Source organism: Leeuwenhoekiella parthenopeia (assembly GCF_020782115.1).
Taxonomy (GTDB): domain Bacteria; phylum Bacteroidota; class Bacteroidia; order Flavobacteriales; family Flavobacteriaceae; genus Leeuwenhoekiella; species Leeuwenhoekiella parthenopeia.
Genome location: NZ_JAJGMW010000008.1, coordinates 1 through 115,343 on the forward strand (window position 1 = coordinate 1; position 115,343 = coordinate 115,343).

102 protein-coding genes (1 of these 102 running past the window's edge) are annotated in these 115,343 nt (G+C 42.9%); 41 read left to right on the forward strand and 61 right to left on the reverse strand.

Features of this window, described 5'->3' with window-relative positions:
- Positions 1-135: 135 nt before the first annotated feature.
- The 8 genes from LLW17_RS07565 to LLW17_RS07600 form a co-directional block, all read right to left on the reverse strand.
- Positions 136-810: a hypothetical protein gene (locus LLW17_RS07565; RefSeq protein ID WP_228229648.1), complete on the reverse strand. Its 675-nt coding sequence runs from the start codon at positions 808-810 to the stop codon at positions 136-138.
- A gap of 276 nt (positions 811-1,086) precedes the next feature.
- The gene (locus LLW17_RS07570) at positions 1,087-2,532 is read right to left on the reverse strand and encodes a S1C family serine protease (RefSeq protein WP_228229649.1); all 1,446 of its coding nucleotides are present in this window, start codon (positions 2,530-2,532) and stop codon (positions 1,087-1,089) included.
- Between the two features lie 143 nt (positions 2,533-2,675).
- Complete coding sequence (locus LLW17_RS07575) at positions 2,676-4,016, reverse strand: DUF58 domain-containing protein (RefSeq protein WP_228229650.1); 1,341 nt, start codon at positions 4,014-4,016, stop codon at positions 2,676-2,678.
- Positions 4,016-5,101 carry an AAA family ATPase gene (locus LLW17_RS07580; protein ID WP_228229651.1) on the reverse strand — a complete coding sequence of 362 codons (1,086 nt, stop codon included), beginning with the start codon at positions 5,099-5,101 and terminating at the stop codon, positions 4,016-4,018. Before LLW17_RS07580 ends, LLW17_RS07575 begins: the two co-directional genes overlap by 1 nt.
- Positions 5,101-6,321, reverse strand: a complete 1,221-nt coding sequence (locus tag LLW17_RS07585; RefSeq protein ID WP_228229652.1) for a DUF4350 domain-containing protein — start codon at positions 6,319-6,321, stop codon at positions 5,101-5,103. The genes LLW17_RS07580 and LLW17_RS07585 overlap by 1 nt, the downstream gene beginning before the upstream one ends.
- Positions 6,318-7,070, reverse strand: a complete 753-nt coding sequence (locus tag LLW17_RS07590; protein ID WP_228229653.1) for a DUF4129 domain-containing protein — start codon at positions 7,068-7,070, stop codon at positions 6,318-6,320. Before LLW17_RS07590 ends, LLW17_RS07585 begins: the two co-directional genes overlap by 4 nt.
- Positions 7,070-7,927 carry a YciC family protein gene (locus tag LLW17_RS07595; protein ID WP_228229654.1) on the reverse strand — a complete coding sequence of 286 codons (858 nt, stop codon included), beginning with the start codon at positions 7,925-7,927 and terminating at the stop codon, positions 7,070-7,072. The genes LLW17_RS07590 and LLW17_RS07595 overlap by 1 nt, the downstream gene beginning before the upstream one ends.
- The gene (locus LLW17_RS07600) at positions 7,911-8,894 is read right to left on the reverse strand and encodes a stage II sporulation protein M (protein WP_228229655.1); all 984 of its coding nucleotides are present in this window, start codon (positions 8,892-8,894) and stop codon (positions 7,911-7,913) included. The genes LLW17_RS07595 and LLW17_RS07600 overlap by 17 nt, the downstream gene beginning before the upstream one ends.
- A 171-nt stretch (positions 8,895-9,065) precedes the next feature.
- Here LLW17_RS07600 and LLW17_RS07605 point away from each other — a divergent pair, with 171 nt between their 5' ends.
- From LLW17_RS07605 to LLW17_RS07615, 3 genes are read left to right on the forward strand one after another with little or no spacing between them, the layout of a single operon-like run.
- Positions 9,066-9,788: an RDD family protein gene (locus LLW17_RS07605; protein ID WP_228229656.1), complete on the forward strand. Its 723-nt coding sequence runs from the start codon at positions 9,066-9,068 to the stop codon at positions 9,786-9,788.
- Positions 9,788-10,420 carry a trimeric intracellular cation channel family protein gene (locus LLW17_RS07610; RefSeq protein ID WP_228229657.1) on the forward strand — a complete coding sequence of 211 codons (633 nt, stop codon included), beginning with the start codon at positions 9,788-9,790 and terminating at the stop codon, positions 10,418-10,420. The genes LLW17_RS07605 and LLW17_RS07610 overlap by 1 nt, the downstream gene beginning before the upstream one ends.
- A 3-nt stretch (positions 10,421-10,423) precedes the next feature.
- Positions 10,424-10,966, forward strand: a complete 543-nt coding sequence (locus tag LLW17_RS07615; protein WP_228229658.1) for a pyridoxamine 5'-phosphate oxidase family protein — start codon at positions 10,424-10,426, stop codon at positions 10,964-10,966.
- A 35-nt stretch (positions 10,967-11,001) separates the two neighbouring features.
- On the opposite strand, the gene LLW17_RS07620 is transcribed toward LLW17_RS07615, so the two are convergent.
- The 3 genes from LLW17_RS07620 to LLW17_RS07630 all read right to left on the reverse strand — a co-directional run bounded on the left by LLW17_RS07620 (position 11,002) and on the right by LLW17_RS07630 (position 13,013).
- Complete coding sequence (locus LLW17_RS07620) at positions 11,002-11,139, reverse strand: hypothetical protein (RefSeq protein ID WP_228229659.1); 138 nt, start codon at positions 11,137-11,139, stop codon at positions 11,002-11,004.
- Positions 11,140-11,468: 329 nt separating this feature from the next.
- Positions 11,469-12,272: a hypothetical protein gene (locus LLW17_RS07625; protein ID WP_228229660.1), complete on the reverse strand. Its 804-nt coding sequence runs from the start codon at positions 12,270-12,272 to the stop codon at positions 11,469-11,471.
- 12 nt (positions 12,273-12,284) lie between these two features.
- Positions 12,285-13,013, reverse strand: a complete 729-nt coding sequence (locus LLW17_RS07630) for a peptidylprolyl isomerase (RefSeq protein ID WP_228229661.1) — start codon at positions 13,011-13,013, stop codon at positions 12,285-12,287.
- A 2-nt stretch (positions 13,014-13,015) separates the two neighbouring features.
- Here LLW17_RS07630 and LLW17_RS07635 point away from each other — a divergent pair, with 2 nt between their 5' ends.
- From LLW17_RS07635 to LLW17_RS07650, 4 genes are all read left to right on the forward strand, one after another.
- Positions 13,016-13,663 (forward strand): NUDIX hydrolase, encoded by a 648-nt coding sequence (locus tag LLW17_RS07635; RefSeq protein ID WP_228229662.1) that lies wholly within the window; start codon positions 13,016-13,018, stop codon positions 13,661-13,663.
- 59 nt (positions 13,664-13,722) lie between these two features.
- On the forward strand, positions 13,723-14,526 hold the full coding sequence (locus tag LLW17_RS07640; RefSeq protein ID WP_228229663.1) for a lysophospholipid acyltransferase family protein: 804 nt from the start codon (positions 13,723-13,725) through the stop codon (positions 14,524-14,526).
- 157 nt (positions 14,527-14,683) lie between these two features.
- Positions 14,684-15,622, forward strand: coding sequence for a serine hydrolase (locus LLW17_RS07645; protein ID WP_228229664.1), 939 nt, complete (start codon positions 14,684-14,686; stop codon positions 15,620-15,622).
- 58 nt (positions 15,623-15,680) lie between these two features.
- Positions 15,681-18,449, forward strand: coding sequence for an Npt1/Npt2 family nucleotide transporter (locus LLW17_RS07650; RefSeq protein ID WP_228229665.1), 2,769 nt, complete (start codon positions 15,681-15,683; stop codon positions 18,447-18,449).
- Positions 18,450-18,796: 347 nt separating this feature from the next.
- Here LLW17_RS07650 and LLW17_RS07655 read toward each other — a convergent pair whose 3' ends face one another.
- From LLW17_RS07655 to LLW17_RS07740, 18 genes are all read right to left on the reverse strand, one after another.
- Positions 18,797-19,279 carry a glutathione peroxidase gene (locus LLW17_RS07655; protein ID WP_228229666.1) on the reverse strand — a complete coding sequence of 161 codons (483 nt, stop codon included), beginning with the start codon at positions 19,277-19,279 and terminating at the stop codon, positions 18,797-18,799.
- A 97-nt stretch (positions 19,280-19,376) separates the two neighbouring features.
- Positions 19,377-20,696, reverse strand: coding sequence for an ATP-binding protein (locus LLW17_RS07660; protein WP_228229667.1), 1,320 nt, complete (start codon positions 20,694-20,696; stop codon positions 19,377-19,379).
- Entirely contained in the window at positions 20,689-21,516 is an 828-nt protein-coding gene (locus LLW17_RS07665; protein WP_228229668.1) for an N-acetylmuramidase domain-containing protein, read from the reverse strand. The genes LLW17_RS07660 and LLW17_RS07665 overlap by 8 nt, the downstream gene beginning before the upstream one ends.
- Before the next feature lie 9 nt (positions 21,517-21,525).
- Positions 21,526-26,145: an eCIS core domain-containing protein gene (locus LLW17_RS07670; protein ID WP_228229669.1), complete on the reverse strand. Its 4,620-nt coding sequence runs from the start codon at positions 26,143-26,145 to the stop codon at positions 21,526-21,528.
- Between the two features lie 19 nt (positions 26,146-26,164).
- On the reverse strand, positions 26,165-27,688 hold the full coding sequence (locus LLW17_RS07675; RefSeq protein WP_228229670.1) for a contractile injection system tape measure protein: 1,524 nt from the start codon (positions 27,686-27,688) through the stop codon (positions 26,165-26,167).
- Between the two features lie 3 nt (positions 27,689-27,691).
- Positions 27,692-32,914, reverse strand: a complete 5,223-nt coding sequence (locus tag LLW17_RS07680) for a hypothetical protein (protein ID WP_228229671.1) — start codon at positions 32,912-32,914, stop codon at positions 27,692-27,694.
- 12 nt (positions 32,915-32,926) lie between these two features.
- Entirely contained in the window at positions 32,927-35,695 is a 2,769-nt protein-coding gene (locus LLW17_RS07685; RefSeq protein WP_228229672.1) for a baseplate wedge protein, read from the reverse strand.
- Complete coding sequence (locus LLW17_RS07690; RefSeq protein ID WP_228229673.1) at positions 35,653-38,829, reverse strand: baseplate J/gp47 family protein; 3,177 nt, start codon at positions 38,827-38,829, stop codon at positions 35,653-35,655. The genes LLW17_RS07685 and LLW17_RS07690 overlap by 43 nt, the downstream gene beginning before the upstream one ends.
- Positions 38,830-38,834: 5 nt before the next feature.
- A complete protein-coding gene (locus tag LLW17_RS07695) occupies positions 38,835-39,245 on the reverse strand; it encodes a GPW/gp25 family protein (RefSeq protein WP_228229674.1) in 411 nt (136 codons plus the stop codon).
- Positions 39,246-39,384: 139 nt separating this feature from the next.
- Positions 39,385-39,681, reverse strand: a complete 297-nt coding sequence (locus LLW17_RS07700; protein WP_228229675.1) for a PAAR domain-containing protein — start codon at positions 39,679-39,681, stop codon at positions 39,385-39,387.
- A gap of 11 nt (positions 39,682-39,692) precedes the next feature.
- Positions 39,693-41,441: a type VI secretion system tip protein VgrG gene (gene vgrG, locus LLW17_RS07705; RefSeq protein ID WP_228229676.1), complete on the reverse strand. Its 1,749-nt coding sequence runs from the start codon at positions 41,439-41,441 to the stop codon at positions 39,693-39,695.
- 36 nt (positions 41,442-41,477) lie between these two features.
- Positions 41,478-42,164 (reverse strand): CIS tube protein, encoded by a 687-nt coding sequence (locus LLW17_RS07710; protein WP_228229677.1) that lies wholly within the window; start codon positions 42,162-42,164, stop codon positions 41,478-41,480.
- Positions 42,165-42,326: a DUF5908 family protein gene (locus LLW17_RS07715; RefSeq protein WP_228229678.1), complete on the reverse strand. Its 162-nt coding sequence runs from the start codon at positions 42,324-42,326 to the stop codon at positions 42,165-42,167.
- Between the two features lie 3 nt (positions 42,327-42,329).
- Complete coding sequence (locus LLW17_RS07720) at positions 42,330-42,761, reverse strand: phage tail protein (RefSeq protein ID WP_228229679.1); 432 nt, start codon at positions 42,759-42,761, stop codon at positions 42,330-42,332.
- Complete coding sequence (locus tag LLW17_RS07725) at positions 42,761-43,198, reverse strand: phage tail protein (protein WP_228229680.1); 438 nt, start codon at positions 43,196-43,198, stop codon at positions 42,761-42,763. Before LLW17_RS07725 ends, LLW17_RS07720 begins: the two co-directional genes overlap by 1 nt.
- A gap of 41 nt (positions 43,199-43,239) precedes the next feature.
- The gene (locus tag LLW17_RS07730) at positions 43,240-45,207 is read right to left on the reverse strand and encodes a phage tail sheath C-terminal domain-containing protein (protein WP_228229681.1); all 1,968 of its coding nucleotides are present in this window, start codon (positions 45,205-45,207) and stop codon (positions 43,240-43,242) included.
- Positions 45,208-45,218: 11 nt separating this feature from the next.
- A complete protein-coding gene (locus LLW17_RS07735; protein WP_228229682.1) occupies positions 45,219-46,070 on the reverse strand; it encodes a hypothetical protein in 852 nt (283 codons plus the stop codon).
- The gene (locus LLW17_RS07740; protein WP_228229683.1) at positions 46,070-46,702 is read right to left on the reverse strand and encodes a Pvc16 family protein; all 633 of its coding nucleotides are present in this window, start codon (positions 46,700-46,702) and stop codon (positions 46,070-46,072) included. Before LLW17_RS07740 ends, LLW17_RS07735 begins: the two co-directional genes overlap by 1 nt.
- A 182-nt stretch (positions 46,703-46,884) precedes the next feature.
- Between LLW17_RS07740 and LLW17_RS07745 the strand changes: the two genes are divergently transcribed.
- From LLW17_RS07745 to LLW17_RS07760, 4 genes are all read left to right on the forward strand, one after another.
- On the forward strand, positions 46,885-47,406 hold the full coding sequence (locus LLW17_RS07745; protein WP_228229684.1) for a hypothetical protein: 522 nt from the start codon (positions 46,885-46,887) through the stop codon (positions 47,404-47,406).
- Positions 47,407-47,449: 43 nt separating this feature from the next.
- On the forward strand, positions 47,450-48,100 hold the full coding sequence (locus tag LLW17_RS07750) for a hypothetical protein (RefSeq protein WP_228229685.1): 651 nt from the start codon (positions 47,450-47,452) through the stop codon (positions 48,098-48,100).
- A gap of 42 nt (positions 48,101-48,142) precedes the next feature.
- A complete protein-coding gene (locus tag LLW17_RS07755) occupies positions 48,143-48,937 on the forward strand; it encodes a sensor histidine kinase (protein ID WP_228229686.1) in 795 nt (264 codons plus the stop codon).
- A 71-nt stretch (positions 48,938-49,008) separates the two neighbouring features.
- The gene (locus LLW17_RS07760; protein WP_228229687.1) at positions 49,009-49,656 is read left to right on the forward strand and encodes a response regulator; all 648 of its coding nucleotides are present in this window, start codon (positions 49,009-49,011) and stop codon (positions 49,654-49,656) included.
- Here the strand turns inward: LLW17_RS07760 and LLW17_RS07765 are convergent.
- From LLW17_RS07765 to smpB, 4 genes are all read right to left on the reverse strand, one after another.
- Positions 49,653-51,077 (reverse strand): aldehyde dehydrogenase, encoded by a 1,425-nt coding sequence (locus tag LLW17_RS07765; protein ID WP_228229688.1) that lies wholly within the window; start codon positions 51,075-51,077, stop codon positions 49,653-49,655. The genes LLW17_RS07760 and LLW17_RS07765 overlap by 4 nt on opposite strands.
- A gap of 62 nt (positions 51,078-51,139) precedes the next feature.
- Complete coding sequence (locus LLW17_RS07770) at positions 51,140-51,649, reverse strand: DinB family protein (RefSeq protein ID WP_228229689.1); 510 nt, start codon at positions 51,647-51,649, stop codon at positions 51,140-51,142.
- Between the two features lie 80 nt (positions 51,650-51,729).
- On the reverse strand, positions 51,730-54,198 hold the full coding sequence (locus tag LLW17_RS07775; protein ID WP_228229690.1) for a DUF5686 and carboxypeptidase regulatory-like domain-containing protein: 2,469 nt from the start codon (positions 54,196-54,198) through the stop codon (positions 51,730-51,732).
- 83 nt (positions 54,199-54,281) lie between these two features.
- The gene (gene smpB / locus LLW17_RS07780; RefSeq protein WP_228229691.1) at positions 54,282-54,746 is read right to left on the reverse strand and encodes an SsrA-binding protein SmpB; all 465 of its coding nucleotides are present in this window, start codon (positions 54,744-54,746) and stop codon (positions 54,282-54,284) included.
- Between the two features lie 297 nt (positions 54,747-55,043).
- Here smpB and LLW17_RS07785 point away from each other — a divergent pair, with 297 nt between their 5' ends.
- Entirely contained in the window at positions 55,044-55,784 is a 741-nt protein-coding gene (locus LLW17_RS07785; RefSeq protein WP_228229692.1) for a DUF6503 family protein, read from the forward strand.
- Here LLW17_RS07785 and LLW17_RS07790 read toward each other — a convergent pair.
- Positions 55,781-56,326, reverse strand: a complete 546-nt coding sequence (locus LLW17_RS07790) for a SixA phosphatase family protein (protein ID WP_228229693.1) — start codon at positions 56,324-56,326, stop codon at positions 55,781-55,783. The two genes, LLW17_RS07785 and LLW17_RS07790, sit on opposite strands and share 4 nt — an antisense overlap.
- A gap of 116 nt (positions 56,327-56,442) precedes the next feature.
- Between LLW17_RS07790 and LLW17_RS07795 the strand changes: the two genes are divergently transcribed.
- Together LLW17_RS07795 and LLW17_RS07800 are read left to right on the forward strand one after the other, a co-directional pair.
- Positions 56,443-56,628 carry a CsbD family protein gene (locus LLW17_RS07795; protein ID WP_228229694.1) on the forward strand — a complete coding sequence of 62 codons (186 nt, stop codon included), beginning with the start codon at positions 56,443-56,445 and terminating at the stop codon, positions 56,626-56,628.
- Between the two features lie 133 nt (positions 56,629-56,761).
- Positions 56,762-58,054 carry an anthranilate synthase component I family protein gene (locus LLW17_RS07800; RefSeq protein ID WP_228229695.1) on the forward strand — a complete coding sequence of 431 codons (1,293 nt, stop codon included), beginning with the start codon at positions 56,762-56,764 and terminating at the stop codon, positions 58,052-58,054.
- Here the strand turns inward: LLW17_RS07800 and LLW17_RS07805 are convergent.
- Positions 58,051-58,686 carry a Crp/Fnr family transcriptional regulator gene (locus LLW17_RS07805; protein ID WP_228229696.1) on the reverse strand — a complete coding sequence of 212 codons (636 nt, stop codon included), beginning with the start codon at positions 58,684-58,686 and terminating at the stop codon, positions 58,051-58,053. The two genes, LLW17_RS07800 and LLW17_RS07805, sit on opposite strands and share 4 nt — an antisense overlap.
- 129 nt (positions 58,687-58,815) lie before the next feature.
- Here LLW17_RS07805 and LLW17_RS07810 point away from each other — a divergent pair, with 129 nt between their 5' ends.
- Entirely contained in the window at positions 58,816-59,580 is a 765-nt protein-coding gene (locus tag LLW17_RS07810; protein ID WP_228229697.1) for a YebC/PmpR family DNA-binding transcriptional regulator, read from the forward strand.
- 1 nt (position 59,581) lies between these two features.
- On the opposite strand, the gene LLW17_RS07815 is transcribed toward LLW17_RS07810, so the two are convergent.
- Entirely contained in the window at positions 59,582-61,447 is a 1,866-nt protein-coding gene (locus tag LLW17_RS07815) for a mechanosensitive ion channel family protein (protein WP_228229698.1), read from the reverse strand.
- 418 nt (positions 61,448-61,865) lie between these two features.
- On the opposite strand from LLW17_RS07815, the gene LLW17_RS07820 reads away from it, so the two are divergent.
- Entirely contained in the window at positions 61,866-63,401 is a 1,536-nt protein-coding gene (locus tag LLW17_RS07820) for a glycogen synthase (protein ID WP_228229699.1), read from the forward strand.
- A gap of 165 nt (positions 63,402-63,566) precedes the next feature.
- Here the strand turns inward: LLW17_RS07820 and LLW17_RS07825 are convergent, their stop codons facing one another.
- From LLW17_RS07825 to LLW17_RS07865, 9 genes are all read right to left on the reverse strand, one after another.
- On the reverse strand, positions 63,567-65,585 hold the full coding sequence (locus LLW17_RS07825) for an ATP-binding protein (RefSeq protein WP_228229700.1): 2,019 nt from the start codon (positions 65,583-65,585) through the stop codon (positions 63,567-63,569).
- A gap of 92 nt (positions 65,586-65,677) precedes the next feature.
- A complete protein-coding gene (moaA, locus tag LLW17_RS07830; RefSeq protein ID WP_228229701.1) occupies positions 65,678-66,685 on the reverse strand; it encodes a GTP 3',8-cyclase MoaA in 1,008 nt (335 codons plus the stop codon).
- Entirely contained in the window at positions 66,678-67,595 is a 918-nt protein-coding gene (gene moaCB / locus LLW17_RS07835) for a bifunctional molybdenum cofactor biosynthesis protein MoaC/MoaB (protein ID WP_228229702.1), read from the reverse strand. The genes moaA and moaCB overlap by 8 nt, the downstream gene beginning before the upstream one ends.
- A gap of 204 nt (positions 67,596-67,799) precedes the next feature.
- Positions 67,800-68,228: a molybdenum cofactor biosynthesis protein MoaE gene (locus LLW17_RS07840; protein WP_228229703.1), complete on the reverse strand. Its 429-nt coding sequence runs from the start codon at positions 68,226-68,228 to the stop codon at positions 67,800-67,802.
- A gap of 64 nt (positions 68,229-68,292) precedes the next feature.
- Entirely contained in the window at positions 68,293-69,339 is a 1,047-nt protein-coding gene (locus LLW17_RS07845; protein WP_228229704.1) for a HesA/MoeB/ThiF family protein, read from the reverse strand.
- Positions 69,340-69,345: 6 nt separating this feature from the next.
- Positions 69,346-69,585 (reverse strand): MoaD/ThiS family protein, encoded by a 240-nt coding sequence (locus tag LLW17_RS07850; protein WP_228229705.1) that lies wholly within the window; start codon positions 69,583-69,585, stop codon positions 69,346-69,348.
- Between the two features lies 1 nt (position 69,586).
- On the reverse strand, positions 69,587-70,165 hold the full coding sequence (gene mobA, locus LLW17_RS07855) for a molybdenum cofactor guanylyltransferase (RefSeq protein ID WP_228229706.1): 579 nt from the start codon (positions 70,163-70,165) through the stop codon (positions 69,587-69,589).
- A 6-nt stretch (positions 70,166-70,171) separates the two neighbouring features.
- A complete protein-coding gene (locus tag LLW17_RS07860; RefSeq protein ID WP_228229707.1) occupies positions 70,172-70,510 on the reverse strand; it encodes a winged helix-turn-helix domain-containing protein in 339 nt (112 codons plus the stop codon).
- A gap of 3 nt (positions 70,511-70,513) precedes the next feature.
- Entirely contained in the window at positions 70,514-71,689 is a 1,176-nt protein-coding gene (locus LLW17_RS07865) for a molybdopterin molybdotransferase MoeA (protein ID WP_228229708.1), read from the reverse strand.
- A 234-nt stretch (positions 71,690-71,923) separates the two neighbouring features.
- Between LLW17_RS07865 and LLW17_RS07870 the strand changes: the two genes are divergently transcribed.
- Positions 71,924-74,245 (forward strand): FdhF/YdeP family oxidoreductase, encoded by a 2,322-nt coding sequence (locus LLW17_RS07870; RefSeq protein WP_228229789.1) that lies wholly within the window; start codon positions 71,924-71,926, stop codon positions 74,243-74,245.
- A 151-nt stretch (positions 74,246-74,396) separates the two neighbouring features.
- On the opposite strand, the gene LLW17_RS07875 is transcribed toward LLW17_RS07870, so the two are convergent.
- The 3 genes from LLW17_RS07875 to LLW17_RS07885 all read right to left on the reverse strand — a co-directional run bounded on the left by LLW17_RS07875 (position 74,397) and on the right by LLW17_RS07885 (position 76,124).
- Positions 74,397-74,696: a hypothetical protein gene (locus LLW17_RS07875; RefSeq protein ID WP_228229709.1), complete on the reverse strand. Its 300-nt coding sequence runs from the start codon at positions 74,694-74,696 to the stop codon at positions 74,397-74,399.
- 11 nt (positions 74,697-74,707) lie between these two features.
- Positions 74,708-74,845 carry a hypothetical protein gene (locus LLW17_RS07880; protein WP_228229710.1) on the reverse strand — a complete coding sequence of 46 codons (138 nt, stop codon included), beginning with the start codon at positions 74,843-74,845 and terminating at the stop codon, positions 74,708-74,710.
- A 130-nt stretch (positions 74,846-74,975) separates the two neighbouring features.
- A complete protein-coding gene (locus LLW17_RS07885; protein WP_228229711.1) occupies positions 74,976-76,124 on the reverse strand; it encodes a sensor histidine kinase in 1,149 nt (382 codons plus the stop codon).
- 183 nt (positions 76,125-76,307) lie between these two features.
- Here LLW17_RS07885 and LLW17_RS07890 point away from each other — a divergent pair, with 183 nt between their 5' ends.
- The 9 genes from LLW17_RS07890 to LLW17_RS07930 all read left to right on the forward strand — a co-directional run bounded on the left by LLW17_RS07890 (position 76,308) and on the right by LLW17_RS07930 (position 88,105).
- On the forward strand, positions 76,308-77,264 hold the full coding sequence (locus LLW17_RS07890; protein ID WP_228229712.1) for an aldo/keto reductase: 957 nt from the start codon (positions 76,308-76,310) through the stop codon (positions 77,262-77,264).
- A gap of 144 nt (positions 77,265-77,408) precedes the next feature.
- Positions 77,409-79,871, forward strand: a complete 2,463-nt coding sequence (locus LLW17_RS07895; protein ID WP_228229713.1) for a zinc-dependent metalloprotease — start codon at positions 77,409-77,411, stop codon at positions 79,869-79,871.
- Positions 79,872-80,144: 273 nt separating this feature from the next.
- Complete coding sequence (locus tag LLW17_RS07900; protein WP_228229714.1) at positions 80,145-82,145, forward strand: tetratricopeptide repeat protein; 2,001 nt, start codon at positions 80,145-80,147, stop codon at positions 82,143-82,145.
- A 53-nt stretch (positions 82,146-82,198) separates the two neighbouring features.
- Positions 82,199-82,705 carry a hypothetical protein gene (locus LLW17_RS07905; protein ID WP_228229715.1) on the forward strand — a complete coding sequence of 169 codons (507 nt, stop codon included), beginning with the start codon at positions 82,199-82,201 and terminating at the stop codon, positions 82,703-82,705.
- A 6-nt stretch (positions 82,706-82,711) separates the two neighbouring features.
- A complete protein-coding gene (locus LLW17_RS07910; RefSeq protein WP_228229716.1) occupies positions 82,712-84,898 on the forward strand; it encodes a caspase family protein in 2,187 nt (728 codons plus the stop codon).
- Positions 84,899-84,969: 71 nt separating this feature from the next.
- Positions 84,970-85,191: a PGDYG domain-containing protein gene (locus tag LLW17_RS07915; RefSeq protein ID WP_228229717.1), complete on the forward strand. Its 222-nt coding sequence runs from the start codon at positions 84,970-84,972 to the stop codon at positions 85,189-85,191.
- 110 nt (positions 85,192-85,301) lie between these two features.
- Positions 85,302-86,561 carry a toll/interleukin-1 receptor domain-containing protein gene (locus LLW17_RS07920; protein ID WP_228229718.1) on the forward strand — a complete coding sequence of 420 codons (1,260 nt, stop codon included), beginning with the start codon at positions 85,302-85,304 and terminating at the stop codon, positions 86,559-86,561.
- Between the two features lie 17 nt (positions 86,562-86,578).
- Positions 86,579-87,418, forward strand: coding sequence for a toll/interleukin-1 receptor domain-containing protein (locus LLW17_RS07925; protein ID WP_228229719.1), 840 nt, complete (start codon positions 86,579-86,581; stop codon positions 87,416-87,418).
- 3 nt (positions 87,419-87,421) lie between these two features.
- Positions 87,422-88,105, forward strand: coding sequence for a hypothetical protein (locus LLW17_RS07930; protein ID WP_228229720.1), 684 nt, complete (start codon positions 87,422-87,424; stop codon positions 88,103-88,105).
- Here LLW17_RS07930 and LLW17_RS07935 read toward each other — a convergent pair.
- The 3 genes from LLW17_RS07935 to LLW17_RS07945 all read right to left on the reverse strand — a co-directional run bounded on the left by LLW17_RS07935 (position 88,102) and on the right by LLW17_RS07945 (position 91,055).
- Positions 88,102-89,256 carry an AEC family transporter gene (locus LLW17_RS07935; protein ID WP_228229721.1) on the reverse strand — a complete coding sequence of 385 codons (1,155 nt, stop codon included), beginning with the start codon at positions 89,254-89,256 and terminating at the stop codon, positions 88,102-88,104. The two genes, LLW17_RS07930 and LLW17_RS07935, sit on opposite strands and share 4 nt — an antisense overlap.
- 2 nt (positions 89,257-89,258) lie before the next feature.
- The gene (locus LLW17_RS07940; RefSeq protein ID WP_228229722.1) at positions 89,259-90,449 is read right to left on the reverse strand and encodes a pyridoxal phosphate-dependent aminotransferase; all 1,191 of its coding nucleotides are present in this window, start codon (positions 90,447-90,449) and stop codon (positions 89,259-89,261) included.
- Between the two features lie 141 nt (positions 90,450-90,590).
- Positions 90,591-91,055: a ferritin-like domain-containing protein gene (locus tag LLW17_RS07945; RefSeq protein WP_228229723.1), complete on the reverse strand. Its 465-nt coding sequence runs from the start codon at positions 91,053-91,055 to the stop codon at positions 90,591-90,593.
- A 159-nt stretch (positions 91,056-91,214) separates the two neighbouring features.
- On the opposite strand from LLW17_RS07945, the gene LLW17_RS07950 reads away from it, so the two are divergent.
- The 4 genes from LLW17_RS07950 to LLW17_RS07965 all read left to right on the forward strand — a co-directional run bounded on the left by LLW17_RS07950 (position 91,215) and on the right by LLW17_RS07965 (position 94,030).
- Positions 91,215-91,550, forward strand: a complete 336-nt coding sequence (locus LLW17_RS07950; protein WP_228229724.1) for an ArsR/SmtB family transcription factor — start codon at positions 91,215-91,217, stop codon at positions 91,548-91,550.
- An 11-nt stretch (positions 91,551-91,561) separates the two neighbouring features.
- Positions 91,562-92,023, forward strand: a complete 462-nt coding sequence (locus LLW17_RS07955) for a DUF6428 family protein (RefSeq protein ID WP_228229725.1) — start codon at positions 91,562-91,564, stop codon at positions 92,021-92,023.
- 25 nt (positions 92,024-92,048) lie between these two features.
- A complete protein-coding gene (locus tag LLW17_RS07960; RefSeq protein WP_228229726.1) occupies positions 92,049-92,654 on the forward strand; it encodes a low molecular weight phosphatase family protein in 606 nt (201 codons plus the stop codon).
- A 107-nt stretch (positions 92,655-92,761) separates the two neighbouring features.
- Positions 92,762-94,030 carry an MFS transporter gene (locus LLW17_RS07965; RefSeq protein ID WP_228229727.1) on the forward strand — a complete coding sequence of 423 codons (1,269 nt, stop codon included), beginning with the start codon at positions 92,762-92,764 and terminating at the stop codon, positions 94,028-94,030.
- Positions 94,031-94,032: 2 nt separating this feature from the next.
- Here the strand turns inward: LLW17_RS07965 and LLW17_RS07970 are convergent, their stop codons facing one another.
- The 3 genes from LLW17_RS07970 to LLW17_RS07980 are packed head-to-tail and all read right to left on the reverse strand — an operon-like array spanning position 94,033 to position 95,928.
- Positions 94,033-94,686, reverse strand: coding sequence for a hypothetical protein (locus tag LLW17_RS07970; RefSeq protein ID WP_228229728.1), 654 nt, complete (start codon positions 94,684-94,686; stop codon positions 94,033-94,035).
- Positions 94,686-95,321, reverse strand: coding sequence for a hypothetical protein (locus tag LLW17_RS07975; protein ID WP_228229729.1), 636 nt, complete (start codon positions 95,319-95,321; stop codon positions 94,686-94,688). Before LLW17_RS07975 ends, LLW17_RS07970 begins: the two co-directional genes overlap by 1 nt.
- Before the next feature lies 1 nt (position 95,322).
- A complete protein-coding gene (locus LLW17_RS07980) occupies positions 95,323-95,928 on the reverse strand; it encodes a hypothetical protein (RefSeq protein WP_228229730.1) in 606 nt (201 codons plus the stop codon).
- A gap of 318 nt (positions 95,929-96,246) precedes the next feature.
- On the opposite strand from LLW17_RS07980, the gene LLW17_RS07985 reads away from it, so the two are divergent.
- Positions 96,247-96,711, forward strand: a complete 465-nt coding sequence (locus LLW17_RS07985; protein ID WP_228229731.1) for a cold-shock protein — start codon at positions 96,247-96,249, stop codon at positions 96,709-96,711.
- A gap of 5 nt (positions 96,712-96,716) precedes the next feature.
- On the opposite strand, the gene LLW17_RS07990 is transcribed toward LLW17_RS07985, so the two are convergent.
- Genes LLW17_RS07990 through epsC form a run of 3 tightly spaced genes read right to left on the reverse strand, consistent with a single transcriptional unit; the run spans position 96,717 to position 99,238 of the window.
- A complete protein-coding gene (locus LLW17_RS07990; RefSeq protein ID WP_228229732.1) occupies positions 96,717-97,550 on the reverse strand; it encodes a DUF1853 family protein in 834 nt (277 codons plus the stop codon).
- Positions 97,543-98,427 carry a cysteine synthase CysM gene (gene cysM, locus LLW17_RS07995; protein WP_228229733.1) on the reverse strand — a complete coding sequence of 295 codons (885 nt, stop codon included), beginning with the start codon at positions 98,425-98,427 and terminating at the stop codon, positions 97,543-97,545. The genes LLW17_RS07990 and cysM overlap by 8 nt, the downstream gene beginning before the upstream one ends.
- Before the next feature lie 19 nt (positions 98,428-98,446).
- Positions 98,447-99,238 carry a serine O-acetyltransferase EpsC gene (gene epsC, locus LLW17_RS08000; protein WP_228229734.1) on the reverse strand — a complete coding sequence of 264 codons (792 nt, stop codon included), beginning with the start codon at positions 99,236-99,238 and terminating at the stop codon, positions 98,447-98,449.
- Positions 99,239-99,476: 238 nt separating this feature from the next.
- On the opposite strand from epsC, the gene LLW17_RS08005 reads away from it, so the two are divergent.
- The 3 genes from LLW17_RS08005 (at position 99,477) to corA (ending at position 102,148) form a co-directional block, all read left to right on the forward strand.
- A complete protein-coding gene (locus tag LLW17_RS08005; RefSeq protein WP_228229735.1) occupies positions 99,477-100,262 on the forward strand; it encodes a tRNA pseudouridine synthase A in 786 nt (261 codons plus the stop codon).
- Between the two features lie 149 nt (positions 100,263-100,411).
- Positions 100,412-100,957 (forward strand): type 1 glutamine amidotransferase domain-containing protein, encoded by a 546-nt coding sequence (locus LLW17_RS08010; protein WP_228229736.1) that lies wholly within the window; start codon positions 100,412-100,414, stop codon positions 100,955-100,957.
- Positions 100,958-101,032: 75 nt separating this feature from the next.
- Positions 101,033-102,148 carry a magnesium/cobalt transporter CorA gene (gene corA, locus LLW17_RS08015; protein ID WP_228229737.1) on the forward strand — a complete coding sequence of 372 codons (1,116 nt, stop codon included), beginning with the start codon at positions 101,033-101,035 and terminating at the stop codon, positions 102,146-102,148.
- Here the strand turns inward: corA and LLW17_RS08020 are convergent.
- Positions 102,143-102,466, reverse strand: coding sequence for a hypothetical protein (locus tag LLW17_RS08020; RefSeq protein ID WP_228229738.1), 324 nt, complete (start codon positions 102,464-102,466; stop codon positions 102,143-102,145). The two genes, corA and LLW17_RS08020, sit on opposite strands and share 6 nt — an antisense overlap.
- Before the next feature lie 217 nt (positions 102,467-102,683).
- Here LLW17_RS08020 and LLW17_RS08025 point away from each other — a divergent pair, with 217 nt between their 5' ends.
- From LLW17_RS08025 to LLW17_RS08045, 5 genes are all read left to right on the forward strand, one after another.
- Positions 102,684-103,361 carry a DUF2461 domain-containing protein gene (locus tag LLW17_RS08025; protein WP_228229739.1) on the forward strand — a complete coding sequence of 226 codons (678 nt, stop codon included), beginning with the start codon at positions 102,684-102,686 and terminating at the stop codon, positions 103,359-103,361.
- 209 nt (positions 103,362-103,570) lie between these two features.
- On the forward strand, positions 103,571-105,427 hold the full coding sequence (locus tag LLW17_RS08030; protein ID WP_228229740.1) for a DNA topoisomerase IV subunit B: 1,857 nt from the start codon (positions 103,571-103,573) through the stop codon (positions 105,425-105,427).
- 35 nt (positions 105,428-105,462) lie between these two features.
- The gene (locus LLW17_RS08035; RefSeq protein WP_228229741.1) at positions 105,463-108,102 is read left to right on the forward strand and encodes a DNA gyrase/topoisomerase IV subunit A; all 2,640 of its coding nucleotides are present in this window, start codon (positions 105,463-105,465) and stop codon (positions 108,100-108,102) included.
- Between the two features lie 3 nt (positions 108,103-108,105).
- Entirely contained in the window at positions 108,106-108,558 is a 453-nt protein-coding gene (gene mscL, locus LLW17_RS08040) for a large conductance mechanosensitive channel protein MscL (protein ID WP_228229742.1), read from the forward strand.
- A 152-nt stretch (positions 108,559-108,710) separates the two neighbouring features.
- Positions 108,711-110,777 carry a response regulator gene (locus tag LLW17_RS08045; protein ID WP_228229743.1) on the forward strand — a complete coding sequence of 689 codons (2,067 nt, stop codon included), beginning with the start codon at positions 108,711-108,713 and terminating at the stop codon, positions 110,775-110,777.
- On the opposite strand, the gene LLW17_RS08050 is transcribed toward LLW17_RS08045, so the two are convergent.
- The 3 genes from LLW17_RS08050 to LLW17_RS08060 form a co-directional block, all read right to left on the reverse strand.
- Entirely contained in the window at positions 110,774-112,723 is a 1,950-nt protein-coding gene (locus LLW17_RS08050) for a tetratricopeptide repeat protein (protein WP_228229744.1), read from the reverse strand. The two genes, LLW17_RS08045 and LLW17_RS08050, sit on opposite strands and share 4 nt — an antisense overlap.
- A gap of 78 nt (positions 112,724-112,801) precedes the next feature.
- On the reverse strand, positions 112,802-113,179 hold the full coding sequence (locus tag LLW17_RS08055) for a DNA topoisomerase IV (RefSeq protein ID WP_228229745.1): 378 nt from the start codon (positions 113,177-113,179) through the stop codon (positions 112,802-112,804).
- A gap of 39 nt (positions 113,180-113,218) precedes the next feature.
- Positions 113,219-113,641, reverse strand: a complete 423-nt coding sequence (locus LLW17_RS08060) for a helix-turn-helix domain-containing protein (RefSeq protein ID WP_228229790.1) — start codon at positions 113,639-113,641, stop codon at positions 113,219-113,221.
- Between the two features lie 290 nt (positions 113,642-113,931).
- Between LLW17_RS08060 and LLW17_RS08065 the strand changes: the two genes are divergently transcribed.
- Positions 113,932-115,095 carry a M14 family zinc carboxypeptidase gene (locus LLW17_RS08065; protein WP_228229746.1) on the forward strand — a complete coding sequence of 388 codons (1,164 nt, stop codon included), beginning with the start codon at positions 113,932-113,934 and terminating at the stop codon, positions 115,093-115,095.
- Positions 115,096-115,162: 67 nt separating this feature from the next.
- Positions 115,163-115,343: the beginning of an Lrp/AsnC family transcriptional regulator gene (locus tag LLW17_RS08070; protein WP_009780242.1), read on the forward strand. The gene runs 299 nt beyond the window's last position; the window shows 181 of its 480 coding nt (coding positions 1-181); its start codon is at positions 115,163-115,165; the stop codon falls past the right edge of the window.

Genomic DNA, 115,343 nt, shown 5'->3' on the forward strand with positions numbered 1-115,343 from the left:
ATCTATACCAACAATTAAAAACGTATTTTAGTTATTACAATACAAAAAGAAGGCATCAGGGAATAGAAAACGAAATACCGCTGGTAAAGTATTTAAACAAACAACAAAAAGCAGCTTAGTCAATATAGCCGGAACTTAATTTAAGCTGAAAACTGCCCTACAAATGGGGGGATGCTCAGCTTTTAATTCGTCCTTACTAATATTCTCATCTGATTTATAAAAAAATTGGAGCATAAAAGAGTCAATAACCTGCGTTTTAAATTCTGTAGGTCTACCGAAAGATAAAAGGTCATATAAAAGATTATTTTCAAAGGACGAATCTTCTACTTTAAATTTATCTAATCCGTTTAATTGATATAGCTCGGATTGAATTTCTATGATATTATCAGACTCCTCGGCAATTCTATTTGCCTCGATGATTTCAAGGTTTATACCATAATCTTTAAAAGCTATTTTTTCCAGTTCTCGAATTCTTTTATTGGTCAATTCTTTGGAATAAAAGAAAAATAATTTATTATCAAAACCGTACTTCTCATGATTATTTTTCGCCTTTTCTAGATCCTCTAATATTTTTTTTATCAACCCATTCATTTGATGGCTGTTTGCTGATTTTTGAACCGTTAATTGATATTGAACTTTTTTTTGTCCAAAGTCAAAAACGCGAATATCTAGCCCGGTATCATCCTTTCCATCTGTGAAAACTATTTTTTTGAAATTAAACTCTTTAGCTAAATAAATCTTAACTATTTTATCGAATTCCTTTTTCTCCAGTGCTTCTAAAAGGTTTATTAAGTTTTGAGTTTTGGACATATTTCAAATTATTGGTAAGGTGAAATTAACAATCCTGTGAATTTACAATTGATATATTATCTGTTGTAAAATTTATTAGGGAATTAATTATATTTAAAAATTGCTATTTATCTTGTTCAGTAAATACTTATTCTAACCTAGAATCCTACAAACCCCCAGTACTCTGATTTCAAGGTATTTGTTTATGGTGTTTATAGTAAGGTTTTCGGTTTTGGTAATTACGGTTTGGATGCCGTGGGGTTTAATTTCTTAAGCGATTAAGAAAAGTTTACTTTATTAATTTATTTCCAGAATATATACGAATTCCTTCACAAATTTGACTTGTTCACTTAATTCTTTATTGGAGATCATATTTGATTTGGGAATTAATGGAATGGTATCCAAAATTTGCATTAAATTCATCAAATAGCTCGTTTTTATGGCATATGAAGCATTTTCAGCCCCAAGATGTTTAGCATTAATTATACCCACTATTTGACCTTCTAGGTTTAGAAGTGGTCCTCCGCTATTTCCGGGTTGCACTGGGACACTAATTTGATAAGTAGTGATGTCGCCTTGAAAACCCGTTTTTGAACTAATTATTCCGTTTGTAAGTTTTACCTCATCACCCATACTGGCTCGTAATGGATAGCCCAGAGCGTAAACTGATTTTCCAACATCAGCCAATTCATTATCAAATGAGTATGGTATTTGTCCTAGAGAAGTGAAATTGGAGTCAGTAATTTTGATTATTGCAATATCGTTGTTTTTGTCCTCTACCAATATTTTAGCAGAATATGATTTAGTGAAATCTCCTTTAATACCTCGAACTTTAATTGTATTCGCGCCTTCTACGACGTGTTGATTAGTTGCAATAAGACCATTAGATGATAAAGCAAAACCTGATCCTGAGGATTTTTGCATGTTATCATTGCTTTCTATTCTGTCATCAACTGTAGGATAAAGTTTAATAAAAGTACTTTCACTTCCTGATAAAATCAATTTAAAATATGCGTAATTATCAAAAGATATGTAACTGTCAGAATTCAAGGATTTATCCCCCATATACCAGTCACACTTATAAAAATCCGGGGTCGCTGTTTTATAGAGGCGTGCCTTAACTTCTCCACTTATCCATTTATTATTCGCAGGAGCTATGTACCTTTTGCCATCGCAATTGCAACCATCAACTTTTTCAGATCCTCGTGGACTTCCAGATAGATATATCAGTTTGTAATCATTATTTGCTTTAACTAATGCGACTTTATATTTTACTTCGTAATTTCTCCAAGTCATATAGCAGAGAGTTTGTCCATAAGCATTAGTACAAGGTACTTTGACATCAGAATATGAACCAACAGATTCATATATCCCTTCGATTTCTTCCATTCCATTAATGGACCACTGATTCTTAATTTCAGATTCTTTCCAATTAGTTTTAGGTGAAGATATTTGGTTAGATTTTTTTGGTAATTTGGAGGGCTCACCGCCTATTCCAGCCCTTTCAAAATATATTTCATTAATATAACCTGTCTTACCATTATATCTTACTTTATAAATTCCACTAGAGGGGCCTGAAATAATTTTTACCTGATTACCAGCTGGTATTATTTCAATTACTTCACTGAAAATATATTCTGATTGCTTTAGTTTACCATCACTTTTTAGAATAAGATTTTTCTGTCCAAAGACTGGTATCGATAAGAAAAGGCTGTATAATATAAAAAGGTATTTGAGGTTCATACGGTTTAACTTTAGTTTTTAATGTTTTCTTACTTGGCTTTTTAGAAAAAATATTATGAAAATTATTAAGTGACTAAAACATATAAAGATATCGCACCGTGATAACTTCCCCTTACGGAAATCCTCATTCTAACCTAAAACCTCTATAAAATCCCCCGGGCTTTGATCTCCAGGTATTTGTTGATGGTGTTTACGGTAAGGTCTTCGGGTTTGGTGAGTACGGTTTGTATACCATGGCGTTCCAGTTCTTTAACCATACGCTTTTTCTCATAGTCCATTTTCTGGGCGATGGTCTTGTGGTAAATCTCAGGGGTGTTTGCGGCCTTTTTAGCGATCAGCTCGGTAAGCTCGGTGTTTTCAAAAAAGATCACGACCAGTACGTGTTTTTGAGCCAGGCCTTTGAGGTAGGGGAGTTGGCGCTGCAGGGCGCTTTCGTGTTCAAAATTGGTATACAGCAATAACAGGCTGCGGTGGGTGATTTTGCGTTTGACTTCGGCATACAGACGGCCAAAATCACTGTCCAGAAAACGGGTTTGTATGGAGTACAAGACCTCGAGAATGGTATTGAGGTGGGTTTTTTTACTGCTGGCGGCCAGATGGTTTATGATCGTGTTGCTAAAGGTAATCAGGCCCGTTTTATCGTTCTTTTTAAGCGCCACATTGCTAAAGGCCAGCGTCGAGTTTATCGCGTAATCCAGCAGGGTAAGGCCTTCAAAGGGCATTTTCATCACCCGGCTGGCATCGATGATCGAGTAGATGGGCTGGGATTTCTCATCCTGAAACTGGTTGACCATCAGATCGCCGCGTTTGGCAGTCGCCTTCCAGTTGATGGTGCGCACATCATCGCCGCTCACATAGTCTTTAATCTGTTCAAACTCCATCGTATGCCCTATACGGCGTATTTTCTTAAGACCAAACTGCGTCAGCTTGTTGTCTATGGCCAGAAAGGCATACTTTTTCATCTGTATAAACGACGGATAGACTTTTACCGCCTGCCCGTTGTCAAACACATAGCGGCGCTTCACCAGCTTCACGGGGCTCGTTACAAAAACATTCAACCGCCCAAAGGTGTAGACCCCGCGTTCTACCGGGCGCAGGCCGTAGGTAATACGGGTTTTTTCACCGGCTGCAATGCTTCCGGTTTTTAGAAAGTCCCGTTTTTGAAACTGCACCGGGATCTCGTCAATCACTTCAAAAGCGACTTTAAAGGGATAGCGGTTGGTGAGTTGCAAGGGCACCTCGTTAACATCGGAATTGGAGAATTTCTCGGGAAGTTTTCGCGTAGCGCTAATGCCTTCCTTTTTCTTGTAGAGGGTGATCGCGTCAAAAAGCACGGCGATTCCCAGCAGCAGCATACCTACCGAAGCAATGGGAAACAGGCTGTGGTACCAGTACGAAAACAGGAACAGCACCACCAGCGCGCTCAGCACGTAAAAGACCCTAAGGTCAAAATACAGACTTTTTATGAAGGCTATAAGACGCACTAGCGGGGTACTTCTACAGATTGAACAAGCATATCAATCACCGTTTCGGGTGTCATCCCTTCCATTTCGCGTTCTGGCGAAAGGATTACTCTATGCCGCAATACGGGCGTTACCGAGCGTTTTACGTCTTCGGGTGTTACAAAATCGCGGCCGTTGATGGCTGCAAAAGCTTTGGCCGACTTTAAAATCGCCAGGGAGGCACGTGGCGAACCACCTAGATACAAATGCGGATGCGTTCTCGATTTTACCGTGATCTGCGCGATGTAGTTGAGTATTTTTTCTTCCACCAAAACCTGACCCGTCTGCTCCCGGAATTCCTGAAGCTTCGCCGGAGTGAGAACCGCATCGATTACAGCAGTGGCCGCGCCACTCAGCTGATTCTGACTTTTTAGAATCGCAATCTCATCTTCCAGATCAGGGTAGGTCACCTTGATTTTAAAGAGGAAACGGTCGAGCTGGGCTTCGGGAAGGGCATAGGTACCTTCCTGCTCGATGGGGTTTTGGGTGGCGAGAACCATAAAGGGCTTTTCCAGATCGTACTGGGTCCCGTCTATGGTGATCTGGCGTTCTTCCATCACCTCAAAAAGCGCAGCCTGAGTTTTGGCGGGCGCACGGTTAATCTCGTCAATCAGCACGATATTTGAGAAAATAGGGCCGTGTTTAAATTCAAAATTGCTGGTTTGCATATTGAGCACCGAAGTTCCCAATACGTCGCTCGGCATCAAATCTGGCGTAAACTGAATACGGCTAAACCCGGTGCTGAGGGTTTTGGCAAAGAGCTTGGCGGTTACCGTTTTGGCGATTCCGGGAACGCCTTCAATAAGCACATGGCCATCGGCAAGCAGGGCGACGATAAGCAGTTCTACAAACTCGTGCTGACCTACGATCACTTTGGCCAGTTCGGCTTTAAGTGCGGCAACCGAGTCGCGTAATTCGTCAAGCGGAATGCGGTTTTGAAACTCCAGATTTTTAGACTCCGGTGTTTCTTGTGAAGCTACCGGACTTTGCTCAGGCGTGTTTTGCGGGGTTTCTTCCGGGTTATGATCAGGCGTTTGCCCGTTTTCTAAAGGCGTTGAATCTTCCATCAATGGGTAGTTTTAAAATTTTCGATCAGGCTGTTGAGGCGTATGAGTTCGTCTTCACTCAATTCGGCCTTTTGCCTGATGGTTACGATATAATCTATAGTATTTTGAACCATGTCGAGGGGCTTTCCGCTTTTCGCCGTGAGGCGCTCAATAAAATCACGGTTAAGCCGGTCTGTCGCCAAAACATAAGTGCTGCGCAGGTATTCCATAAAATGATTGATCTGGTGCGTGGCGATCTGGCGGTTTTCTTTTTTATCTAAATACATCCCGGCAATGGTGCGGGTATAGTCAAGTGTGTTGTTAGGCAAAGGTTTGATCACGGGAATGCTGCGCTGCTTGCGCTTGCCTTCAAAGATCACCCAGATCAGGGCGCCCAGCAACAGCGTGTACCAGGACCATTTGAGGTATTTGTTGTTCAGGATTATAAACAGCGGCGATACGGCTACGGCCTTACTGTTTTTATAATACATATCCAGATAGACAGTCCCGTCTTTAGGCAAATACGACAGTATATTTGAGGTATAGGCCGCATTGTTGCCATTCAGCATAAAATAGTTGGTAAATGCCTGCGGAAAGGTGCTCAGAATGATCTCGCCTTTTTCAAAAGGCAGTTTGATAAAATTGACTTTGGGTTTTTTAATGCGGGTGGAATCTTCATCGCGGATGATGTCTGCAACCCCCAGAACGGTTGTATTTAAAGTGTCGATTTTATTAAAATAGGCTACAGAATAATCCTTGTCTAAAATATACGGAAGCTTGCCGCGTAGCGCCGGATTGCTCAGGTTTACAAGCGGCCGTTTGATCAGGTTGTCGTTGTCGTAGGTATAATCGCTTTTCAGATTTAAGGTGTCTTCCAAAACTTCGCTAAATCCATCAGAAGCCATAAACAGCGTATTGCCCTGAGCTACCCAGTTGAGCAGCTTTCGGGTTTCAAACTCATCGTTATAGATGAAGGAGTTTACAAAGAAATACGTGCCTTTGGGCTGATTGAGGCTGTCCATCAAAAACTCATAGGGCGGAATTTTGACTTCCTCGAGCCGGTCTTCTTCAATGAGCGAGGAGAGCTGCTCGTAAAAGACGTAGGTGCCAAAAGGAATTCTATCCTGTTTCCCATACGACTCATACCAGTTTAAGGGCTCTTTTTGAGAAGCTTCGGCCACCACCAGAATCACTAAAAAGAGGATGAGCAGCCCGGCGAGTATTTTATAGCGTTTACTCATAAGGCGTTAATGCTCTTTTTAAATTCGGTTTCTGCTTTGGCAAAATCGGTTTCATTTACTTCAAAATTCCCGTACCAGATAAAATCATACACACGTGTGAGTCGGGTAAAGGTAGTGCGCAGGCCGGCGTCTTTGAGTTCGTACACATAATCGGCATTGGTTTTTTGCACTTCCCAGTCAATGAGCTCTTTTTGCGCCAGTTTTTGCAGCAATAATAAATAGTAGAAGCGCACGGCCAGGCGGTAATTCTTTTCGCGTAGCGCGGCTTCAATGAGTTCGGTGATATTTTGATTTTCGATGATTTCCTGTTCATCGGTGAGTATGACTTTGCTGAGATCGGGGCCTTTAAGCGGCGAGCCGCCCAAATCAACTTTTAAAAAGAGCCACACCAATAGGGCTACGACTCCGGCAACGAGTAAGTAGGGTAGGGCGCGTACCAGAAAGCCCAGAAAGCCGGTGGCTTCCTCTCCCTGAAGAATCCAGTTTATAAAGCGCCTCCAGATATCGTTGGTCCAGGTTTTAAAACGCGTCCAGATGTTGTCTGGCGCTTCTTCTTCCACATAATTAAATTCGTCCTGAGCGGCATACTTTTTAATCTGTTCGGTGTCAAATTCCACCGGGGTTGCCGGTGCCCGGTCGTACTGAATCTGTTGAACAACTTTTGGTTTTTCAACAGCCGTAGAATCTTGTGGCCCTGCAAAGCATTTCAGGGTCAGAAATACAAATATGTAGAAGAAAAATCGATGCATTAAGAGTCTGTACCTATACTGTCTATCGTTTCAAAAGTACCGGTTTGATTGGCTTTTTCGTTTAGGTTATAATAGATAAAGGCAATCGCGATTGGAAAAATCACGGCCAGAATGTATTGCGCTGCCGAAGAGAGTACACTTAGTGTTAAATACACCCAGTCAAATAAGCTGCTTATGTCTCCTTCTGAAATTTCTGCGGCAGAGGTAAAGGCTTTTACAAAGGTATAGATGATTACGGGTAAGGAGAATACGATATTGGCAACGTATAACAGCAGGCCCAGCACAAACAAGGTAGCAAAGGTCATCCACCATTCACCTTTGATAAGCTTAAACGAATCTGCAATAACATCGCCTACCGATTTGTTTTCAAAAACCAGTACCGCCCAACCCAAAGAAAGCGGAATTGCCAGGTAAATTCCCGGAAGAATACACAGCATCAGACCAAAAAATACGATGATCGCGATTAGAAAGGTGGTCCCTACCAGCGAACCCAATTGCTTTCGCAGATCGGTTTTTAAAAGCTCCTGATCTACCACGCCTCCGTTTTCGATATACAATCTGATGTACTGAAGCACTGTCCCGTACATCACCGCGTAATAAAAAAGAACGGTTAGAAACAGGATGAGTGCCGGAAGCAGAAAATTAGCCATACGGAATATTCCGCCGTCAAAAAGGGAAATGTCTGAAGAAACCGTGGCGTAATAGCCCGCTGCGGCGATCAAAAGAATATAAGGGATTGCCGCATTGCGCACCAAAGCCTTAAACAGGCCTTTGTATTCCTGGCGTAAAAATTTAAAAGTATCGGAGAGGATTTCGCCGAGTTCGCGTTGCCTTTTAAAGTTAATGTAATCGTTCATGGAGTTGTATTTGGTGTTTTTTGTAAGCTATTCGGGGGTATAGGACGTAATAAAACAGAATTAGTAACAGCGAAAGGCCGATGATTGTAATCGCAAGCCAGTCGGGCATTTCGGTATGGCGGGTCACAAAACCTTCCAGAAATCCTGCAATAATAAAAAACGGAATGGTACTGACCACGATTTTGAGTCCGTCTTTCATACTTCGTTTAAAGGATTCGACTCTGCTGTAGGTTCCGGGAAATAAAATACCGTTACCCAAAACCAGACCGGCCGCACCGGCAATCACAATCACCGAAATTTCGATAGTACCGTGAATCCATACAGTGCGCACAGACTCCCACAAGAGCCCCTTGTCGTAGAAGAAATATTGAAACGAGCCCAGCATTACGCCGTTGCGCATCATAATAAACAGCGAACCAATACTGAAGAGCACGCCATAAATAAAAGCCATCAGGGCTACTTTGATGTTGTTTACGGTGATCCCCAGAAACATTTCGACCTCATTCATTTCCTTATAAACCCGCATCGGGTCGTTTTGCGCGATATTCTCAAGGGTCATGTTTACATAGGCGTCGCCCATAATGCTCCGCACATAGGCGCCGTCTGTAGCAGCGCTGTAAGCACCCACAACGCAAAACAGGGCAAAAACCAGAAAAGACAGCAGGAGTTCACGCTGATAGCGGTACATCAACAGCGGAAATTCTTCCGTAAAAAAGGTGATAAAGCGGCGGCTCGACTCGCGTTTGGTCTTATAAATCTTCTGATGCGAGCGTGACGCGAGATGGTTTAAATACTGGGTGGTTTTGCTTTCGGGATAAAAGGTACGGGCATAACTCAGGTGATCTGTTACTTCAAGATATAAGGCCGAAAGTTCATCGGGCGTAAGTGCGTTGTTATTACCCAGCAATACGTTTTCAAATCTTAACCATTTATCCTTATTTTGCCTGACGAAAGCAGCCTCGCGCATAGTTTTGGGTTTTAAAATGAATTCTGAAGCATTTCGGACTCTGCCAAAACCATTCAGAACAGCTTTCTCAAATTTTAAATAACCGTAGGGCAGTAATTTAAGCTAACATACTGTTTTGAGGCAAGCTTTGGGACTTAAAAATCCCGATTTTCGAGTAAAGAAAAAGAATTCATGGATAACTTTCAAATTGAAACCGCACAAAATATCAGCATTCAGCAACAGGTTGCGGGCATTGGCGATCGCATACTCGCTTATATCATTGACGCTCTGATTTTAATAGGGTATTGGATCATTTCCTTGTTTTTGGTATCTGCCTTCGGATTAGACACTAACGAAAGCAGTTCGATTATGATCTTTTTTATGATCATCGGGATACCTTCTTTTCTGTACTTCCTGCTTTTTGAAGCCTTTTGGGACGGGCGCACGCCGGGTAAGTCGGCCATTGGTTTGCGCGTGGTGAAGTTAGACGGATCAAAACCGGGTTTTGGAAGCTATTTTGTACGCTGGCTGATGCGCATTATAGACATCAGTTTCAGCAGTGGCGGGATTGCCGTTTTTACCATTTTGCTTAACGGAAAAGGGCAGCGTCTGGGGGATATCGCAGCCGGGACCACGGTGATCAATGAGCGCAAGAGAGTTACCCTGGGCCAGACCCTGCTGGAAACCATTCCTGAAGATTATGTGCCCAAATACCCACAGGTAACGGTTTTTACCGATGCAGATATGCAGAAAATCAAAACGGTTTACAGCAAGGCCAAACGCGAAGGGAAGCATAACGTCATTTTAAAACTGAGCGAAAAGCTGAGTAAGACTATGCAGGTGACGCCAGATGAGACGCCCTACGCCTTTGTAGACCGCGTACTTAAGGATTATAATTTTTACACCCAGAATTAATGGAGCCTATTGTAGATATTATCGACATTCTGGGAACCATCGCTTTTGCAATTTCGGGCGTAATCACGGCAACCAAAAAACGTATGGATCTTTTTGGGATTCTCATTGTCGCTACCGTGACTTCTGTGGGCGGTGGTACCTTGCGCGATCTGCTCATTGGGAAGTCGCCCGTAACCTGGCTGCTCAACACGACGTTTGTGTATACCATACTGGTTTCAACCGTGGTGGGTGTTATTTTTAGAAAACAATTGCATTACGTGCGCAAGTCTTTGTTTTTGTTTGACACTATCGGGATTGCCCTGTATACCATTACCGGTGTGCAAATGGGACTGCTCATCGATCTGAACCCGGTAATTTGCGTGGCTTTAGGAACGATAACGGCCTGTTTTGGAGGCGTGATTCGCGATATTTTGTGTAATGAAATCCCGGTGATCTTTAGAAAAGAGATTTATGCCAGTGCCTGTATTTTAGGAGGTGTGGTTTATATAGGGCTTATTCACCTAGGGGTAACGGCCGGTCTTACTGCGGTAATGGCCGGGATTACTGTGGTTGTAGTACGCACCCTGGCGGTGGTGTATGAATTGCAATTGCCCAGTATATATACTCAGGCCGAGCGCGAGCAAAACAATTAAACTATGGGAAAGCAACTACCGGAGCTGACCAATCAGCTTATTAAATTCATTGAGGAGCAGCATCTCTTTTTTGTGGGTACGGCAGCTGCCGAAGGGCGTGTAAATGTTTCCCCTAAAGGAATGGATACGTTTGCAGTGCTTAATGCAAACGAGGTAATCTGGCTCAATATGACCGGAAGTGGGAATGAGACGGCCGCGCATTTACTGAAAGATTCGCGGATGACGATTATGTTTTGTTCGTTTGAACGCAAACCCCTTATTCTGCGTTTATACGGCAAAGCCGAAATGTACCATCCGCGGGATGCAGCGTTTGAATCCTATTTAAAGCATTTTGGTGATACCGAAGGTGCCCGCCAGATTTATAAACTCAACATCGATCTCGTACAAACTTCCTGCGGTTTTGCAGTGCCGTTTATGGAATACAAAGGGGAACGTGAAACCCTAAAAACCTGGGCCGCAGAAAAAGGCGACGCCGGTATCAAAGACTACTGGATTGAGAAAAACCAAACAAGCATTGACGGTTTTAAAACCGGGATTTTTGAGTGATTACTTAATCAACGAAGATTTCTTTGATTAGTGATTTAGTCCCATTTTTCAAATTCCTCATTTTCAAAAACAGCATCTATGATTAGTGAATCGTCACTTTCCTGATTCATGTTTTCAAAGGCTTTTTCCCAATTTTGCCGGACTTGTTTATGTGATTGAAAAGTTGATTTCATTCGTTTATTCTATTCTTCTAAGATACACTTGTTTGAGTGAAAAGTAGGTTTTATCTAAGAACAAATAGGGGCCTATAATTTGTGGCTTGTTGGGGATTTTAAATTGAAATATCGACGTTTATAAAGAGTATAAAATAATATTCTTTGGTTTTCTTTTTCTTCAGCATAGCAAAAAGTCCCCGTTAAAAATTTTCGAAGCCTTGGAGAAAATTTAGGGGCTTGTTGCGGTTTTGCCTGATAAGGCAAAAATGCCTAAGAAAAAGTGTCTTTTCTTTTGTTACTTTTCTTTGGACAAGCAAAGAAAAGTAAGTAGTATTATAAAATCGAAATCAGTTGATCTGGAAATGTATGTGATCATCATGGCGTACAGCACGGCACCCGTGAAAACGAATTTTGGGATCAGAATGGTTCATTCGCTGTACTAAATGCGGTTCTAAAAACAGCTTGCTCGTCTCTTTTAGATTTAAAATCAGTTTAACAAGCTGTTTTGTAGCTTCATTTGAAAGTGTGAGTTCGGGATTACGATTACCAAAACTCACATACCTCGTAAAATCATATTGCCAGTATCCGGCTTCTTTGCAGGCTTGAGTCTGATCACGTTCACCTGAGTTTGAAGCTTCATAAATACCATAACCGCTTCGTGAGGGTTTTTCATTAGTAACTCGACCTTTTTCATCGTTATAGATGAAAGCGAGATCTATTTTCTTGCCGTCGTTGTGACTCAAATGCGGCAAAAGCGGGAAACCATCAAAAAAAGGGAAATTGGCATCCAGATAAACGACGGTCAAATTCGGGTCATACTTCGAAAAATCACGGGCAATTTCTTGTAAAGCTTCTTTTAATTTCGGCTTTACATAATCCCGATTAGCAAGCACGTAAAATAAAGAGTGGGCTTGAAGATGCTCTGTTGTTTCGAGCTTTTCGCGTCCAAAATAGGGAGCTACCTTAGGAATCAGAAGTAATGAACAGATTAGATAGACCAGTAAAAAGACTACAATCTGCTTGATTAGTTTAAAACGGTGAATTTTTCGCGTAGCGAGAACAACAATTAAATAGAGAAGACCACCTACCTGAGTAAGAATGCTAAGTAGCACTACCAGAATGAAGTGCAGACAAAATTTTAAAAACTTCAATTCAAGTCTGTGTTATTTGATCAACTCAACCTTTTCCAGATAAATATTTTCAATAGGCCATTCATTATCGTCAACATCTACTTTATTGATACGGTCTACAACGTCCATGCCTTTGGTCACACGGCCAAACACCGTATGCTCGCCATCCAGGTGATGGGCACCCCGTTCGGGCACTACGATAAACCATTCAAAAGGAGAGGAGGCATCGCTGATGTTTTGTTCGGTGTATTTTGCTGCAGAAAAGGCTCCACGTACGTGAGGATGCGCCGCAGACGCTTCGTTTGGGATCAAATAATTTCCAATACGCATACGCTTACGCGGGGTTTCATACCCGTCGCTGTTACCACCCTGTACTACAAAATCAATAGCGTTGCGGTGTATCATGGTATTCTCAAAATAGCCCTGCTTTACCAAAAGAATAAAGTTGGCCCTGTGTAAAGGCGTATCGCGGAATAATTCTAGTTCGATATCCCCGTATTTGGTGGTGATGCGCACGCGGTTTTCGGGATTCTTCTTGCCGTATTCGGTGAGAAAGGGAATAAGATCGGCCTGTGATTCTACGATAGAACCCGGCTTTTTCCTGAGTTTTTCGTTCTGAGCTTTGGCCTTATCTTCGGCCGTGCTGTCTTTGGTTTTTTCGACAACTTCAGGCTCTGTGGCTTTCTCTTTAGATTTTTTATCTTCACAGCCGGCAAAAAGAAGCACTAAAGCTAGAAGACTTAAACGTATATACTGACGCATAGATGCAGTTTGAAGAATTTGTAAAACGAGTCTCAAAATTAAGCAATTTGGACTTACCCGGGCAAGAAGCGCATTATCTAATGGCACCGGCAGAGCGCATACAACAACTTTCTGCACTTGATGTTGAACAGCGCAAACCCCGGGAAGCCGGTGTTATGGCGGTGTTTTATCCCAATTCTAAGGGCGAAACCACGCTGGTGCTTATTTTACGCCGCACCTATAAAGGGGTGCACAGCAACCAGGTGGGCTTTCCTGGAGGCAAGGCAGAGGCTGTAGATGTTGATCTGGAAGATACCGCCCGCAGGGAGACCGAAGAGGAGGTAGGCCTTAAAGGAGAAGACATTCGTGTACTAAAAAAACTCACCCGTCTTTATATTCCGCCCAGCAATTTTTGGGTGCAACCTTTTATTGGCGTGGTTGATTATACCCCAGAGTTTATTCCGGAAGAGGCGGAAGTTGCGGCTATACTTGAAGTACCGCTCACGGCCTTTCTTTCAGATAAAAGCCTCATCAGGCGACAGATTGACACCTCGTATGGCAGCATGATAGACGTACCCGCATTTCAACTGGCCGGGCACGTAGTCTGGGGTGCCACTGCAATGATGCTGAGCGAGATCAAGTGGGTGCTGCGGGAAATAGATACATTTTAAGACACATATTCCTTACATTTAATTTATATTTCGCCTCTGGCAAAACCTTGGCTTTAATTATGGGACTTTTCAAGACCAATCCATTTGGGCATTATAATATTCTGAAGAAATGGCTGATACGCATTGCGGGTATGATGACCCACAGGCGTTATCGCGGTTTTAACGAATTGCAAATTGACGGTTCTGAAATCATAAAAGAGCTGCCCGATACCGGTGTGCTGTTTGTCTCCAACCACCAGACCTATTTTGCCGATGTGGTAGCGATGTTTCACGTCTTTAATGCAAGCTTGAGTGGTAGGGTAGACAGCATTAAAAACATAGGCTATCTCTGGCAGCCCAAACTCAATATTTATTATGTGGCCGCCGGTGAGACCATGCGGGCCGGTCTTTTACCGCGGATTATGGCTTATGCCGGGGCTATAACGGTAAGCCGTACCTGGAGGGAAAAAGGAAAGGAGGTAGACCGCCCGGTAAACCTGAGCGATACCGAAAACATTGGGATTGCACTACACGACGGCTGGGTAATTACCTTTCCGCAGGGAACTACCAAACCCTGGAAACCCATCAGAAAAGGTACCGCCCACATCATTAAGCAATATAAACCGGTTGTTGTGCCTATTGTAATAGATGGTTTTAGACGCTCGTTTGATAAAAAAGGCATACGCATTAAAAAGCGCGGTATTCTTCAGTCTATGGAAATCAAAAAACCATTGCAGATTGATTATGAAAACGACAGCATCGAGGATATTGTAGAACAGATCGAATACGCAATAGAGCAACATCCTTCTTTCCTCAAAGTGATTCCTCAGGAAGAATTACGCAAAGAGGAAGAACTCAATAAAACCCGCAGGTGGGAGTACTAAATCCATTTTCATTAACATTTCTTTGGCATAGTGTTTGGACCTTTTAGGGTGGAAAATTGTTAAACTTTGGGTTTCGGTGAAATTTAATGCAACTTTTATATACTTTGTAGGTACTTAAAGCGTTAGAGCCCCAAACCCCTTAAGACCAAAAAAATATATGAAAAAACTCACTTTTGTCGCAGTACTTTTTACTCTGGCACTGTTCTCAAAAATACAAGCTCAGGAATTACCTTTTAAAGATTGCATCGACGCCCCGCTCGAAGATTTTGAAAGCTCTGTTTTAAAAACCCAACTCTACAATCAAATTGCCAAAGATCCTCAGATGAAAAGTCTGATTGATCGCAAGAAAATGGCCGTAGGTATCGTAAGTCTCGATGACCCTAAAGCCATACAATACGCCGGAATCAACGGTGAAGAAATGATGTATGCCGCAAGTTTACCTAAAATTGCCATTTTGCTTGCCGCGATGGACGCAATTGAAAAAGGTGAACTTAAAGAAACTGCCACTGTACGCGAAGATATGTGGCTGATGATCAGCAAGTCAAACAATCAGGCCAGTACGCGCATGATAGATCGTCTGGGTTATGATAAAATTGCCGGTGTTCTAACCAGCGATAAATACAAATTATACGATAAGGCTCACGGTGGTGGCCTCTGGGTAGGTAAGCGCTATGCTGCCGCCGGAGAGCGCAGACCCGATCCTATTAAAGGCTTAAGCCACGCAGCTACAGCAGAACAGGTATGCCGTTTTTATTACAAACTGGTAACCGGTAAACTGGTAAGTCCCGAGCGCTCCAAGCAAATGCTTGATATAATGGAGAACCCTTCATTGCATCATAAGTTTGTAAACACATTAGAGCGTATAGCGCCTAACGCACGTTTATTCCGTAAATCAGGTTCCTGGAAAACCTACCATTCAGACTCCATCCTGGTATGGGGTGAAGACGGCCGCAAGTACATTCTTGTAGCTTTGGTTGAAGACCCTAACGGCGAACAAATTATCAGAAATTTAGTATTTCCGGTTGAGAAAGCTCTTCAAAAATCTCGAACTTTACTTGCGAGTGCCACAAAAGGCGCCGGGTATGTAGGTGATTAGAAAGTTCCTCAAAAAAACGTTTAATATAAGAGATGGTGAAATAACCATCTCTTTTTTCATGCAGTTATACGTCTTTTTGATAATTACGATACTGCTCATAGTTAAACCCATTGTAAACGCCCTCTTTCTCGAAGGTCTGGGAGCAGACAATCTCGCTTACGGCTATCTTTTAATTGCGGCAACCGCAATTGCAACCACTTATTTTTACAACCGCGCAGTGCGAAGATACTCCCTGAGGCGCATTATAGTGGTTTCGCTGTCTTTTTTCGCTTTAGCTTTTGCGGTACTGAGCTTACTCTATAAACTCGGTCTTATCGATGCAGCGGCTCTGTATGTGTATTATGTGATCAGCGGTATTTTTGCTGTATTAACCACCAGTCAGTTTTGGCTGCTTGCCAATATGGTTTTCAATGCCCGGGAGGCCAAGCGTCTGTTTGGTTTTATAGGTAGTGGGGCCATTGCAGGCGGTATTTTTGGGGGATATCTCACCACAATTTTGGTACCCTATATAGGTAACGGAAATATGCTGCTTATCGCAGCAGCGCTTATTTTATCCTGTATTCCGTTGCTTTCTATGATTTATAAGAAAGGATACGTAAGCCGCGCTTCCCGCTCCGGTGCTCAAGAAAGTATTGGTGGGGAAACCGCTTTCAAACTGGTTTTAAAGTCAAAACACCTTACCTACCTGGCTTTAATCATTGGTATAGGGGTGATCGTGGCTAAACTCATCGATTTTCAGTTCAGCGATTTTGCAAGTAAGGCCATACCCGATGCAGACCGTCTGGCCTCCTTTTTTGCATTTTGGTTTTCGACATTCAATCTCGTCTCCCTGGGAATTCAACTGTTTTTGACCAATCGCGTGGTAGAAAAACTGGGGGTAAACAGTTCGCTACTCATTTTACCGCTGGGCATCGCAATAGGTTCCCTGCTTTTCTTAACCTTTCCCGAATTGTGGGTGCTCATTCTTATTAAAGGCCTCGACGGCAGTCTCAAACAATCTGTGAATAAAGCGGCGACAGAGCTGGTGATGGTTCCCATTTCGCTTGAAATAAAGAATAAAACCAAATCCTTCATCGATGTGGTGGTAGATAGTATTGCCACAGGGGTTGCGGGTTGTTTGCTGATTTTTGTAATCAAAGGATTAGACCTGCCTTCAAGTTACGTCACGGTGATTATTTTGTTTTTGATCTTTATCTGGATGGTGGGCATTTTTAAAGTTCGGGATTCCTATTTCAAAAGTTTTAGACAAAGTCTTCGGGAAGCGGTAGAACATTCAGACGACATCTCGCGCAGAAAGCAGAAATCACCTATAGAAATAGGAAAACGCATCCTGTCTTCCAATAATCCGGAGCAAATTGTTAAATACCTGAGCGGCTTAAACGGAAGGAAATCACGGCTTTTAAAAGCGAAAATTCTTCCGCTGCTGGAACATCCCGATGATGCGGTTAAGATTGAAGCGATAAACCAACTCTATCATTATCCCGAAGGTACCGCCCTCGAAACCGTGCGTCAACTGGTTTACCTCAAGGATGACGAGGTGGTTTATGCGGCGATGAATTACCTTATTTTGCATACCTCGCTCAACGACAACCGTATTTTTGATTCGTACCTCAATCACAGCAGTGATTATATTGCTCACGCGGCCTTATTGTGTTTGGCTAAAGAAGGCCGTACCAATAAAAAAATTGCTGCCCGATATAATTTAGAATTGCGTCTGGAACTCTGGATGGCCGAGTTTGAATTGCCCAACAGTGAGCACCGTCCCGAGGAATTGTCGTTTTTGCTGGAATCAATAGGTTATGCAGGTTTTCCAAGATTTCTGTCTTTTATTTCGGCAAACTTCAATAACCGAAATCCTATGATCGTGCGGCATGCGATTATTGCAGCCGGAATTTCGGGGGAAGAGCTATTTGTAGATGCCCTGATCGACTTTCTTAAGGTTAAGGAATACCGGGAAGATGCCATACAGGCGCTTATCGCTTATGGGGAATCTATAAGCGAACTCCTTCTGGCGCGCGAGGCCGCGAGAACTTTACGCAATGACGTGAAAAAATACATACCTCAGGTTATTCAGAAGTTTGAAACCCAAACCTCTGTGCGGGTGTTGCTGCGTTTATTGCAGAGTAGGGATAACCTGATCAGGCTGGCCAGTGCCAAATCGTTGAAACGCCTCAAAAATAAAAACCCGAAACTCAACTTTTTTCCTAAAAGTATTTTCCGTTTTATTTTGACCTATTCGTTTGAATACCGGGATATCATAAGCTGCCGGAAAGTGATTAAAAGCAATTTTAGGGCAGAAAATTACACGGCTCTTTCTGAAGATGATAAAACCGAACTTCTTCAGGTACGGGAAAGCCTGCTTGAAATTTTAGATATTCAGTTGAGTAAGCGTATTGCCACCATTTTTCATTTATTGGCGGTGTACTACAGCCATAAAGATCTGGATGTGGCTTATAAAGGTTTTAAAAGTGAAGATCGCGATACACGGGCCAACGCGATTGAATTTCTAGATAACATTCTTGCTCCAAAACTGAAACACGTGCTTTTGCCTTTGCTGGAATTAGCGATTATTGAAGATGCTGACGTCTATCAGGAAATTTTGGAAGACACCGACATCAGTTTTAACCGGGCGCTCATCAACCTGATTAAAGTGGGAGATGGTAACCTGAGACTTCCGGTGATTTATTTGATTCAATTTTTGGGAGATACCAGTTTCTCACCGCTTCTTGCCGAATTACAAATCACAGCTAAAAGCAAGGATGTACGCTCTTTTGCTTCTTTAGCCTTAAAGAAATTGCAGCCTGCCCTGATGCAGAAGGATATATAATCCCAATTAACAAACTAAGACCTAAATTAAAGGCAAATACTCAATTATAAAAAGGGATAGGGAACAAGATACCCAAACTTGAGAGTGCCAAAACAATTCCAAGCAGACCTAAAATTTGCTTTTTAAAACAAGCTATGATTCCAAAAGCAATTCCTATTAGGGTAAAAAACAAATAGAAGTAAATCGAATAATATAGTATATTAGGTAAATCATCAAGTGGTCTCGCAGGTATATACAATCTATTCGAGTAACAGTAGCTTGCGCATTCATGAAAGCAAATCGATATTAAGCCCATTAAAGAGAAAAAGATTGAAAAACGAGCAATTGTCATATTTATCACATTTGTATCAAATCTTATTTAAAAGACTCTGAATTAATTTCTCCATCTTTTTAGGTTTAGTAGTAGGAGCAAAGCGTTTTACCGGTCTTCCGGTTTTATCGATTACAAACTTGGTGAAGTTCCATTTAATTTTACTTCCGAGCAAGCTGCCCAGTCTGCCTTTAAGCCATTTAAATAGGGGATGGGCATCTGAACCGTTAACGTCGACTTTATCAAACATCGGGAAACTTACACCGTAGTTAACCTGGCAGAACGAATCAATTTCTTCTGCGCTTCCGGGTTCCTGTTTGCCAAATTGATTGCAGGGAAAGCCCAAAATAACCAAACCTGCATCCTTGTATTTTTCATACAGTTTTTCGAGTCCTTCGTACTGCGGGGTGAGTCCGCATTTACTCGCGGTATTCACGACAACGACAACCTTTCCGGCATAGGCATTCATAGAAAGGCTTTCGCCCTTTAAGGTTTTGGCTTCAAAATCGTAAAAAATCATAGGATTTTCTGAGTTTAGGGATGATTCCTGTAAAAATACGATTCTCAGAACGATTAAGACTTCTTTGTTTTAGGCAAAAAGAGGAAGCAGCGCCTGATCAAAACATTTTTTCTTCTTTTTGATACTCCCGTTTCAGCCCTTTGATCAGGTTTTGACTGTCGATTTCAAAGGTTTTGCGATTCAGGGCGTTTAGGCAACTGTAGTGCACCACATTGTTGATGTTAGCGCCGGTGATGTCGTAGGTTTTAGCCAGCGATTTAAGGTCAATCTCTTCCGCAAAGCGGAAACCCTCCGGAAGTGCCAGATTCCAGAGTTTGAGGCGTTCCTCTACGTTAGGGTTGGTAAACTGTACTATTGCCTGAAACCGACGGGTAAATGCAGCGTCGATGTTCGATTTAAAATTGGAGGCTAATATGACGAGGCCGGGATGTTCTTCGAGACGCTGAAGCAAATAGGAAACTTCCTGATTGGCGTATTTATCGTGGGCATCGCGCACCTGTGTACGCTTTCCAAAAATGGCGTCGGCCTCATCAAAAAAGAGGATCCAGTTTTTATAGCGGGCCTTGTCAAAGAGTTTAGACAGGTTTTTTTCGGTCTCCCCGATGTATTTCGAAATCACAACCGAGAGATCAACGCGGTAGACCTCGCGGCCGGTGTATTTGCCCAAAAGGCTTGCGGTAAGCGTTTTTCCGGTCCCCGGCGGACCGTAGAAAAGAGCCCTGTAGCCGGATTTAAATTTTCCGGTGAGATCGTGCTTTTTTTTCAAAACCTCGTGATGCTTAAGCCAGATTTCCAATTCTTTGATCTCATTAAGTGTTTGCTTGTTTAAGACCAAATCTTCCCAGGCGAGATTGGTAGTTAGTTTTTGAGCGGGAAATTCGATGCTGAGCTCCGGATCGGGAATACTTCCGGTGAGCAGAAGCTGTACATAATCTTCCTGCAAGACCAGATTTCCGCTTAAAAAAGGTTCGTGAGCCCCAACTTTCTCAAGCTGAATGACTTTATTCGATCGCAGGGGCGCTTCCGGAAGCAAAAAACTCAGATTTTGCAATCGTTCCGTTATGTTATTGCCGGCCAGAAGAAAAAGTACGGTTTCACCGGTAGGGAGAATCCCGCGATGGGTGTTGCCTTTGGTTCCGCCCAGTTCAGGCAATTCGGCTCCTTCGGGATAGACTTCATTTACGCAGGTTTTAAGCAGGGCAGGAGCAAGATAAGGCGCCAAAGCCAGAAAAAGGATACTCTGCTCTTCAGCCTGCAACTCGAGAATAAGGATCAGTTTTTTTAAATACGAATCAGGCAGACTGTTTGTATCAAAACGTGGAGCATCCTTAAATGGGGTATCCGAATTTCGTAGGCGCCAAAGCAGCAGTTCTTTTAAGTGCTGTATGGCCAGATCAAAAGCTTTAAATTCAGGCATTAGTATATTTTTGATAGGCTTTTTCCAGTTTGATGTCGTATTTATTTTGTGCGTAACCCGGCCCGTTATAGCCTTTGGCAAAGGCAGCCCAATTTTTAGACTTCAGATGCCTAAGCAGGTTATTGGCTTTTAAAAATTTACCAAAAGCCTCCAGATGTGCGCGCTCGTGCGTGTACATATGCGCCACAAAGGCATCAACGCTGGGATAGCCCAGGCTTTCGTAATGAAAACCCATAATTTGATACGAACCATACGAAGCCGAAGCATAGGCTGCATCGTGTACGGCATCGAGATCGCTTATTCCCGCAGCTTTTTCCAAGCGTTCATATTCTTCAGCACCACCCTTGTAATGCGACCGGCTCCAGCTTTCATAGAGCACGTCTTTCGTGTAGTCCGTCACAAAATCAGCCGGATTGAGTCCACGCTTTTTAAGCTGTCGCCAAAAAATGTGGCCTTCAAACAAAATGCGTGGCCTGCCGTCAATTAAAAAGCCTTTACCGCTGCTTTCAACCTCATTCACCGCTTTTACCGCAGCCAGTTCCACATCAAAGTCTTCGGCAAACTGTTTTAAATCGGCTTCACTTAACAATTTATCGCTAAAACTGAAGAGGTTATCGCGAGCCGAAAGCAATTTGGACCAGGTCTTCAACCCAACAACACCGTCTATAACCAGATCGTTCTTCTTCTGAAAATCGCGTATAGCGGCATCGGTATCTTTCCCAAAATAAGTGGAGACGTAAACCGAATAGCCCAGATGTTGTAAAACTTCTTCCAGGAAATAAACTTCGGGGTCCTGTGAGCGGTAGCGTAGTGTTTTCATAAATGTGGGTTATTTTCTTTTGATAATTTCTAAAATTTTAGTGTTGTATTCGGCATCTTCTTTAACAGCTAAATCGGCCGAAACTGGCTTATTGGTGCCATCAGTATATGTAGTAATGCCATCCAAATCATAATTAACGCTCATGAATTTACCCGGAAGCTCGCGTAGGTCAGGGCGTATTAAGGTTAATAAATCCCGTTTTAAAGCGGTTTCAATATCTGGTACCGATTGAGCATTATCTTTTTTAGCTTCTTTGTTTAACGCATTTAACAATGCAGCACTGTTTGCTTTCTCTTTGACGATACGGGCCGAAACGTCCAGATTGAATTTATTTTTATCTTTTGAACCTGATTCCAAAATGCGGGCAATAGCATCCTCTTTTGACTTCATATCCTTGGTATTGTATCGCGGTGTGCTGGGATGAATGTTTTCAGCAGAATTGCTTCCGGAACCCCCAAAACGGTCGGCAATTAAATGGGCATTGTGAAAACCGGCTGTTGCGCTGTCTGTAACTCCCCGGGCACCTCCGCTTTCCTTGAGTTTTAAATTTTTTCCGGAAACGTGACGCGTTATATTTTCATCTTCATTTGCTGCAAGGGTTTCGGCATGAGTAATATTAATTTGAAAATTCGGGCCTTTTTTACCGGTATCGGTGAGCGTTGTATAAACCACTTCGTAGCCTCTTGCAGTTTCTGTTTTAGTAATTTTATCTGGGATATAATTTTTATGTTCGGGTTCACTACTTGAGGATGAACTTCCTAACTGTAATTTACCTTCTGCATCAAAAGAAAGCTGGGGAACACTATCATTGGCTTCTTTACGGCGAATGTATTTTTTGTTTGAGGCCGATGTGGAATAATGATACCCGCTGGTTTCAAGCAAAGTCTGTTTTCCGTTTGCGTAAGAGTTTAATGTCGTATGATCTTTTGAAACGTATTCTTTCCCCAGTTCCTGAAGCATTGGATTATCACCGGTACCTACAGTTCCCGGTTCAACGCCTATAGTTTCCAGATCCCCGGCTATACTGTTGAATTTTTGTTCGATCTCTTTTTTCCACCCCTCGATTTTAGCAGATTCAGGAGCTGACTTGGCTTCTTCAGTTTTAATTTTTTGCAGGATCGCACGGGTTTCCGAAAGGTAATTGGTAATTCTGCCTTCTGCAGCAATGCGATTGGTTTTGATCTCACCATCAGGCATCGCTTGTGTTTCCACTTTGGCTTTAGTAAGACGATCACCTACCTGCTGCTTTTCACTTTGCACCATCAATTGGGGCTTACCGCCGGTTTCTTCTAAAAAGAGTTTATGATTTTTACCGTCTTTCGTTTTGAAGCGTTTTTTAATGCCTAACCAGTCGATGAATTTTCCGGCCGCTTTTTTTCCTTTACGTACCAATTTCGAAAACGTCTTCTTCGCCTTTAAAATCAATTTATCAATCGCTTTATCAATACGTTTTCTGATTTTACCAATGAGTTTCTGCACCTTTTTAGCCAAACCGCTAATACCGAGTAAGGAGGCCAGAAAGCCAATGATTACCGGTACGGCCTTGCCCAGGGCCGTTTCGATTTTGGTAGCAATCACACCCACATTACCAGCCGCAACAGCCTTAACGCCGTCAATAAAGGCGTTGATGAGTTCCATAATCTGGCTGCCGCGCTCGATAAAGAATTTTACGATGTCTATAATCATCATTGCAGCCTTGACAAAGGCTCCGGCGGGGCTCATCAAACCCAATACCCACTTGATACCGGCGTCGACAACGGTAGAAATGATCATTTCCTGAATGCTATCAATGACGGTCTCTTTAAGGTCGTTAAATTGCTCTTTGAGGTATTCCCAGATACCCGCTATCCCTTCGGTACGTATGATTTGAAAGAGTTCGAAGCCTGTCTCGAGTGCCTGTACCATGGGCTCGCCGAGAAGTTTTACCGCTTTTTGACGCATATAATCCCAGGTGAGTCCCAAAACCTGCATCACCAGACTAAAAATGCCTTTAAGACTGAAAATATCTTCGGGGATGGTAATGCCCATAGGACCCAGGGCGCCGGTAAGCCAGGTGACGAGACCACTCATCAAATGCCTCATAATGTTATTGCCAAAATTGACAAAGCCCTCTTTAACGCCCCGAATAAGATTACTCAAAAACCCTATAGGATCTGAAATGATCGCGCCAATAGCTTCCAGCGCAGCGCTCAGCAGGTTGGTCAGCATATTTTTAATGGCGATGATGGTGTTTATAATTCCCATTACCAGTCCCATCGCCATATCAATGAGTCCGCGGTTTGCGGCCTGCATTTCTTCAATACGCGCGTCTACTTCGGCCAGACTATCCTGATACTGTTGAGCGAGGGAGTCTATGAGTTCGTCCTGCTTGCTGTTTACATCTTCTTCCAGGCTGTCAAACTGCTCCTGAATGTTTTCGGCGGCTTCCTGAGCAATACCGCGTAAAGCTTCCGGTTGTGATTCTACAAAAGTGGCTACATCTTGCTTGCCCTGTGTAATACGCTGCTTGGCTTCGGTGAGTTTTTGAGCGATATATTCGGCGATTGTAGTAAGCTCACTATCCATCGCTTCGATGTATTTGTTTCGGCCTTCCTCAAAAAAGGCATTGACTTCATCAGGCAAACCGGTAAAAGCATCGCCAACCCACGTAAGGGCTCCGCCCACGCCACTGTAACGCTCGTCTTTGTAGGCATCCATCTTTCGCTCTACATAATCCTCAAAGACTTTTTTAGCCCGTGTGGCAGCAGCTTCAAAGCGCCTTTCCACTTCGGCCTCCAGATCGGCCAGCAAGGTTTCCACATCGGTTTTGGTGGCTTCAAAAATTCGGTTGATTTCCCCCGCGATGCGCTCGCGCTCTGCACTGTCTGATTGCGCGCCGGTTTCCTGCTGCGTCTGCATCGTACCCAGTGCTCCGGTACGGCTGTTGTGCATAGCTTGCAGCTCGGCACTGCTGCTGGTTTGCGCCTGCTCGCGGGTAGCGGCAAGACTGTTTTGCTCGGTTTGTCTAAATTCCTGCGGAGCCTGCTCGGTATGTGTTTGGGCTTCCTGTTTACTGTCTAAAGCCTGGGTAAAACCGGGTTCGTTACTGGTTGCCAGCATCTCATCAGTAACCTGGTTATTGGCCATTTCCAAATCGATACGTTGCAAATTTTCCTGAAGCGGAGCACTTACCTGATCTTCGGGACGGGGAGCAGGCATCGCCTGAGCTGCCCGCACAGGAGCAGGAGGGGAGCCAAACTCGGGTTCGGGTAGGGGTTGCACATCACGCGCCGGGACAGCGTCCGGGTTGGGTTCGGTTTGTGTAGCCTGATCAATAGCCCCGGCAGCCTGTTGCCGTTCTGCCGAAGCCATCGCGGTACCGTCTGCCGTTACTTCATCAATGTTATTGTTATTTTCAAAATCATCAGCTTCTTCTTCGTTTGCCGGAAGCTGCATAGCCGCGATGCGTTCCATCAGGCGGGCTTTAAAAGCAACCGCGTCGAAAGTGCCGGGTTCCTGTTCTTCCATCACGGCAACCTGACCGGCCTGTGCTTCACTCAGTTGTTCATTGGATGCAGCAGGTGCAGCTGCAGATGCTGCCGCAGCTGTCTGCGAGGCGGGTTGGGTGGTCTGGGCGGTTTCTGCCCGGTCTTCCACCTGATTTTCGGCCTGTTGAAAAGCAGGATCTTCCTGCGGAATGCGCGGATAAGGCGTGGCGGCAGTTTGAGCCTCACCGGTCTGTGCTTCTGCATTTTGCGGTTTTTCCTCCTGATGATTAACAGCAGCTTCTGCGTTTGCAGGAGTTTCGGAATTTGGCCTGGTAATTGCATTTTCTGAGACCAAATCTACTTCTGTAGTTGAAGTCGCAGGCGCCGAAGTACTACCGTTTGCGGTGCTTTGTGGTGTTTGTTGCGGGTCGACAGCACCCTGCTGAATGGTATGTGTTAATTCGTGGGCTAGCAGCGCATCACCCTGCGCGGTACCGGGATTGAAGCGCCCCTGATTAAAATAAATATCGCTGCCGCTGGTAAAGGCCTGAGCTCCTATGTCCTGAGCCATACGTTGCGCCCGCTGATCGGTATGTACGCGCACATCGCTTAAATCAGTTCCAAAACCCGCTTCCATCTGATTTCGGGAAGCCTCCGGAAGTGCAGAACCGGCGCTACGGGAACTTTGCAATTCACTACTGATATTGGTATTGCGGGGCCTTGTCCCCGCACGCATTTGTACTTCTTCCTCTTCTGCCCTGGTTTGAACAGATTCCTCCTCTTCAGCTTTAGACTGAAGTTCTTCATCTTCTTTAGACTGAACTGTCTCTTCGTGTTCGGCCTTAGCCTGAATGCTTTCTTCTTCCTCCTGCATCTGAAGTTCGTCATCGGCTTTAGCCTGAACCGATTCTTCTTCCAAAGGTTTCAATTGCACACCGGTACTGATGCTTTTAGCCAAAGGTTTAGCCTGTACGGCAGGGGTTTTGACGCCCGAATTCCCGGTGTTTTGCACCACACGTGCAGCCACATTGTCTGCTTCGGTCTCATAGCGATCGCCCGGCGTACCGGTTTTCAGCTTTGCCTGTACGCCAAAAAAAGGTGTTTTCGCGGCTTTGCCGGAAGTCTTCTGAAGAGCGGGTTTATTTTTAGCAAATACAGGCATGGGTTGTAATTTTTAAATTTTACCAGTTGATGTACACTAGTTTTTTGAGCCAGGGTAAACGCATCAGCGTGAGGCCCCACGGAAGCTGATCGAGCAGAATATCTGCCGTCTCGCGTTGCAGGTGCAGATGGTCTTTTTCGGTCTCAAAAGTCAGTTTCCCGCTTCGGGTTAAAAATTGTCCGCGCAAACCGGCCGGAGTGGTGTTTTGGAGTACAGACCAGTGGCTGATGGCGGTTTCCAGTAAATGAATAGCTTCTTCTTGCTGCTTTCGCGAAAGGCTTATGTCTTTACGCACGGGATATTGCGACGGAAGACCGCAGAGGTACTTTTCAAAACCCAACTCTGCCTCGTGAGGTTTTACGTTACCGGTGGCCAAAAAATGGAGCAGGTGAACCGCTTCATCCCGTTTTGATTTTTTTAGCTGTTTGGTTTCGTCAATGAACTGTAATTCGCTAAAAAATGCAGGTAAAAATGGATGCAGTAAAACCAAACCGGCCTGAGGCAGAAGTGCTGAATCTACTTCAGGATCTACTAACTCCGCTAAATGTTCCGGGTTGTTCTTTGGGCGAAAAACCTTTAAATCCGTGACCGGCTTCAGCAGTTCATTAAGATTGGATTTTAAGGAAACAGGATTTTCTTCACGAAATATATTTTGAACTTTTTCGTATTTTATTTTTAGAATTAAATTATTGGTTTTTAAGGTATTGTTATTTATTATCTCGACCGAAACTTTATCTTTTAATTTTAGTAAAACCAGTTCGTTTTGAGACAGTTTTGCCAGTAGGGTCAGGTCTTTAGCGGTGGTTTTAGGGGTTAAAACCAGTTGCCTGAAAAATGTAGTGAGATCAAAGTTCATTTGACTTTCAGCTGCCTCAATACAGGAACCTGTAAACAGCACAAGCAGGCTTTCCCGATACTCAGGGAGACTACTTTTTTTATACAGCGTTTGGAAGGCCCGGAATACCTTTTCACCATCCGAAGTGCGCAATTGGCTGATGAATTTCCACAACTCGACAGCATCTGCATATTGATAAACCAGACGTTTGCGTGCCGAAGGATTTTCTTTCAAAAGGCTTTTTAAAGCAATTTTAAAGGACTGTGGTGCGGCAAGTAAGGTTTTAAGCTGCAGTTCTTCATTTTTAGTAAAAAACCAGGGCAGGCTTCCGGTTTTTAGGAAGTGCAGAAAAGCTTCAGGCTGTCTTTCATTTTCTTCGGTAACTTTCAGTACATCTGATTCTACCCGGGATCTTGTTCCGGTCCTGATCGCCTGTTGAAGCTGGTTTTTAATCTTTTCGACCAAAACAACAGGGGCATCGTACACCAGACCATTTTTTGAAGTTTGGAGTTCGAGATCCAATTTTGGCAGACGGTAAAACAGTTTTGGGTTCAGTTGCAATTGGGCGATCCAGCTTTCAATCTCCGGAAAAACCTGTTCGTTAAGCATCCTGCTTAGGTGATCTTTTAAAAACAGCGCTTGCTCCATAGAATTGCAGTCTACTTCTACAAAAACCTTATCAATACTATGATTACGCGCTGCTTCCATAACTTATTTGATGTTTTCGATTAACAAGTCAAAGTGCGCTTCGTAGCGTGGGGTAGCAAAATGCTTCCGCATATCCAGGTAATTGGCTTCCAGATTATCGGGGAAGTTTACCCCATCCTGATTGCCAAAAGCGTTATTTTCCTTGCGGTCAAAATGCTTTTCAATAGTTGTGAGAATGGGAGCGACCACCGTTGTACTCCAGAAGGTCGACTTCTTACAACGCATCACGCCGTAAAATAAATCCTGAGCGAAAATGTAAAGCTTTACAAACGCGGGTTTTTGGGTGCTTTTTGCGGCCAGGCAGGCTTCGTGAATACGATCTAGCGCCTGCTGAATTTGCAGACCGAGCTCGCTGCTTAATCCATTTGTAAGAATTGCAGGATCGGCCAGAACATCGCGGTATAATACCTTAACCAGACCGCCTGCCTGAGCCAGACTCGTATCCTGTGTTTCCTTCAAAAGCAGGTTTAAGGCAGGAAGCTGACTCTTCAGGTATTGGGTGGTCTTATCGGTACATAATGTATCATCCCCCGGAGGATCTAATACCTCATCAACTTTAATCTCGACCAGAGTTGGTCTGGTTTGTAAATTATCGCAAGGCGGAATGTTTACCTGCAATACCAATTCGCCTGAAAAGGCTTTGTCCAATGCAAAGGCGATTTGATTCTCTTTAAACGCTTCCTGAACCTTTCCGTTTATCAGCCAGGTATAGGTAGCCTTGTCATCGGTGATGTTGCCGGTAAAAATGCGCTTTCCGGCTTCATCTTTGGAGCTGAGGCGCAAAACCCGGCCTGATGGTGCACCCACGTTTACCGTGATGGCTTGCCCGCCTTCGGGAGTGATTTGATAGTCCTGCGGCGCCAGTCCCAGCGGGATAAAACCCCATTTTTCGTTTTGAAAGACCACGCCTTCACCGCTTATTTTGGTTTTAGGATCTCCCGATATAATCGTGATTAAATACGTGCTTTGATCGGTATTGCAGAATTGCTTTTCTTCCATCGCAATGACCGGCGTTTCTACCGTATCGCTTTCCAGCGGGGGAATTTCAACACTGATGATTTCAGATCGTATGCTGCCGCAAGGTTCTATCACAGCATCTACAAAAACCCGTGCGGTGAGGGCGCTTTCGCTTTGCTCAATAATAAGCAGACCTTCTTCGGTGGTTTTTTGGGATTTGCCGTTTATAAACCATTCAAAAGGAGCTTTGGCATCGGGACTTTCTACTTTAATGCTAAGCTGTTTTTTATCGGGATCAAAGCTTTGATTCAGACCAAATGCTTCAGGAAGCTTCTGCACTGTAACGCTAATGGATTTTCCGTCTTTTAAATTAATCTGATGAATTCCCGGGCCTGCTTTAGCCGGCATAAACGTCCAGCCTTTCTCGGTTTGCTCAACTCCGGCTCCGGCAAGTTCAACTGCGGCATCTTCGGGAATGACCATAATGGGGTAGGCCAATTCATCATTTTCGCAAAACGCACGGGGTTCAATGTTGATAAAGGTTTCCTGGGCCTGTTTGATTTCGACTAAAAGATTGCGTTCCTGCGTAACCTCCTCACATACCGAACCTTTTAGTGTAAGAATTACCGGAATCTCAAAGAAACTGCTGTCAAATTCCTTGGGAACGGTAAAACGATAATACGGATTAAATCCCTCCTCGTTTTTCTCGCCAATTTTCCAGCTGAACTTATACTCCTGTACATTAAAATCATTGGTGTTTTCAATATCAAGCCTTATTTCAACTGATTCTCCCGGAGCTGCGGTCAGCTCGCGCGGAAGGCTTACAATCTCAAAAACGGGTTTTTTGAAAACGATCAGCGTTGCGGTAGTGAGTATACCATTCACAGCAAACTGTATCGGTTTGTCGTAGGCGTTGTATTCCGGCGGACTGATCATCAGGGAAGTTCCCTGTATCGTAACACCTTTAATGGTTTTGTTGATAAGGCTCACCTGAGCATCCTGTGGGCTCACAGTGAGGCTTACCTCAACCGGATCTTTGCTTTCGGGGTCGACACAAATACGATCTGGATTTACAACCAGAGAAGCGCTGTCAATCGGGTCGGGCACGATAAAGCCAATAGGAGCGCAGTCTGAACAACACATGTAGGGCAGGGCAAAATCGGCAACCACGGTATTGGGAGCGATTTGGGCATCTTCGGTTTCGCGGTTGATGCCGCTGTACACCATCACAAAGGTGCCACCCATAGGCACCCCGGCTTTGTGCTCAAGACCGGGATGTTTTCGCACAAAATTCTCAAAAATGAGTTCGTCAAGAATTTGTGCTTTTTTGGTCTCGATTTCATCTAAAATCACTTCCAGTTGCTCCGCCGCACAGCAGTTTTCCTGAAGCCGGTCTAGCATAAACGTATAGATGGTCTCGTAGCCGTAATGTGTATAATCGGCCTGCGGATTGTTGAAGATTTCATTTACCACAGCACGTGCTTCTTTCACAAAATCACAGAGATCCTGCATCGCCTTGATGAAGTTCTGCTTGCCTTCTTTGGTAACCGATTCGAGGTCTGGCGGAATGTGCGAGGCCGCGAGCTGTAACCGCGAAAGGATACCTGCGGGGATCTCAAGACCTACTTTAAGATCGTTCGGGTTAACCGGAGTTTCTTTAGGGAAAAGTTCTTTTTGCTTGCGGATTATATCCCGTATCAGTTCAACAGCGCTGGCATTCATACGGTCTTTGGAAACAAAATCGACCACGTATCCCAAATCCTGGGGTTTGGTATTCAGGCTTGCGGTAACCGTTTTATTGACGCTGACTTCTTTGGTTAAGGGCGCAATGGTAAGATACGGACTCTTCATGCGCACGGTGGTGTCTTTAACCGCGTTCAAGGTATTGTTGGCGGTAGCCTTTTTATACTCGGTAGCTTCGCTCATCGCATAAAAACTGCGATAGGTTTCAGTTTTTGTGGCAGCAGACGCCCTGGTAAAGTAGTCCAGTATTTTCGAGGTGTCCTCCGCTTTGGCTTCACTTAAATTTTCAGCCGTGGTACCATTTACTTTTTTTACCAGTGCTAAAACCTCTTTTTGATTGGCCTTAAGCACCGCTTCAGGATCTTTAGCCGTGAGTAGCTGTTTGCGTATTTGCTCCAGCAGCGTATTTAACTGTTTGAATTGAGCCGAAGGCAGTTTACCCAAGGCTTCCATATCAAGCTGGTAATACGCTATAATGCGCCGGAGGTCTTCATCAGGGGTTTTGGTATCCTGAATTCCGGGTTTGGTAAGCACTTCTTTTTCCAGCAGATCGCTTCGGTCAAACTGCTCAAAGCTGTAATTGTGACTGCCGAGATCTTTGATGTTAAAACCGCTGAAAAATGCGCTGACTTCACTGTTAAGGCAGTCCTGCTCGGCAGTCCAGGATTTAAGACTCGTAGCCAGATAATCAAAATGGCAGGAGTAGTCGTCCAGATCAATATCTTCAAGCGAAGCATTTACGTTTATGGCCTTGATGTCAAAAGCAAGACCATAGTCTTTTTTAAGGCGTTCCAAATCAGTAAGGGCAGCGGTGTAAGTTTTTCCCTGAATGCCTTCAATACGCAGGAAGTTAAAACCGCTAAGGTCGTAAGTCAGCGGTTGTCGTATGGTAAGATCACTGTCCAAATACTTTTTATGATAGCCCAGGTTGAATTTCTCCCGGTAGATCGAAGTTTTTAGGAAATCCCAGTGATATACAAGGGCTTCACCGGGACTGTAGTAAAACGGAATGGCCTGCGCATCCTGAGGTTGCTGTCTCGGATTGTTTGATGGGGTTATGACTAAAGCGGGTTCTACCGGAAGGCTGAAGGATTCACGAAGAATCACGGCTTTGTTGAGCAGAAAACGCGCCTTTTGAAACGCCTTATCCCCGTTTGCCGTAATGGGCGAATTGTAAAAACGATGCCGGTTTGCGGAAAACCGAAGCGGAGCATTGGGAGCACCCAGCAGGATGTGTTTTGGGAAGGCCTCAACCGGTGGGCAGCACACGTGCTGAATGTGAAGCAACAGATCGCGAACCTCGTTATAAATCGCCGCCAGATCGGCCAGGTGATCGTAATAATACTGTATCTGGAACACAGGCGTTTCTTTACTTAACTGGTATAAGCTTTCAATTAAGTAATTCATTTTAATATTTTGAATATCAAGTAGTTTATAAAAACCATTTTTGATATTCAGGAAGGCGTTAGCCAGTTCATTGGCCACACCTGCGCAAATGCTTCTGTAGTTGTTTGCCAGTGCCGCATAGGTCCTGGTATTTACCGGTTTTAGATTGGTGTTGATGCGTAAGCCGGAAAGGTCTTTGAGTCCCGTAAAATTGGTTTTGAGGGCCGAATTTTCCCCGGTCATACCAAAATCGGTATTCCGCCCGAGGGTTGTTTTTTCAGAGATTGAATTGCCTGCTGAAAGGTCCAGAGCAAACAGATTATCCGGTATTTTTTTGAGGGAATCACTGATGACCAAATCTTTTCGCAGATTGATGAAATCGAGCAGGGCAGAAGCGTCGAGTTTAGGCGGAGCTTTTACTTCCCGGGCTGCAGTTTTGAGCAGCAGCCGTGGCATTTTTACTTCAGGTAGACTTTGGTAGGCACTTAAATTAGCGTGATCGCGATACACCGAATCGTTGCGGGTAATTACCGAAACATCACCGGTATTTACAAGCAAAACCCGAAGATTAGCCACCTGACGCTCGCCCTGACTGTCACAGTTAGTTTCGGTACAGATATCGGGTGTCTGGGGATAGGTCTCCAGATAAAGCAAAACGACCTTGTCTTTGAGTTCGGCTTCAGTAAGCACCTTGTCTTTTCCGCTTTCCCGGGTAGCTTCAGTTTTTAGCTCCAGGAGATTTAGCAAACCGGAATCCTCGGCATTCCGGAAGTAAGGATAGTTTGCGTAGGCATCTTCAAATACCCGATAGTGCGTGTATTGTAAAGCCTCATTTGCCAGTTTTTTATAAGTGTCTGCAGGGGTGATGGGTTCGCCATCTGTAGTTTGAGACACATCAACCAGCAGTTTGATGAGGTCGCCGTCTGTGGTTATAGCACAGCCGGGTGTGATGCTCACCCTAGTACCGGAAGTGGTGACTTCAAAGCCACAAACAATACCCACACCACTTAAGCACGTGCGCGAAAGCCGGTCCTGATCCTGAAAAAAGTCAAGAAACTCGTTAAGCTGGCCCGCGGTCAATACCTGATCATCTACAAACGCGCGGTAATCTGGTGTTATTTTGGTTAAAAGTGCTTGCATGATTGTGTGTTTTTAGAGTTTGCCAAGGTTGGTTCTACCCAGGATGACATTTCGATTGGTTTGTTTCTCTTTTGACTCGCCGGCTTTAGGCGCTTCTTTTTGATCTTTAGGTCTGCAGCTGTGTAATCTGCCCTGATGGTAAATGGTATGCAGACTGCCCATAGCCTTGTTGAGATTGATCAATGCAGTCTCGTCCTGAGCCTGCTCGTTTTGGGTACGGCTGAGCAACCAGGCTTTGTAAGCTTCTTCGAGGATTACCATCTTATTTTCTTTTGGTGGTTTCCCGTTTTCATCGGTGTAGTTTTTGGCATAGCCTATCCAGCAGATTTTAGCTACAATATGCGCAGGGAGCTCGCGTCTGATCAAATCTTCGACAAAACGTCTGAAGTCAATATTGCTAAAGCGCTCTGTCCAGCCCGGTAAGACAATACTCACCCTAAAACTATAGGGGTCAAGAGGCTCGCAGGCATCACCCGCACAGGCTTCGGCGCATACGGGCATAAAATTTTGCGTATGGGTAGTTTCCAGATTTACATCGGGTCTGAGCAAAATATGCTCGATGAGGTACATACCTTCATTGCCTTTGAGCGCATTGATGAAATTAAGCACGGCATTGCTCGCTTTTACAGCATTTTCTTCACTCTTAAACGTGGCAATGCGGCGGGCAATGATGTAGGCTTCGCTGTCAGCCTTTTCGTTGGGATTGATCAGGACAAAATACCACTCGGGCGTTTTGTTGGGATCTTTGGGTTTGGTTTGATAAAACTTAAAATTCTTTGAATCCTGAGCATAGCGCTTTACCAGCATCAATTCCTGATGCAACTGCTCCAGATTTTTGTAGTGTTTGGTAGCCGAAGACAGGATGGTTTTAGACCCGTCTTTGATACGCCAGCGGTATTCGAGGAGGTCATCGGTGTCTTGTTCCTCGTAAATCTCGATATAATCTTCAGAGAGGTTTCTTCGGTTGATGTCTGTAATGCCCAGCAACAGATACAGGCGTTTTTGCACGGCCGAAATATTTGGGGTATCCCATAAGTCTTTCGGTTTCTGATTGAAATAATTAAAGCTCAAAGCCCGTGCGCTTCCGCTTAGCGCATATTCTTTTAGAAAACGCTCTTTGGTGCCAATGATGGCTTCTTCGGCAAACTGTCCGTATATGCTTCGCATTAAAAAGGCATAATCCCCGAAGCTCTCTGCAAAGCGCGCGAGCAGGTGATCCAGAATTTCATTGCGCTTTTTTAGATTTCGGTCTTCAAAATTGGGATAGAAATGCGCCGTAAGCTCCTCATCGCTATTGGGAGCAAAACTGGTGTCCGGGAATTTAAAAAGTTCGTCACGCCCTTTAAGATCACGTACCGCCTGTGCGAAATAGTAATGGCGTGATTTTCCCGTAACCGAAAATAAGGTGCCTACCTGTTCCAGATGTTTGAAGTAATTGGCCAGAATCTGATCGAAAAACAGTAGATAGGCCTTGAGTTGTTTAGCTTTAGCACGTTCTGCTTGGCTTGCGTTGGCTTTGAGACCGTAAGGGCCAATACCATAAACTTCCGGAAACTCATTTTGTATACTGGTGGTTTCGCCGAGCTGGTATTTCTCACCTTTGGGTAGTTTGAGTGTGCGCAAGCTGTCGCGTATCCCTTTCAGGTCTGCAGCCCGGGCATCGCGTATTTGCTGTTTAAAATGATCTACCCGCGCATCATCTATATTCAGCGGGATAAAACCTTTAAAAAAGCTCCACGAACTCCTGTCGCAAAGCACCGGTTTCTTGCCGGGGTCCAGACAGTAGACCCACGAACTGCCATCAGGGGTAGCTTCGGTACAGGCACCGATGACGATATCCCGAATGTTAGCCACACCTTCCACATTGTTAATGATGTTGATGAGATCAGACTGGCGCACTTCGGTTTTTAGAGCTGCTTTGAGCACCTCTTCGTCGTCCAGAAAGCCGTTTTCGAGCTGTGGCCCGTTAAAAATTTCGAGCGGTGATTTCCCGGAAGCGGTAAGTTCTGCCAGGGTCTTAGGTGTGATTTCAGGCGTAAAATAGGCTTCAACGGCAAGAAGGATTCGGGCTTTAACCGCATTTTCATCAGCTTCAGACTCCAGCTCAATCTCTGCACAAACTTTTACGGGATGCTCATTTACCTCTTTAATCTGAACAAGATCTTCACAGAGGTTTCGGTTTTGATGGTATTTGGCCCGAACCTCTTTTTCGATATCTTCCAGCTTTACACCTTCCTCGAGATCAAGCAAAAGCCTGTAGAGCCCATTGAGGTAAAACTGTTTTTCATCTTCAGCTTTAAGGTGTTCAAAGCCTTCTTTCTCGAGAAACGAGCCGTAATTGAGCAAACGGTCTTTACAATTTACATAGACTTTCTTTTCATAGCGCTGCAACCAGGCGTTGCGCACCCCGGGTATATCGATGAAGAGTTTGCGGTAATCCAGATGGGTGACGGGCTTTGTACTTAAAATCTCGTGAGCCTCGTGAAACTGGTTGCCGAACGCATTTTGACCTTCGGTGAGCAAATCGGCCATAGGAAGATCAAGGCGGTTGGCCAGATCGGTTATGGCATAGGAGAGCACCTCGAGTATGGTGATACCGGGATCGTGGCTGTTAAAGTCGGTCCATAAACTACCGGCCAGTTTTTCGATATAGGCAATGCCCTGTTGTCTTAGGAACTCAAAATCCAGATCATCACGGCTGGCCGTATTTTTAGGAATGCTGATATGTTCATTAAAACCTAGCATAGACTTTCGGTCGTATTTGAAGTAGTAGCCGCGCAATATTGGGGTGCGCGGGTTATGCTGTGCGTTTTGGCCGAAACCAGTATAGCTTTGGGATTAGAAGGTTTTACCCGTTTCTTTTGCAACCCCTGATGGGTGATCACCAAATCGGTAATAAAATCTACATAGTCCAGCGCTTCGATATAATTTACCAGCGTATGCTGATGCAGTTCAACATCAAAGACAATCCCTGCGGTCTCGGCATAGGCCCAGGGAGACAGGAATTTTTTAAGATCTTCTTCCAGATGTTTGAGGTAGAAATTTTCATCCATGCCGTGCTTAATTCGGGCTTTAAGCGCAAGATGCACGGCTTCGTATTCGGGATTGATCACCTGCGGAACCACAAAAAGGGAAGTGCGTGCGATCAAAAACTCCTGAATAGCCCTGAGTTTAGCGGCGCTTACCCGGGGTTCGAAAATGTCAAACACATTTTGATTGATGATATCGGGTATGACCACTATTGTGACCTTACCCGGAGCCGTGAACCGGTTACCGCAGGTATGGTTGAGGCATTTTACTTTATAGACTTCTTTAAACTGCTCCAAAACCAGATGCTCATAGTCCCAAAGGCTTACAGCCCGGTCTTTGTGGCGCAAGCGTTCGCTTACCCTGCGGTAATAGGCTTCGTCTGTTTCCTTTGGGCTACCGCCAAAACTGGCGTAGGGCTGTTGCACTTTTTTAATCCCGGTTTCGCGGTTGACGAGCTTGGATATGGTTTCGGCTTCAAGTCCGTTTTGCAAATGTTCAGGGGTGTTATCCTGATTTTTGAAACGGGCCAGAACCGCCTGAGCGCGCACGTCGAGAAAGCGGCATATCACATCAAAATCCCGGGGCGTGTGGGCTTTTAACCAGACCATGCCTGAAGGCATCAGATGGTGTTGGGTACTCGCCTCGGCAGGAATCGCGATGCTCACAATGCCGGTCTTCAGAAAATTGCCGGTATTATCCTCCAGAATGGAAGTTTCGGGAAGTTTCAGCCAGGTGTCATTGCTTAAAACCGACCAGGAAATACGTTCGTTAAGCGCGAAACCGGGTTTCTGAGTGTTTTCGGTTCCTTCCAGAAGTTGAATGAGCAAATTGATGTTTTGACCGCCCAGGGCATCGCTGAGTCCAATAAATAACGTGCCGCCCCTGTCGTATTTAGGAAATAACTTTTGAGCGGGTACTTTTCCGAAGGGATGTACGTGAAAAAGCGTAATGGGCGCAAGATCCCGGCTTCCTGTTACCTCTCCATTTATAAAACTGATTTCCTGAGCCGCACGGTAAGACAGACTCATAGCTTCCAGAAACGGCGTATAAGGCTCATTGGGAATGATCACATCATCTTCGGTACTGGTAATGGCCAGAGTGTACAAACGCGGATAGAGCTCGTGGTAAAACGAATGCGTCAGGCTCAGTTCCAGCGGACCGCTATGGGGTTGTTGCCCGTCCTGCAGGGGACTGGTAATCAGGAGGCTTGAAGTCTCTGCCGTTTTGGCGTTCTGTTCTTCAAAAAGCGGGGCGGAAGCCGGGTTTAATACCGCTTCAGGAGCATTTTCTAAACTCAGGTTTACGCTGAAATGTGCAGCATTCTGAACAATAAGATTGTCAACTTTATACACTTTTTGCTGAGCCTGGTTGGTGAGCTCTTTATTCAGGTTTGAAAGATCTGTACCTTCGCGAAGTTTGAGTAAATCTGATGATTTACCCGCAGCCGTGATCTCTTTAAAATCGTATAACAGGTTGAGGTACTGTAAATTGCTGCTTACATAGCCCGAAATATCTCTTCGATAGGATTCATAATGTTTTAGGAAACTTTCGGGTAGATTAAGCCAGCTCAACTGTAAACCTATCGCAGACCAGCGTTTGCTAAAAAGTTCCGGATAGTCGATTTTAAAATGCGAGCGTTTATAAGGTCTTGGGCCAAAGGGTAAAAAAGGTTTTTTAGGATTGATCGCACCCAGATCGTTTTCCAGTTTCAGGCCGGTGATGCCGGTAACTTCTACCTCAAGCTTCAGTTTGAGCAGTTCGAGTTCTGATAAAGCCTGTCCCACGGCATAGGCTTCGGCAGTACTGTAATCAATCATCAGTTTGATCAGGGGATGTTCGGTCTCAAAACCGGTGTCGTGAATAGCCTTATTGTAGGCAACAACCGCTTTTTCTTCCTTTGGAATGTTAAAAGCAAGGCTAAAAACAGCAGGGTTTGAAGCCGAACTGATTTCGGTTCCCGGAAGACTTTCAGAAACGCTTTCTACTAACGAGAACGGACCCATCCAGCCTTTTTCGCCGGAAGCATACACCTTTACATACCGGATGAGATTGGCAATGGTAAGATCAGCCGGTTTACTAACCGTAAAGCTTACGGCCACATTGCGGTTACCTTCCTGAAGTTTAAGCAGGGGTGCACTTATAGCCAGACCCAGGGCAGCATTTGCCAGCGCCGGGCGTTTGTCGTAGGTTTCGGGATATCCAAAAGGCCACCAGGATTTATTGTCTTGTAATGGTTTTTCGACTCCGTCTACCGTGTTGGTGCTTTGAGCAACCTTTATCACGTTTAGCGCCGGGTCGTGGTAGATGCTTTTTAAACTTTCAACCTTAGCTTTATTGACAATGAGGTCTGCAGATGTCTCGTATTGTCTGGGTTTATTGTTCGCATCTTTTTTGGCATCTAATAAACTTCCTTTGAATACGGGGGCTTCCGTGAAGGTTTTGGCAAGTTCAAATAAAATATGCACCTGATCGGGTTGTGCCTCTTTACGCGGAATCTGTAAAATTTCGGCATAATAAAACTCCAAATGCCTTGCGGTAAGCCGGTTGAAACGCCTGCGCGAAAATTCCATCAGTTTGAGAAAACACACAAAAAGCGTTAGATAAGGCTCCATGTTTTGCTCCAGCTGGGCTTCGGCTAAAAAGTTTTTTAGGGTATTCAGATCACCTTTTGGGAAAAAGTTTTGCCAGTCTCCATTAGGTACATCCGGATTGTCAATTTTGAAATACTGAATGTGAACGGCAAAATCGCGTGCCAGCTGTAACCACTGCGCCACATCCAGATCCTGTAGTTCAAAGGATTCCGGATTGAGCGCAGAAGCCCATCGCGCGGCCTGCGAAGTGCCCGCCCTGCCGGTTAAGAAGCTCGTGTCGCATTTTTTTGCCATCGTTTCTAATTATTAAAACCTTCTTCTTTATAAAAAGGGTAGACCATGTTGCCCCGCGCATTGGTCTGCCTGATGTTGTATTCTATAAGCAGGCGCACTTCGCCTTCCAGTTCCCGGCTGCGGTCGTAGCTCACCCCCAGCAGGTCGATGCGTTTCTCGTGATACAGGATCGCGGTGCGAATGCGTTCTTCAATGTAAGTGCGGGTGGAGAGGTCCAGCGATTCAAAAACCAGATCCTGCATTGCGCAACCGTATTTAGGCAGCATCACGCGCTCCCCAAGCTTAGTACTCAACAAAATGTGCAGGCTGGCGTTGATGTCTTCAACCCCAGAAGTCATCTGCGTTTTACCCGCTTCTTTATCAAAATGCGGGGGAAATGCCCATCCTGTACCTAAAAATGCCAGATTGTCTTTCATTGTTTTTTTATTGGTTTCGCCAGGGGGTATAATACTCTCAGGCTTAGCTCGAAATCAAGGTTTTGTTTCCTTTAAAAGCCTCGCGGTTTTGCCCGGAGGTAGGTTATGTTCTTTAAATTAATTAACTCTCAACAACCGTTTACCCAATTAAAACCGTGGGATCACCAGCCATTATAGTTCCTCCGTGTGCGGTAGCATCTCCTAAACGCGCGGCAGGCATTCCTTCTATTAAAACCGTAGCTGAGCCTGCGATAATGCTATCCGGCGGACCGGTGCAGACGGCCATATCTCCCACGCGAGCAGCCGGTAAGTTTCCTATAAGCACCGTGGGTGCTCCCGGAGGTAAAATGGGTCCGCCTACGTGAGGTACCGGCGTTGGACCGGGAATTACCTGAGGGCAAACGTGCATATCGTTTATACGTGCTGCTGGTGGCATAGTTTTTCTTTTTAGTTTATTTGTACCAAAGAACCTTTAAGCACGGCAATGGCGCTGGTAGAGAGCTCGGCTCCCGCACCGCCTTCGGCTTTAAATTCTGCATTGGCTTTGATGTTTACGTTGGTTCCTTCCAGGTTGAGATCGCCGGAAGCCTTGATGTTGATATCTGCGGTGCTGCTGATTTTAATCCCGTCTGAATTGAGGATGATGCTGTTAGCCCCGGCATCATCTATTTTAATTTCTTCGGCTTCATCGTCTATCACCACAATACGTCCCGCAGGCGTTTCGATGGTGACGGAAGCTTTCTCGTCATTGAAAAGCAATTTCATTCCGCTGCGGGTGACAAAGCCTTTTTCGTGGTTGTCGTCTGATGCGGGAAGCGGTGCCGGTTTGTTACTGCTGTTTACCGCGCCCAAAACCACAGCATAATTGGGATCACTGTTAATAAAGCCTACGATAACTTCATCACCCACTTCGGGTCTGAAAAAGCTGCCGCGGTTTTCACCAGCATCAAGAGTAGCTACACGTGCCCAGATTCCCTCTGAAGCCGCATCTATAATGGGAATATTAACCAAAATGCGGTCTTCACCCTGCGGATCTTCTTCCAGCTGGGTGACAATCCCGGTTTGCAGGCCCTGCACCGCAGCGACGAGACCGGCGGCGGGTTGAGAATTCACCGTGTATGTCTCGCTAAACCATTTGGGATCAAGACCAAACTGCGCATGTACCGTCCAGGTACCGTCGGCTATCTCATGTTGTACTCCGGTGATGTAGGCATTGCCGTTAAAACGGTCGCCCACGCCCTCGAGTTTAATGATGGTATCTGGTTTGACCTTTGGGATGCCTATAAATTGTACCCTGCCGCGGTTGCGGGCGAGTTGCTGTATTTTGGCTTTGGCATCGGCCCATTGTTGCAGTTGGGGGGTATCGAGCTGTCCACCGTGTTTGAGGCTTAAATTATCGAGATTGATTACCGCTGCGAGTTCGTTTTTTGAAAGATTTCCGTTAAGGTTTATGTTTGCTTCGGCTGCTTCGGTCTCTGTGAGTTCCTGATCGGCGGCATTCCAGCTGTAGGCGGTAATTTTTTTGAGTTGGTCGCGGGCGTCAATCTCGCCGTCAAAAGCCAGCATAGTGGCGCCATAGGCAACTGTCTCAACGGGTGCCTGAGTCAGGTTGGGTTCTTTGATCTGAATGCTTCCATCTTCAACAAAACCCAGTTTACCATTGGCCTGCGCCCGAAGCATCATAAAATCCCAGTCTGAAGTCTGGTATTGCACCAGTTCTTTATGGGTCACGCGGGTAGCTTCAACAGCTGCTGAAAGGCCGGTATATTTAGAAATAAGTTGCTCGATGATATCGCTGTCTGTGCTTTCGTAGAAATAAGCACTTTTAGTGCCCACGGTCATTTTAACCGCAGGATCTTTGCATTCTACTATAAGTGCAGAGGCAGCATCGCGTATCTTGATGCCGTGGCGAATGACAATGCCTTTAAAGAGGCTTTCTTCATCGCTGTGATAACCGGCTTTGATCTCGATCTCGCTACCGGGTTCAAAAAGGTTGGTATTGCTGAGTTCAAAATCCTGTGATGCCGCCTCGCCGTCTAAAATGACCAATTGGGCATAGGGAATGCGGTTGACCTCCCGGTTTACAACAATGGATTTTACCGAATAGGCCGCAGAGAGCTGCTCGCCATTTACCAAAAGGGTAGTGGTGACCAGATCCGGGTTTTGTGCGGTTGCTATGCTTCGGGAGGTGTTCATAAATTCTATACTTCGTTTTTTCGCTTTGCGGAAGTGTTATGCTTTCGCCAAAGGCGGAAAAAATAACTGCTGTCCGGTTGTTAGTTTTCTAAAGTTGGTTATCCCGTTTACGCGTGCGACCTGTAAATAATATTTGCTGTCTCCATAGATGCGATAGGTCATCAGCGGAAGCGTATCGCCATCTGAAACAGTGCGCATATGGGTAAGGTCTGGCGAACTGCTGTTTTCCTGAGCCAGGCGTAACTCTTCGTCAACGGTTTCTTTAAATTTGGCTTTAATCACGGCCCGAAGCGGAGTACCATCAGGGCTGAAGAGTTTAAACTCGATGCTCATATTGAGCATTACACACCTAAAGATGAGGTTGCCCCAGCGTATTTCGAGATAGTAGGGTTTGTGCTCTTCACCGGCATAGTCAAAAACCACTTTTTTAAAGAGTTTGATGTCGTCTATAATCCCATTTTCAGAACCCTGATCGTCGTGAGCGATAATCCCGGTGCGGTCAAAGAGAAATTCCAGATCCAGCTCTTTGGGTGTGATTTTGTCAAAAACAGGAGCGGTGGCACTACTGCCCGAGGCCTGTTCTTCTTTGTACTCGATTTGATAATTGAGCACATATTTTTCCGGGTTGAGCAAGGAGGTAAACTGGCCGTCGCCCACCTTGTCTGTAAACTCGGGATCTTTAAATGCCGTAATCTTAAGCTTATCGTGTGCTCCGGTTGTCATTTAGCGTTCGTTTTTACGTTTATCAATCTGCATCACCTGCTCCAGGCACGCCTGTATAATCGCCTCTTTCTTAGCTTCGGGTGAACGAGAGGCTGAAGCCGTGGACTGCGCATCATCGCTTACATTGATTTTGATATGCAGTTCTTTGATTTCTATAGGCATGGTTTAACTTTTAAAGTAATTATAGGCGAGCTCTATAGTCTCAATCACCAGGCTGTTTTCTTCGGCATTAAAGTCGCTCACGCTCCATTTTACGGGGTAGGCGTGTACCACGTTCCAGGTCTTTAAAGGCTGGTGTTCTTCATTGAGTAACTTGACCATTACCCCGGTGGGTTTAAACTGAAAATCTTCAATGGCATCACGGCACCAGGCGATCAAATTAGAGTTTGTGACCAAACCCCTTTTGAGAACCAGATTGGGGAATTTGGTACGTACCGGCAGCTTGTGCTTAAAGCGGTTTTCACCACCTTCGGCAAACTCTTCGGTCTCGATATCTACCGAAAGGCCGCTCACAGACTGAAACTCAAACTCACTGTCCTGTGTGACTCCAAATTCTACCTTGAAGTGAAAACCAACCGGCGGATAGTAGGTTGCCATTAGCTTCCGTTTTGAATGGTAAGGCCTTCGTGCGCAATTTCCATAGACTCAATGGCGACCTCATTGGCATCGCCTTTTAGGTCTGTTGACTGTACCTTAATGGGGAATGCGTTTTTGACTTTCCAGACCACCACGGGTGCGTGTTCTTCGTTGAGCAGGCTTATGGTGATATCGCGTCGTTCAATGGTGTTGAGTTTTACGGTATTCCACCAGTTGTAATACTCGTTATCGGCTAAAAAAGTACCGCGTTTAAGCGTGATGTTACTGTATTTCTGCATTCCCGGCATCTTAATTTTGCTGTACTCGGGGCTTGCACCGTGACGGTATTCGATGAGTTCGGTTTCAATATCAAGACCTGAAACTTCGGTAAAGCCCACGTTCGTACCTCCCCAGTCTACCAGGAAATGAAATTTTACTAATGGATATGTAGCTGCCATTTTATGTGTTTTTGGTTATTGATTTTTAAAGCTTGCAAAGTCTAAGATTCCTGCATTTTGTGCGAGAACTTCAGGATTATGAATTCTGCGGGTCGCACTACGGCCATCCCGATCTCGATATTCATAATTCCGTTGAGTATATCTTCGGCGGTCATGGTTTCGCCCAGACCTACACGCACAAAGAAGGCGTCATCAGGTTTGGCCCCTGCCAAAGCCCCGGCACGCCATTGCAGATTTAGGAAGTTTTCGATCATCGCACGCACTTTTACCCAGGTGTTGGCATCGTTGGCTTCAAAAACAAATTGTTCTGTAGCCTTTTTAACCGATTCTTCGACCATATTGAAAAAGCGGCGAACCGAGATATACCGCCATTCGTTATCGTTTCCGGCCAAGGTGCGGGCTCCCCAGACCATAATGCCTTTCCCGGTAAACGGGCGGATTGCATTGATACTCTTGCCTGCAACCACGTCTACATTGATGTCTTTTTGCTGGTCGTGATCAATGAGTTCGGTAACACCTACAACGCTGTTAAGGCTTGTGTTGGCGGGCGCTTTCCAGACTCCGCGGTTTTCGTCAATACGGGAATAAACACCTGCCATTGCTGCGCTGGGCGGAAGGGTGAGGTATTCACCGGCAATAGCATTTTTGATTGTTTTAAGTGCAGGAATGCTCTCTACGGCTGAATTTTCATATATGCTTACATAGCTTGTAACTGTGGTTTTGATGTAATCTACAGCCGATTTAATTTCGGAATACAGCCCGATGATCGCCGGGAAGTGATTGGTAATTCCCGCTCCCTGATTGTTAGCACCGCTAAAATAAGTTGCGTTTGCGGTTCCTGTAGCATAATCCAAACCGGTAACAGATGCATTAAGTGTCAAGGTGGTTGAGAATTCATCTTCAAAGTCGGCTTTCATTTGCTGTATCGCTGCGATAACCGTACTTATTGAACCGCTGTTTACATTGGCATCCAGCTGGGCTTTAAGGTGTGTGAGCAAAGCCTGATTGGGTGGGGTAGCGGTGGTATGCGTCAGGGCAAAATTGCTGGTTCCAATTTCGAGGGTATCGCGAACAAAGTCAATGCCTTCGATGTAAAAATCCAGTAAATCCTGAAATTTGGCTTTGGTGGTATCCTGTTTAAGTATGGTGACCAAATTTTCAAAACGGGCGTCTGCCGAGTTGGTACCAGCTGCAAGCGCGGTGAGTTGAGCATCTACAACAGCCTGGTCAGCCACAAGTTGGTCTAATTGATTAGCAAGGGCTTTGGCTGCGGCGTCGTCAATAAGATCGGCAAGACCTACCGGAACTCCGTTTCGCTTTATTTTGTCTTTAAGGCTTGCATAGCTCACCTCCCGAGGAAGATTTGCTTTAAGCCAGGGTGTGTAAGCTGCACCGTATTTCAGGTTGTTCATGCCGATACCGTTTCTGAAATCCTGAATTTCCTCATCCAGAGTTTTGGTTCCGTCATTTTTAAGATCTAAAATCGCAAAGCGATCGCCCAGTTTTCCGCACTGGGCCAGCATGGCCTGATACAGGCTGTTCATGTCACTCTGATTTAAAAGACAGGCGTCTGGAGCCACGAGTAAGGTAGGCTCATCTACTTTGGCAATGGCATCAAGGCCTTTCTTAAGCGCCGTAAGGGTAATGTTTGCTCCGTCTGATTTGCCCACACTCACTACATAACATTTTCCGCCCCCATTTGCATAGAACAGCCGCAGGGCTTCATAGAGGTAGTAATTGTCCTCCAGTTGGATATCGGTAACCTGGTTGAGGTTGTTGAGGGTAACCGAAGTGACCAGTATTTTGGGCGAACCGCCAAAATAAGAGACAAAATCAAGCATAGACGTGATTTTGGCAGGTTTAAATTCAAGCTCTTTCCCATTTGTATCTTTGGCCATATTTGTATAGCCTATAAAAGCAGGAATAGCAGTCTCAACCTGAGCAACAGAAGGAGGGAAGATGGAAATTTCTTCGACATAGACTCCCGGTGTTTTGTATGCAGATGCCATAATTAGAGTATTTAGTTAATATAGATTTTAGAATAGGTTTTTATAAGTGTGCCCACCGAATCTCGCTCCCATACCACGGTATTGGGTGATGCCGCAGGATAATCTGTATTTCCCTGGCTGACTTCGACAACGCCATTTTTTACCAAAGGTTTGGTGTTGGGATCTGTAGAGTGAATTAAATTTTGATTTTTGCCGGAATAGTAATTCCAGATTGTATTGCGGTTGTCAAAACGAATGCTGTATACCGGGTGTTCCTGTGGCAGGTTTCCGCTGGCCAAAATGAGATTGCGACCGTTACCTTCTCCACGCATTTTTAGAGAAACCAGTGCTTTAGATCGCAGGAGCTGATCTTCCGGATTATTTTCTATTAAAGACTTTTGAGTACCTGCGCTTATCCCGTACTGTGCGGCTTCGGTAGTACCCGAGGCCGTGTTGATGAGTGGCAGTGCCGGTTCAATCAGGTCGTTGTAATTTCTAAAAAGTAAGGGATAATGGGTTACCGTATCGAGATTTGAATAATTGGCAAAAAGTGCATCGTGCACGTTAATGACAAAATCAAGCTGAAGGTTTTCGTCTAAATCAATAACCGGTTTAAAGACCGTAGCATTGGGGTTTTGGGCCAACGCCTGAACTGCAATATTGAAACCGTGTGGTGTTTGCTTTAAAAAAAGTCTGTGATTACGCAAATGAGCATTCGTTTGCGCAGTTGGTTTTACCGAAGCAAATGCTGTCCAGTAATAATCACGGAGTTGCTGTTGTTTGAGTGCGGGGCTTTGATCAAAAGGGGTGTTGCCGTCATCCAGAAAATAGCGGTGATATACGAGCACTTCTGCCAGAATTCGATAGGTGTACGGTGCTGCCATTAGTTGATGTTTTTGTATTGTGTGCTCACATGAGAAAGCGGAGCACCCTGATCTAACAGATGGTCGCGTTCAAGACTGAGTAAATTGAGCTTGTAGAGTGCTGCCGGGTAGGCCTTGCCACCGTGCATACTCCAGATGTAGTTGAGTTCTTCAAAAGTGGGGGTGTAGAGGTCCAGCGTAAAGTAGAATTCCTTCACATCACGCATAACCTGTGTATTGCGTGAAAACACCGTGTTTTTATGGTTGAAAATACGCTTCCCCTGAAAAAATGCGATGAGCGCCGAAAGGGATCGAAGCGAAAAATCATAATCGCTGCGGTTGCAAGTAAACAGAATGTAAGCGTGTACATTTACGGGATTGTTAAGGTAAACCGGGTTCCCGTCCCGGAATTTCATATTGCGCTGGTTTTTGAGGCTGGTTTCTTCCTGAAGACTTAGCAACGACACAATCACCTTATTATCTAAAGCTTCATTATCCTTATTCGGGTTGTCTACAAAATGAGCAATAGAATCGAGTATGACTATATTGCTCCCCAGACCTGTATCGTTTAGATATTCAGATAATTGTTCCCGAACTATTTCTAAAGCTTCGTAAAGCATATTTGTGGAAAATAAGATTTTTTGTCTTTTCAAATGTATTTAGGAATGCTAAAGCCCGCAGGATGGAAATACCTGAAATTCAATATCTGATTTCCCTTTTTTTAAAAGTGTAAATTCCTTTAAATCAGGGGGTATTTCCCCCTATTTAGGGAAATTGAGGTACAGCCTGATGTTTAAAAGGGTACTTTAGAACAGCCAATTTTAAGATTTAGTTTATGGGACTTTTTAAGAGGAATATTTTTGTTATTGCCGCAATACTTTTTGGTATTAGCCAGGCGTGTGTGGAACCAGACACAGATTCTGATTTAGAAATGAATTCTGTAGCCCTAAGACGGCCAAATGGTGTTATACCTATTAAACAAGCCAAACTTTTAGATCGAACTTTTAAAGAAACCAGACAACCTGCCCTGGCTGAAAAATTAGGGGTAGAGGATAACCGGTCCTGCTGGTGGTCTATTGATGATCTGGAAGACTATATAGCCTATGCGCGTGCTGAAGCTTTAGCCCAGGGTTATGAGCTAAGCGGCTTACGTATTTATACCGGGGCTTACCCTAAATCTCATAGTGACAAAAAAATGGCCGGGTTTGCAACTATGTTTATTGTACCCACCGGAAACTCAACCATTCAACAGGCTGGTTTTATGTTGTTTCCTTTTTCTCAGGAGGAAAACACAGATTTAGAAATAGATCCGCTAAATATGGGGCATAGCCGTACACCTCCCAGTACAGGTTATTAATTGTATCACACAAAACCCCCGTAATTTTTATCTCTATCAATTGATGAAAGAATTAGGCTCTTATTCACAATACCTTGAGTTGATTGCGGTCATAATTGGGGTTGTTAAATACAGGGAGTTTAAAAACTATCAGTTAAAGTATGTTCTTTACTTTCTTATTTATGTGGTAATCAATGAATTTTTAACGGGTATATCCTATCCTGTATTTGGAGTTCCAAATTATGCGCTGTATAACGTTTATGTGTTGCTGCATTTTTGTTTTTTTATCGCCTGGTATCATTCGCTTTTAGAATCAGAGCTACGCAAAAAGCTGCTCAAGGTATTTTTTTTCTTCTATCTCGTGTTTTGGTCGTTTGAGAGTTTTTATCTGGACAATTTTACGGGTGAAGATGTAACTCTGTCCTTTACGCTTGGCGTCTTATTTTTAATCGTGGCGGTAGGCTTTTATTTTATGGAAATGCTCACGCGCGAAGTCGTTTTACACATCACCCAATCGCCTTATTTCTGGATTTCCTTCGGTATTCTGGTCTATTGCGTAACCTATTTGCCTTTTTACCTGACCCTTAGTTTTATCAACCGCGAAAACCCAATCATACTTAATGTAACCTTGTTCCTGATCAATTGTATACAATATTGTTGCTTCTCGATAGCCTTTATACAGGCCAACCGGAATCGTATGGAGCATAAATCTTAAAATCACCTGACCAATGCACCCCAACTATAATCCTTCCCCGCTATGAACCTCTATACAGAACAGGATGTATTGCCTACTATGGAATTGCTGGTTGTAGTATGCTCACTGGTACTGCTCCTGCTGTTGATACTGGTTATTGTTTTGTTTTCCATTTTTCAAAAACGAAAAATTCTTTTCATCACAGAACGCAATAAAGCCGAAATGCGGTATCAGGAAGAGCTTACCCGTACACAGCTTGAGATTCAGGAAGCTACGCTGAAAAATGTGAGCTGGGAATTACACGACAACATAGGCCAGCTCCTTTCTGTGGCTAATCTGGAACTGAATATGCTGCATAAAAAAAACGAGGAAGAACGCGAGCGTACCCTCGAAGATATACGCGGCCTGGTAGGCAGGTGCCTTATGGAGATTCGCGCTGTTTCCCGTAATCTAAATAACGAGGTAATCACGCAGGTGGGTTTAGCCGAAAGCGTGCGTTACGAGTTAAACAGACTAGACAAACTCGGTATTCTTAAAACCTCCCTAATCGTTGAAGGTGACAACTGGAAACCTCCTCAAAATGACGCTTTAATTTTGTTTCGCATCATTCAGGAATTTTTGACCAATGTAATAAAGCACGCAAAAGCAGCACATTTACAGGTGCTTTTTCAGTTTAGCATAGACCGTTTGTACATCGCGGCAAAGGATGACGGCATCGGCTTTAACATCGAGCAGGTTGCCTCAAGTTCCGGGCTTATAAATATGCGAAGCAGAGCAGCTCTCATAAATGCAGACTTCAATCTTACATCACAAAAAAGTAAAGGCACCTCGCTTATAATCAATTATTTGAGAAAATAGAATCGTATTTTGAACGTGAATTATGACTATATTTGATGTTCCAGCAACCAACAACTAACAAAATACAAACGATGACTAACCACCTAGTAGGTGTTGTTGATGATCACGTTTTATTTGCGCAATCCCTTCAAGGCCTTATAAACAGTTTTGAAGGTTTTGATGTCGCCTTTATGGCCCGCAATGGGAATGATATGATCAACAAGTTAAGCACCAATCCTCGTGACCCTGATATCATCCTCCTGGATATCAATATGCCAGTTATGAATGGTTTTGAAACCATCAACTGGCTTAACAATCATAAACCTCATATTAAAACCATCGCCCTGTCTATGGATGATGATGAGGAAACCATCATTCAAATGCTTAAGGCAGGCAGCAAAGGCTATTTGCTTAAAGACATACATCCCGATACGCTGCACAGCGCATTAAAGGAAGTGGTGGTCAAAGGCCATTTTTATACAGACAATGTCACCTCAGCTTTGCTTAGTGGTTTTTCTAAAAGGGATGATGAGGACGGTATCGCATCTTTTTCTGAACGGGAACTGGAGTTTATGGAGCTGGCCTGCTCAGATAAAACCTATAAGGAAATCGCCAGCGAAATGTGCCTGAGCCCAAAGACGATAGATAATTACCGCGATACCTTATTTAAAAAACTCGAAGTGCGCAGCCGTATTGGTCTGGTACTTTATGCCTTGAAGCATAAAATCGTAGAGACCTAGAAGTATTTTTTAAACCGTTTTAAGAATTTCAACTTTTTGGAATAGGGGGCATACCTGATGTTCAAATCGAGCCAGGTGGCCTTATAAACTATAGATTTTTGGTGTGAAAAGGTATCAAATGAGTGTCGTCCATGATAAGCACCCAGACCACTTTTTCCTACACCTCCAAAGGGAAGCCTGGGATTTAAAAATTGCGATACGACATCATTAATTACCCCGCCGCCAAATGAAAGTTCATTTAATACCTTGTTTTTTAAAGCTTTATTCTTTGAAAACAGGTATACGGCCAGTGGTTTATCGTATTTCTCGATCCAGTCCTGTATATCCTGATGGGTTTTATAGCTTAAAACAGGTAAAATGGGGCCGAAGATCTCTTGTTGTAAGACTTCTGGCAATTCACTTAGCGGAATGTTTGGATCAAGTACTCCCATATCGAGAATGGTGGGAGCCAGGTAGTTTTCTGAAGCATCGGCATCTCCGCCATATACCACCTGCTGATCCTCAATTAAGCCCTTGAGACGTTCAAAGTTTGATTGATTAATGATGCGGGCGTAGTCCGGTGATTCTTTGGGAGCTGGACCAAGAGCTCTTTGCAGTTCTGTTTTTAGCGCAGCGAGAAGTTGATCTTTGCTGTTTTCAGAAACCAGCAGATAATCTGGAGCGATACAGGTTTGCCCTGCATTTACGATCTTGCCCCAAACAATGCGTTTAGCAGTGAGTTCGAGAGGTGCAGTCTCGTCTACGATACAAGGGTTTTTACCACCCAACTCCAATGTGACGGGCGTAAGATGCTTTGCTGCCGCCTCATACACAATCTTACCTACTCGGGAGCTTCCGGTAAAAAACAGATAATCCCATTTCAGGTTTAGCAAAGCTTTAGCAACCCCGGCATCTCCCTGCACGACGTCAACATAGCCGGGTTCAAAAACTTCGGTTATTATTTTTTCTAAAACGGAAGCCGTATTCGGCGTGAGTTCACTGGGCTTTACTACAGCCGTATTACCCGCAGCGATTGCCGACATTAGTGGCGCCATTACCAGCTGAAACGGATAATTCCAGGGAGCAATGATGAGTACATTACCAAAAGGCTCCTTATAAATTTTTGAAAGCGAAGGAAAATTTACCAGACTTGGCAAAACATATCGGGGTTTTGCCCAGCTTTTACAGTTTTTAATCAGGCTTTTTAATTCCAGCAGAACGATCAGGAATTCACTGAGTTCGGTTTCATAAGCGGGTTTTCTAAAGTCCCGGTGTAACGCATCACAAATTTCTTCTTCATAACGCAGCAGCACATCTTTTAAGCGTTTTAAATGCAGAATGCGGTAATGAACATCACGGGTTAATCCTTTATTGAAAAAGAGCTTTTGTCTCGCAGAAATGGCCTGTAGATCGTTTGGGGAATTTTGAAAACTTGTGGTCAAATTGTTATTTTAAGAATTTAGGGTCTTTCATATACGTTCAAACGGAAGCTTTGGTTTTAATCTTACTTTTTAAATAGGCTGGCCGTAACTAAAACTTGCCCCAGATGTCTCTGGCTGTGTTCGGCAGCATGAAATAAAAGACCTAATGTTGTTGAAGGTAAAGCTTTTCGGCCAACTTTTCGTTCCTCAAGTAGAATCGCAGTATTAAGCGTTTTAAAATAAGCCAGAGCTTCGGTTACTTTGTGCTCAAAAGCCGCAATCAATTTGTCAACACTGCTATTTTCTTGCTCAGTTCCTTCGTTTCTTAAATACTCAAACTGGGCTTCAGTGAGGGATTCCCCTTTGGCATAGGTCATCATTCGGTCTAAAACTCCGGTGAGGTGTTGCAGATGAAAACCCACGCTGGCTCTTCCAGCGGGTTTTGACCACAAGTGTTGCTCATCAAAGTCTTCAAGCCACACCGGTAATTCTTCACCAGTCTGCAATAAAGCATGCGCTGCAGGTTGCAGAAGTTGGGGGATGTCTGGGACAGGCCCACGCAGCCAGACTTCAGGTTGCCGGTTCTTTTTCATCTAAATAAGATTTTAGTTTATACCAATCATCAATTTTTAAATGCTTTTCGTGATATAATGCCCTTTATGGGCTTTCCGAATTAATTCGTTGAAAGTTTAAAGCCCAAAACAACCGCCTGCTCGCTTCCGCCTTCAAAAAAAGAATGCACATAATCAAGCCTGAAAAACTTGAATTTGCCAAAACCCAGATTGTCTAAGCCCAGATTGAATTCGGTATAGGGCTTATTTTCTAAAGTGGAAAGCGTGTGCACACCTCCAATTAGATTAAGATTTAACGCGCGTATTCCCGGAATCTTACCCAGGATAAAACCTTTAAAGTTGTGTTCTACATGTGCTTCAAAAAAGCTGTTCCTAGTGCTGTACTCGTAATAGGGCATATTGTTGAAACCGGTAAGACGCGTATCCCTGAAATTGAGGTAGGTTCGGTTGCCGTTAAAATGCTGATAATCTATAAAAGGGATTCCATCTGCATTAAAAAAGGTGCCGCCGCTAAAGGCATATCCCAGTATCCCTTTGTTCCTCAGACTGAGTTCCTGGCGTAGTTCGGCTTTTATTTCGGTGAAATTATACCGCTTGTCGCTACCTGCAAATGCCTGCTCAGCACCCACGATTAAAGTAGGGTATTTAGACTCATCCAGATTGAACTTACCATCAGGATAACTCATATATTTTTGGTCAAAATGAATCACCGCCTGCAGATTTAACTTCGCCAGACTGTGTTTGCTAAAAGCCGCAGTGTTGAAATCATCCGGTGCCAGGGGATTGTTTGAAGTGTACCCAAAATCCCAGTTAAAAAAGGTCTGATCTGTGGTGTTAAACAGCGGACTGCGCTGCTCATAACCCAGTTGGGCGCTCAATTGCAATCCATTTACCAATTCTTCGCTATAGGCCAGACGCACAAACTCCAGATCATAGAGTTTTATGTGATTACGCTTCCAGATGAGGGTAGAGAAGGAGTTGCCCAATCTGGTGATGGGTTCTTCGGCATTAAATTGCTGTGCTTTGATACCTCCTGTAAGTGACAGCACACTTCTGCTGGTTCGGTTGAAGCGTTTGGCAATACGACCCGTAAGCCTTAAGCGCTCATCATCCAGTCCATAATTAGCCTGCCCCGATACACTAAAAGCCTGCTTGTAATCTTCGGTCCAGCTGTTGTAAGACAGGCCGGCAAAGGCGTTAAAGCCCTGAACCGTATTAAAATTGATCGTTTTAATGGGGCTATCATAACTCAGCCTCCATCTTTTAAATGAATTTTGATAGCTATAACCCAGAATGGGATCGACAAGGCTAAACCGGTTTCTTACCCGATCAACGGAATCTTTATACGGTTTTGAGTTGCGCTTTTCCTGCAAGCTGTCTTTAAAGGTGTAATCGTTGCGCTCCTCAAGTGTAAGCGGTACCGGGCGTGCCAGTTGCCAGAAAACCGAATCCTTTTTATTGGCTTCAGGTTTAAAACTCAGCACTTCGCGCGTAAAAGTGCCCCGTTCAAAATTCGGGTTAAAATCGTAATTGCTGTATACTGCGGTAAATCTTCCGTTACCGCCAAAGCCCAACATTTTAAAACTGAAGTCGATATTCTGGGAAATTTTGACCCACAATTCGAGATTGACGTCGTACTTAAAACTGTGTTTAAATCCCAAGGATTCAATAAACGGAACCTGAATCGCTGCTCCATTGGTAGTAAGGTCTACACCATAAAGCTGCCAGTCGTCTTCTACGATGTAAAGCGTTCCTCTAAAAATGCGGTCGTTTTCCCGTTTTGGGCTGACACTGATTTTATTGATGAGTTTGGCGCCTTCGCGAAAGGCACCTTCCAGTTTATAGGTGTAGTAATTAAAGGCGTTGTCAGCAAGAGGTGAGACCAGTTCGGTATTGATTTCAAGGGTATTGTCGTAGAATGAAAATTCGGCTTCCTGAGCGCTGTTAAAACTGAAACCGTTATCATCGCCACTTACTTTACTGGCTGTGATGGTTTCTTTAAAATCGTCCGGCTTTCGCACAGCGATTTTAGAAAGGGTTTCGCTCAAATAGACAATACCGCTTCGGGTAGAATCGAGCCCGCCACCCAGATCGCCTATGTCCTGCCCGAAGAATTTTTCAGGGGCATTTTCTACGCGCCAGATTCCGCGGGAATAAAAATCTGCGGTATAGGCGTTTTTCTTTTCAAGAATTTGAGGTTTTTTGGCAATTACAGCCCGTATAATACGATCTGCAGGATTAGACTGAGCGTCTACAACCACTTCATCAAGTGACGTAGTTTCAGGCTTTAAAGTCACATCGAGCACATAGGGAAAGCGTTGCGGCTTAATTTCAATTTCCTGTTTGGTAAAACCTAAAAATTGAAAAACCAGCGTATAGGTTCCCGGTTTGTCAAGTTGCAACTGGTAGGTTCCCGAAGCATTTGTCGTGGTGCCCAGAGTGGCGTCTTTGACGTACACATTTACGTAAGGCAGGCTGTTGTTGTCTGCATCGGTAACCAGACCGGTGACCTGAGCCTGCAGCGTAAAACTGAAAAGCAGCAGCGCGAAGAAAAGTAGTTTTTGAATCATAAATACCTGTTAGGCACCCTTAGGAAGGTGTAATTAAGTTAAATCTCTAATTTAAAGACGTCTGCCTCAGGTATGGGTTGCAATTAATTATTAAATGCCTTTTTAATTTGCCCCAGTCTCTTCTTACTATCCCGTTCTTTAATAGCCTCGCGCTTATCGTAAAGCTTCTTACCTTTTGCCAGGGCAATCTGCATTTTGGCCAGACCGCGGTCGTTAATAAAAAGCCGAAGCGGCACAATGGTTAGACCGCTGGTGCGTACTTCTTTCAGCAATTTATTCAACTCGCGACGGTTGAGCAAAAGCTTCCGGCTTTGTTTGGGATTGTGATTAAAGTAAGTGGCGTGTGAATACTCCTGAATGGTCATATTGATTACAAACAATTCATTGCCTTCAAACTCGCAAAAGCTTTCTGCAATTGAAGCTTTCCCTTCGCGTATCGATTTAATTTCGGTTCCTGCCAGTTTGATTCCCGCGGTGTATTTATCGAGAATCTCATATTCAAAGCGGGCCTTTTTGTTTTTTATATTTATGGTATTCGTTTGTTTCATCTTTGCAAATTGATAATACAGGCTTCTAAACTGCTTTTCTGAGTATATATCCTGTGATACAGCCTAAAATACACACAAAAATACGATTTTAACAAGGTCTGAGGTCGTTGCTTTAAAATCCTTTACTTTTGTGGTGTTGAAATTTTTGGTTTAAAAGGCCTAAATCTAAACCCTCTGCAGCACTTGAGTTGCGGGTTTAACGTGTGTTTATGAAAGCTCATAATGAGCATTAACAAATTAATTACCATCAAAATAATTACAACACAGATTATTTGAGGTTAACACTATTGGAAATTGATGAAACCTATTTTTCTCATTCTTTTGATAATCAGCATCAGCGCCTGTAAAGAGCAGAAACCTGCCGAAGACCTTTCGGCATCAGTAATTATTGATAATGCTATTGAAAAGGCGGGAGGAAAAATCCTGGATACCGCAACAGTTTCTTTTCGCTTTCGGGATCGATTTTACCGTGCCAGACGGGATAATGGTCTTTACGAACTGGAGCGTTGTACAGATGCTGCCTGCAAAGACACGCTAGATCAGCTTACCAACTCAGACTTTAAGCGTTTTATTAACGAGAAACAGGTTAAGCTGGCAGATAGTCTTGTGGCAGGGCTTTCGGGAAGCGTCAATTCCGTGCACTATTTTTCAGTATTGCCTTATGGTTTAGATGCCGAAGCGGTTCAGGCTAAAAAAATAGGGGTAGATACCATAAATGGAAAGACCTATTATGAGGTGCACGTAAGTTTTGCCGAAGACGGTGGCGGAGAAGATTTTGAAGACGAGTATATGTACTGGTTTAATACCGAAAATTTTGAGGTTGATTATCTGGCGTACAATTATCATGTGAATGAAGGCGGAACCCGTTTTCGGGAAGCTATAAACCCACGGATTGTAAACGGCGTTCGCTTTGTAGATTACATCAATTACGAGCCCGAAACCACATTCCCTCCTTTAGAAGATTTAGACAGCCTTTTTCAGGCCGGAAAACTTAAAGAGCTTTCGCGCATCATACTGGAAGATGTGCAGGTCAATTAATCAAAAGACCAGTCGTTGTAGTCCTGCAATTCGGCTTGTGCCGCACCATTCTTGATTTTTACGATATAGAGATTGCCAAATAAACTGTCGTCAATTTCACCATATTGGTCTTCGCCAAGAATGCTGTTTACAAAAGCCGGAGTGGTGTTGCTGTGGCCCACAATCAAAACCGTTTTTCCTGCAGTTTCCTGCTTAAATTTGTCATCATAAAGATTTTGCGCATCATAAATAGTTAATGCTAAATCATTAGCCTCGGCTACCGGCATTGCCGTTTTACGGGTTCGCACAAAATCGGTACTGTACACCGCGTCAAAATCAACATCTTTCAAAGTCTGCGCCCAGAACTCGGCACGCGCCAGTCCTTTATCTGTAAGATCAGGATCTGTACCGGCATCAGGGCCTCGCTCCTTATCTGCGTGGCGTATAAGATAATAGGTCGCTTCCGTTACCGGGATCTCAGCCTTTGCCGTTTTTGGAGAGGTATTTTTACAGCTTAAAAGGGCTGCTAGGAATAAGATGAGGAGAGTTGTCGACGATCGCATAGTTCTTGTTTTAAGTAAAATTAACGCTTGTCCCGCAAAGATTAGCTTTTTGTTGGCGCAAATACTTCATTATTCAGGGTAATTTTATTCTAGTACTAATCAATAAACTTAAAGCTATGAATAGTGATCAATTAGAAGGAAAGTGGAAACAGGTAAAAGGAAAATTTAAAGAGGAGTATGGTGATGTCACTGACGACGATACCACACACGCCGAAGGTAAATTTGAACAAATGCTTGGAAAACTTCAGGAAAAAACCGGAAAAACCAAAGAGCAAATCAAAGAATGGATTGACAAACAATAGGTTAATCCTCTTATTATAATTGGTGATTGGGCTGTCTGTTAAGGCAGCCCTTTTTCGTGCAGGCTTTTTATGACCAAATTGCAGCCGATCTCATTCGTTTTTATTGGTTTTGATGCTGTATTTTCGCAGCATTATGCGCGCGGTTAAAACTTTTTCGGTTCCCCAAAATGATGATCTCCCGGAGCGTCTGCTTCACTGGGCATCGCAGGATTCCGTAAGCTGTTTACTTACTTCAAATGCGCACAAAAGCCGCTACGGCAGGTTTGAATTGCTTCTGGGAGTAGGGGTTAAAACCGATTTAAGCTGCACGGCTTCAAACGCATTTCAACAACTTTCAGAGTACCGCTTGCAAACTCAGGATTGGATTCTGGGATTTTTGACTTATGACTTAAAAAATGAAGTCGAAATGCTTCAGTCTGATAATCCTGATGCACTTTATTTTCCCGATCTCTATTTCTTTCAACCTTTAAAACTTGTGAAACTTAAAGCGGAAGGGCTTCAGTTTTTGTATTTACCGGAAGTGGCGCACGAAATAGATACTGACTACGAGACCATTTTTTCCGCAGATTTTCAGGATTTACAGACCGAAGCTTTAGAAACACCTAAAATTAAAGTGCGTTTCAATAAAGATGCCTACTGTGCTCAGGTTTCGCAAATGCTGGAAGAGATTAAACGCGGCACGATTTACGAGGCTAATTTTTGCCAGGAATTTTACGCGGAAGCCCAAATCAATCCCATCAAAAGTTTCCTGAAGCTAAATGCGATGTCCCGGGCACCCTTTGCGGCTTATTTCAGGCTGGGGGAGCAGTATGCCCTGTGTTCTTCTCCTGAACGGTATTTGCAAAAAGCAGGAACTACGCTTATTAGCCAGCCAATAAAAGGTACTTCCAGACGGGGCCGGACTCCTGAAGAAGACTTTAGACTTAAGCAGGCTCTGGAAAACGATCCTAAAGAGCGCTCTGAGAATATTATGATTACCGATTTGGTGCGTAATGATCTTTCACGGGTTGCCAGCAAAGGCAGTGTCCAGGTAGAAGAATTGTGCCGGATTTACACCTTTGAGCAGGTGCATCAAATGATTACCACCGTTAGCGCTAAAATTCCATCGGGTACAGATCCCGTTTTGTGCTTGAAACATACCTTCCCAATGGGCAGTATGACCGGAGCTCCCAAGATTTCGGCAATGCAAATTATAGAAAGACTTGAAAACCGAAAGCGCGGTTTGTACAGCGGTTCAATAGGTTATTTTACACCTGAGGATGATTTTGATTTCAACGTGGTGATACGCAGTATTCTTTACAATGCAGAACAAAAATACCTGTCGTTTACGGTGGGAAGTGCCATAACGGCCCGGGCCGTTCCCGAAAATGAGTACGAAGAATGCCTCATTAAGGCCAAGGCTATGCGTAAAACACTGGAATCCTAATCCAGATTAAGCAACTGTATTTTATTGCGCTGTATGTTGATGCGCCCTTCCAATTCCAGTTTTTTGAGTAATCTGGAAATCACCACGCGCGACGTATGCAGTTCGTACGCAATATCCTGATGGGTGCTGTTGAGTTCGTCACTCTGCGTAAGTTTCTGCTTATCGCGCAGATAGCGCAACAGGCGTTCATCCATTCGCATAAAAGCGATGCTGTCAAGGGTGTCGAGCATTTCTTTCAGGCGGTTTTGATAGCTATCAAATATAAAATTGCGCCAGGTTTTATATTTAGAACTCCATTCTTCCATTTTTTGGATGGGAACCATAATCAAAACGGTATCGAGCTCTGCAATGGCACGAATCTCACTTTTGCGCTGCCCACGGTTAAAGGAAAGCGTGAGAGCGCAGGTATCGCCTTTTTCCAGAAAATAAAGCAGGAGTTCGTCTCCATCGGGATCTTCGCGTAATATTTTGATCGCCCCGGAAATGAGCAGCGGCATCGCGGTAATATACTGACCTATATCCATCAGTTTATCGCCTTCTTTTACCTCGCGCAAGCTTCCGGCTTCATTGATTTCTTTCAGTAATTCCGGCTCAAAAATGTGCCCGTAATGCAGTTGTAGCAATTCTTCCATAAGGGTAAAAATAAGGTGAATGTGGTGATATATGCTGAATTTTTTCCGTCTTAAATTTTAAAAAAGGGTTAAAGTACTGGCAAAAAAGCTCCAAAATTTTATATTAAGACGAAATCAAATTGAATTTATATGGCTGGTCACAGTAAATGGGCAAATATCAAACATCGCAAAGGCGCACAGGATAAGAAGCGCGCAAAACAGTTTACCCGCGCAATAAAAGAGATTACAGTCGCTATTAAAGAAAATAACCAAAATGGCGATCCTGATTCGAATCCGGCACTTCGTAATGCGATTCAGAACGCCAAAGGGGTGAATATGCCTAAAGACACCATCGAACGTGCAATTAAAAAAGCGAGTGGGGCAGATGCCGATACGTATGAGCAAATGACATTTGAGGGTTATGGGCCGCACGGAATCGCTTTTTTTATTGAATGTACCACTGACAATGCCAACCGCACGATTTCTTCGGTGCGTTCTATTTTCAGTAAAAATGGCGGAAGCCTGGGTACTAATGGTTCGCTGGAGTTTCTTTTTGACCGAAAAGGGGTTTTTACGTTAGATAAAACCGAAATAGACCGGGATTTTGAGCTGTTACAGCTTGAACTTATAGAAGGTGGTGCCGAATCTTTTGAAAATCATGAGGATGTTTTTATTATTTATACCGAGTTTACCGATTTTGGAAAAATGGCGCAACATCTGGAAGCATTGAATATTGAAACCAAAAATGCCGAATTGCAGCGCATTCCGCTGAATACCATTGAGCTTCCGCTAAAAGAATCCCGCCAAATTCTCAATTTAATCGAAAAGTTTGAAGATGATGATGACGTTCAAAACGTCTTTCACACCTTAGAATTTACCGAAGAACTGGAACTCGCTTTAGACGAGGAAGAATAAATTAGTCTTTAAATTTTTCCTCTTTTTGATCGGCTTCCCTAGTCTCCGGATTTTGTTTGGTCTTTTTCGTTTTCGATTTCTTTTTAGCCTTTGATTTTTTCTTCTTCTTGGTCTTCTCTGAATTTTCTACTTCGGGCTCATTTTCAAACTGAAGCCGGGTTTTTGAAAGGTGTTTTCCATTCTCAAGCTCACAAATAAAACGCACCAGTTCCTCGCGAAGCTCACAATGTAAATCCCAGGTCGTTGAAGCGTCTTTGGCACTGCACAGGGCTCTGATTTTGATGCCGGTTTCGGTGGTTTCAACCACCTGTACTTTTGGAGGGTATTCCTCATCCCAGTTTTCATTGTCTTTTAAAATCTCCTCAAATTTCGCCCGTATTTTAGAAACATCAATCTCATAGTCGGCGTGCAGAATAATAGGTCGTATCTGATGTGCGCTGGTCATCGACCAGTTTTCAAAGGTGTTGGAAATAATGTGCTTCAGCGGAACAATGAGTCTTCTTTGATCCCAGGTACGCACCACCATATAGGTAAACCGAATATCTTCTACATAACCCCAGTCGTCATTGATGATCACAGTATCCCCAATGCGGGCGGGGCGGGTGATGGCGATTTGAATTCCCGCGATAATATTCCCCAGGGTGCTTTGGGCAGCCACCCCTAAAATAACGGTCGCAAGTCCGGCGGAAGCAATCAGGGAGATGCCCAGTTTTTCGAGGCTCCTAAACTGGGAGAGAATGACTGCAATCCCCACGATAATTACAATAAATGTGATTACGCGACGTGCCACCGATATGTAGGTCATCATCATACGCGCCTCGCTGTTTTCTTCTGGATCGGCATCGCCAATTTTGGTTTCGGCGACATAGACCATAAACGAGTCAATAAAACGCATTATAAACCAGGTAATGGTGCCAATAACGGCTATAAGCAAAATGGCGTATAAAGTGCTGGCAAATGAGCCGCCAAAGGATATGAGTTTGTTAAGCGTGATGTAGAAGAAGAGTACCCCAATGGCCCAGGCGGCAGGAGTAGCCAGTTTTTTTGCGATGGTTTTTACCCAGATTTGTTTTGATTTCCGAAACAAACGCCGCAAAATAAAAAGGCTGAATTTCCCAATAAGATAAGAGATAAAAATAAGCAGAAAGGTACCTGCAAATTTCCAGACGGGCATATTGAGCCATTTGATACGGGCCCAGTCGGGCATCATACGATCGAGCTGCCGCGGACCGTACTGCTCATAAAGCGCATCTATATTTTCGACTGTGTTTGCAGATATCAACCAGAAGGCACCAAATTCTTTGTATTTAACCCGCTGCAGCCGTAGTACGATGTCTCTGCCATCGAGACCTATTTCCCCAAAAACGACACTGCGCAAGGGCTTTCCGGAAATAGCTTTATTCGTTGCAGTGCTGATATCAATTTGCCCGTCGGGACGGTCCGAAAGGCTTCCCCAGTCAATACTCACCCGTTGGTTGAGAATAAAGTACAGTTTTTCGGCAAGGGTAGCGGCCTGTTCCGGAGTCAGGCTGTCTGGTAATAGGTTTAAATTTAAAGCGCAAGCGGCATCTTCGTAGTTTCCGCTGCGGGCGCTCACCACAAAATGCTCAAGAGTAGCCTGCGGTGATTGAAAGTTGAATTTATTGGGCGGTAGCCCTATTGCTTCATTGAGGCGGTTTACAACATAATAGGCTTCATTGTATTCCTGCAGGGCATTTACACCATAATCGCCATTTTCAGGCACCGTAGCATCACTTGAAGGTAACAATCTGCCATTCGTAGTGGCGGTACTGTCTGACTCCTGAGCAGACAAAAATGGGAATATAAATACTAAAAATAGTAGCGTGGCAGCCTGTTTTGTTTTCATAGACTGAAAGATACCAAGGATCAATCTGATGAAGTATTAGCATTTCGTTAAAAGAAACTGATTTGCAGGGCAGATGTATTATAATTTGTAGTAATTTAAAGAATCGTTTTAATTTTCAGTAAAAGGTATTGGTCGACTGAAGTATCAGTACCTTAAATTAAATGTATAATTAACATTTAATTAATGATTTTGTGGTTAAATAGTTTCAAATTAGTATCATTAATCGCTTAAGATTAGCCTTTTAGTTTATTGATATTTATTAGGTTTACCATTTTAAGAGTTGACCTGTCATTTTTGCCCTTTTAAAGAAAGCAGAACCCTGCATCCGTTTTCTAAATGGTAATTAATTGAGAAAAAGGAGGTCTATTTAAGGAAGCTATAAAGCAAAGCGGAAGCCAATTAGGGCAATTGTTAGTTTATGAAGAATTTTTTATTTGTTTCGGCCGAAAACGATGCATTGGCAAATTGCAAAGCCGGCGGAATGGCTGATGTGGTGCGTGATGTGCCCAGACAATTAGCAGCAGCAGGCGATCAGGTACACGTGGTGGTACCGGCCTACAACAGACTCCATAAGAAGGGTCGTTTTATTACCCAATTAAAAATACGCATTCAGGGTCAGGAGACTGTCGCTGAGATCTATGAGGTAGCACCCAAAACGCACTATAACGGGATCACACACTACGTCATACACCATCCACAAATTGTGGAAGGGAATATTGCCCATATCTATAATGATGATCCTGAAGAGCCCTTTTTTACAGATGCGGTAAAGTATTTTATTTTTAATACAGCAGTTGCTCAGGCGGTAAAGCAAAATATTTTTGATCACGTAGATATCGCCCATCTACATGACTGGCATACGGCACTATTGGTTTTTCATCGCGCATTTAACCCGGCCTATGAGGTCTTAAAGCAAACGCATTTTGTCTATAGTATTCACAATCTGAGTCTTCAGGGTATTCGTCCGCTTCGCAACAATTATGCTTCGGTTGAAGCTTTTTTTCCTGAAATACCATACGACTATCATAAAGTGAGCGATACCCGTTATCCCGATTGTATCAATCTTATGGCGGTGGGCATACGACTGTGCGATCAGGTGCATACCGTGAGTCCGTCGTATATGCAGGATATTATGAAGCCCAGTAATAAGCCTGAGTTCATTGGCGGGGAGGGACTTGAACATGATCTGATTGCAGCCCATCAGCAGGGCAGGTTGCACGGTATTCTTAACGGGGTGAATTATGCAAATATGCGGGTCGCTCAAAAAGGTAAGCTGTACACAAACATTTTAAAGCAGATTTACCGATGGATTCAAGAGGAGTCTAAAAAATATAAGGCCGATATTTTAGCCAATACGGGCGAAAAGGTAGTCGAGTTGTTAGATAATCCGCCTTCGTTTATCGCTTCGAGCGTGGCTCGTATGACCGAGCAAAAGTTTTATTTCTTTAAACGGAATCCTTTAGCCCTGAAAACCATTTTAGAGAAGCTGAAGGCCAATAATGCCATTTTCATTTTGTTAGGTACCGGTGAACCGGAATATGAGGTCCTGATGCGTGAAATAAGCTATCAGCATTCCAATTTTATTTTTATAAACGGGCAGTCTGAAGATATCATTGATTCCATTTACCTGGAGTCTGATTTATATTTTATGCCCAGCCTTTTTGAGCCTTGTGGCATAAGCCAAATGCTGGCTATGCGCAATGGCGTGCTTTGCCTGGTGCACCATACCGGTGGTCTCATTGATACCGTTCAGGACGGTGTAGATGGTTTTGCTTTTAAGGGCGAGAGCATCAACGAGACGATTAACAATATGGTAACTGCATTTGACAGGTGTTTAAGCGTTTTTAATGAAGATAAGACCACATGGAAGAAGATGCGCAAGAAAGCCAAAGCAGCCCGTTTTTCCTGGGAAGACTCGCTGAATGAATACTATGCAAAGCTTTATACCTATTAATAAAACTGAAATCCCCAAAGCATCAAACTTCGGGGATTTTTAAATTTTAAGTTCACCGTTATTATTCTAGCAGTTCAAAGTCATTTTGTAGGATTACCTATACACCCGAAGTTTTGGAGTTTTTGTTTAACAAATGCGTTTTATAGCAAGCATTTAATTTTCAACTTAAACAGGAAGACTAATCGCAACAGTTGAACCCTTGCCGAGTTGCGAAAGAATGGAAAGCTTAGAGCCAATGAGTTTGCTGCGCTCGCGTAAGGTTTTCATGCCAAGACCGCTCGTGAATGTGTCTGAATTCAGATCAAAACCGGTGCCCTGATCGTGAATAAAAACCTGAATTTCTTTGGCGTTCCGTTTTATAATAACCTGGGCTACCTGAGTATTTGAATACTTCACCATATTATTAATCGATTCCTGAATCATCCGGTAGAGGTGAAGTGCACGATCCCGATCTACCAGATCGTCAACAAAATTGATGTCGGTTTCAAAACGTATTTTGGTATTTTTTTCTGTTTCCCGGATCAGGGCATTGACCGCTGCGGTAAAACCATTTAAGTCAAGACTTGCGGGATGCAGACTTTTGGTAATTGCCCTAAGTTCTTTAATCGAATCATCAGCAAGTTGCTCATCGTCTTCATTATCAGACTGGTCTATAAGCCGGCGTTTCAATAAAACCAGTTTTTGGCCTAGACTATCGTGTAATTCGCGAGCGAGACGTGAGCGCTCTTCTTCCTGAGCGACCAGTAATTTATGAGAAAACTCCTGTTGTGTTCTCTGCTTTTGTTTTGCTCTTCGTCTTGAATTCCATAAAAACAAAGCCACGATTAGTATTGCGCTTATGAGTATTCCCAAGGTAATCCTTTGCTTCTGCGCCTTATTTTTGGCGTTTAGTAAGTCGATGTCTTTTTGTTGCAGAGCGATTTGCTGTTCTTTTTTTTCGGTTTCGTATTGTGTTTGCAGGTAAGTGAAATTCTGTACTTTCTTGACCGAGCTTATAGAATCCCGCATTTGGTAATATTCTAGCAGGTAATCCTGCGATTGCCCCGTACGGCCTAATTTTTTAAGTATTTTAGATAGAGCCTTCTTTGCCCGGTAATTTTCGTAAAATGCACCAGATTTTATAGCAAGACTTTCAAAAGCCTTCCCGGCTTCCAGCGCTTCAGCAAGATTGTTTACCGCAAAATTATAGGACATTTTTGCGTATAAAAATTCAATTTCATTGGGTTCTTTCCGGTAATAATCTGGGCCGGACATTAACTTATCAAAGTACTTTTTTGCCAGGTCAAGTGAATCGGTTTCAGCGTATGCTGTAGTAAATGCGGCAAGAAGAGCCGGCTCAAAAACATCGTTGTATTTAGACTTTTTGGCGTAATAAGCGGCTTTTTTAAGGCTGGCAATACGCTGTTTATGAAGGTTTAACAAAGAATAGTCATAAGCCTGGTTGAAATACAGCGGCACCAGACTTCCGTAATTTTGGGTTTTTTCAGCCAAAACCTTAGAGCGCTTGCGGTAAAGATTTGCTTCATCAAAGAAATCATTCTTGGCAAAAATCACAGCCAAAGAATTTAACGAACCCTGAATGTTGAACGTATCCTTTACCTGTTCAAAAATATCCAGGCTTTTTTGGTAATTGGTTACCGCGTCATTAAAGTTGCCCAGCTTTTCGAATAACTGACCCCTGTAGAGGTTTACAAAACCATTAAGCCTTTGATTCTCCAATTGCCGTGCAAAATATCCCGCAGAATCATAAAGTTTTAAGGCTTCTCCCGTCTCAGACAGGAAGTAGTAACTGTCTGCTGCATTAAGCAATAAGCGCGCTTTTGCGTGATTATCTGTGACTTTTGGAAAGACCTTGAATGCATTTTGATAAATTGCTTTACCCTGATCAGGAAGAGATATGATACTGTTTTTGAAATAGATACGATCTGCGGCAAGCTCTGTAGCTTTGTTAACCGAATCCAATTCTAAAGCCAGCCGGTAAGCCGCATCAGAAATCGAATCATATCCTGCTGAAGCATCGTAGTCCAAAGCACCGCTCAGGCTATCCAAAAGGCGCAGGCGTTCTCCGGGCGGAACTGTTTGGAGTTTTTCACGAAACCCGATACGTTCCTTTTTTCCAGAATCCTGAGCAAAAAATGCAAGAGGTAAGAACAGGAGAAACAGCGTAAAGGCTTTGAAAACCATAAACTTATAATTTACACCAAATATAGCATGTTCCTGATAAGGAGAACGATTTAGTGCTCTTTATAAACCTGTTATTATAGCTAAAATCCTGTTTAGCCGCCTATGGCAATCATACTGCGGTTGTTGTTGTGCAAGTCGGGATTGGTAAGTTGGTCAAAATCGGTCATTCCGGCGCGTACCGCTTTCTTTTTATTTAGGGCTGCATCGATAAGTGTTTCCAGGTTTTCGCCTGCGCGAAAGGGTTTCAGCAAATTGGTTTCCTCGTTAGAAAACAGGCAGTTTTTGAGTTTGCCATCTGCGGTGAGCCTGATGCGGTTGCAGCTGTCACAAAACGGATTGGTAACCGAACTGATGATGCCAAAGCTTCCGCGATAGCCTTCAATCCTGAAGTTTCTGGCCGTAAAATTTTGCTCATTGGGAAGTGGTTGCAGGGCTTTGACTCCAAAATGATCGTTTACGCGATTTAAAATTTCGGCCTGACTCACGAGCTTGTTTTTGTTCCAAAGGTTTCCGTCAAAAGGCATAAACTCGATGAAGCGCACATTGATGTTTCGGTCTTTGGTGAGCGCTACGAAGTCCACGATTTCATCTTCATTAAAATCTTTCATCAACACCGCGTTCAGTTTTACATCAAAACCTTCATCCAGAAGCTGATTGATGTTGTCAAAAGCCTGCTTATACTCATCACGGCGCGTGATAAACTTAAACTTTTCGGGATTTAAGCTATCAAGACTCACGTTGATCGCGTTGAGTCCAAAACGTTTAAAATCGTCAATAAACCGGTGGGTAAGGAGCGCGTTTGTGGTTATCGATAATTTCACCGGAAGCTTTGCGAGCCTTTCAAGAATAGCAGAGAAATCTTTGCGTACCAAAGGTTCACCGCCCGTCAACCGAATTTTGTCAACCCCGTTAGCGACAAAGATTTTTGCAATGGCTTCAATCTCGTCTGCCGTCATCAAATGCGCACGCGGTGTTAGTGCAATCCCATCGTGGGGCATGCAATAGGTGCAGCGCAGGTTACACTTTTCGGTAAGTGAGATGCGCAGGTAATTGTGCGTGCGGCCGTGGGAATCGGTTAGTATGGGAGTTATTTTAGTCATTGGCATTGTGCTGGGCACCTCTTAATATTTTAAAAACATGTAATAAATGCGGAAAAACCGCATCCATAGATTCTTTTGCTCCGTTAGTAGAACCGGGCAGGGCAAGCACCAGGCAATTGCCCAGCGTACCGGCAACGCTGCGCGAAAGCATCGCGTAGGGCATACGATCCTGACCGTATTTTCGGATGGCTTCTTCAACGCCGGGAATACGCCGTTCTAAAATAGGCTCCAACGCTTCGGGCGTAACGTCACGCATACTCAAACCCGTACCACCGGTATAAATAAGCAGGTTTACGGTGTCTGAAAGTTCAAAAGCCTTGCTGCGTATGGTCTCCAGATCATCGGGGATGATCTCATAACCCTGAATCTGCACGTCGTGTTGTTGCAGCTTTTCAATAATGGCCTTGCCTGCGCGATCTTCTTTTTTACCCTCAGAAATCGAATCGGAACACACAATAATATGTGCGCTCAACCGGGCCGGATTCTGGTCTTTAAAGCTGCTTTTTCCGCCTTTTTTATGAAGCAGTTTTACGGTACTTATTTCAATCTCCTTATCGATAGGTTTTAGCATATCGTACATCGTAAGCGCAATAATCGAAGCGCCGTGCATCGCCTCAACTTCAACCCCGGTTTTATAAACCGTCTTTACCGTGATCTCAATAAAAACCGAAAGACCTTCGATTTTATAATCAACAGCCGTGTACTCAATGGGAAGGGGATGGCAATCTGGGATGCTGGTGTGCGTATTTTTTACTGCGAAAAGTCCGGCGGTTTTGGCCATTTCAAATACGTTCCCTTTGGGTACCGTATTCTTCTGAAGCGCCTCAACCGTTTCGGCTTTGCTAAGCTTTACAATTGCCTGAGCTGTCGCGCTGCGTAAGGTGTTTATTTTATGGGTGATGTCAACCATGTTTTATTTTTATTGCTATTATTATTTTTATTGGACACTCCGGAAACTGAGACTTCCTACTTGTAACTGTTAATGGTTAAACGTTAATAGATTAATGAGTTATTTGAAATCACTTATAACTGACTTTTAATCTTTTACTTTTCACTTCTCACCTGCAACTTGTAATCCGCCAACTGCTTACTGAGACTGCCAACTTAGGCTCAACTAAGAATTCACTTTCCACTGATGGCTTTGGTCTTCAAAAATCTCTTTTCCGAAGATGGGTGTGCGTTCTTTAACCTGATTAACGATCCACTCTGTGGCAGAATACACTTCTTTCCGGCGCTTCGCGGAAACAAAAACGAAAAAGCATACTTCCCCGGTTTTGATCGTGCCCAGGCTGTGGTAAATGTGCATACAGATCAGGTCAAATTTTTGAAAGGCTTCTTCTCGTATTTCGTGTAATTTTTCGTTAGCTAACTCTTCGTAGCAGGAATACTCAATTGCAGCAACGGATTTTCCTTCAATTTCATCTGCCCGTACCTGACCCAAAAAGATATTGTGCGCACCAATGCTGGTTTTGCTTTGATGCTTGGCAATAGAATCTCCTATAAATGCACTGCTGATGGGCCCTTCTATAAATACTTTTTTCATTTTGTAGCTTTTTTTGTTTGATCGTTTGATCGTTTAATCGTTGAACTGTTGATGCGTTTAATCGTTAATCTACCTGGGATTTGCGGAGGGCGTTGGCCAATTCCCGCGCTCCTTCCTGTAATGCCTTTACTCCGGTAAAACCCCAATCTCTCATCTGTTCCACCGCTATTTTCGCCCGTTTTCCACTTTGGCAAAACACATAAAAGGTTTCATCAGGATCCAGTTGCTGTTGTGCGGTTTCGAGTTCGCCTAGCGGAATTTCAATAAGCCTGGGCATTTGCAATCGCGGTTGTTCATCGGGTTGTCGTACATCAATGAAAATACCCATTTCAAGCAGTTCCGGATTAAAATTCAGGGCTTGAATAGCTTCTTTTAAATGCTTTTCCTTGTAAAAAGCCTCTGTGATCTGTGGCGTTTCTTTTTTTGTAAACTGAAAGCGTTCCTGAGTTGCATTCAGGCAATTGTAAATCAATAATTCACCTGAAAGTACCCTTCCGGTTCCTAAAATAATCTTCATCACTTCCTGCGCCTGAAGCATTCCAATCAGACCGACAGCAGTTCCCAATACTCCGGCTTCAGCGCAACTGGGCGCTTCAACAGCCTGTGGAAATAAACAGCGATAGGTTGGTCCGTTTTGATAATTAAATACCGAAACCTGACCTTCAAAACGGTGAATGCTTCCGTAAACCACGGGCTTCTGCGTGAGAACTGCCGCATCGTTGATCAGGTAACGCACGCTTATACGATCTGTAGCATCTACAATAACGTCAAAATCAGCAAACAAGGCTAACGCATTTTTTCCGCTTAGAAACTCAGTTGTACCTTCAATTACACAGTCCGGATTTTGCTGTTCTAAACGTTCTTTTGCGATTTCGGCCTTAAACCTTCCTACATCTTTTGCGGAATACAAAACCTGCCGGTGCAGATTGCTTTCTTCAATACGATCGCCGTCTACAATCCCAAGTGTTCCCAAACCCGAAGCGGCCAGATAGGGCAGGAGTGCACAACCCAGACCCCCGGCGCCAATAACAAGCACGCGGGATTCAGCCAGTCTTTGCTGCCCGTTTTGCCCGATTTGGGGTAAAATGATTTGACGTTGATAACGACTCATACGTATTTATCCACCGGCATAAGGTGGAAGCAGGGCTACCACATCGCCTTCATTTAAATTCACATTTTCTTCGGCATCCACCAGCTTTTGATTGATCGCAAGCTGAAACGGGATGTGACTTATGGCATATTGCGCCTGTAAGTGTTCCAGTAATTCCTGAGTGTTTTGAGCTTTGACGCTGCGGACTTCCTCGTGACTGCCCATCACATCAACCAGCTGGCCAAAGTATTTCAGTGTTACTTCCATATTAAATATTCTTTTGTATTTCAGCCAAAGCTTCGGGCGTATTAACATTGGTCAGGCTACGCGTATCGGCTATGGCTATTTCTTTATAGGTTTGTGTTTTAATAAAATCAATCAGTTTTAAATGGTTTTGTTGCAAGGCAAGTTCTAAATCGGGTAAAAGTGCTTTAGCATACACTCCTATTAGCGGATGCCAGTTTTCGTTTGCTGTTGCGAAATGAATGTTTGCATCGGGATTTGAAAGCGCGGCGTCTACAAGCCGGGTCAGGGTCTGTGAATTGATCAGCGGAATGTCACAACTCAAAATCAAAACACGTTCTTCCTGTGTATGGTTCAATGCCGCATGAATGCCTCCCAGCGGACCTTTATCTTTATAAATGTCTGCAACCAACGGCAGTCCAAATTGCTCGTAATTCCGGTTTTCGCTTACCAAACAAATAGCAGTAGTCGTTTTATTTAACGCATTGACAACGTGCTTGATAAATGGTTCTTCCTGAAGCAAAACTAAAGCCTTGTCGCGCTTCATTCGGGAGCTTTTTCCTCCACAAAGAATGTATGCCGGTATGGTATAATTTGCGCTCATAAATGTTTACAGACTTTGCTTTAAGGCATTAAATTGTTCGTTTAAAAATGCCTCACAGGCATTATTCAGCGTTTCAAATTTGATGATCATCTGCCTGCCGTATTCGGTCAAAAACGTGCCGCCACCGTCTTTTCCGCCGGTATTCGTAATTACCAAAGGGATCTCGGAACAGCTGTTCATCGCATTGATCAGCTTCCAGGCCTTCTTATAAGACATCTGCATGGCTTTGGCTGCAGCGCTTATCGATTGGGTTTCATCTACTTTTTTAAGCAGCTCGATTCGGCCAAAACCCAAAAAGACTTCGCCTTCCTCTTCAATCCAAATTCTGCTTTTTACCTGCTGCATGGTTTAAAAATTTAAATCGAGATAGGTGACTGTATCCCCTTGTTTTACTCCCGTTTGATGCGGCTCTATAACCAGGAGCGCGTTGCTCACCGCATAGGTATTGAGCATCGAACTCGCCTGCCCGGTAAAGGGCATAATGCGATTCTGGTCAACACCGGCTTTGAGAAACAGTGTTTTATCGTGCGGATTGCGTAAATCCTGCTGTAAAATCGCCTTACGTTCCTCCAGAAAGGGCTTTTTGCTTCCCATTCGTAATCGCAAATGCGGCAGAACATAAACGTAAAAACAAGTCAGGCTTGAGGCAGGATTACCCGGCAAACCAAAAACCGACTGGTCTGCCTGAGTACCAAACCACAAGGGTTTTCCGGGTTTTTGATTTACTTTATAGAAATGTTCCTGCACGCCGTTTTCCCTGAGCGCTTCCTGAACAAAATCATAATCACCCACCGAAATTCCTCCGGAAATCAGCAGCACATCGGCCTGTTCCAAAGTTTTTTTTACCGCTTTTACTGTGGCTTCCAGCGTATCGGGAACCTTAATTTTTTCAATTTGGCTAATGCCAATGCGCTTTAAAGCCATTTCCAACATAATGCCGTTGCTTTCATAAATATGATTGGGCTTGAGCGGAGCTCCGCGTTCCTGAAGTTCGTTTCCGGTAGTCAATAGCGCTACGCGGGGCTTTTTATAAACGGGAACGCTGGTAAATCCCAACCCGGCAAGGAAACCTATTGAGGCTTCGTTTATACGATGTCCTTTAGTTAAAGCCAGGTCACCGACCTTCAATTGTTCGCCCACAGGCCGCACGTTTGCGTTTTTTGCGGGAATTTGATTTAAAATCAGGTTGTCTCCTTCTCGAGTCGTATGTTCCTGAATGATTACGGTATCTGCTAACTCAGGGACCGGAGCACCGGTAAAAATACGTATGGCCTCACCGGGATTAAGCGCGGGAACCTGTACATCTCCCGCCTGAACCTGTCCGGTTATTTTCAAATTTTTAGCTTCCGAATGTATGATTGCATAACCATCCATCGCCGATTGGCGAAAGGATGGAAGCGAGATCGGAGCGTTTAAATCTTCCGCTAAATAGTGCCCAAAAGCCTCTTCTAAATTCACTTCGATTACCTGAAGTGTTAGGGAATGGGCTTCAATAAGTTTTTGGGCTTCAGAAACAGCTATCATACAAAATGCGTTATGTCTTAGCGAATATAGCGAAATGCAGTCTAAACAGAAGCTTTAAGCACGGCAGATTAACAGCTTTTTAGTCTTTTTAGACCAAATGGAAGATATATAGCAGTTTTAGATTTTTATTAATAGATGCTGCCTTAAAGTTTCGGTAACTTGACGCTAGAAAATGGAATAACGCCAATTTTCAGTAACGATCACAGTACTAATCATCCTAAGATTTTATATACCATGTCTGATTCCTTTAAAAGAAACGTTTCTATAACCGGTGCCGAAGAATTCACCAATATTAAGCTGGGCCCGCGGGTAACTGATGCCGCGGGGATGCTGGGTGTGAAAGAAGCGCTGAAGCACGGGTTTAAGGAAATGGGCGTGTTGCGCTCTATGGGTGCTTTGCTCAAAATGAATCAGAAAGACGGTTTTGACTGTCCCAGTTGTGCCTGGCCAGATCCTGAAGACCGCTCGCCTGTAGCCGAATACTGTGAAAATGGAGCCAAAGCGCTTGCTGATGAAGCGACCACGTCTCACGTAGGTTCAATGATGTTTGCTAAATGGACGGTTGAAGAGCTTTCGCATCTTTCTGATTATGAACTCAATAAATTTGGTCGTCTGGTAGAGCCTTTGGTTTTACGTCCCGGCAGTTTGCATTACGAACCCATTACCTGGCAGGAAGCTTACGGTTTGATCGCTAAGCACCTGCATAAAATGGATAATCCTAACGAAGCGATTTTCTATACTTCGGGCCGAAGCAGCAACGAAGCCGCCTTTACCTATGGAATGTTTGCCCGTGCTTTGGGAACCAACAATATGCCCGATTGCTCCAATATGTGTCATGAGTCGAGTGGGGTAGCTTTGGGCGAGACCCTCGGAATTGGAAAAGGATCAACAGTGCTTGAAGATTTATACGAAGCCGAAGTCATCATCATCGCAGGCCAAAACCCCGGAACCAATCATCCCCGAATGATGTCTGCACTTGAAAAATGTAAGAATAATGGCGGAAAAATCATCAGTATTAATCCGCTGGAGGAGCCGGGATTGGTGAATTTCAAGAATCCGCAGCATTTAAGCGGAACTCTTGGGAGCGGTGTACAAATGGCCGATTTACACCTGCCTGTCAACATCAATCAGGATATCCCTTTGATGAAACTGATTCTGAAAAAACTGGCAACGCTTGATACCATTGATCGTTCGGTTTTTGATCACGAATTTATAGCCAAATACACTGCGGGTTATGATGCTTTTCTGGAAGATCTGGCGCGTTATGACGAAGGCGATTTGTTGCGCAGGGCAGGAGTTCAGGAGTCTGACGTAAATAAAGCTGTGGCGATGCTGCGCAAATCGAATCGTATCATCGTATGCTGGGCTATGGGATTGACGCAGCATAAAAACGGAGTGGAGAACATTCGCGAGTTTGTGAATTTGTTACTGCTGAAAGGCGCTTTGGGAAAACCCGGCGCCGGGACTTGCCCCGTGCGTGGCCACAGTAATGTACAGGGAGACCGCAGTGTGGGTATTCAGCACTTTGTGGATGAAGAGATGAATGAACGCATAAAAACCCATTTGCAATTTGATCCACCCACAAAACGCGGGGTAGATGTGGTCGAAGCCATGGAAGCAATGCATAATGGAAAAACCAAGGTTTTTATGTGTCTGGGCGGAAATTTCCTGATGGCTGCATCAGATACGCAGTACACGGCAGAAGCGCTACAAAACTGCGAACTTACCGTTCAGATAAGCACAAAGCTGAATCGAACGCATCTGGTTACCGGCAAAACGGCTTTGATTTTGCCTACGATAGGACGTTCAGAAAAAGATGAAATAGATGGTACCAAACGCTATTTTACGGTTGAAAACAGTATGGGTAAAGTAAGCCAGTCTAAAGGAATTTTGAAACCGGCTTCCGATCAGGTACGCAGCGAACCACAGATTATTGCAGAGATAGCAGATGCGTATTTTGGAGGAAATCATTCAGTAGACTGGAAAACCTGGAGTCGTGATTATGATTTTATCCGGGAACATATTGATAAGGTCGCCAAAGGATTTGAGGAAACCAGTAAGCGTTCTGAAGGTCACGGCTATTACCTGCCCAATAATGTGCGTAATCTGGACTTTAGCATGTTGCCCCAGGGCAAAGCTCAAATTACGATTAACAAATTGCCTGATCACCAGCTGGCGGAAGATGAGTTTATGCTGATGACCATACGTTCACACGATCAGTTTAATACTACGATTTATGGCCTTGACGATCGATACCGCGGGGTTTACAACGAGCGCAGGGTATTGTTTATGAATGAAAAGGACATGCAGGAATTACAATTGCAAAAACTGGACGTTGTAGACATTACCAGCGAGTACGATGGCAAGATTCGTACTGCGCGTAAGTTTTTGATGATTCCTTATGACATTCCCCGAGGTAATGTGGCAGCCTATTTCCCGGAAACCAATGTACTGGTACCTTACAATCATTTCGCAGAACGCAGTCAAACACCAATTAGTAAATCGGTTCGGGTGCGCATACATAAACGACAGGATGCGATTGTAGAAACCGCCTAAAATAAAAAACTCCGAAGTCTTAAGCTTCGGAGTTTTTTTATGTTTTTATTGGTATCACCAATGTGTAGTATACCACAAGGCTTGACTCACATTCAGGTTATTTTTCCTTTAGATGGCTCGTTGATTTGTACTAAGTCGTTTACATTAAATTTTAGCTTCCGGCTATCGGACTGCCAAAAATACCTACCGCGATTTCGGCCCAAAGCACGAAAAACAGAAACAGGGCAATTCCACAAATCAAAACGCGATTTTTAAAAGTTTTTACCTTTCGAAGGATAAATTCACACGCCATTGCGGTCCCAAAGAGCAAAACAGCCATAACGGCAAAGTCAAAGCCCGTCCAGTTTACATCTCTGCTAAACTGCATCGCGACCACCGGAATGAGCAATAACAGTACAACTACACCAAGCAGTATACACAATCTGATGTTTTTAATAATAAGTTGATTCATAGGTTATAGGTTTAAAAGACCTTAAAAACATAGCCCAGTAGCCAGTAAAGTATCAGAAATACGACTATGGTTCCTATGCAGCCGCAGCGGCCGCCTCCTATTTTTTTTGCTCCGTATCCCGCCAGGATGGCGCGCAGTAAATTTTTCATAGTAATTTGGTTGGTTGTTACAACTAAATTACACCATTTCAATCAAGCGATTTTTTGATTTTTAACAGCTTAACAGAACTTTAGCTTAGGAATGCTTCAGGACTTGCTTATTGATTTTTTGAGCGCCTATTCAGGATACAGCAGCTATCTGCACGGGTTGATAGGGCAATATAACCGTAAAAGTTGATCCCTGGCCGGGCTTGCTGCGCGCTTTGATGCTTCCGCCCATAGCTTCGATTTGATTTTTCGAAATAAATAAACCTATCCCTTTAGCATCTTTGTTGCCATGAAAGGTTTTATACATTCCGAATAAATTAGTACCCATTTTATCGAGATCCATTCCCAAACCGTTGTCTTCAAAACTTATGTGAACCGAGTCACTGATTAATGACGAACTAATACGTACATAACTTTCCTTATTCTGAGCGCGGTATTTGATACCATTTGAAATCAGGTTATAGATGATGGAATCTATATAGGATTGTATTCCCATAACTTCAATATCAGTACTTATTTCATTAATAAGCTGCACCTTCGTGTCCTGAGCCAAAAAACTCAGGTTTTTAATAGTCTTCTCTACAGATTCGTGAAGTTTTATGGGATTCAGACAATCTTTAAGTCGGGTTCCGGGCAGGATTACCTGATTTAAATGAGTGATGGTTTCCATCAGATTTTCAGAGGTGGTCTTGAGATGCTGAAAGAGTTCGTTTTCTTCTATACCCGGAATTTCCTGAGCCGCCATTTGCAAAAGCATCTCAAAATTTCCTGAATGTGCCCGTAAATTATGAGAGACGATATGGGTAAAATTCTGAAGCTTATCGTTTTGCTCGCGGGTGATCTCGACAATTTTGCGCAGTTCTTCTTCCTTTTCTTTAAGATCGGTTACTTCGGTATGGGCGCCAAGCATGCGTTTGGGAATACCGTTTTCATCTCTGATGGCGATACCGCGGCAACGTATCCATACGGTATGTCCCAGCTTGTGCTTGTAACGCACGACCTGATCGTAAGGATAATCAGGTTCATTAAAATGACGTTGGGCGTTTTCGATGGCAAGTTCCAGATCTTCGGGATCAATAATACCCTGCCAGGCGTTTGCCTTATGCGGCATTTCTGCAGGGTCATAGCCAAGGGTGGTCCAGAATTTGGCGTTCATCCACTCTTCTTCGGGATTGTCAAGATCCCAGTACCACATTCCATCAAGAGATGATTCCTGAATAAACTCAAAAATTCGGGGATCATCTGCTACCAATTGGTAGAGTTCTTTTTTGAGGTAATTCATCGATGTTGATTTTGAGGTAACCTAAAGATAATTTAATTTTTAAATGGAATACAAAAAATTTGATAACAGGTTTCAGGAGTTTCAGGGCGAAAAATCCCCGGGGACTTAACAGAAATTTAGGTGTCGAATAAGCATAGCACCCGTGGTCTTTTGTATTTTAGTAAAACCCGAAAATAAAAAGATATGACTACAGATGTGCAAAGCTTTAAAATGCCACCCCTGGTTTTTGGTGGAAATGTTTTTGGCTGGACAGCAGATAAGAAAACCTCCTTCAGACTTTTGGATGCCCTTATAGATCGCGGCCTGAATTATATAGACTCAGCTAATGTGTATTCCTATTGGGCCGAAGGGAATAGCGGGGGAGAAAGCGAGACCGTGCTGGGCGAATGGATGCAGGCACGTAAAAACCGGGATAAGGTTATTATTGCAACCAAAGTAGGAAGCCCGATGGGCAAGGGAAGCCCCGACCTTTCTATTCCGTATATAACAGAGCAGCTCGATCTGAGCCTCAAACGCCTGCAAACCGATTATATTGACGTCTATTACAGTCATAAATACGATGACAGCACCCCGCAACACGAGACGCTGGCGGTTTATCGCAATGCTATAAAAGCCGGTAAGGTTCGGGAAATAGGAGCTTCAAATTTCCCTCTGGCTATTTTGCGGGAAGCTTTAAAACTCGCAGAAGAGGAAAATCTGCCCAAATATATTTTTATACAACCCGAATATAACCTGATGGAGCGTGATGGTTTTGAGGGTGCTTACAGGGATTTGTGTATGGAAAATAATCTTAAGGTGAACAGCTATTTTACCCTTGCCAGTGGTTTTCTTACCGGTAAATACACCGATGCAGCTGATGCCTCAGGTAAAGAACGCGAGCGATTTGTAAAGAAATATTTTGATGAACGAGGTAAGGCTGTGCTCAAGGCATTAAAACAAACAGCTAAAAAGCACGGTGTTTCACAGGCAGGGATTTCTATAGCCTGGACGATGGCTCAACCCGGTATTTCAGCACCCATTGTGAGTGCTACCAGTGAGTCTCAGTTAAAAGCTTTTGACGAGGCATTAAAACTTCAATTGGATCAGGAAGACTTAGAACGATTAGACGCAGCGAGTCTTGAAAAAAAATCAACGATTTAAGCTAAACCTTATCAAATAGTCTGTAAAAACTTTTAAAAGGCGGTTTGACTTTAGTTTTTCTAAATTTTAACAAAACCTGTTAAGACTTTCTTAACAGGTTTTCTTTTGCGTGTGTTTTAAATTGGGGCATTCTAAAAATAAACTATGAAGATAAAAATTTACCCGGTTTTTGCTTTTGCGTTCACACTGATGACGGTGGTCTCGTGTGCAACGACCAGGCAAGCTAAAAAAGGAAGCGCTACGGCTTCTGCTGAGAAAGAAGAAAAATCTAAAAACGGTCTTAAGCCTTACGATAAGGTGATAACCAAAGATGCTGTTTCTGATGAGGGATTGTTTACCGTTCACAAGGTAGACGACGATTATTTCTACGAAATTCCTGACAGTTTGTTCAACCGCGAGATGCTGATGGTGAGTCGAATCGCCAAAACAGCCACAGGACTTGGTTTTGGTGGAGGTAAAGCCAATACCGAGGTATTGCGCTGGGAAAAAAGAGATAAAAAAGTACTGCTTAGAGTTGTATCGCATCAAATTTTTGCTGCAGACTCGTTACCCATTCACGAGGCGGTGACCAACTCTAACTTTGAGCCCGTACTGTTTTCATTTGATATCAAGACTATTAGTAAAGATTCAACAAAAACGGTTATTCAGGTTAATGATCTGTATAGTGATGATGTTCAGTCTTTAGGCTTACCGGGATATTATCGGGAGGAGTATAAAGTTTCTTCTGTAGATAAAGGCCGAAGCTATATCGAAAGCCTCAAGAGTTATCCGCTGAATATCGAAGCACGTCATGTAAAAACCTATAATTCTAAGAATCCGCCCAGTAACGAAAGCGTAGGCTCAATTACTGTTGAGATGAATGCCAGTATGGTTTTACTGCCTAAAGAGCCGATGGAGCGACGTTATTTTGACGAGCGCGTAGGCTGGTTTGCCAGAGGGCAGGTAGATTATGGTCTGGATGCTCAGGAAAGTAAAACTGTGCGTTATCTGGATCGCTGGAGACTTGAGGTTAAACCGGAAGATGTAGAAAAATTCAAAGCCGGAGAACTGGTAGAGCCTAAAAAGCAAATCGTGTATTATATAGATCGTGCGACTCCTGAAAAATGGAGACCCTATATCAAACAAGGTATTGAAGACTGGCAGGTAGCTTTTGAAGCAGCCGGTTTCAAAAATGCGATAATCGCAAAAGATCCCCCATCAAAAGAGGAAGATCCTGAATGGTCTCCGGAAGATGTACGGTATTCTGTTGTACGTTATTTAGCTTCTCCAATCCCGAATGCTAACGGACCGCACGTAAGCGACCCTCGTAGTGGTGAGATTTTAGAATCTGATATCAACTGGTACCACAACGTAATGACCTTATTACGCAACTGGTATTTTGTACAAACCGCAGCGATCAATCCGGATGCTCGTGGTGTAGCTTTTAAAGATGAGATTATGGGGCGTTTAATTCGCTTTGTATCTTCTCACGAAGTAGGTCATACCCTTGGACTACCGCACAATATGGGAAGCAGTGTTGCCTATCCTGTAGATTCGTTACGTTCTAAGAGCTTTACCGAAAAATACGGTACGGCACCTTCCATAATGGATTATGCCCGTTTTAATTACATTGCTCAGCCGGGTGATGAAGGCGTTTCTATGATGCCAAATATTGGTATTTACGACAAGTATGCTATCAAATGGGGATACAAACCCATTCTTGATAAGGAAGGAAAAGAGGAGAAAGCTATTCTTGATGAGTGGATTTTAGAACACGCCGGTGATCCTATGTATCGTTTTGGAGCACAACAATGGGAGGTTGTTGACCCTAGCGCACAGACCGAAGATCTGGGAGATGATGCGGTTAAAGCGAGTCTTTATGGTATCGCAAACTTAAAACGCATCGTACCTAACCTGATCACCTGGACCGCAGAAGATGGCAAGAATTACGACGATTTAGAAACCTTATACGGTCAGGTTTTAGGACAGTACAACCGTTATATGGGGCACGTAAGCAACAATATAGGCGGCGTCTATGAGTACTACAAAACTTACGATCAGGAAGGTCCGGTATTTATTCCGGTGCCAAAGGAGCGTCAAAAGGAAAGCTTAAAATTCTTAAACGATGATCTTTTTGATACTCCGGAATGGATGATCGATACCGAAATTCTAAACCGAATTGAGCACGACGGTATGGTTGAGCGTATTCGCAGCACACAGTCTCGTACGTTGAATAACGTGCTTGATTTTGGAAGAATGGCTCGTATGATAGAGAATGAAACGCTTAACGGGAAAGAAGCATACACGCTGACTTCAATGATGGACGACCTGAGAAACGGAATATTCAGTGAATTGCGTAGTGGATCTAAAATTGATACCTATAGACGTAATTTACAACGTGCTTATGTTGATCGTCTGGAGTATCTGCTTACCAAAGAGCAGGAGGGACGTCGTAATGCGACTGATGTAAACGTGAGTCAATCTGATATCAGAGCGATCGCCCGAGCAGAATTAAACACGCTTCAGCGTTTAACTGCAAGTGCTGCAAACCGTACCGGTGACAGTTTGAGCCGTTATCACTTACAGGATCTGAATAAGCGTATTGACTTAATTCTTGATCCTCGATAAATCAGGATTTCATTTAAATTAAAAAGACCGGCAATCGCCGGTCTTTTTTTTAGTCTTTTCTGGGATTAATAGTTACCCCTCCTTTTGGTTTGTCTTTTTTAGGTTTTTGATCTTTACCTGCTTCTGCGCTTTTGGAAGCTTTGCTTTCTTTCTTTGGATCTTTTGACATAGTGTTGGCTTTTAATTGTTATAGCCTGTATAATACTAAATAAATTGTTAAAAATCAATAATTTAAAGATATATTTTAACAAATCTATTTCCTATTTTTAACAAATGAGGTTCAATGCGTTTTTAAAGGAATGTCAGGATAAGGAAGTTTTCAAGAAGCTTTCTATTTATGCGGTATTCAGCTGGCTGGCAATTCAGGTCATTTCTACCTTGCAGCAACCTATGGGTTTATCGCCCCGTGTGGTAACCTACGCGCTCATTCTTTTACTTATAGGGTTTCCGGTGTATATCTTCTACATTTGGAAATTTCAGATTGCTCCCATCCATAAAAAACATATGGCTGAAGCGGGCAGTTTGCCTTCTAAAAGAGGCTTTTTCGGCAGTAAAACTCCCTTTCAACGCTACTATTTTCTTTCCATCTTTATTGTGAGTTGTTTAATCACACTGGTGTTATTCTTTGTAGTGCGCAACAATTTCTTTAAAAATCAGGTACCCAATGAGGCAGGCCTGGCCGGTTCTATAACACTTAAAAACACGGATAAAATTGGAGTTTTAAAATTTGAAAATAATACGGGCAAAGACACGCTTGATATTGTTGGAAAAATGGCGGCAGATTGGATCACCCACGGAATCACCCAAAAAGATATTGCTCAGGTGATAACCCCTCAAGTTGTAGAAGATTATTCAAACATTATTAAATCTCAGCTCAGCGGAAGTAAAAAGAATACCGTTCTACAAGATTATTTTAAACCAGCCCAGATTATAATTGGTAATTTCTTTCTCAATGGTAACCGGCTCATCTTTCAAAGTAGCATTACAGATGGTAAACTAGATAAAACGCTTATTTCGCTTGACCCTGTTGAATGCGATAGCAACAATCCCTTGGACTGTATTGAAGAACTCAAGCAACGTTTGTTAGGTTTCCTGATAACTGCGGAAGAAAAAGATACGGATATTGAAGAAACACCTCCAAAATATGCGGCCTATGAAACTTTTTTGGAGGCAAAGAACGCAGCAGTTTATGACGATAGCACTCTTGAGCTGATTGAAAAAGCCATTGAAATTGATCCTAAGTACTTTGAACCTCGCCTGTTTCAGCTTACCTATTATTACGATCAGCTTCAATACCGAAAAGCAGATTCCATTTTAAAGATCATTACTAAAAATTTCAGTTCAAATCCCAGACAGCAGAACATAGTACAAATGTATTCTTCTTTGCTGGAAGGAAATAACCGGGAGGTATACCGGCATTTAAAGCGGGAGTATGATCTGGCCCCTTTTGAATTGAACACAAATGCGACGATGCTCACCGTAGGTTTGCAGTACATCAATCGTCCTGAAATCATAGATACGGTGTTTCAGGAAATTGACATGAAAGACTCTGATGCCGAAAATTGCTTTTACTGCTCAAACCGGGTTTATATCAAAACGTACTCCGATCTTGCTTTAAAGCGTTTTGACTCCGTCATTAAGTATGCAAGCGCCCTGTACCGGTATAATGATCAGGAATATTTCTTGAAACCTCTGGCCGTCGCATACCTGGCTAAGGGTAAAGATCCGTTGGAATTATTGACGGCTCCCGGCCTGAGACTCAGTGGGGAGCAAAAAAGTGATTTTCTTTTATACACCGGAATACAGAGTTTGGTGATTCAAGGAGAGGCTGCATCTTCGGTTTACTTTAAACAGCTTTTAAAAATGCCCGAAGGTGAGGCTGCTGATTTTGATATTGCAAGAGCTTACTACTATTCGAAAGCGTATATTAAAGCTTTGGAGCAATTTGAAAAACTAAAAGAGAAGGATCCTGAAGATTTAGTAGTCATAGGTTTTTTAGCGAATATTCACGCGTTACAGGACAATCCCGCAGCTGCAAAAGAGGAGCTGGAATTACTCAACAGTTTAAGAGGCGAGTATCAATTTGGACAAATTGATTACTTATTTTCCAGATACTACGCCGTCATTGGCGATAAAGATCAGGTATTTAATTACCTGAAACGTGCAGTAGCTGCAGGCTATCTGTATACCTCTTCAAAATATCAATACGATCCCCACTTTAAACCCTATCTCAATACCCCCGAATTTAAAGCGATTCTGACCTACTGGCATTAAACCGGCTAAACCGGAATAGAAAACAAGTCAAAAAATTAAAAACCAACTTTAGTATGACTGTGACTTTTGGAGATTTGGTACAGCTGATTAGTGTAATCATCTGGCCACTAACGCTTTTGATAATCGTTTTTAAGTTTAAAAGCTTTTTTGGCGGGGCGATCAACCGGATGCAATCGCTTGACGCCAGTGCCTCGGGAATCTCGATGACCTTTCAAAATAAACTAGATGAGGCAAAAGCACTTTTAAGCAAGATGGCGCCACAACTGCGAGATTCTGCAAAGTCTGTGACAGTTTCAGCACAGGGATCTCCATACGAGCGGGTGCTTAAAGTTAAAAAAGAGCTTGAGGAGTTTTTAAATCAAAAAGCCCGTAATCACGGCATTGAGGCCTCAAACCATAACCCGAGTAACCTCTCTTCGCAATTGTCTGAAATAGGCTTAATTACCTTTCAGCAACAAAAAGTGATTAACGCGGCCCTTGATCTGGCAAATTCTGCAAACCCCGCAATAACCGATGAACAGGCACAGGTAATTGAACAACTGTACGCCACTGTAAAATAAGCAGCTATGAGTAAACTTTCTAAAGCCTACGCGTTACTCATAGGAGTAGGTAATGATTTACCTACCACCGTTCTTGATGCCACAGCTATTTATAATATTCTGGTAGATGAGGAACTGGCGGGGTATCCTGAAGAAAATATCATTTTACTCACCGAAAAAAATGCAACGCGTGAGGGCATTCTTAAAGGCTTCGATGAACTGATTGGGAAGATTGATGAAGATTCTTCGGTGATGCTGTTTTACTCCGGTCACGGAGGTTTTTACGAACCCTGGAATCAATTTTATTTGGTTCCCAATGATTTTGACCCGGATAACTACGATACGACCTGGGTAAAGGCAGAAGAACTCAAAGAAAAAATAAATAAGATAAACTCCCGCAGGCTTATATTCTTTTTAGACAGTTGTCACGCGGCCGGAATGACCCGGGGAGAGGTGGGTAGTGGAGTGTCTAATACCGTTAGCAAACTTCAAAATCCGGAAGGTCTGGCTCAGGAGGTTGACGACGGTAAAGGCATGTCTATCTTATCTTCCTGCCGCGAAGATCAGCTTTCATGGATTTTGGATGGGGATCATAACAGTTTGTTTACCAAATGTTTAATCGAAGTTCTAAAAGGAAGACATAAAGAATCTTTTGAGGAAGAATTTGTGCGTATCTCTGAAGTCTTTCAATACATATTTAAAAAAGTGCCTGAGCGCAAGCCCGAACAACGACCTTATGCCAATCTTCAGATTTACGATGATTTTGTATTGAGTTACATTCCTCAGGAGCTGCGAACTAAAGTAAATAGGGAGGCTGCTTTACAGAAGCGTACCGTAGACAAATCGCACAAACCTGAGGTAATTACCGCTTTTAGAAAACGGGAGGATGCCCGGGCTGCGATGCTCTTTGTTCACGGTTTTGTTGGCGAAGGTGCTTCAAGTTTTGGCGAAATGCCTCAGTTTTTGATGCAGGATGCGCGTTTTGAAGAATGGGATTTGTTTCCTTTTGGTTTTTCAGAATATGTAGCTCCGCATTTAGGCAAAAGCATTTGGGCAGATGCTGATGATATTGAAAAGCTTGCCGATTATTTAGCCACCTGCCTCAAATTCCGCTTTAGACAATACGGGAAAATAGCGATTTTGGCTCACGGCACCGGCGGACTCGTCGTGCAAAAGGCCCTGATTGATTTAAAGGAAAACAGACTCAAAGATATTAGTCACGTCTTGCTTTTTGGCACGCCCAGCGCAGGATTGAAATCGGGCTTTCTCGACCGAATCTTCAATAAAAAATACAGGGATCTGGATGCTTCAGGCGAATTTATAACGGGTTTACGAGCAGATTGGTCCCGGCGTTTTGAAGAATATCCTTTTGATTTTAAGGTGATTGCCGCAGTTAACGATGAGTATGTTACAAACGAATCTGTTTTCGGTCCTTTTCCGGAAGAGAATACCCTGATGATTCAGGGTTCACACTTTTCTATGATTAAGCCGAAATCTCAAGACGACGAGGTGATGAGTCTCGTGACTAGTCTTTTTACGGCAGATGCCACTTCTGATCAAACCGATGCTATTGATAAAAATCTGGTGACGGGCGAGTTTCAGGCTGTAGTTGAGAAATTTGAACTCAAAGCACAGGAACTCGATAAGCGCGGCCTGGAGCAATTGGTTTACGCTTTAGAAGAATTGGGAAGGACAGACGATGCCATTTCCATTTTGAGTAAACATCCCCTGTCTCAGGCAGATTCTGATGTTATGGGCGTTTTAGGAGGTCGCTTTAAACGTAAGTATTTGAAGGAATTTAAAACGGCTGACGGCGAAGCTGCAACCAAATATTATAAAAAAGCATTGGAGCTCGCGGAAGCCAATCAGGATTGCCGTCAGATTTATTACCACGCGATCAATCTGGCATTTTTAAGTCTTATTGTTAATGACGATCATACAAAAATGACAGATTATGCCCGGAAGGCTCTAAACTCCTGCGATGAAGACCATTTTGACAGTCTTTGGAAACTTGCCACTCTAGGTGAAGCGCATATTTATTTAGGGAATTTTGAAGAGTCCAGAAGTTTTTATGAAAAGGCTGTGGTGTTGGCAGGTCCGCGCGAAAAACATTCCATTTACACCAATGCGTATGCGGCCTATACCCAGCTTATGGAAACGAATAATCCGAAAGACCCGTTTATTCAATTCCTGGATACAAATTTTTTATTGTAATTTACTAGTGCCTAAATTTTTATGAACTTGTAGGCGAGAACATCAGTCTTAATCTAATAATGGAATATCTAATGAAAACCTTCAGTAAAAAGTCTGATGTTGCTGGGAACTGGCAAAAAGCGGTTAAAAAACCCATACCGGTAAACTGCGTGCAGATTCACGAAGCGTTTCAGGTTAAAACCCTTGAAGGAATGATGCAGGGCAAACCAGGCGACTGGCTGATGGAAGGCATTCAGGGTGAGCTCTATGCCTGTGATGACGCCATTTTTAAGAAAAGCTATGATTTAAAATAAAAGAGTACCTCTAAATCAGATAATCAAAATAATAAATACGTGTCTCCCTATAAACACGTGTTTTCGGAATGCGCTCATTAAACCTGAAGCATTCTTTAAAATAGACGATTATGAATACCGGTACTATTTTTTTTAGTTATTCAAGGCAGGACTCCGATTTTGTGATTCATCTTGCTCAAAGCCTTCGCGAAGCAGGAGCAAAGGTCTGGCTCGATCAGTTGGATATTCAGCCCGGTTCGCGCTGGGATAAAAGCATCGAGCAGGCTCTTTTTAAGAGCGATACGCTGTTGGTGATACTCTCCAGGACTTCTGTAGAATCTGCAAATGTAATGGATGAAGTTTCATTTGCCTTAGAAGAAAATAAACGGGTAGTACCCATTCTGCTGGAAGAATGTGATATTCCGTTTAGACTGCGAAGGCTCCAATTTGCTGATTTTACAGGAAACCGAAATCAGGCTTTGAATACGCTCGTTGCATCTTTGGGGCTTGAAGAGCGGGTGGCTTCTAAACTTTCAGATACCGCAGCAGACCATAAACTTATTGAAAAAGCGGAAAACACCACTGGGTTTAAAAGCACGACGCATAAAAGTGTTGAAGAAAAGAATCAGGAAATACCCTCTTCGACAGCTCAGACTTCGACTTCTGCAGCTCAAAAAACATCAAAAAACACCATCTTCTACAGCATAGCGGCAGTTTTTGCCATTGGGATTGCGATTTGGTCTTTAGTGCAATTTCAATCACCGCCTGATGAAAATACCCAGATTGCCGAAACCGCAGATGAAACCGACTGGAAACTGATTCAAAACCAAAGCGATGCGCGACTTTTTGAAGCACATATTGCAAATTTTGATTCCTGTCAACATATGGCTTTGGTACAAACTAAGCTGGATAGTCTTAAACCCACGCCCGATGTAGCGCTTATTGATGAACCTGAGCCCGAGCCCGAACCGGAACCAACACCCGAAGAACTGGCACTGGCTCAGCAACAAAAAGAGTGGGAAGCGGTAAAACTGCTTAATCATTATGCTAATTATCTCAATTTCTATAAAACCCATACCGAATCTGAATTTAGAGAAGCAGCAAAGACAAAATTGATAGATTATCTGGACCAGACCGGCTATGTGTACTACGGCAGTAAGTATAGTAACTATTTTGATTTGGCATTTGAACCTCCGGGAGACGGTGTGCCGGTGGCTGATAAATTTTATGTTGCGACGCAGGCAAGAACCATAAGAGGCGGGAGTAAGTCTAATTCTCCTGTAGTGGGTTCTACAAAATCAAAATCATTAGTCCTGGTTGAAGAAGTTATCGAGAGTGGCAGCTCGTACTGGATTAAAATTAAATTTTCAAATGAACATGTTGTTAATTAATTGGCCTACTTATTTAAATGAATTCTAAAACGCTTTTTATAAGCTATTCGCGTAAGAATAAAGAGATTGCTCTCGATTTGGCGCAACGCCTTCAGGGACAGGGCGTGGCGGTCTGGCTTGATCTGCTCAATCTCGAGCCGGGTACGCATTGGGACATTGCGATCCAAAATGCCCTGGAAGAAGCTAACGCTGTACTGGTGCTTTTATCCCCGCCTGCTGTGGCCTCTACCTATGTTTTGAGCGAAATAGACTGCGCGCTTGAACAGAAGAAAAAGATAGTGCCGCTTTTGCTTGAAGACTGCCGCATTCCCTTATTGCTTCGCAGGGTACAATATATAGACTGCAGTAAATCTCTGGAAGAAGGATTTTTGATATTACTTCAGGATTTAAAGGAAAGCAGGGAGGTAGATACAGATCGTTTGGAAGGAACAGCCGAAGCAGTAACTTCTATTTTTCAATCGCCTTCAGAGTCTGACTTTTTAGAGGAGCGCCTCATTTCACCGGAAGAGATCGCCAAGGCAAAGAGCCTTCACCTGTCCCGGGTAAAACGTTTGTACCATTTGCTCATTGGTCTTGGGGTATTGAGCCTTGGAGTTAGTGCAATCTTTATGATCAATTTTTTAACCAAAAATCTTGATTTTCAGGATACACAGCAGCAGATTTTAATAAGCGTGTTGGCCATTTTAGCAATGCTTGGTTTATTTGTCTATCGAAAAATAGGGGACAGGGACAGTCGCATTCAGCTTATTGAACTTTTTGAACTGAAAAGAAACCGTCTGGAGCGGGCCATTTCAAAGCTTACCGAAGCCGATATTGAGAATATGAATTCCGATTTTATTAGACTAGCCAGCATTTAAACTATGAAAACACTAGACCAGGCCATTGCCGAAGTAGAAAGAAGAGATAAGAAAAGCAAGATTTTCTACATCATCGCTGGTATTATTATCGCTTTGTTACTAGCGCTCACTTTTAGTTTGAATCATAAGCTTTCTAGATCGAATGAACGATTGGAGCGTACTAAAGACAGTTTGCAAATTATAGATAATCAGACCATAGGTTATGTGTCTATGATTGATACCATTTACGATTCGATTAGTGAAATGGAGCTTAACAACACCCGATTAACCCGTAATCTCGACGCTATAGGGCTGTATTTTGACAGCATTTCCCGATTGCGTCAATTGCCATTAGACACCCTGAGAAAGCTCGATAACTGGAAAATAAAAGCCAACGAATTAGGGTTAGATTTTAAAAAGGATCGGGATTTTCAGGTGGTCTTTTTATTTGATAAAAAGAATGCTTCACAGGAATTGAAACTTTTAAATCCTGTAGAAGAAGATACGTTAATACGCGCTAATCCCGTGTATTTAGATAGTCAAAACCGAACGCTTTATTATTACGACGACGATTTAAAATCCAGGGCAGATAGTTTGGCAAACCGAATTCGAAATGTTATTGACCTGAAAGTTGCTCGTGGAAGAGACTCAAATCTGGCTAAAGAATACAGGTCGAGTAGGTTTGATATTTATATTACCCAGGATTAATTCTCGTGGATTTGTCTAACGCGTATAGAAGGTTTTTTGGGAACTGAAATTTCGATTTCTGAGTTGCTGTATTTTCGTTTACGGTAGAAATACCGCGCGACAGGATAAGCAGAACCGCACAGCACAAGACTTGACCCCAATACCAACAGGCTTGATAAGCCTGCAAATTGAGTTCCTGTAGCTAAGATCCCCAGAATAAGCACCACCGAAAGCGGAAAGGAAATCGCCAAAATATTAATCGCATAATTTTGGTTGAAGGTTTTTCGCAAATTATTGAGCTCTTTCTCCTGATAAGCGACAGCTGCGATGTGTGCAAAAGGCCAGAAACTACAGGCACTTAGTCCAAAAGCCAGAAGCAACAGGCGATCTTCGGCAATTGAAATGTTGCCCAAATAACAAACAGCAAGTGCAAAAAAGGTTACGATTCCGGCGCGTATTAAGAGAAGCGAAAGAATTTGTAAAAACTGATTGCGTTTCACACTTACCGAAAGCCCTATAAACAATAAGACCAGTGGGGTCATCAACAAACTGAGCTTCGATAATCCTTCCGAAAAGACAAAAGGTAACGTGTCTAGTCTAAATCCTGCAAACAACAGTATTAAGGCCGCAGCGATAAAGAGATTAACCGGTTCGGTGGCCATAGCAAGCATTAAATTCTTCAGTTTACTGCTATTAGATGTCCCTTTTACTTCCTGGGTTTTATAATGCCAGCGCATAGCGACCAGATATAAAATGAGAAGTACAAAAACCTTATTCCCTAAATCGGCCATCGCTGCTTTGGCCAGATAGCTTTCGCCCAGATACTCGAGAATAAAAGGAAAACAGCTCAATCCCGGCGCCAGAGAAGGAATAAGCAAATGGGCGGTCCTAAAGTTTGCCGTACCGCGCTTAAGCCCTGTAAAGCTCAAAATACCCGGAGCAACAGCAAACAGCACAACATTTAGCGCTAAAGCCATTACGGGTAAAATGAGCAGGGATAACTCGACGTCTATACTCAGGAGCGCTATAAATATGGTAGCAGGAAGCGCAAGATTGAGAATGATCATCTTGATCCCGGCGAGTTCCTGCTTGTTTTTAAGTTTTACCTTAAGCAGTAATCCCAATAGAATAAAAACCAGAAACAATACGGTTTTTTGCAGATTGTGATCCATACTTAAACCAAAATTTCATCAATGGCATCTGTAAAATGCTTCATTTCTTCCATCGTGCCCAAACTTACCCGACACCAGTTCTGATCCCAGAATTTAAAGGCCCTGACGACTACTTTGCGTTCGTAAATTTGCTCCAGAAAAGCATCACCTTCCATCTCGATGGGGAAAATGATAAAGTTTGTGGTAGAAGGCATAGGAGTAATTCCCTTTTTATCAAGAAACGCCATGGTGTAATTTCGGGCTTCATCAAATTTGGTTTTACACATTTCCAGATACTCGCTATCGTCCATACTGGCAGAAGCAGCGGCAATTGTGGGACCGCTAATGCCCATCCCGCCACGGGTAATTTCGTTTATGGCCGCCAGAGAGTCTTTATGCCCCAGCATATAGCCCATACGCAAGCCGGCCATGCCGTGAATTTTAGAAAAAGTACGCGTCACAAAAACGTTTTTACCTTCGGCAACCAGGGGAGCCATACTGCCTTCGAGTCCGCCCGGAGCCAGTTCCAGATAGGCTTCATCTACAAAAACCGGTACCCGTTCTGAAACACGGGAGCAAAAGTCTTTGAGTTTTTCGGTATTGGTGATTGTGGCTGTGGGATTATTCGGGTTTGTGATGTAAACGAGTTTAGTATCGGCATCTATCGCAGCTTCCATCGCATCGAGATCATGCTGATAATCATCGGTAAGTTTTATCGCTTTCCAGGAACCGCCGGCAGCTTTGGCCACGCTCACTAAAGACATATAACTGGGGTCTGCACTGATGACATTTCCTCCATCCTGAAATAGCACTAAAGCGGTCTTTTCAAGAAGGTCTGAAGAACCGGGACCCATCATAATCTGATCTGGGCTTACCCCTTCAAAAACTGCAATTTTTTCAACCAAATCATTCAGGGTAGACCATGAGTAATGATTACCGTCCCAGACTGCTTTCTGAAATGCTTCAGCCGCCATTTTAGAGGGGCCGTGCGGATTTTCATTCCAAACTAAACGGGCTTTAACTGTGCTTAGGTCGGGGATTTTTGGAGGTGTAAATTCGTCAAAAACCGGATTGCGGTATAAGAATTTTTGGTTGTTGCGTCTTGCTGTTTCAACGGTATCTGCCCAAAGCGCTGTGGGTGCTACGGCTACTGCTCCTATAGACAGAGCCAATTTTTTGATCCAGTCTCTTCTGGGAAGTTGTGAAGATGTCATAAAAAACGATTTGATTTCTTTAAATTTATGAAAATCAAATCGTTGTTATGGTGTGGACTTGCTAAAAAACAACTCAATAAAGTAATTATCTGGTAATTTTTTAGCCCAAATTTTACGCAATTCGAAACCCTTTTTGGGAATTTATTGCAGTTTGGTAATGTCTTCGAGTTGATGAAGATCTTCTATAGTCCTGTAAATTTTTGAGAGCTGATTATTGATGACCGTGCGTAAATGCTGCGGAAACTGAATATCCTCAAGCACCTGCTCGTATTCTTTGGCACTGGTTTCTTCCCCACGCAGGCACTCTTCAAGAATAGCCGATTTATCATTGAGGTTGAGTACATCGCGCAAATCCATCCAGGTGCGGTGTAGATCGCCGGCTAAACTCCCGTCAGACTTTGGTTTTTCATTGATTAAATGCAACTCGTGATCCAATTCGGTAGCAAAACCATTCCGCTTTGCGGCCTGTCTTTGCATAAAGCCGCGCAAAGCTGCGTGATCAATATCCTGCATCGCTTTAATGTATCCTTTCTCTGCATCATAGTTTTTTACCAAAAGGCGTTGCAAACCTTCGGTAATTGTGTCGTGACTTGAAGTCTTTTCCATAGTGTATAAACTGAATTAAACATGCTGATCAGTTTTGTAAAGTTAGTTTTCCTTTAGCGTATGTGGTAGATATACAGGGGCTTTTAGTACGAGGTTAACATTTTTATTCGAAGAGAATTGTCAGGTTTATTTATTAATCGTAATATTGCGATTAATATTATGGGAGCAACTAAAGAACAATTATTTACAGATCATCAGACCAGGCTTGCGGCTTATGCCAAGGCGCTTGCGCACCCGGCTCGTATTGCCATATTACAGCAACTTTCAAAGTTAGACAGTTGTGTTTGCGGCGATTTGGTAACCGATATTGGTCTGGCTCAGGCCACCGTTTCCCAACATTTAAAGGAATTGAAGAAAGCCGGTTTAATTCAGGGAACCATTGAAGGTGTGCGAGTCTGTTACTGTATTGACCCCGAAGCTCTAACCATTTTAAAAAAGGAATTGAATCTGTTATTTGATTCGCTGCAAAGTTGCAAATCAACCGAATGCTGCTAAAACGAACTACTATGAAACTATCTGAACTAAAAAAAATCATTACCAAAGCTCATAAAATAGGCTTTGAATTGCCTGACGGAAAACTGGTGCCTGCGCACTTTCACGTGACCGAAGTAGGGCAGAGCACTAAACGATTTATCGATTGTGGCGGGACCTTACGCACTAAAGAAACAATCGTTATGCAATTGTGGAATGCACAGGATTACAACCACCGTTTACACCCGGAGAAACTTTTAAGCATTCTTGAGCTTTCTGAAAAGGCGCTTGATTTGGAAGATTTAGAACTTGAGGTTGAGTATCAGGCAGAAACTATTGCAATTTATGGTCTTGATTACGACGGGAAATATTTTAAACTAACTTCTTTACAAACAGACTGTTTGGCGAAAGATGCCTGTGGAGTGCCACAGCGTCAAACCACACCGCTTATTAATGCAGCCTCAGATCCCTGTATACCGGGAAACGGTTGTTGCTAATCAGATAATTAATTTGTCTAACTATATGTATACCGATTTAAAGGCATTTATTGATGCTTTGCAACTGGAAACTATTGCAGAATCCCGGAAAGAAGAGCTTCAGACTCTTATTGATTATCTCCTGGCTAAAAAAGCTCAGGCTTTACCGATACAGCTTAACTTTATTTGTACTCACAATTCCAGACGCAGCCAGCTTTCTCAGATTTGGGCTCAGGCGATGGCCGTATATTTTGATGTTGAGGCGAAAACTTTTTCTGGTGGAGTAGAAGTTACGGTTTTTAATAAAACCGCGGTAAATACTTTAATTAAACAAGGTTTTAAGGCTGAAAATGAAGGTGCTGAAAATCCGGTTTACAGCTTAAGTCTTGCCGATAATCTGCCGGAGATTAAAGCTTTCTCAAAACTGTATGATCATCCTGATAATCCTTCCAAAAACTTCGCGGCAATAATGACCTGTTCGCACGCAGATGAAAACTGCCCGTTTATTCCGGGAGCTGAAGCGCGTATTCCGGTGCGTTATGAAGATCCTAAAATTGCAGATGGCACACCACAGGAAGCGGAAGTTTATGCCGCGCGGAGTAAGGAGATCGCGACCGAAATGAAATATGTTTTTAGCCAGGTGCAAGGCTGATCTTTTTAAAAGCAACACCAGCATATATTCCTTTCTATTTTTAAAAGAAAAGCGGTCCAAAAACTTACTTTTGCAGCGGAAACCAAATCTGTTTTAGGCATTATTCTATGGCAAAAAATGATCCGTATGCAGCCCTGAGGTACAGGGAATTTAACCTATTTCTTTTGGTGCGCTTTGCTATGGTTTTTGCCTGGTCTATGCAATTTGTGGTCATCGAGTGGGAGGTATACAGCATAACCAAGAATCCCTTATCGCTGGGGATTATAGGTCTTATGGAGGTAATTCCGGCGGTTTCGCTGGCACTCTTTGCAGGTCATATCGTTGACCAGCGCGAAAAGCGCAGTTTGCTCTTTAAGTGCATATTTGGGTTTTCGGTAGTGAGCGTGGGTCTGTTTTTATTGACCTGGCCCGTGGTAACCCAACACATTACTACCTCACTAACCTTATATTTTATTTATGCTTTGGTATTTATAGGCGGTATCGTTAGGGCGTTTCTTGGTCCTACCATATTCTCTTTATTTGCGCTCATCGTACCAAAAAAAATATACCCTAATGCTGCGACCTGGAGTAGCAGCGTTTGGCAAATGGGCGGAGTGGTAGGTCCGGCCGTTGGAGGTTTTTTAATACATCTTATAGGGGTTCACTGGTCTATGTGCGTGATTTTTGGTTTTTCATTAATGGCGCTGGGTGTTTTGACTCAAATTAAGCGCAAACCTATTATGAATCCTAAAATTGGAGAACCCGTATTGCAGAGTTTAAAAGAGGGTATTCAATTTGTGCGGAACAGCAAGGCAGTATTAGGGGCCTTAAGTCTTGATATGATTGCGGTGCTCTTTGGTGGAGCAGTAGCCTTACTGCCTATTTACGCTCAGGATATTTTAAAAGTGGGGCCACAGGGCTTTGGGATTTTGCGTGCGGCTCCTGCAGTTGGAGCTTTGATTACGATGTTTACTTCTGCTTATTTTCCGCTGTACAAAGCCGCGGGGATGAAATTGCTGGCGGCAGTTTTCGGTTTTGGGGTTTGTATTATTGTTTTCGGACTCTCAACGAGTTTTTGGCTTTCGGTTTTTGCTTTATTTATGAGTGGTGTCACCGATGGTGTTTCTATGATTATCAGACAAACCATTCTTCAATTAAAAACGCCAGATTCTATGCGGGGCAGGGTAGCTTCGGTAAATTCTATGTTTGTGGGTAGTTCTAATGAACTGGGGGCTTTTGAAAGCGGCTTAACAGCAAAACTTATGGGAACGGTTACTGCCGTGGTTTTTGGCGGAAGTATGACGCTGATCACAGTAGTCGCAACCGGAATCCTTTCGCCTAAATTCAGAAAACTAGATCTTAGAAAAGATCTGGAAGAGCACGAGAAAGAAGATTGATTTTAGAACCCGGGGGGTTTGCCTAAAGTACCAACTTCTATTCTGTTCATATTAATATAATAGCTATTTACTTCTTTAGCAATAAAGCGCTTTCTATATATGATTAAATTCATATAGATATCAATATTAGCGTTGGTATTTCGTCCTTCAAAGATGCCGTCGTTAACCAGACATTTTATAAACCAGGTATTTGTACCTGTGTTTTTATAAGCATATACCTGAAAACCTTCTACTACACTGTTACCTTTATTACTTACCACGTGTACATTGGTACTGTTTGAACCATTCTCTCTAAAGTAATATCCCTGTACCGATACGGTGTAGTCTGCGGTACTGATTTTTGTGTCATAATCAGCAATGCCGGCTCTTGGGGAATTACGAAATACAAATTCGGCATAATTAATAGGTCCGTACTTACTGATATTAATGTCATATTGAACAATAGAACGATCTGTTTTTTCAATAATCAATTTTGATCCGCGTATTACGGTAGAATTTCCGGGATTTTCCAAAAACAGACGTTCATCGGTTTTGCTGCTTCCGTTTACATCTAATGCTGCAGCCGGTGTTGTCGTGTTTATACCAACCTGAGCACTCAATTTGAAATTAAGAGCTATTAAAAAAAGAGTCCAGAAAAATATCTTTGGAGTTTTCATCAGTATAAATCGGGTATTGTAGATGCAGTACCTACATTACTTCCTCCAAGATTGGTTGTAATGGTTGGCAATTGCCTGTAAAAGCTGGTATCGTAAATAATAAAAGTTACTTCATAATTTACCTGATTTGTGCTGCCTGTGGTATTTAAAAATCTATTTCTAATTTCAAGATGCCAGGTACCACCACTTTGAAAAGTGCGTACAACAAAAGCTCCGATGGAATCATCTGCATTATTGATCAGAACCTTGTTGACAGGAGCCCCGATATATCTAAAATCTGCGATTCCTACAATGTATCTTGAGGTTTCAAAGCCTAAATTAAGGTCTGTAATATTGTCGTAATTGATATTGCCGAAATAATACTTGAATACATTTATGGGAGCTACTGTAAGTTCATCTACATCAAGCCTGGTTATTTCCCCGTTTATGGGTGTTGAATTGGTCTGGCGCGTCAGTAGTTTAAAATCCTCGTCGGTATTATTAACCGAAGGTAAAATCCCAAACTCAACCTCCTGCTGAATAATCATATCACCTGCAACGTGCAAATCAGCTTCAGGAGTAACTGTACCTATCCCTACCTGTGTAAATGCAGGCATTGATATCAGGAAAGCAAAAAGTAATAGACGCGTTTTCATATTAATCAACAATAGGATTTGCCGCAGCACCTGTAGTGTTGCCTGCCATTGGTATTTCTACTCGTCCAAACTGCTTGGATAAATCTTTAGAATAAATAAGACAGGTTACTGTCCACGTTCCTAACTCGGCAGGATTGCGGTTATTAGCTTCGGGAAAGTCTGCTGTAATATGCCAGGTTCCGTTACTTATAAATGCAGAATAATAAGGGATTGTCGAATTAAATCCCATATCGAGCTCCCGGTCGTAGGAGGCCGATATTGCATTAAGTACAAAATCGTTGGCATTTACCCGTGTGTCAAAATCTAAAACCCAGTCTTCATTGGGATTATATATTTCGTAAACCTGAATATAACCCAAAGCAGCACCCGTAGGATTACTCACGTCAAGTGTTTTTATTTTATTGGATTGTTCCTGGATGAGAAAGGTAGAAGTATCATTGTCTTCCAGGTTATCGATAATGCCTATTGAAATCCCTTCCGAAAGCCGTGCATCGCCGGCAACTTCTAACTTCGCTCTGGGTTGAGTAGTACCAATACCAACTCCATCAGTTTGACTGAAAGCTGTAAAGCTCAAGGCATAAAAAAAGAGGAGTATTGTTGTTTTCAACTTGTTGGGGTTTATTTCCACGGCAAATGTAATCATTAATCGGTTAAAATACACATATTTAAGACTTGTATTTAGTGTTGTAAGAATATATTTTTTAGGTACAATGAACTTACCGATGAAGTGCATTGGGTTGGAGCAAGAATTATGCTGATTATCCATTACAAATGCGTACCTTTACAGCAGTCTAGTCAAAGCCACCCGCTTAAGCCGTACTCGAAACGCCTGATATAAGATAAGCTTCTCCATTTCTTCGTATCCCACGTGTAGTATACTTCTGATCTTGACTCAGGCGCAGTATCTATTCACTTAAAACATTAAATGGGAAAATCACAACAAACTTATAGTAAGACTGAACGCGAAAAAAAGCGCATAAAAAAACGAGAAGAAAAGCAAAAACGAAAAGAAGCCCGTAAGGCGAATTCTACCGGTGGAAATTTTGAAGATATGATCGCTTATGTTGATCATAATGGAAATCTTACCGATACCCCGCCAGATCCTTCTATGAAGGTTGAAATTGACATTGAAGATATTCAAATCAGTGTTCCCAAGACCACGGAAGCAGATAAACTGGCAGCTGAAGAGGCTAAATTCAGAAACGGAAAAGTTTCGTTTTTTGACCATTCTAAAGGATTTGGTTTTATAATCGATTCAGAAAACCAGGAAAAATACTTCGTTCACGTAAGCGGAATTCTTGAAGGTGAACTCAATGAAAACGATAAGGTTTCATTTGAACTCGAGCGTGGTCAAAAAGGGATGAACGCCGTGCGCGTTAGTAAGATCTAAGGCAATTACAACCAGCTGGCAAAATGCCTCTGAAACACTACTGTTTCAGAATTGAAAATCCAAAACAGGGAAGAGCGTTGTTCACGTAGAGCAACGCTTATTTTTTTATAAAAACTGTCGAAGTCTTCAAAGCCAGCTGCAGAATCAGGTATTGCAACCCAATCATTTTTAAACGGAATGTAGAAGCGGTTAACCGGTTTGTTTAGCAGGTAAAGTTGTTCCTGCGTATAGTAATTACCCTGTATTGTATTTACAAAAGCCTCATCTGCCCGTTCTTTCTCAAAACCGGCAGGAATATAAACCTGAGCCTTAAAAAACAGATGTTGCTTCATACGTTGAGCTTTAATCCCCAGGTTATTAAGGTAAGCTTGTGTTTCGGTTTTGTAAAGTAAGGGAAACTGCTGATCACGCATTTTCTTGAGTTTCAGCTTCAGGTGATCTTTACCGTTAGGCCCCTGTAACCTGTCTATCCAATAATCTCCGCTTTCGGGTCTCAGGAAATAAAATTTATAAACCATTTCCAGATGAATAACATCGGCACTGTTTTTTGGCTTTAGAATAAAGTCAAATTCTCCAAGGGTGCGCTTATGATCAATTATCTGAAGGTTTTTGGCGAGAATTTCAAAATCCTGTTGCAGGGCTGTTTCCATAAAAATTTCCATGCGTTGCCCTAAACGAATGGGATGCGGCATCTCAAAATCTTCGGGTAGTTGCCGGGAAGCTCCCGATAGCTCAAAGCAAGCGTACTCAAAATCAAGAGGAGCAAAATGCAATTGCGGGGTTTCCAGAAAACCCAGATACTGCCTTTGCAGACTAGTATGACTATTTAAATTAATCAAAGAGATCTGATGATAGGTAGCGATCTCCCCGGTCACAAATAATAGAAACGACTATACCTTCTTTCAGTTTTTCGCAAAGACGTAAGGCTGCTACAGTTGCTCCGCCACTGCTCATACCGCTAAAAATACCTTCTTCTTCTGCCAGTCTTTTGGCCATCACCCGGGCATCAGCCTCACTAACTTCGAGAATCTGATCTACTTTTGTAGCATCAAAAATTTTGGGCAGATATTCCTGCGGCCATTTGCGTATTCCGGGAATACTGGATTCGTCGGTGGGTTGTACGCCTACAATCTGAACATTTGAACTTTGCTCTTTTAAATAGGTTGAAGTTCCCATAATGGTGCCCGTAGTACCCATTGATGAGACAAAGTGCGTTACTTTTCCTTCGGTATCTCTCCATATTTCAGGACCTGTGGTTTTGTAGTGGGCTTCCCAGTTATCAGGATTTCCAAACTGATTAAACATAAAGTAGCCTTCGTTTTTCACTTTAGCCTCAGCAAAATCGCGGGCACCTTCTATGCCTACTTCTGTAGGTGTGAGGATGACGGTAGCTCCATAAGCCCGCATGGTTTGTACGCGTTCTTTTGTGGCATTTTCGGGCATAACAATCTCCAGGTCCAGTTTGTACATCGCTGCAATCATAGCCAAAGCTATACCCGTGTTTCCGCTGGTCGCTTCAATCAATTTGGTGTCTTTGGTTATTTCACCCCGTTCCAGGGCTGCCGTAATCATATTATACGCAGCGCGATCTTTAACACTACCGCCGGGATTTTGGCCTTCAAGCTTAAAGAGCAGTTTTACGTTAGGATTGGTATTTAAAACTTTTGATTCAACAAGTGGCGTATTACCTATGAGGCGTTCTATAGAAAAATTCATGAGTTTTTTTGATTGCAGATTATTTTTCGAGTTCTCTGATGAGTATCTCGGGCTTGTGGGATACCAGAGAATAGGGTGGGACCGACTTTGTTAACCAGACGTTACCGCCTATAATACTGTTAGATCCTATTACCGTTTCACCGCCTAAAATGGTTGCGTTTGCGTAAATTGTCACGTGATCTTCAATGGTAGGATGACGTTTAACCGACTCCAGCTCTTTGGTCACGCTTAAGGCTCCAAGTGTTACACCCTGATACAGTTTTACGTGATTTTTGATGACAGCTGTCTCTCCAATTACAATACCCGTGGCGTGATCCATAAAAAAATGTTCTCCAATGGTTGCTCCGGGGTTGATATCAACACCGGTAACGTGATGGGCATATTCGGTCATCAGTCGGGGTACAATAGGAAAGCCCTTTTGGTAGAGGGCGTGACTTAGCCTGTAAATGGCTACTGCATAAAAACCGGGATATGCCAGGTAAACTTCTTCGATACTTTCTGCGGCAGGATCGTTTTTATATATCGCCTCAGCATCGAGGTTGAGCATACGCAGGATCTCCGGAAGTTCTGCGACATAGTCATCCCAGACCTTGCTGCATTTTTTATCAATTTCCCAGCAGGCCAGCTCTACTAAATCTTCAAATAACTTCTCAAGCCTGTCTAGATCAGCATCCAGATTGTTAGGATAGTTAAATAAGGTGTTGAAGAGTTCTTTGGTAAAGAGCTGTGCGTCTTGCTTTAATTTATAATTGAGCTTGGCATTTTTTTTATGTGCCTTTATTTGCTGAATGATGGTGAGTTTATTTACCATAAATAGGTCTAAGCTTTTTTGGGTTTATGCAACCCTTTTTAAAGACTATTCGAGCGTTGTTTGTCGTCTTAACTTTGAGACATTTCAAATTTAGATAAATGTTGTTGTAATACTTCCCCTTTTCGGCAGGGAAATTCCCTAAATTCACATCGGCGATTTAATCCCTCAATTTAATTTTTCGATGATCTATATACAGCCAGATAGTATTTGCCTGTTCTAAGATTACTATTTTTGAAGCATGTTTAAAAATGAATATTACTACCTTTTAAAAATACAATACCTGGGTTTTAGGTATCACGGCTGGCAGAAACAGCCAGAGCTGCTTACGGTAGAGCGGATGATGCAGCGCACCTTAAAGTATGTGCTCAATCACGGCAATTTTAAATTTATTGCCGCCGGTCGTACTGACGCGAAGGTTTCGGTCAACGAAACGTATGTCGAGCTGATTTTGCGTGACGAAGCATTAAATCTGGAAACGTTTTTTGACCTCTTCAATGTCAACCTTCCGCAGGATATACGCCTGCTTGAAATCGCCGAACTCGAAGAGCAAACCAATATTATTCAGGCTCCAAAGCTGAAAGAATACATCTATCTTTTTTCCTTTGGCTCAAAAAACCATCCTTTTTGTGCTCCGTATATGATTAATTTTCGGGAGGATTTAGACATCCCTTTGATGCAGGAAGGCGCAAAGCTGATGGAAGGGTCGCACGATTTTAGAAATTATGCCTACAAGGCAAATCCCGAGACTCAAACCCTGATGACTGTTGAGAAGGCTGTGGTCGAGGTCAATACACTTTATTCGGCCAGCTTTTTTCCGGATCAATCGTATGTTTTTCGGGTTGTGGGCGAAGGTTTTAAACGGCATCAGGTGCGCTTAATGATGGGAGCTTTATTTGATCTCGGGTCGGGGGTACTTAGTATGGAAGATTTTAAACGCAGTCTCGATGGTAGCCGGGAGTTTAAATTAACTCATATCGCTCAGGCTTCGGGACTTATTCTCCAGAGTATTTTTTTGAAAGACTAAAACCTGTGCTAAATTAACTTAAAGCATCCTTCATTTAACAAAGATTAACCATCTTCCTCAAAGGTTTAACCCGACCTTAACCCCGATAAACAGGGGTGTCTGTTATCTTTACTTCAGTATAAATTAATAACCGAAAAATTTAATCAGATATGAAAAAGATAGCAATATTAGCCACAAACGGATTTGAAGAAGTAGAATTAACTTCTCCATTGGAAGCGATGAAAAAAGAAGGTTTTGAAGTACATATTATAAGTGAAGAAGCCGGAAAAATCAGAGCCTGGGCATCCACAGACTGGGGAGATGAATATAAAGTAGATAAAACCTTGTCTGAAGTACGTGCAAGTGAATATAACGCACTGGTACTTCCGGGCGGAGTAATAAATCCAGATAAGTTACGAAGAAATGAAGATGCCTTATCATTTGTAAGGGATTTTTTCGAGCAACACAAGCCCGTAGCAGCTATTTGCCACGCACCCTGGACATTAATTAGTGCCGGAGTGGTAAAAGGCAGAAAAATGACCTCTTTCAACTCTATTAAAGATGATCTCATCAATGCAGGAGCTGAATGGGTAGATGAAGAAGTTGTTGTAGATCAGGGCTTTGTAACCAGTAGAAATCCTGATGATTTACCGGCATTTAATGCCAAATTAATCGAAGAGATTAAAGAAGGTAAGCACGAGTTACAACATGCCTAAATTGATTTAAAATAGTATTGGGAAAGTCCGTCTTTGACGGACTTTTTCTATTTTTAAATTTATTAGAATCTAAATATGGCCAAAAACATAAAACTGAAGAAACCAAAACTTCCCAGACTACCCAGAATCCCTAAAATTAAGAGTGCACACAAGTTGCTGAAGAATGATGTGCCGGGCACGCTTACCTATACCGGGAGTAAAGAGCAGAAGCACGTGTCTGTTGAGCTTATAGAATACACACCAGATACTTATAAAGTAGAGCAGGGCAGTGATGTCTCGATAGCTTTTGATAAACACAATCCCGGCGAGATTTCATGGATCAATGTTAATGGTCTTGCACTTACCGATCAGATCGAGAAACTCGGGCAGCATTATGATCTGCATCCGCTTATTCTTGAAGACATTGTAGACACCAACCAGCGTCCCAAAATTGACGAGTATCCCAATTATTTGTTTGTGGTATTTAAGATGCTCTATTTTAATGAGAAGGGAGAATTTATGAATGAACACATCAGTCTGGTGCTGGGCGAAAACTACCTGATTACCTTTCAGGAAGCAGACGGAGACGTGCTCGATTCCCTGCGTACGCGTATAACAAACGGTAAAGGCCGCGTGCGTAACGCGGGTGCAGACTACCTGATGTTTGCAATCATGGATGCTGTGGTGGATCATTATTTTACGTTGATTGAAAATATGAGCGATCGTATCGAAACGCTGGAGGATGTTTTATTTGCGAACCAGGCCGAACAAGACATTACACAGGATATTCAGGATTTAAAACGCGAGGTATTACGTCTTAGAAAGGCGGTTTTTCCGTTTAGAGAAGTCGTAAACCGTCTGGAAAAAATGGATAGTCAGCTTATAGACCAGCGCACGGTAACCTACATCCGGGATTTATACGATCACGTCACTCAGGTTTCTGATAGTATTGATATCTATCGGGAGATGACCTGGGGACTTATGGATATGTATATGACTACCATCAGCAACCGTATGAATGAGGTTATGAAAGTACTTACCATCATCTCCAGTATATTCATACCGCTTACGTTTATGGCAGGAATTTATGGGATGAATTTTGAATACATCCCGGAGTTAAGCTGGCGCTATGGTTATTTTTACCTGTGGGGTCTAATGATCGTCATATTTTTTCTGCTGCTCTATTATTTTAAGCGGAAAAAATGGCTATGATGCGGGAATCAAATAGCCCTTTTGAGCACTTCTTTTGCTGAATATTACCAGAAAAACAGATACACCCAATTGTAAAACAGGAATTATAAGGCCCTGTACCATTCCATACACCTCTATGGAATCCATGCTAAAAAGGGAGTATCCCATTTGAACAAGTATCGCAAGTAAAGAGATTCCAAATAAAGTAACAGCAGTACCCCGGCGTATAATTAAGAAAACACTCCCCAACAATCCGGTAATTACAGCTACGGTATAAATGCCGTTTACCCATTGCGGGATTTCGGTAATCAACTGAGCCTCTTGCAGGTAATTCGGCAAGGTGCTTATTGCTCATAAAGACCTGATTGGTATACCTAAAAAAGCCGATCAAATTCCACAAAAAAGCCAATACGGTAATAATCCAATAACGTTGGGAGGGTCGTGTTGTACCCATAATTAGGTTATATTTGAGTAGTACTAAAAATACCAATTTTAAAACTAAATGTTTAAAAAGCATTGTTTAGACCCTAAAATAAACACCTAAAAAATACAAGTTATGGCAAAGCAGCTACCTGCCGCCTATTTTGAATTTCTAAACGAGTTAAAACAAAACAACAACCGCGAGTGGTTTGACGAGCACAAAAGCCGTTTTAAAAAACTGGAGCAGGAGTTTAAAGCCTTTTGTAAGGACACGCGGGAGCGCATGCAGCAGTTTGATGGGATCGAGCGCGAAAAGGTGTTTCGTATTTACAGAGATGTGCGCTTCAGTAAAAATAAACAGCCTTACAAAACAAATCGAAGCGTAATTTTCTACCGGGAAGGCGTGACGCGAAGAGGAAGTTATTACTTGCAGATCGCACCCGGAAAAAGTTTTGTAGGAGGTGGCTTTTTCGCTCCTCAACCGGCAGATTTATTGCGTATTCGTAAAGAATTTGAAGTTGACGCGCAGCCCATACGCGATATACTTTCACAAAAGGAGTTTAAAAAAGCATTTGGAGGTTTTATGGAGGATGATGTGGTAAAAACCGCTCCAAAAGGCTTTAGCAAGGAAGATCCCAATATCGACCTGATACGAAACAAGAAATTTGCCATAAAGCACGATTTTACAGATGAGGAAGTGCTTCACCCTGATTTTCAGGATCAGGTGCTGAGCTATTTCCGGTTAATGCTTCCTTTTTTTGATTATATGACCGAAGTTCTAACCACTGATCTTAACGGCGAACCTATTATCTGATTTTCAATCCATAAGAAGTCATTTTTCAATTCTTGAAAACTTTGTTAATTACTTTGATTTTTTCGGCTTTAAAAACCGTCGTTGAAGTCCTATATTAGCAATCATCCCGCTTCTCGATAATCGAGACTAAACAGGTTGAGGTACACCTCACCAGGTTTAACTTAATGCATTTTTAACGCCTTACAACCGGCTTTTAAGGCAATACACGTATGTCAGAAGAAACTAAATATACCGAAGATAATATCAGATCCCTTGACTGGAAGGAACACATTCGTATGCGTCCCGGTATGTACATTGGGAAACTGGGAGATGGTTCAAGCGCCGATGACGGGATTTACATTCTGCTAAAAGAAGTGCTTGACAACTCGATTGACGAGTATGTGATGGGTGCCGGTAAAACCATAGAGGTGAGTATTCAGGGAACCCGGGTAATCATACGCGATTACGGTCGTGGGATTCCGCTGGGTAAGGTGGTTGATGTGGTTTCTAAAATGAATACCGGAGGTAAATACGATTCCCGGGCCTTTAAAAAATCGGTTGGTCTTAACGGGGTAGGTACCAAAGCGGTTAATGCTCTTTCTGAATATTTCAGGGTAGAATCTACCCGCGATGGTAAATCGGCAGCTGCAGAGTTTGAACGCGGAAACCTCAAAGACGAGGAGTTTTTAGAGGAAACCTCACGCAGAAAGGGAACCAAAGTAACCTTTGTGCCTGATGAAACCATTTTTAAAAACTACAAATACCGTAACGAGTATGTGGCGCGTATGCTTAAAAACTACGTTTATCTCAATCCCGGACTTACCATTGTGTTTAACGGTGAAAAGTTTTACTCCGAAAACGGTCTTAAAGATTTATTGGGAGACCGTATTGCCGAGAACGATGTTCTCTACCCCATAATTCACTTGCGCGGTGACGATATTGAAGTGGCGATGACCCACAGCCGCACACAATATTCTGAAGAATACCACTCTTTTGTTAACGGTCAAAATACTACTCAGGGAGGAACGCATCTGGCAGCTTTTCGCGAAGCGGTAGTAAAAACCATACGGGAATTCTTCAATAAAAACTACGATGCTTCAGACATCAGAAAATCTATTGTCTCGGCGATAAGCATCAAGGTTATGGAGCCTGTTTTTGAGTCGCAGACCAAAACCAAACTGGGCTCAACCGATATGGGCGGCGACCTTCCAACGGTGCGTACCTATATCAACGATTTTTTGAAAACCAATCTTGATAATTACCTGCATAAAAATCCCGAAACCGCAGATAAGATTCAACGCAAGATTTTACAGGCAGAACGGGAGCGCACCGAACTTAGCGGAATACGTAAACTGGCCAAAGAACGGGCTAAAAAAGCAAGTCTGCATAACAAAAAACTACGCGATTGCCGCATCCATTTAACAGATAGTAAAAAGGAACGCAACCTCGAGAGCACTTTGTTTATTACAGAGGGGGATTCGGCTTCTGGATCGATTACCAAATCCCGTGATGTAAATACGCAGGCGGTGTTCAGCTTACGCGGAAAGCCGCTCAACTCGTACAATATGACCAAGAAAATCGTGTATGAGAATGAAGAATTTAACCTGTTACAATCGGCACTCAACATTGAAGAGTCTATGGAAGACCTGCGGTATAACAATATTGTGATCGCTACCGATGCCGATGTTGACGGGATGCACATCCGGTTACTGCTCATTACCTTTTTCCTGCAGTTTTTCCCGGAATTGATTAAAGAAGGGCATCTCTATATTTTAGAAACGCCTTTATTTCGGGTACGTAACAAGAAAAAAACCATTTACTGTTACAGCGAGCAGGAGCGCCGGGATGCGATTGAGGAGTTGAACGGTAAACCTGAAATTACACGATTTAAAGGTTTGGGTGAAATTTCCCCAGATGAGTTTAAACATTTCATTGGCGATAGTATTCGTCTGGCGCCTATTATGCTTGACGAGACCATGTCTATCGAAGAAATCCTCGAATTCTATATGGGCAAAAACACCCCGGACCGTCAAAAGTTTATCATCAATAACCTGAAAGTAGAACTCGATCCGGTTTTAGAGAATTAAACGATAATCCCCAATATTCTGCCAGTCAGATCACTATGAGCGAAGAAAATTACGAAGATCCTAATTTAGACCCATCTGAAGAGCTTAATTCAGGAGAGACCATCACCCGTGTTACCGGGATGTTTAAAGACTGGTTTCTCGATTATGCCTCGTATGTAATTCTGGAGCGTGCGGTTCCTGCAATTGAAGACGGTTTTAAACCGGTGCAGCGGCGTATTATGCATTCGATGAAAGATCTGGATGACGGGCGTTACAACAAGGTTGCCAATATCGTAGGGCATACCATGCAGTACCATCCCCACGGAGATGCGAGTATTGCCGATGCGATGGTGCAAATGGGGCAAAAAGATTTGCTCATTGATACTCAGGGTAACTGGGGGAATACCCTTACCGGCGATAGTGCTGCGGCATCACGATATATTGAAGCACGGCTCTCAAAATTTGCGCTGGAAGTACTTTTTAGCCCTAAAATCACAAGCTGGCAGGCCTCTTATGACGGGCGGCGTAAAGAACCCATAAATCTTCCGGTTAAATTCCCATTATTGCTCGCTCAGGGAGCCGAAGGTATTGCGGTAGGTTTGAGTACCAAAGTTTTACCCCATAATTTTATTGAACTCATCGACGGTTCCATCAGGCATTTACAGGGGAAAAAATTCAAGCTTTTACCCGATTTTCCCTCTGCCGGTGAAGCCGATTTCAGCGATTACAGAGACGGAAAACGTGGCGGAAGAGTACGGGTCAGAGCCAAAATCAATCAGCTGGATAAGAATACTTTAGTTGTTACCGAAATACCGTTTAGCACCACCACCACATCGCTGATAGACAGTATTTTAAAAGCAAATGATAAAGGAAAGATTAAAATAAAAAAGATTGAGGATAATACCTCTTCCGAGGTTGAAATCCTTATTCACCTGCCACCCGGCCTTTCTCCCGACAAGACTATAGGTGCATTGTTTGCGTTTACCAATTGCGAAGTTTCCATTTCGCCATTGGGTTGTGTTATTGAAGACAACAAGCCGCTCTTTGTTGGGGTAAGCGAAATGTTGCGTATTTCAACCGAACGCACCAAAGATTTGCTGCGTCAGGAACTCGAGATTCAGCTGGAAGAGCTGGAGAATCAATGGCATTACGCGTCACTTGAGCGTATTTTTATTGAAAACCGCATCTACCGGGAAATTGAAGAAGAAGAAACCTGGGAAGGAGTACTTAAAGCCATTGATGAAGGTTTAAAACCTCATATCGCACACTTAAAGCGTCCTGTTGTAGAGGAAGATCTCGTGCGCCTTACCGAAATACGTATCAAACGTATCTCTAAATTTGATATTGATAAAGCGCAGCAAAAAATTGAAGCGCTTGAAGATCAGATCGCTCAGGTAAAACATCATTTGGCTCATCTCACCGAGTTTGCCATCGATTACTTTAAGCGTTTAAAAAAGGAATACGGCGCAGGTCGCGAGCGTAAAACCGAAATTAAACTCTTTGATGATATTGAAGCCTCTAAAGTGGTCATTCGCAATACCAAACTCTATGTAAATCGTAAAGAAGGTTTTGTGGGTACAGCACTTAAAAAGGACGAATATGTTACAGATTGTGCAGATATAGACGACATTATTGTTTTTACCAAAGAGGGTAAAATGATGGTGACCAAGGTAGACAGCAAAACCTTTATAGGTAAAGACATTATTCATGTTGCCGTTTATAAGAAAAAAGACAAGCGCACCATTTACAATATGATTTACCGGGACGGAAAAGGGGGCGCGACCTATGTAAAACGGTTCAACGTTACCAGTACGACGCGGGATCGAGAGTACGATATGACCAAAGGTAAAAAAGGTTCGCATGTCTGGTATTTTTCGGCAAACCCCAATGGAGAAGCGGAAGTTGTTTCGGTGTATTTACGATCAATAGGAAATGTCAAAAAACTCAAATTTGATCTGGATTTTTCAGAAATTCTCATCAAAGGGCGCAATGCCAATGGTAATATTGTAACGAAGCATGCCGTACGTACCATTGAGCTTAAAGAAAAGGGAGTTTCAACCTTAAAACCGCGCAAAGTCTGGTTTGACGATTCGGTACAGCGTCTTAATGTAGACGGCCGGGGTGAACTTTTAGGCGAGTTTAAAGGAGAAGACCGCCTGTTAATCGTAACTCAGGATGGGGTTGCCAAAACTATTGTGCCCGAACTCACCACGCGATTTGATGACAAAATCATCGTTCTTGAAAAATGGATTCCCGAAAAACCCATATCGGCAATTTACTGGGACGGGAACCGGGAGCGCTATTATGTTAAACGCTTTTTAATTGAAAATCCGGAGAAGGAAGAAAGTTTTGTTTCTGAACATAAAGATACCCAGCTCGAGATTGTTTCTACAGATTACAGACCGGTGGTCGAAATGGTCTTTTATAAAGAACGCGGCAAAGATCAAAAGCCCAATGAAACCGTAAATATTGAAGACTTTATAGCTGTTAAGGGTATTACCGCTCTTGGAAACCAATTTTACACCGAAAAACTCAAACAAATCAATTTACTGGAACCCTTACCTTACGAGGAAGAGCAGGAAGAAGAGGTGGAGACCTACGATGCTGCAGATGATCATTCAGAGACTGATACAGACGCAGATACGACTGATCCTGATTCACCTAAAGGCGACGGCACACAGGGATCTCTTTTTTAAACTATGGGATTAATTCAGGAATTTAAAAAGTTTGCCGTAAAAGGCAATATGGTAGACATCGCCATTGGGGTGATTATTGGTGCTGCATTTCAAAAAGTCATTGACGTTTTAGTCAAACAGGTTATGATGCCCCCGTTAACTTTACTCACCGATGGGGTCAATTTTGAAGATAAACAAATTGTTTTAAGAGAAGCCTATACACAGGCCGATGGTACAAACGTAGAAGTCGTGTCTATTGGTTATGGAGAGCTTATAAGTGTATTTATAGACTTTTTCATAATAGCTTTGGTCGTTTTTATCGTTATGAAATTAATGAATGCCCTAAAGGCTAAAAGCGAGGACGAAAACAACCCTACGGTTGAGACTCCTAAAGAGATTCAGCTTATGGCGCGAATGAATGAATTGCTTGAAGAACAAAACCGCATGCTAAAAGAAAAGACCATCCGCAGGGAATAAAAGCCTTCCAATTTCTCCAAAAACTCCCTTTTATACTTTTTTTTACTTGGAAATTTCAATTAGTTGTGTAGTTCATCGGTAAATGACAGATTATTTTTGCTAAAATGCGTTAAAATTCAATATTTTAGTAAGCCTAAACTATACATGTTTTTATGACCACACCCAAACCTTCATTAAGATCATACTGGTTGGCGGGTGTTTTCTTTTTAATACCTGCATTAATTTGCCTTACGCTATACAGCTATTTCAAAAAGCAACTGCCCGAACGCCTTACAAATCAGATTCAATTAAGCGGTAGTCTTGCAGCTCAGGATTTTAAACGTACGGTTGAAAAAAATGTTCAGTCATTGCGGGACATTGCACAGCGTATTGAAGAAACAGAAGGTTTGTACTTTGATTACTGGAAAGATGATGCACAGCGATTACTCATTCAAAACGAATCGCTTGAATTTGTAGAATTCATAAACAATAATGGGATCATTGAAGAGGTCGTCCCTCTAAACGAAAATAAAGCGGTTAAGGGGCTTGATATCAAAAATCTTGACTGGCGGTATGAAGACTGGCGAAATATGGGTAATGCGCACAAGATTAACATTTCTCAGTGGACCAGTCTTACCCAGGGTGGGTTCTCGTTCCTAATCGATGTCCCCGTATTTTATAATGGTGAATTTCAGGGAACCATAACCGGAGGGATGGATTTTAATGATGAGTTTAACAGGCTCAGTTCGTATCTGGGAGATTATTCCATAAAAATTGAGGACGAGCAGGGGACGCGCTTCTACGATTTTAATAATTACGATTTAGCGCAGAAGGACCCGGAGTATATCTTTGAAACCAATCTTGTATTAGATGCAGATCAAAATGAATCCTGGAGTTTCAACCTCACGTTTGCCAATCCGGATGTCGTTGCAGATTCTTCGAGGGTGGCCAACTATGCATTGATATGTGGTATTTTTCTCTCTTTAGCGATTGGATTACTCAAATTTTTACACAGCAAGTCGCGTCGTGCAACCAGGATTGCACTTGAGGCCAACCAAAACTTAATGATACTCAACCGGGAGTTTCAGCAGCAAACCGAAATTGCACAAAACGCCGTTGAAGCAAAGGCTTCGTTTCTTTCAAATATGAGTCACGAAATACGCACCCCGCTCAATGCTATTGTTGGGATTGCAGACCTTATGGAAACCGATCCCGAAAAAGCTGAGGATCCAAGATATAAAGCTCTGTTACGCGAAAATTCAAGGAAATTATTGGGCTTGATAAACGATTTACTGCGTATGGACAAGCTCGAATCGGGTTCTTCGGGCATTTACAGCGTTGAGTTTTCTCCGGTATCGGTGATCGCCAATGTCACCTCCTTCAACCGTAAGGCGATTGAGGAAAAGGGACTGAAATTTATTGTAGATGTACAGACCAAAGCAAAAAACTATGTAAATGGCGATCGCAGTAAATTTGAGCAAATAATAGGCAATATCCTGCTCAACGCCATAAAATTTACGCAAAGCGGAAACATAACACTTACCTATTCGGAACACGAACAGGGAGAGCAGTTATATGTGGCGATAAGCATAAAAGATACCGGAATTGGAATCCCGAAAGACAAAATAGACACCATTTTTGACCGCTTTACACAGCTGGATTCAGGAATTCGTAAAAAGCATTCCGGTGGCGGACTCGGGTTGGCTATTTCAGGGAAACTGGTACAGCTTTTAGGTGGCAATATTGAAGTGATGAGCGAAGAAGGAACGGGTTCAGAGTTTATAATTCATTTGGCTTTTAATGGCCTTCACAAAAAAGAAGAGATTCACCTGAGCAGCAAGCTTTTGGCAGATTTACCCCCTTTAGATGTGCTTATCGTTGATGACAATAAACTGAATATTATAATACTCAGTGAGTTGCTAAAGCGTTTGGGGCTTCATTCCGACAGTGCTAAAAATGGGCTCGAAGCGGTTCAGAAATGCCAGACCAAAACCTACGACCTCATTTTTATGGATGTGCATATGCCCGAAATGGATGGTTTTGAGGCTACGCGCAAAATTAAGGAAGATCATCCTGATGTAGTGGTTTTAGGACTTTCGGCAGATACAACATCACTTTCCATATCAGAAGGTCTAGAAAGCGGAATGGATAACTACCTAACCAAACCCATAGACAAAACCAAGTTGCTTGCGATCCTCAGGGAGAAATTTCAAAAACCACCTTCCCGTACCGCGATTTAACGTAAGGGTAAATCTAAAAGCACCCGGGTTCCCAGAGCCTGCTGTTGATCATTATATAAATCGACGATGTGCAGTTTATAGTTGTTGTCCAAATTTTTGGAAAAAGACTGTAATCTGCTTAACGTAAGATCAATACCAATAGACTTTTTCTGAGTGTTGCGTTTGTCTTTGAGGATTTCCATAGTTTTGGCGCGACCTATACCATTGTCGGTAATACTGATGTTTACATACTTATCATTTTTTCTGGTCACATCAATAGCGAGCTCCTTTTTGCCCTCTTTGGGCTGTAAGCCATGCCACAATGCATTTTCTACAAAAGGCTGTAAGATTAGAGCAGGTATTTTTACCTCTTCCAGATTAATGGAATCATCAATATGAAGCTTTGTTTCTATTTCATTACAAAATCTAATGTTTTCGATATTGATGTACAATTGCATGGTTTCCAGTTCTTCCTGAAGCGTGTTTTCTTTTGCCAGAGAACTCGATAAAATAGAGCGTATAAGCTTTGCAAACTGCCCCAGATAATCAATGGCTTCTTCAACGTTATGATTCTGCAGGTAGATGCGTATAGATAACAAGGCATTAAAGATAAAATGCGGATTCATCTGAGAACGCATCAGCTTTTGTTCGGCCTTGAGTTGCTCTTTTTGATTCTTTAAGCGGTATTGCCTGTACCCAAAAAACAGGAGCAGAAAAATCAGGGAAAAAAGCACCAAAATAAAAATATTGTTCTTTCGGGCCTGATTGAGTTTTACTTCCGCAAGCTTATTCTTTTGCTCCAGAAGGCTTATCATATTGCGCTTTTGCTCACTATCGTATTTTAAATTGAGATCAGAAACGTATTTATGGTTAGCCTCATTTAGATATTCGGCCTGCACGTCCTGAGATAAACGCTGAAACTCAAGAGCCTGCTCATAATTAAGACGAGCCTCGTTAAGCTGGGACAGGTGCATGTAAGCCATACTTAAAAATTGCTTGTAGTTTTTTTCTTTTGACAGCTCCATTCCCTTAAGCAGGAAACGTTCGGCTTCCGGATAATTTTTGAGTTCGCTATGAGCCCAACCCAGATTTATATTTGCCAGAGCGATATAAAACTGATCGCCTATAGTGTTTACATCATCCATAGATGCCTCAATGAGATCCAGGGCTTCCCGGGCTCTGCCTTGTTTGAGATAAACCTGAGCAATGCTGTTGTTGCAAATGACCCGACCCAGATCGCTGTTGATTTTATTGTTGTATGCAAGCGATTTGCGGTAATTCACTAAGGCTTCATCAAATTGTTCACGCTCTTCGTAGGCAATGCCCAAATTGGCAAAATTAATAGCGAGTCCCAGATCACTTCCCAGCTCTTCTTCCCGTATAATGGCTCTTTTAAAATAGGACTCAGCCATATCGTAGTCGCGCAGCAGCAGGTAAATATTGCCTATACTGTTAAGGGAAATGGCGATACCCTTGAGCAGTGTTTTAGAAGGGTTTTCTTCACGTTCTGCAAGCTCGAGTGCCGCATTATGCTTATCCAGGGCAGAACGCACGGCATCGATGCGCCGGTAAACCACCCCCGTCATATTAAGAGCAGAAACTTCAAGCTCAACATCATCAAGTTCACGGGCGATTTCCAGAGCCTTATCATGATGATTTAAGGCAAGATTGTATTTGGAAATATCACGGTACAGAACACCCAGGCTATTTTCGGCGAAAGCTTCACCGTACGCATAATTTATTTGTCTGCTGTTCTGAATAAATTGTTTGAGCGCAACAGAGTCTCTAGCAAAAGTGCGCAGGTAGTTCTGGACGGAATCATAGTGGGTAAACCGCTTTTCTAAAAGGTAATTAGCGGGATCTTTTGTGCCGGAAGGCTGTTGAGCCTTAATTTCTAAAGCGAAAAGGGCTATTGAACTGAAAAGTACGGTAAAGAGAATAGAGCAGATTGATGTATTCCGGAACATAAAAATCTGATTGAAGTTCTAAATATACTGATATTGAATCACCTACACGAAGATGGTTGATTTAAATCAAAATTCACTTCAATTGGAAACTTTTTTTACCGAACCCTTCTGTTTTTTGCTTTCGCCCACAATCCCGTATTCAAATGTATAAGAATCTTCAGAAGTAGTGATAATCTTAAAATGCAGCGCTTTACGCTCCATCATACTGTTGGGGTTGAGTTTATTTGCGATGTACTCGCAATCATTAATCCAGCGAATACTTGAACTATCAGCCTTTCCTTCAAAAAAATCAACTTCTAAAGTGTCGTTGCGAACAAACGTGGTTTTTACAAGCTCACCATTTAAATACGTCTCAAATTCGAAAGTACCATTTTGAAAAGAAGTGCAATCCCTCGTGGTATCGTAACAGGAGGAGAAAAGAAAGCAAATGAATAAATAAAACAGGCTACGACTCATAATACGTAAAATTACAACTATTCATTCAAAGCATTTATTTTAGGGTAAAAAGCTTTTGAACGTCCCGTCTTTATAAAAGATAACAATACGTTCAATTTCAAGGTCGGCAGAAGAGGCTTCGGGAATTGTTTTCTCCAAAACAGGTTTGGGCGGGATACTCTCTGTATTTGCAGCCTGATCAAAATCGATCTCATAATTTGTTTTTGCAGGGGGAGCTTTCATCTGCACAGCAGCCTTTTTTGGGAAACTGCCCTTACCGTTGAGCAACCAGTACAGTTCTACTTCGGGGAATGCTTCCACAATTTTCATCACAAATTCCAGGCTGGGTTTGTTTCTTCCGGATACGATATGGGAAATGGAAGAGCGGCCTACATCAATAGCATCTGCAAATGAAGTAGCGTTTAAATCGTATTCATCCATTATTTTCTGAAGTCGCTCTGCGAATTTCTCACTGTTTACCATTGTAACATCTGTCAATTCCCTTTGAAGTTACAAATGTAACAAATAAAAAGGAGAATCGGTTTTTACAAATGTAAACAAGTCGATTTAGTATTAAACTTAGGATTGATATAAATATATCTAAATACCTGTAAAATAAACAATTAATTACCGAAAGGAAGGAGTGAGGAATCTTTCCAAAGCGTGAGTTTACAATAGAAAATAAGTGTTTACATCAATAAACAACTTGATTCCAAAAACCTGTTTACATTTGTAAATATTGCATTGTTTACATTTGTAATTCAATAGCTACTATGGATTATTCACATTTGAAAACCTGGCATACCAACGCCAGGGAAAAAACACTTCACGGGAGATATATAACCCAGTCACATATACTTCCCTTAATTCAAAATCTCTCCGGCGATTTCCAGGTTGACCTTTTAGGGGATTCTGTTCAGGGTCGCCCTGTGCATGCTGTGACCTGGGGAAAAGGTGCTTTTAAAATTTTGGGCTGGTCTCAAATGCATGGTAATGAGAGTACCACTACAAAGGCTGTATTTGATCTTTTTAAGTGGTTAAGCGATAATAGCGAAGTGAAGGAGCATGCTAACCTGAGTTCTAAAATCACATTAAAGCTTGTTCCCATGCTTAATCCGGACGGGGCAGAGGCTTATACGCGCGTAAATGCCAATAAGGTTGACCTCAATCGCGATGCTCAGGACCGTACTCAGCCCGAAAGCCGTATCCTACATCAGTTATATACCGGCTTTAAACCGGATCTATGCCTCAATTTACACGGGCAGCGTACAATTTTTGGGGTGGGTAATCCTGCCAGAAGTGCCACGGTATCGTTTCTATCACCGTCTCAGGATGAGCTGCGCACCGTAAACCAATCCCGTAAAAAAGGTATGGCGATTATAGCACGACTTGCTGAAATTCTCAATACGTTTATACCGGGTCAAATAGGACGTTATGACGACGGATTTAATATTAATTGTGTCGGAGATACGCTTCAACAGCTTAACATTCCTACGCTATTATTTGAAGCCGGGCATTTTCATGAAGATTATGACCGGGAAGAAACCAGAGCCTTTATGTTTTTATCACTTTTAGGCGTTTTGGAATCGGCAATATTGAAGAATTGGGAAGAAAACGATGCTTATAAACCGTATTTTTCGATTCCAGAGAATGAAAAATGCTTTTACGATATCATTTTAAGAGGTCTTAAGCTGCCTGAAAAAGGGATTGAAGATCTGGCGATTCAATATGAAGAGCAGTTGCACAATTCTGCAATACATTTTGTGCCTAAAATTGCTCAAATAGCTGATTTAGAAAAATATACAGGTCATAAGGAGTTCGATTTTCAAGGTGCTGAACCTGTTTTTTCTTCCGATTTTGTACTTCAGGAAGGGGCAATTCTTGAAGAATTAGAAGTAAATGGCAAATTACCTACAACGTTTTCGCTAAAATCCTAAGATTTATTGTGAATTATTCAGTGATTTTGTGTTATTTTTGATTTATATATAATTAAATTAACTAATAATGGCAAAATTCAAATTAGACGAGGTTGATCATCAGATCTTGGATATGTTGATCGAAAACACACGCACACCATTTACCGATATCGCAAAAAAATTGCTTATTTCTGCAGGTACCGTTCACGTACGTGTTAAGAAGATGGAAGAAGCCGGCATTATCGTTGGGTCCTCGTTGACACTTGACT

Bases quoted from the DNA above. Each gene is read 5' to 3' on its own strand.
- LLW17_RS07565 (WP_228229648.1), bottom strand. From the start codon at position 810: ATGTCCAAAACTCAAAACTTAATAAACCTTTTAGAAGCACTGGAGAAA.
- LLW17_RS07570 (WP_228229649.1), bottom strand. From the start codon at position 2,532: ATGAACCTCAAATACCTTTTTATATTATACAGCCTTTTCTTATCGATA.
- LLW17_RS07580 (WP_228229651.1), bottom strand. From the start codon at position 5,101: ATGGAAGATTCAACGCCTTTAGAAAACGGGCAAACGCCTGATCATAAC.
- LLW17_RS07585 (WP_228229652.1), bottom strand. From the start codon at position 6,321: ATGAGTAAACGCTATAAAATACTCGCCGGGCTGCTCATCCTCTTTTTA.
- LLW17_RS07590 (WP_228229653.1), bottom strand. From the start codon at position 7,070: ATGCATCGATTTTTCTTCTACATATTTGTATTTCTGACCCTGAAATGC.
- LLW17_RS07595 (WP_228229654.1), bottom strand. From the start codon at position 7,927: ATGAACGATTACATTAACTTTAAAAGGCAACGCGAACTCGGCGAAATC.
- LLW17_RS07600 (WP_228229655.1), bottom strand. From the start codon at position 8,894: ATGCGCGAGGCTGCTTTCGTCAGGCAAAATAAGGATAAATGGTTAAGA.
- LLW17_RS07605 (WP_228229656.1), top strand. From the start codon at position 9,066: ATGGATAACTTTCAAATTGAAACCGCACAAAATATCAGCATTCAGCAA.
- LLW17_RS07610 (WP_228229657.1), top strand. From the start codon at position 9,788: ATGGAGCCTATTGTAGATATTATCGACATTCTGGGAACCATCGCTTTT.
- LLW17_RS07615 (WP_228229658.1), top strand. From the start codon at position 10,424: ATGGGAAAGCAACTACCGGAGCTGACCAATCAGCTTATTAAATTCATT.
- LLW17_RS07620 (WP_228229659.1), bottom strand. From the start codon at position 11,139: ATGAAATCAACTTTTCAATCACATAAACAAGTCCGGCAAAATTGGGAA.
- LLW17_RS07630 (WP_228229661.1), bottom strand. From the start codon at position 13,013: ATGCGTCAGTATATACGTTTAAGTCTTCTAGCTTTAGTGCTTCTTTTT.
- LLW17_RS07635 (WP_228229662.1), top strand. From the start codon at position 13,016: ATGCAGTTTGAAGAATTTGTAAAACGAGTCTCAAAATTAAGCAATTTG.
- LLW17_RS07640 (WP_228229663.1), top strand. From the start codon at position 13,723: ATGGGACTTTTCAAGACCAATCCATTTGGGCATTATAATATTCTGAAG.
- LLW17_RS07645 (WP_228229664.1), top strand. From the start codon at position 14,684: ATGAAAAAACTCACTTTTGTCGCAGTACTTTTTACTCTGGCACTGTTC.
- LLW17_RS07650 (WP_228229665.1), top strand. From the start codon at position 15,681: ATGCAGTTATACGTCTTTTTGATAATTACGATACTGCTCATAGTTAAA.
- LLW17_RS07655 (WP_228229666.1), bottom strand. From the start codon at position 19,279: ATGATTTTTTACGATTTTGAAGCCAAAACCTTAAAGGGCGAAAGCCTT.
- LLW17_RS07660 (WP_228229667.1), bottom strand. From the start codon at position 20,696: ATGCCTGAATTTAAAGCTTTTGATCTGGCCATACAGCACTTAAAAGAA.
- LLW17_RS07665 (WP_228229668.1), bottom strand. From the start codon at position 21,516: ATGAAAACACTACGCTACCGCTCACAGGACCCCGAAGTTTATTTCCTG.
- LLW17_RS07670 (WP_228229669.1), bottom strand. From the start codon at position 26,145: ATGCCTGTATTTGCTAAAAATAAACCCGCTCTTCAGAAGACTTCCGGC.
- LLW17_RS07675 (WP_228229670.1), bottom strand. From the start codon at position 27,688: ATGGAAGCAGCGCGTAATCATAGTATTGATAAGGTTTTTGTAGAAGTA.
- LLW17_RS07680 (WP_228229671.1), bottom strand. From the start codon at position 32,914: ATGCAAGCACTTTTAACCAAAATAACACCAGATTACCGCGCGTTTGTA.
- LLW17_RS07690 (WP_228229673.1), bottom strand. From the start codon at position 38,829: ATGGCAAAAAAATGCGACACGAGCTTCTTAACCGGCAGGGCGGGCACT.
- LLW17_RS07695 (WP_228229674.1), bottom strand. From the start codon at position 39,245: ATGAAAGACAATCTGGCATTTTTAGGTACAGGATGGGCATTTCCCCCG.
- LLW17_RS07700 (WP_228229675.1), bottom strand. From the start codon at position 39,681: ATGCCACCAGCAGCACGTATAAACGATATGCACGTTTGCCCTCAGGTA.
- vgrG (WP_228229676.1), bottom strand. From the start codon at position 41,441: ATGAACACCTCCCGAAGCATAGCAACCGCACAAAACCCGGATCTGGTC.
- LLW17_RS07710 (WP_228229677.1), bottom strand. From the start codon at position 42,164: ATGACAACCGGAGCACACGATAAGCTTAAGATTACGGCATTTAAAGAT.
- LLW17_RS07715 (WP_228229678.1), bottom strand. From the start codon at position 42,326: ATGCCTATAGAAATCAAAGAACTGCATATCAAAATCAATGTAAGCGAT.
- LLW17_RS07720 (WP_228229679.1), bottom strand. From the start codon at position 42,761: ATGGCAACCTACTATCCGCCGGTTGGTTTTCACTTCAAGGTAGAATTT.
- LLW17_RS07725 (WP_228229680.1), bottom strand. From the start codon at position 43,198: ATGGCAGCTACATATCCATTAGTAAAATTTCATTTCCTGGTAGACTGG.
- LLW17_RS07730 (WP_228229681.1), bottom strand. From the start codon at position 45,207: ATGGCATCTGCATACAAAACACCGGGAGTCTATGTCGAAGAAATTTCC.
- LLW17_RS07735 (WP_228229682.1), bottom strand. From the start codon at position 46,070: ATGGCAGCACCGTACACCTATCGAATTCTGGCAGAAGTGCTCGTATAT.
- LLW17_RS07745 (WP_228229684.1), top strand. From the start codon at position 46,885: ATGGGACTTTTTAAGAGGAATATTTTTGTTATTGCCGCAATACTTTTT.
- LLW17_RS07750 (WP_228229685.1), top strand. From the start codon at position 47,450: ATGAAAGAATTAGGCTCTTATTCACAATACCTTGAGTTGATTGCGGTC.
- LLW17_RS07755 (WP_228229686.1), top strand. From the start codon at position 48,143: ATGAACCTCTATACAGAACAGGATGTATTGCCTACTATGGAATTGCTG.
- LLW17_RS07760 (WP_228229687.1), top strand. From the start codon at position 49,009: ATGACTAACCACCTAGTAGGTGTTGTTGATGATCACGTTTTATTTGCG.
- LLW17_RS07770 (WP_228229689.1), bottom strand. From the start codon at position 51,649: ATGAAAAAGAACCGGCAACCTGAAGTCTGGCTGCGTGGGCCTGTCCCA.
- LLW17_RS07775 (WP_228229690.1), bottom strand. From the start codon at position 54,198: ATGATTCAAAAACTACTTTTCTTCGCGCTGCTGCTTTTCAGTTTTACG.
- smpB (WP_228229691.1), bottom strand. From the start codon at position 54,746: ATGAAACAAACGAATACCATAAATATAAAAAACAAAAAGGCCCGCTTT.
- LLW17_RS07785 (WP_228229692.1), top strand. From the start codon at position 55,044: ATGAAACCTATTTTTCTCATTCTTTTGATAATCAGCATCAGCGCCTGT.
- LLW17_RS07790 (WP_228229693.1), bottom strand. From the start codon at position 56,326: ATGCGATCGTCGACAACTCTCCTCATCTTATTCCTAGCAGCCCTTTTA.
- LLW17_RS07795 (WP_228229694.1), top strand. From the start codon at position 56,443: ATGAATAGTGATCAATTAGAAGGAAAGTGGAAACAGGTAAAAGGAAAA.
- LLW17_RS07800 (WP_228229695.1), top strand. From the start codon at position 56,762: ATGCGCGCGGTTAAAACTTTTTCGGTTCCCCAAAATGATGATCTCCCG.
- LLW17_RS07805 (WP_228229696.1), bottom strand. From the start codon at position 58,686: ATGGAAGAATTGCTACAACTGCATTACGGGCACATTTTTGAGCCGGAA.
- LLW17_RS07810 (WP_228229697.1), top strand. From the start codon at position 58,816: ATGGCTGGTCACAGTAAATGGGCAAATATCAAACATCGCAAAGGCGCA.
- LLW17_RS07815 (WP_228229698.1), bottom strand. From the start codon at position 61,447: ATGAAAACAAAACAGGCTGCCACGCTACTATTTTTAGTATTTATATTC.
- LLW17_RS07820 (WP_228229699.1), top strand. From the start codon at position 61,866: ATGAAGAATTTTTTATTTGTTTCGGCCGAAAACGATGCATTGGCAAAT.
- LLW17_RS07825 (WP_228229700.1), bottom strand. From the start codon at position 65,585: ATGGTTTTCAAAGCCTTTACGCTGTTTCTCCTGTTCTTACCTCTTGCA.
- moaA (WP_228229701.1), bottom strand. From the start codon at position 66,685: ATGACTAAAATAACTCCCATACTAACCGATTCCCACGGCCGCACGCAC.
- moaCB (WP_228229702.1), bottom strand. From the start codon at position 67,595: ATGGTTGACATCACCCATAAAATAAACACCTTACGCAGCGCGACAGCT.
- LLW17_RS07840 (WP_228229703.1), bottom strand. From the start codon at position 68,228: ATGAAAAAAGTATTTATAGAAGGGCCCATCAGCAGTGCATTTATAGGA.
- LLW17_RS07845 (WP_228229704.1), bottom strand. From the start codon at position 69,339: ATGAGTCGTTATCAACGTCAAATCATTTTACCCCAAATCGGGCAAAAC.
- LLW17_RS07850 (WP_228229705.1), bottom strand. From the start codon at position 69,585: ATGGAAGTAACACTGAAATACTTTGGCCAGCTGGTTGATGTGATGGGC.
- mobA (WP_228229706.1), bottom strand. From the start codon at position 70,165: ATGAGCGCAAATTATACCATACCGGCATACATTCTTTGTGGAGGAAAA.
- LLW17_RS07860 (WP_228229707.1), bottom strand. From the start codon at position 70,510: ATGCAGCAGGTAAAAAGCAGAATTTGGATTGAAGAGGAAGGCGAAGTC.
- LLW17_RS07865 (WP_228229708.1), bottom strand. From the start codon at position 71,689: ATGATAGCTGTTTCTGAAGCCCAAAAACTTATTGAAGCCCATTCCCTA.
- LLW17_RS07870 (WP_228229789.1), top strand. From the start codon at position 71,924: ATGTCTGATTCCTTTAAAAGAAACGTTTCTATAACCGGTGCCGAAGAA.
- LLW17_RS07875 (WP_228229709.1), bottom strand. From the start codon at position 74,696: ATGAATCAACTTATTATTAAAAACATCAGATTGTGTATACTGCTTGGT.
- LLW17_RS07880 (WP_228229710.1), bottom strand. From the start codon at position 74,845: ATGAAAAATTTACTGCGCGCCATCCTGGCGGGATACGGAGCAAAAAAA.
- LLW17_RS07885 (WP_228229711.1), bottom strand. From the start codon at position 76,124: ATGAATTACCTCAAAAAAGAACTCTACCAATTGGTAGCAGATGATCCC.
- LLW17_RS07890 (WP_228229712.1), top strand. From the start codon at position 76,308: ATGACTACAGATGTGCAAAGCTTTAAAATGCCACCCCTGGTTTTTGGT.
- LLW17_RS07895 (WP_228229713.1), top strand. From the start codon at position 77,409: ATGAAGATAAAAATTTACCCGGTTTTTGCTTTTGCGTTCACACTGATG.
- LLW17_RS07900 (WP_228229714.1), top strand. From the start codon at position 80,145: ATGAGGTTCAATGCGTTTTTAAAGGAATGTCAGGATAAGGAAGTTTTC.
- LLW17_RS07905 (WP_228229715.1), top strand. From the start codon at position 82,199: ATGACTGTGACTTTTGGAGATTTGGTACAGCTGATTAGTGTAATCATC.
- LLW17_RS07910 (WP_228229716.1), top strand. From the start codon at position 82,712: ATGAGTAAACTTTCTAAAGCCTACGCGTTACTCATAGGAGTAGGTAAT.
- LLW17_RS07915 (WP_228229717.1), top strand. From the start codon at position 84,970: ATGAAAACCTTCAGTAAAAAGTCTGATGTTGCTGGGAACTGGCAAAAA.
- LLW17_RS07920 (WP_228229718.1), top strand. From the start codon at position 85,302: ATGAATACCGGTACTATTTTTTTTAGTTATTCAAGGCAGGACTCCGAT.
- LLW17_RS07925 (WP_228229719.1), top strand. From the start codon at position 86,579: ATGAATTCTAAAACGCTTTTTATAAGCTATTCGCGTAAGAATAAAGAG.
- LLW17_RS07930 (WP_228229720.1), top strand. From the start codon at position 87,422: ATGAAAACACTAGACCAGGCCATTGCCGAAGTAGAAAGAAGAGATAAG.
- LLW17_RS07935 (WP_228229721.1), bottom strand. From the start codon at position 89,256: ATGGATCACAATCTGCAAAAAACCGTATTGTTTCTGGTTTTTATTCTA.
- LLW17_RS07940 (WP_228229722.1), bottom strand. From the start codon at position 90,449: ATGACATCTTCACAACTTCCCAGAAGAGACTGGATCAAAAAATTGGCT.
- LLW17_RS07945 (WP_228229723.1), bottom strand. From the start codon at position 91,055: ATGGAAAAGACTTCAAGTCACGACACAATTACCGAAGGTTTGCAACGC.
- LLW17_RS07950 (WP_228229724.1), top strand. From the start codon at position 91,215: ATGGGAGCAACTAAAGAACAATTATTTACAGATCATCAGACCAGGCTT.
- LLW17_RS07955 (WP_228229725.1), top strand. From the start codon at position 91,562: ATGAAACTATCTGAACTAAAAAAAATCATTACCAAAGCTCATAAAATA.
- LLW17_RS07960 (WP_228229726.1), top strand. From the start codon at position 92,049: ATGTATACCGATTTAAAGGCATTTATTGATGCTTTGCAACTGGAAACT.
- LLW17_RS07965 (WP_228229727.1), top strand. From the start codon at position 92,762: ATGGCAAAAAATGATCCGTATGCAGCCCTGAGGTACAGGGAATTTAAC.
- LLW17_RS07970 (WP_228229728.1), bottom strand. From the start codon at position 94,686: ATGAAAACTCCAAAGATATTTTTCTGGACTCTTTTTTTAATAGCTCTT.
- LLW17_RS07975 (WP_228229729.1), bottom strand. From the start codon at position 95,321: ATGAAAACGCGTCTATTACTTTTTGCTTTCCTGATATCAATGCCTGCA.
- LLW17_RS07985 (WP_228229731.1), top strand. From the start codon at position 96,247: ATGGGAAAATCACAACAAACTTATAGTAAGACTGAACGCGAAAAAAAG.
- cysM (WP_228229733.1), bottom strand. From the start codon at position 98,427: ATGAATTTTTCTATAGAACGCCTCATAGGTAATACGCCACTTGTTGAA.
- epsC (WP_228229734.1), bottom strand. From the start codon at position 99,238: ATGGTAAATAAACTCACCATCATTCAGCAAATAAAGGCACATAAAAAA.
- LLW17_RS08005 (WP_228229735.1), top strand. From the start codon at position 99,477: ATGTTTAAAAATGAATATTACTACCTTTTAAAAATACAATACCTGGGT.
- LLW17_RS08010 (WP_228229736.1), top strand. From the start codon at position 100,412: ATGAAAAAGATAGCAATATTAGCCACAAACGGATTTGAAGAAGTAGAA.
- corA (WP_228229737.1), top strand. From the start codon at position 101,033: ATGGCCAAAAACATAAAACTGAAGAAACCAAAACTTCCCAGACTACCC.
- LLW17_RS08025 (WP_228229739.1), top strand. From the start codon at position 102,684: ATGGCAAAGCAGCTACCTGCCGCCTATTTTGAATTTCTAAACGAGTTA.
- LLW17_RS08030 (WP_228229740.1), top strand. From the start codon at position 103,571: ATGTCAGAAGAAACTAAATATACCGAAGATAATATCAGATCCCTTGAC.
- LLW17_RS08035 (WP_228229741.1), top strand. From the start codon at position 105,463: ATGAGCGAAGAAAATTACGAAGATCCTAATTTAGACCCATCTGAAGAG.
- mscL (WP_228229742.1), top strand. From the start codon at position 108,106: ATGGGATTAATTCAGGAATTTAAAAAGTTTGCCGTAAAAGGCAATATG.
- LLW17_RS08045 (WP_228229743.1), top strand. From the start codon at position 108,711: ATGACCACACCCAAACCTTCATTAAGATCATACTGGTTGGCGGGTGTT.
- LLW17_RS08050 (WP_228229744.1), bottom strand. From the start codon at position 112,723: ATGTTCCGGAATACATCAATCTGCTCTATTCTCTTTACCGTACTTTTC.
- LLW17_RS08055 (WP_228229745.1), bottom strand. From the start codon at position 113,179: ATGAGTCGTAGCCTGTTTTATTTATTCATTTGCTTTCTTTTCTCCTCC.
- LLW17_RS08060 (WP_228229790.1), bottom strand. From the start codon at position 113,641: ATGGTAAACAGTGAGAAATTCGCAGAGCGACTTCAGAAAATAATGGAT.
- LLW17_RS08065 (WP_228229746.1), top strand. From the start codon at position 113,932: ATGGATTATTCACATTTGAAAACCTGGCATACCAACGCCAGGGAAAAA.